The following is a 99,332-nucleotide window of genomic DNA, read 5'->3' on the forward strand; positions in this document are numbered from 1 at the left end:
CCACCCAGGGCCGGAACACGCTGATCCGGTCAGCGACGCCTGTCGGGAAGCCGATGTGGATGAAGCCCCAGCCCAACCACCCCCCTACCCCGGCCAGCTTCACAGGCCCCGCTTGCAGCAGTGCGTTGCCACGGCTGATGTAGGCCGCCGAGCCCAGGTCGCGATAGCGATAGTTCTTGCGGCGCTTGCTATCCAAGTCACGACGGATGCACGCGGCCGCGTGCAACCCGCCTTGCATGGCGTTCTCCGCGACCCCGGGTAGTCCGTCGCGACCCGCCAGGTCACCGATGACGAAGACCTCTCGATGCCCAGGCACGGACAGGTCGGGGTCGACGGTGATGCGGCCGGATCGATCCGTCTGGGCGCCGAGCACCTCGGCGGCATGGCGAGCGAAGGGCACCGCTTCCACCCCGGCGGTCCACAACACCGTCCGGGTCGCGTAATCCTGTTTGTCCCCGGCGCCTTTGGGGCTCACCGTGATGCCGTCACGCCGGACATCGGTGACGTGCACGCCGAAATGTAGTTCGACCCCGAGATTCACCAGCGTCTCCTGCGCGCGGCCGGCCAGAGCCGGGGCGAAGCTCTTCAACACCCGATCGCCGCCGTCGAACAGCAGCACCCGCGCCTCGCGAGGTTGGATACTGTGGAATTCGTTGGCCAGCGCCCGAGTCGCCAGTTCTCTGATCTGACCGGCCAATTCGACACCGGTCGGGCCACCACCGGCGACGGCGAACGTCAGCCACTGGTCACGGTCAGGACCCGGCGGCAGGGTCTCGGCGATCTCGAATGCGGCGAACACCCGCCGGCGGATGCTCAAGGCGTCGTCGAGCGTTTTCATGCCCGGCGCCCACGCGGCGAATTCCTCGTGCCCGAAGTAGGACTGACGCATCCCGGCCGCAACCACCAGGTAGTCGTAGTCGACGTCGAAGGTGGTGTCGTCGGGCCGTCGCGCGGTCACTCGCCGGGCGGTGGGATCCAGGCGAATGGCCTCACCGAGCAGGGTCTGGACGTTCGGATGGTGCTCGAGTTCCTCGCGCAGGGATCGGCTGATCTGGCCGATGCTGAGTGTGCCGGTGGCGCACTGGTAGAGCAGGGGCTGGAAGACGTGGCATGCCGCTCGATCGAGCAGGGTCACGTCGACGTCGACTCCGCGGAACCGCCGGGCACAGAACAGGCCGCCGAATCCTCCGCCGATGATCACGACCCTCGGACGCTCATTACCCATGGCACCGTCGATACCCGTTTCTCATCGAAAGCACCCGCCGACACGCTAGCCTCGATTAGAGGGATCGGGCCGGCGGGGGCGGATATGTCAGGAGACGACACCGACGCCGCGGGGGCGTCGGTGGAGAGCGTTGCGGCCGTTGAGCAGCGCTTCCGGGAATTGTTCGATCTGTCCAGTGACGGGATCTGTGTCCATCAGGACGGCGCCATCGTGTTCGCGAACGCCACGGCGGTGCGGTGGATGGGGGTGCCGGGCAGCGAGGATCTGATCGGTCGGCGAGTGGCGGATTTCATTCCGGCCGACATCCTGGGCAAGGTGGAGAGCCGACTGAGCGGCCTGCACCACGACGGCGACAACGCTCCGCCGACCGAGGTGTCGATGAGTCGATCCCGGGGTGCCATGCGCGACGTCGAAGCGACCTCGACCCGCATCCACTGGCACGGCCGGCCCGCCGTCGTCACCTATTTCCGAGATTTGACCAAGAGCCGGGCGGCGGATCTCCTGCGCTATCAGGCGGCCCTTCTCGACCATGTCAGCGACGGTGTCGTCGGGCTGTCACCCGAAGGCGCGGTCAGCACGTGGAACGCTGCCGCCGAGAAGATCTACGGCCGCACGGCCCAGGAGGTGCGCGGCCGACCCGTGCACGAGGCGGTGGGTGCGGACGTCGACGCCGACCGGCTGATCGACACACTCGGGGTACTGCACGCGACGCACGTCGCTGCCGACGGCTCGCCCCGCTCCATCCGACTCACGGCGGCACGGACGGCTTCGGGGTACGTGCTGATCTGCGCCGACATGACCGCTCTTCGCCGCGCCGAACGGCACTTCGAGGCCGTGGTGACCGCGCTGGACGCAGGGGTGGTCGTGTTCCATCCTGACGGTTCGACGATGTCGGCGAACCCGGCCGCGCAGCGCATCCTGGCCACCGTCCGACCTGTCGATGCGCCGTTCGCCTCGAACATTCCGCTGGTCGACGCCGACGGACGCGCGTTGCCGGTGACTGAGCAACCGATCTGGCAGGTGGCGCATTCCGGCGACCCGCAGGTCGACCGCGTGGTGGGCGTCGACTGTGAGGACGGCAGCCGGGTGTGGCTGTCGATGAGCACACGGATGCTCAGTCCCGACGATCCGTTGCGGTCGCCGGTCGTGGCGACGTTCGTCGACATCACCGCGCAGAAGATGGCCCACGAACGCGCCGAGCACGAAGCCGCTCACGACGTACTGACGGGATTGCTGAATCGCTCGGGGGCCTTCGCGCGCATTGCGGCATCGCTGCGTCCGGATGCGGTTCAGCGGCTCAGCGCGGTGCTGTTCATCGATCTCGACGACCTGAAGTCGGTCAACGATTCGTTCGGCCATGACGCCGGCGACGCGGTACTCGTCACCGCCTCCGCGCGGATGAAGGACGCGCTGCGGGAATCCGATCTCATCGCCCGGCTGGCCGGTGACGAGTTCGTGGTGCTGCTGATGCAAGGCATCGAACAGGCGGACCTGGATCGTTTGATCGACCGATTGCACTGCGCCGCAACCGATCCCATCTGGTACCACGATTTCGAGATCACCGTCACGGCCAGCATCGGGGTGACGTTGGTGGGCTTGAACGACATGCGGGACGCCCTCGAGCTGCTGCGCGCCGCCGACGAGGCGATGTACAACGCGAAGGCGTCCGGCCGGGGCCGTACGCGCTACGCAGTCTGAGCCGGCGGCTGGACCGCGCGCCGCCAGGCAAGGGGGTTGAGCCCGCGAAACGGGTCCTCGTCGCGAAGCGACTGCAGGTCATCGAGGATCGTGTGCAGCGCTATTTCGGTGGTTTCTTTGACGGCCGGCTCCCACGCCTCCGTCGTGGTGTCACTGGGCCGCGCGGTTGCGATCGGTGCGCCGAATCGCAGATACATCCGTTGGGGCCGAGGCGCCATCGTCGGCCCCATGCCGCGAACGAGAGGAATCCCGACGCCGCGCACGCCGTGCAGCCGCTCGCCGATCCCCCGGGTCAACCGCTCCCACGCGCCGTCGCGCTCGGTCAAGACGTGGAACACGTCGTCACCGCCCACCAGCCCGACAGGCACGATCGGATAGTCGTGGGAGATCGCAAGCCGAGCGAAACCGCTACGGCCCTGCCACAGAAGGCGATACCCCTCACCCTTGAACTTGAGCATGTCGCGTCCTCCGCCGGGAAACACGAGCACGGTCTCGCCCTGTCGCATCAGATCCGCCGCGTTGGCGGGGTCGCCGACCACGGCACCGGCAGCTTCGGCGATCTCACGACCGAGGCCACTCATGTCGGCGAGCTGCCGCGTAGCCAGTCCCCGAACCCGCACACCCAGTTCCGCGTGAACGAAATACGGAATCATCACGATCTCCGGCCATCCCGCCGTCGTGTGGTTCCCGACCAGCAAGAAACGACCGTCGCGCGGCAAGTGCTCGAGACCGTCGACGTAGATGCGAGACCGCGCCACCACAGGCTCGATCCGGTCCGCGACCGAGAAGATCGCCGACTCCAAGGCAGCTACTCGGTTCGCCCGGTCGACAAGGGAGAGGAGATTCATGAGGCCAGCGTAACCGACAAACTGACCAAAGTACCGATTTGGTCAGTTTCTTCATTCATGCCCCGGTCGCCGATATAGTCGGCGGGTGAGTTCCGTGTCGGCTGCCCTACCCGAGCAGCAGTCAGCCAAAGCCGCGCGCTTGTTGACCGCAGCCGGAGAGCTGCTCATGAAACGGGGAGCGCGCGGTTTCACGGTGGCCGACGTGGCCGCTCGCGCCCATGTCGGAAAGGGCACCGTCTACCTGTACTGGCCCACCAAGGAAGACCTTCTCCTCGGTCTGGTGGGCCGCGGATTCCTCGGCCTTCTCGACGATCTGATCACCCGCATCCGCACCGACCCTGATCTGGCACGCCCGTCCCGCTTCTGCCCGATGATGCTCGAGGCAGCCGCGAACCACCCTCTGATCGCCGCGATGCAACGCCAGGACGGCGACCTCCTGGGAATGTTGGCCGACCATCCTCGCTCCATCGCACTGCACCAGACCCTCGGGCCGAGTGCGGTCATCGGTGCGGTCCTGCCGGTGTGGCGGCGCCACGGATTGGCCCGCACCGACTGGGACCTCGCCGATCAGGCCTTTGCTTTGCACGGCCTGATCACCGGCATCGCGCTGTCGCTGGTCTCCGGAGCAGCCGATCCCCGACCGACGGCCGACCCACTGCAGGTGCTGAGCACAGCTGTCACCGCGCTGCTAGGAACGGAAAGTGCCGGAGATGACGACTTGATTACGGCCGCAACAGAATTGGCCGGATTTCTGAGTGAGCGCAGCAGCCAGGCGGCGAAGCTCGTCGACACCCGAGCCGATGCTCCGCACCCCGACTCTGGTGCGTGATGGCCGGCATGGAAGCGACACGCGTGGATCGCTGGCTGTGGGCGGTGCGGCTGACCAAGACCCGCCCGGACGCCGCTGAAGCCTGCCGCGGCGGCCATGTGCGCGTCAACGACCGGCCCGCCAAGCCGTCGACGATGGTCGGTCCCGGCGACACGGTCCGCGCACTCGTCGGGGACCGTGTCCGAATCGTCGAAGTGGTCCGGGTCATCCAGAAGCGGGTCGGCGCCGCGGATGCCTCGACCTGCTACCTGGACCGCACCCCACCGCCACCGCCGGCCGTCGCGACACCAGTCGCCGTGCGGGACCGGGGTGCGGGCCGGCCGACGAAGCGGGACCGCCGACTGCTGGACAAGTGGCGGGCGCAGCAGAGGTGAGTGCGCGGCGATGATCCGATTCGCTCAGCTTGCAACGCTTCTCGGGGTCATCGCCGTGCCTGCGCTGGGGTGGTTCACCCAGGGCTGGTCCGGCGCGACGACGTTGGTCGTCTACTGGTTCGAGACGGCGCTGGGCTGCACGCTGATCGCGGTGCGCATCTCCCTTCATCAACGGTGGACGCCGCGCCGCGGGCACTTCCGTTACACCGCGCCCGAGAACGCCAAAACGGGCGCCCGGGGGTCGACCTTCGGCAGCGGATTCATCATCACCACCTCGGTGTTCATCACGGCCCACGGTGTGTTCCTCGGCTTCATTCTGTTCATGCTGAACCGCACCGCTGCCGGTGACTTCGCGGAGGTGAACTGGCGGCAGGTGATGCAGGGCTGCCTGTGCGTCGCTTTCCTGCTCATCCTGGACCTGGCGATCGATCTGGCGACACTGCGGCAGTGGACGTTCTGGCAGATCGAACAGACCGCGCAGCGCGGCCTCAGCCGCGTCGTGGTCGTCCATCTGACGCTGGTGTTCGGCATGGCCGGTGCCGCCTTCACCGGCGCCCCGTCGGCACTGTTCAGTGTGTTCGTGATCCTGAAGACCATGGCGTCGCTGAGTGCCGTACTGCCGCGGTACCAGCCGGCCCGGCCGCCGGGGTGGCTCAGCAGGTTATTGAACAGGATTCCGAACGCGCACCCCGGCGAACGTTTCGAGGACTTCTGGGCGAAGGACCGGGCAGACGAATGCGCTCGCCGCGAACGGAACGAACAGCTCTGGCCGTGAACCGGTTTCGCCTTCTCATCTCGGACAGTTCCGGTTAACCCCCACTGCAGAGTTACCGACAGCCGCCATGTGAGTTTGTGGGTGACGCCATTGCCGTACACGATCGTCCGGAAACAGGATCGATCATGCCCACTTCCACACGCGGCGCGGCGCGCCCTCAGCAGCTAGGGTGCCGAAGGTGAGGGGGGAATTCTGGCGCGCCCAGGTCGATCGTCGGTCGGTACTGGCTGGTCTCGCCGGTGTCGGGGCGTTCCTCGCCGTCGACCTCGGCGCGGTCGCGTATGCCAACGACTGGATTCGGCCGGCGGCGAGATTCACCCGCCAGACCGTCATCGACGGTCTGCGTGGTGTGTACGGGACACACCTGGGATTCCGCAAGGATCACGCGAAAGGCGTTGCAGTCACCGGATACTTCGACAGCATCGGGAACGCGGCCACCCTGTCCGAAGCTGTGGTGTTCCGGGCCGGCCGCACCCCGGTCGTCGGGCGCTTCTCACTGGCCGGCGGTGACCCCTTCGTCGCCGACACCCCTGGCGCTGCCCGCGGATTGGGCTTGGCCTTCGATCTGCCCAGCCGCCAACAGTGGCGGACCGCCACGCTGAACCTGCCGGTCTTCCCGGACAACTCGGCGCAGGGATTCCTGGCCAGGGCAGAGGCCGGCAAGGTGGTGCCGGGCACGGGAAAGCCCGACCCTGACGCGATGGCCGCCTTCCTGCGCACCCACCCCGAGACCGCCGCGGCGATGACGGTCATCAAAAGGCACCCGCCGACAACGGGTTTCGCCGACAGCACGTTCTCGGGCCTGAACACCTTCTACGCCGTCGACACCGCGGGGGTCCGCACACCGGTGCGCTGGTCGTTCGTCCCACTGCAGGCCGCACTTCCCCCCGACAAGGGGCGCGACGGATTGTTCGACGCCCTGGTGCGTCAGATCCGCACCACACCGCTGCAGTGGCGGCTCGAGCTCGTCGTGGCCGAAGAGTCAGACCCGCACGACGACGCGACGCTGCCGTGGCCGGCGGATCGGCGCCGGGTCGACGCAGGCACTCTCACATTGACCACGGCCCTGACCGAATCGCCCGGCAACGCGCGAGACGTCAACTTCGACCCACTGGTGCTGCCGGACGGCATCGAACCGTCCGCCGACCCTCTCCTGAGCGCCCGGTCGTCGGTGTACGCGGCGTCCTACCGGCTACGCACCGGGGAACCGACGTCGCCGTCGGCCGTCCAGGTCGACGAGGTGCCCGCGTGACGGCGCCGCAGCGCTTCGCAGTGCGGTCCCGAATCCTGCACTGGGTCACTGCGATCGGAGTGTTCTCAGCCCTGCTGATCGGGTTCGCGATGGTCAATTCGGTCGGCTCGTACGCCGCCCTGGTCGCCGTGCACATGAGCATCGGCGTCACGATCCTTGCCGTCACGGTGGTGCGCCTCGTCAACCGACGCATCGCCCACCCCCCGGCGTGGCCGCCGACCGTAGGGCGTCTGGAAGGAAGGATCGTCACGCACTCGGAGCGGCTGATGTACGGCCTGCTGCTGACGCAACCTCTGGTCGGCTGGGCGATGGTCTCGGCGGCGGGTCGGCCGGCGATCGCCTTCGGTGTCCACCTGCCCGCGATCGCACCGTTCAACGCGAGCGTGTACTTCGTTCTGCGTCAGACACATTCGGTATTGGCCTACCTTTTGGTCGCCGTCATCGCCGCCCATGTCTGCGCCGTACTGCTCCACACCCTGACCTTGCGCGACCGCATGTTCTCACGCATGTGGTTCGGGAGATCGCAGCACGCACCTGCCACCACTTCGGAAGGACCATCATGACGATCAGCCCTACGCCCCGGCGGGCGCGCCGTTTCGTCTGCGCCGCCGCAGCCATCGTCGCCGCGGGTGTCGGCCCGCAGGCCGGGCTCGCGTCTGCCCAGCCGGCCCCGGCCTGCCCGAACGTCGAGGTGGTGTTCGCCCGCGGCACGCTGGAGGCACCCGGAATCGGTGACACCGGTCAGGCACTGGTCAACTCGCTCGACTCGCGCCTGCGAACACCCGTCGCCACCTACGGGGTGAACTATCCAGCCTCGCTGGATTTCGCCACCGCCGTGAGCGGTGTCGCCGACGCCGCCAATCACATTCAGTCTGTGGCGCAGAGCTGTCCGCAGACACAGATCGTGCTGGGTGGTTACTCACAAGGCGCGGCGGTCGCGGCCTACACGACGTTCGACCACGTGCCGCCGGGCTTCATCTTGCCGCCCAACATCAGCGGGCCCATGCCTGATTCGGTTGCGTCTCATGTCGCGGCGGTCGTGCTGTTCGGCACGCCGGACCCGTTCTTCCTGAACCTCGTCGATCGCACTGCACCGTCGTTGACGGTCGGGCCGCTCTACGCCGACAAGACGCTGCAACTCTGCGCCCCAGGTGATCCGGTGTGCCAACCGGGCGCATTCGATCGTGCCGCTCACAGCGCCTACAAGAGCAACGGGATGGCCGATCAAGCGGCGGCCTTCGTCGTCGATCATCTCGACGGCGGCGCTGACGCGCAGTGACTCGGCTCTGACAACACGAAGGGCGCCCGCACAATGCGGGCGCCCTTCGTGTGAGTTCGTCGATCAGGGGTGGACGGTGGTGTCCACGTGCGGCACGTGCACGTGGGGGAACAGCTGGTCGTACCACGGGTAGTAGTCGTTGCTGTATCCGTAGCCGTGGTGGCCGTATCCGTAGCCGCCGAAACCGAAGCCGCTCTGGTCAGCCTGCGCCGGACCAGCGAAACCGATCACCGCGGCGGTCATCGCGCCGGCGACCATGCTCATCAACCCGAACCTCTTCATCGCTCTCGCCTCTTGTCGTCTCTGCTGGCGGGTGATACCGCCTATGCAGGGTCAAACAGCACCACCGGCGATTTGATTCCATCGAGGTCGGACCGGGCGTGTCCGAACAGGAAGCCCTGGCCGAGGGTGCATCCCCACTCGAGGAGGCGGTCGCGTTGTTCGGGGCGCTCGATGCCCTCGGCGATCACGGTCATGCCGACGCGAGGTCCGAGATCCACGATCGCCCGGGTGAACGTCGCGCACCGGTCGTCGTCGAGCATCCCGGCGATGAACTGTCGACTGATCTTGATGATGTCGACGGGAAAGTCGACCATCTTCTGCAGGCTGTTGAAGCCCGTGCCGACGTCGTCGATCGCGATCTGAACTCCCAGGCGACGCAGCCACTCCAAATCGTCGGGTATGGAGCCGGCGATCCCGCCCGCGTGCGTCTCGGTCAGCTCGAGCACGAGCCGGCGCGGGTCCAGACCGGTCATCTCGAGCGCATCAAGGACGTCGCTGCGTAGATCGCCTCGTTCCAGCTGTCGTCCCGAGACGTTGACGTGAACGGCCGAGGCAGACCAGGGCGCGATCCATGCGGCGGCGTTCCGGCAGGCTTCGTTGAGCACTCGGCGGCCGATGGCCGGCATGAATGCCGACGCCTCGGCCACGGTCAGGAACTCGCCGGGTAGCAGAAGGCCGCGACGAGGATGCTCCCACCGTAACAATGCCTCGGCTGCAACGGTTTTCGTCGTCTTGAGCGCGACGATGGGCTGGTAGTGGACGGTGAACTCGTCCCGATCCAGGGCACGCGAGATCTCCGAACGCAGCTGTGCCTCATGACGGTGGACGGTCGCCCGGAGCGCATCACCACCCGTGGTGACGCAATCCTTGCCGTTGCGCTTCGCGGAGTACATGAGGCTGTCGGCGCGCTGCAGCAGAGTCTCGCCCCCGCACCCCGGCTCGGAGAGCACCATGCCGGCACTGACCGACAACCGGTCGTACATGCGCCCCATGCCCAACCTCACCGGGCGGCGCAGCTCGGCTCTGATGCGTTCTGCGGCATGGTGCAGGTCGTCCGCATCGCCAACGTCTCTGCAGAGCACTGCGAACTCGTCACCGCCCAGACGCGCTGCGATACCGTCTGCCGCGGTCACCGATTGCAGCCGTCGCGCAACGATTTTCAGCACCTCGTCGCCCTGGGCGTGCCCCAGGGTGTCGTTGACTGCCTTGAAACCGTCGAGATCGAGGAAGATCAGCCCCACTCCACGCGATCCGCCCTGGTGGGCGCCGGCCAACGCAGACTCCACGCGGTCCATGAACAGGGCGCGGTTCGCCAGCCCGGTCAGTGGATCGTGTGTCGCGAGGTGCTGCAGTTCGGCCTCGAATGCCTTGCGCTCGGTGATGTCGGTAGCAACGCCGATGTATCCGACGCACGAGCCCGATTGATCGGTCATCTGTGAGACCGCCAGACTGACCGACAGGTGGGCACCGTCGCGTCGCACGTAGGTCCATTCGCGGACGTCGGCGTTCCGCGGCGTGACGTGGTGGACGAACACGTGGAACGCGGGCGAGATGCCGAGTTCGGCCGCCCTGGCCCGGACTTCGAGCGGGTCGTGGAACTCGATGGGCGAGCGCCCGATCATCTCGTCAGCCGACCAACCCAGCAGGCGTTCCGCCCCGTTGTTGAACACGGTGATGAGCCCGTTCGCGTCGGTGCCGATGATCGCCTGTTCGGACGCCGCCTGCAGGACGCCGGCGAACAGGTCGTGAGCCGCGCGCAGTTGCTCGGCGTGGCGCCGTTCCTCGGTGACGTCGCGGAACGCGGCGACGGTGAACGCCGACTGACGGGTCAGCGGGGTGGTGGTCAGCTCGATGATCCGGTCCTGCGCCGGCACCTCGAGGTCGCGCCGCTGGGCACCGGATACCCCTGATGACGAGGTCTCGTTAGCCGCGCGCACGACGTCGTCGACGCAGCCCGACGACGTGGCCTGAGCGTTCTGGAGTACGGCGACGCCGTCGGCGTCCGTGAGCAGAACGCTGTCGTGGATGCTGTCGAGGACAGCGCCCAGCAGCTCAGAAGTACGAGCAGCGGAGTCCCGCGCGGACGAGAGCTCATCGATCAGCCGCGCGCGCGAGTCGCGGTACAGCGCCAGAGTCAACACGACGATGGTCAGACTGCAGACCATCGCCTGCGCGAGCAGCGCGCGCGTCTCCACATCGGGAACGATCAAAGCGCCGCGTTCCCAGAGGGTGGCACCGACGATCCACGCGCCGGCGAACAGCAGGAACGTCGTCGACACCGTGGTGCTGTAGCGCAGCGCCAACCAGACCGCAGGCACCAGCACGATGAAGGCGATGGGCACACCGGTGTTCAACCAGAACGCGCACAGGAACGCCGACACAGCCGTGCCGGTCACTGCGAAGGCTTCGGCGAGGCCGCGCACGGTCACCTGCGGACGCCCCGGGGTGATTTCCCGAACGCGCAGCCAGACAGCGACGCCCAGCAGCGTCGAGGCACCGTTGCGGACGGCGAACAGCGCGAAGGTCTCGTCGAAGTCGTCACCCTCGACGACCCAGAAGTATCCGGCCGCCAGGACCGCCGCAGCGCTTGTTCCGATGACCACTGCCACGACCAGGTGGGCGAGGTCGGCCGGATCACGCAGTGTCGGCGCACGTCCCCCGCGAGTCAGGACGGCCGCCGTCACCGTCGCCAGCAAACCATTCACCAATACGAACCACGCCGCGAGCGCGACCGACGCACCAGTGGTCAGATTCACCGCGAAGGTGAGGCCCAGCAGCAGCGCGACGTGCGCCAGACGTCTCTGCGGTGGACAGTCACGGGTAGCGAGGAGCCAGACCGTCGCAACCGCGGCGGCGGGCCACACCAGCGAGATCTCGCCCCCGCCGAGCCGGGTGGCACGCCCTGCCACAATTGCCAGGGTGTAGGCCATTGGGAACGCGACGACGTACGACACGCAGCGACGATTGCCCACCATTGCCACCCTTTGCTTGAGCGTCAATTGACAGCATGAGCGCTCGGCGGGGTTTTCGCCGGCAAATTCGGCGTGTCAGTCCCTCGGCCAGACGATCAGCGGCACGGGCAGCGCCCGCAGGATCTTGGTGGCCGACCGGCCGAGGAACAGCCGGCGCGGCGCGGCCAGCCGGCTCGAGCCCACCAGCGCAACCTCACTGTCGGCGAACTCGACGCCTTCGACCGCATCCTCGAGCGATTCGCCCCGGCCGATGATGCTGCTGACGGAGCACTCCGCCGGCAGTCGCTGCGCAGCCGAGTCCACCAGCGCGGCGGCGTGCTCCTCGGCGGCGCGGGCCCAGTCACTGCCGTCGCTGGTCGCGTCCTCGTCGAGTGCCACCAGCGACATCAGTCGCAGCGGAACCCGCCACTCACCTGCCAGCCGGACGGCGTTGTCGAACAGCGCCTCGTTGCCGGGCCGCAGCCCGACGGCACAGGTGATTCGCGAGACGCCCGGCTGCGCCTGGTACTGCGCCGGCGCGAGCGCGACCGGTACGGGTGAGGCGTGCAGCAGCGCGTCGGCGAGGCTGCCCAGCCCGAAGCGGCCGCTACGGACGCGGTGGTAGGTGCCGACCACGATCAGTGCCGCCTCACCGCGGTCTGGGTCGGTGGCAGCATCGAGTAGACCCTGGGTGATCGAGTCGGCGCGCTGCACCACGCTGTCGGCGGTCACGTCCTCAGGAACCCGAGACAGGCCGTCGCGCAACCATTCTCGGGCCTGCTCGTCGAGCTCGGCGTTGAAGGCCTGGTCGGGCGAGTAGCGCTGGAACGTCGGTGCGTCGCTGGGCAGCACCGACACGAGATCGAGCGTGGCGCCCGACGAGCGGGCCAGGGTGGCCGCGACATTCACCCCGTCGACTCCGCGCTGACGCGGACCGTATCCGACGACATATCGCATGGCTGGTCACGGTACAGAACCGCCGAGGTTGTGGTAAGCCCCGTGAGTACGTTTTTCCCCCAGCGAGATGGCGGTGCCACCATGACTCAGTCAGCCTCAGGCTCCTCGGGTTCTCCCGTGCTGGCCCGCACCTTGGGTCTGTGGGCGATCGTCTTCCTCGGCCTGGGTTACATGACCCCGACGGTCGTGTTCGACACGTTCGGCATCGTCTCCGACGAGACCGGCGGTGTGGTGCCGACGGCCTACGTCTTCGCGCTGGTGGTCATGGCGTTCACCGCGATCAGCTACGGCCGGATGACAACGGTGTTCCCTTCGGCCGGTTCGGCGTACACGTACACCTCGGCGACGATCAGTCCCAGCTTCGGCTTCCTGATCGGGTGGGCAGCCCTGCTCGACTATCTGCTGTTGCCGTTGGTGAACGCCTTGATCATCCGCAGCTACCTGTACTCGTTCTTCCCTGACGCGCCGCAGTGGCTCTTCGTCGTCGTCTACGTCGCCGCGATCACCGGGATGTGCCTGTTCAGCATGACCAACACGTCACGGGTGAACATGCTTCTGGTGGTCTTCGAGGTGGTGTTGATCGGTGTGTTCCTGATCTTGGCCGCCAAGTCGTTGATGGACGGGATGGGGAACGGGACGTTGTTCTCGACGGAGCCCCTGTGGCACGAGGGCGTCCATCTGGACCTGGTGATCACCGGGGCGACGATCGTGGCGTTCTCGTTCATCGGGTTCGACGCGATCACGATGTACACCGAGGAAGCCAAAGACGCCTCCACGGTGCCGAAGGCGATCCTCTTCGCTCTGCTCATCGGCGGCGCCATCTTCTTCGTCGCCGCCTTCTTCACGCAGTCGTTGTTCCCGGACGTGTCGAACTTCAGCCAGGAATCTCTGGAGAACAGCGCGCTGCCGGAGGTGGCGTTCAACGTCGGTGGGCATTTGTTCAAGATCCTGCTGACCGCGGCCGCGTTCGCCGCCACGGTGGCGTCGAGTCTGGCATCGCATGCCTCGGTGTCGCGTTTGCTGTTCGTGATGGGGCGCAACGGTCGTGGCCCGGTCGGACGGTTCTTCGGCTACCTGCATCCGAGCTTTCAGACCCCGTCCTACGCGATCATCTTCGTGGGTGTGGTGTCGCTGTTGGCGATTGCGTTCAACCTGGATTTCGTCGCGTCGCTGATCAACTTCGGTGCGCTGATCGCGTTCACCATGGTGAACCTGACCGTGATCATCTACTTCGCGTATCGCCGCCGCGAGGTCAGCGGGGCGGGGCAGATCTTCCGCAACATCGTGCTGCCGGGCGTCGGCGTTGCGGCCACCGTGTTGCTGTGGCTCTATCTCTCGCCCGAGTCGACACGCTACGGAATCATCTGGTTCGCCATCGGAATCGTTGTGCTGCTGTGGCTTACGCGCTTCTTCCGACGCCCGCTGACGGTCAACATGGGCGAGGCGGTTCCCGACGCCGACGAACTCGACACGCCCCCGAAGACGGCGTCCTAGACTGGCGGCGCACAGCTTGTGCGGTGCCTGTACCGAGCCCGATCCTCAAGGAGCGAACTGTCGATGAGCACGTCTATGTACGCAGTGGTGGACCCGTCCACCGGCGAGTTGGTCAAGGAATACCCGACGGCCACCGACGAGCAGATCGAGCAGGCCATCGCCGCAGCAGACACGGCGCACCGTGAGTGGTCCAAGACCTCGTCGGTCGCCGACCGCGCGGCCCTGATCCGCCGGGTCGCCGAGTTGCACGAGGAGCGCAAAGAGGAGCTCGCCCGCATCATCCAGCGTGAGATGGGCAAGCCGCTGGACCAGTCGATCGGCGAAGTGGAGTTCAGCGCGGCGATCTACACCTACTACGCCGACAACGCCGAGAAGTTCCTCGCCGACGAGCCGATCGATCTGCTCGAAGGAGACGGGTCGGCGCTGATCCGACGGAGCTCGGTGGGCGTGCTGCTGGGCATCATGCCGTGGAACTACCCGTACTACCAGGTGGCCCGCTTCGCCGGACCGAACCTGACCATCGGCAACACGATCGTGCTCAAGCATGCGCCGCAGTGTCCGGAATCGGCGGAGGCACTGCAGAAGATCTTCACCGACGCGGGCTTCCCCGAGGGCGCCTATGTCAACGTGTACGCCACCAACGAGCAGATCGCCGACGCGATCGCCGACCCCCGTGTGCAGGGTGTGTCGCTGACCGGCTCGGAGCGGGCCGGCGCCGCCGTCGCCGAGATCGCGGGCCGCAACCTCAAGAAGGTCGTGCTCGAGCTCGGTGGTTCCGATCCGTTCATCGTGCTGTCGACCGACGATCTGGACGCCACCGTGGAGGCCGCGGTCGACGGGCGGTTCGAGAACACCGGCCAGGCCTGCAACGCGGCCAAGCGCATCATCGTCGCCGAGAACGTCTACGACGAGTTCCTCGGCAAGTTCACCGAGAAGGTGCTGGGCAAGGCCGAGGGTCTGGCCCCGCTGTCGTCGGTGGCCGCCGCCGAGCGCCTCGAGGATCAGGTCAAGCGGGCCGTCGACGCCGGCGCCAACCTGACCAGCGGGGGTGAGCGCAACGGCGCCCACTTCCCGCCGGGGGTGCTCACCGACATGCCGCGCGACTACCGCGAGGAGCTGTTCGGGCCCGTCGCATCGGTGTACAAGGTGGCCGACGAGCAGGAAGCGGTCGAGCTGGCCAACGACACCCCGTTCGGGTTGGGTTCCTACGTCTTCACCACCGACGGCGAACAAGCCAAGCGCGTTGCCGACAAGATCGAGGCCGGCATGGTGTTCGTGAACGCCGTCGGAGCCGAGGGTGCCGAGCTGCCCTTCGGTGGCGTGAAGCGCTCGGGCTTCGGACGCGAACTCGGCCGATTCGGGATGGACGAGTTCGTGAACAAGAAGCTCATCCGCATCGTCGAGTAGAGCCGTCGGCCCCTGCGATCGAGCAGGTGATCGGGCATTGTTCAGGGTATGGAACTGCGCACGCTGGAGTACTTCCTCGCCGTCGCCGAGGAGGAATCGTTCACCCGGGCCGCGCAGAAGTGCTTCGTCACCCAACCCTCGATCAGCGCCCAGATCCAGGGGCTGGAGCGTGAACTCGGCGAGTCGCTGTTCGATCGCACCCAGCGCACCACGGTGCTGACCGACGGCGGTCGAGTGCTGCTTCCGTACGCGCGCGAGTGCGTGCGCGCAGCCAGCGACGCGAAGGCCGAGTTCTCCGCTCGCGCGGGTCTGCTACGGGGCCAGCTCCGAATCGGCACGGGCGGCGGGGTCGAACACACCACGATCCCTGCGCTGCTGGGTGAGCTGCGACAGAAGTATCCGGGCATCGACGTCGAGGTCGCCGAGGCCACCAGCGCACCGCTGCTCGACATGGTGCTGCAGAGTCGCCTGCACGCCGCGGTGATCGCTCGGCCCGCTGCTGGGTTGCCTGCGACGATCAGCGCCTCGCCGATGTTCACCGACGAGATCGTGGCGGTGTACGACCCGACGGTCTACCCCCTCGGCGACGCCGATCCGATTCCGTTGCGCGACATCGTGACTCATCCGGTGATCACCTACCCGCCGACCAGTGCGCTACGTGGCGCTGTCGAGCGGGTCGCCGCGGAGGCCGGAGTCGTCTTGTCGGCCAACGTCGCCGCCAACGACGCCCGATTGCAGGTGGCGTTCGCTGCTCAGGGGTTGGGCGTGGCGCTGAGTGTGCGCTCGGATCCTGCGCTGCGCGAAACCGGGCTCACCATTCGGCCCGTCAGCCCGCAGATCGGCTTCGACAAGGTCCTCATCTGGCGCAATGACCTCACTGCGCCGGCCCCGCTGAGGGCCTTCCTCGAACTGTGGGCCACTTTGGTTGGCACACCTGCGGCGCCCTAGCCCCTGCGGGCGGAAACGATTGTGGTCGAACGATCGAGACCGCGGACGTCAGGCGCGGTGCCGGCGATCGAGCACCCAGTCCCGCACCCGTGAGGGCACCGCCAACCCGACCGCCATCCCGGCCACCGTGAGAGTGGCTGTGATGCCGTCGCTGACCACGGCGAGCAGGACAGGGTCGGTGGCGTGCGTGGCGAGCTCGGCGGCGCCGGCGACAGCCCTGAACACATACATGCCCGGCACCATCGCCACCACGGCGGCGAATCCCGCTGCGGCGAAAGGGATGCCTTTCAGATAGGCCACCGGGGTCAACACCGCGCCCGCCAGCAGGCATGCCAGCAGTGCGGCAACGGGAACGCTGGCATGCCAGTACGCCGTCGCCAGCCAATGGACGGCGTGCGCCGCCATGCCGACGGCGACCGGCCAACCCAACAGGCGGTACGGCATGGAGAAGAACACCGGATAGCAGGCAGCGGCGACACCTGCGGCGAGGACGTCGAGGGTGAACGGAACCTCTGCCGGTGGCGACGTCAGTGGCAGCGCCTGCCCACCCATGCGCAACCCCACCATGAGGCCGACGGCGATCACCGCGAGCACCAGGAGCGCATAACCGAGCCGGGCCAGCGCGAGCGGCAGGCGGACTGCCAGCAGATCCATGGCGCCGATGAGGATCTGCGGACCGGGCACCATCACCATGGCCGGGCACAGCGCCACCAGACCACCCGGCACCTGCATCCCGACCGCACCCGCGAGAGCGCCGGCCCCTCCGGCGATCAGCGCGGCACCGAAGATCGGCAGTAGCACGTCCGAGGTGACGGTGGCCAGCAGTCGGCGCAGCAGGCCTCCCAGTGCCGCGGCAACGGCGATCAATGCGATGGCCCGGATGTCGGTCACCCCGAAGACGACAGACAAGGCCGCCGCGCCGAACCCGCAGGCCGCTACGAAGGCCGTGGTCGAAGAGGGCTTGAGGCGTGCGGCCTCCTCCAGTGCCCGCTCCACCTCGGTACGGTCCACCGGGCGGCGAGCGGCATCGTCGACGGTTCGCATCAACGCGGCCACCCGGCGCATGTTGATCGCGATGGGCCGCGTCTGCGCGATCAGCGCGTCGGCACCGCCGGTGCGCGGGTCATAGACGGTCAGCGTCGACCACCCGGGAATGACCTCCGCGGGCTGGCCCAGTCCGTGCGAGAGTCGCCGCACGGCAATCAGTGTCATGGCCGTCGATTGACCACTCTCGTGCAGCAGGACGGCGGCGCGCAGGATCGTCCCGAGTGCGCCCGCGCGATTGTCCGATCCGCTAGGCACCGGCCACGCCGCGGCCGATCATCTCGTGGGGGTCGACGATGGCGTCGAACTGCTCGCCGGTCACCTTCCCCGACGCCAGCGCCGCTTCGCGCAGCGTGATGTCGCGGGCCACCGCGTCCTCGGCGATGTGCGCGGCGTTCTGATAGCCGATGACGGGGCTCAGTGCGGTCACCAGCATCGCGCTGGTGCTCACATAGCGGGTGATCCGCTCCTCGTTCAATGCCGTTCCTGCGACCGAGAATTCGAGGAACTTGCCGCATCCGTCGGCCAGGATGCGGATCGAGTGCAGGACATTGTTGATGATGACGGGCCGCATCGCGTTGAGCTCGAAGTTGCCTTGCGAGCCCGCCAATGCCACCGCGGCGTCGTTGCCCATCACCTGGATCGCGATCATCACCAGGGCCTCGCACTGCGTCGGGTTCACCTTGCCGGGCATGATCGACGATCCGGGCTCGTTGGCGGGCAGCACCAGTTCGCCGAGCCCGCAGCGGGGGCCGGAAGCCAGCCACCGCATGTCGTTGGCGATCTTCATCAGGGCGACTGCCAACCCACGCACTGCCGCATGGGCGCGCACGATCGGGTCCAGCGACCCGAGCGCGGCGAACTTGTTCGGCGCGGTGACGTAGGGCTTACCGGTGAGGCCGGCCAGCGTCGTGGCGACGTCGTGGCCGAAGCCCGCCGGCGCGTTGAGCCCGGTGCCGACCGCGGTACCGCCGACCGCCAGTTCCAGCAGACCTGCCCGCGCATGGTCGATGTCCTGCAGGCACGCCTGCAGCTGGGCGGCCCACCCCGACCACTCCTGCCCCACGCTGAGCGGCACCGCATCCTCCAGATGCGTGCGGCCGATCTTCACGATGTCCATCCACTGCGCGCTCTTCGCGGCGATCTCGTCGTGCAGTGCCTTCACTCTCGGCACCAGATGCCCGTCGATGGCGTCCAGCGTGGCGATGTGCATGGCTGTCGGGAAGGTGTCGTTGCTGCTCTGCCCCATGTTGACGTGGTCGTTCGGGCCGACGGGCTGCTGCGAGCCGAGCTGCCCGCCGAGCAGCTGGATGGACCGGTTGGAGATCACCTCGTTGACGTTCATGTTGCTTTGCGTGCCAGATCCCGTCTGCCACACGAACAGTGGGAAGTGCTCGTCGAGTTCGCCGGCGATCGCCTCTTCCGCGGCCTGGACGATCACCTTCGCCAGCCGCGGTTCCAGCCGGCCGGCCTTCTCGTTGACCAGCGCGCAGGCTTTCTTCACCAGTCCGTAGGCGTGGTAGACCTCGATGGGCATGCGGTCGGTGCCGATCGAGAAATGCTGCAGCGAACGCTGGGTCTGGGCGCCCCAGTACCGATCGGCGGGCACGTCGACGGTGCCGAGGCTGTCGAACTCCTGACGGGTACCGGTGGCGTCGATACCTATTGGGGTCATACGGGCGTCCTCCACGGTGGGCTGCGGCCAAGCCTTCCCCGCGCCGTCGGCGCTGTCCAATAGCCGGCGCCTTGCCGCGGATAGGAGCAACCTATCGGCCGCCGCGGGATCAGATGACGAAACCACCGTCGACGTTCCACGTCACGCCTGTGACGTAGCTCGCCTCAGCCGACGCGAGATAGGCAACGGCGCTGGCGATGTCGGCCGGCTGCCCGTAGCGACCGACGGCGATGAGCGGACGCACCTGGTCGGAGAAAGCGCCGCCGTGTTCGGGGTTCATGTCGGTGGCCACCGGACCGGGCTGGATGGTGTTGACGGTGATGCCGCGCGGCGCGAGTTCACGCACGAGTCCGCGGGTGAACCCGGCGACGGCGGCCTTGGTGAGCGCATATCCGGACAGGCCGGCCATCGGGGCGCGGTCGGCGTTGACACTGCCGATCGTGATGATGCGTCCGCCCTGCCCGAGGTGCGGGACGGCGGCCTTGGTGGCGGCGAACACGCCGCGCACGTTGACCGCGATGAGCCGGTCGAACTCCTCCAGGGGGAAGTCCTCGATCGGAGCTCCGTAGGCGATGCCGGCGTTGTTCACCAGGATGTCGAGACCGCCGAGTCGCGACGCCGCGGCCTGCACCGCGTCGCTGACGGCGGTGGGGTCGGCGCTGTCGGCCTGCAGCGCGACGACGGTGCCGCCCGCTGCGGTCAGCTCGTCGGCCAACCGCTGCGCAGGCTCCGGCGACGATTGGTAGGTCAAGGCCACATCGGCGCCGTCAGCGACGAGGCGGCGCACGATCTCCGCTCCGATGCCTCTCGAACCACCGGTGACCAAGGCTCGTTTGCCGGACAGGGGACTCGTCATCGCGATCTCTTTCGTCGTCGGCCGGATCTCCTGCGGCCTCGTGTCCAGTGGTAAGCGAGCGCGGCCCGGAAAGATTCCCTGTCCGCGTCCTCGCCCACTGACGAAATCATCAGGACTGGGATGAGCCTGATATTCTGCGGCCATGGACGTGCCCGAGGGCGCCGGTGCGGAGCAGCCCGTCAACCGGCTCCAGCGCCGCAAGATGCGCACCCGCGCAGCCTTGGTCCGGGCGGCACAGGGATTCATCGCGGAGGGCAAGGTGGCGGTGCCCATCTTGGAGATCACCCAGGCCGCTGATGTGGGCATGGGCTCGTTCTACAACCACTTCGAGAGCAAGGAACAGCTCTTCGACGCTGCCCTGACCGATGCCCTGGACCAGATGGGCGCCCTGCTCGACGTCTTCACCGCCTCGATCACCGAACCAGCGGAAGCATTTGTCACGCGATTTCGACTCGCAGGCAGACTGTTTCGCCATCGCCCGCAGGAGGCGGCACTACTGCTGTCCAATGCCGGATCGCTCATCTTCTCCGACCACGGTCTGTCCCCGCGCGCCCGCCGCGACATCGCCGCGGCCATCGACGCCGGCCGGTTCGCGATCGCCGACCCGGACGTGGGGCTGGCACTGGCCGGCGGTGCGCTGATCGGTTTGGCCACGCTGTTGAGGGAGAAACCCGACCGGGACGCCGACACCACGGTCGACGAGGTCGCCGGTGGACTGCTGCGCACCTTCGGTATCACCGCGAAACAGGCAGCAGCGCTCTGCGCGCTCCCGCTACCCGACCTCTCGTCGCTGGCGGATGCACCGGCCGACTGGCCCGCACCCATGATGCGGGCAGACTGAATCGACCGCGTTCTCACACCCGTCCCGCCGCGAGATGCGCAGTCGTCGTGGCGCGTAGCTTTCCGTCGGACCCGGCGCGCCGATAGGCCGCCGCCCGCAGCGCTGGTGTCAGGCGGTCACGCTCGTCGACCGTCAATCCGATGTACACCGGCATGAACCCGTAAACCTGGTCCAGTTCGGCGAGGAATCCCTCCACAGACGGAACCTCCCATACGACGTGAACGGCGCGCACGGTGACATCCCGAAATCCCGCGCCCTCCAGTCCTTCTCGAAGCGCATCTGGCTCTGCTGCCAGTAGTACACCCGCCGGCCTCGGGATGGTCTCCCGCTCCGGGAACACCTCGGCCATCGCCTCCACGAGCAACCCCACCGATGCCACGGTCCGCGGATCCGTCCAGCTGCTGATGCACCCGTGGCCACCGGGCCTCGTCACCCGCGCCATCTCTCGCAACGCGCCACCCCAGTCGGGCAGGTTGATGACGCCGAACATCGAGAACGCGACATCGAAGGTGTCGTCGCCGAATTCGAGCACCTGCGCGTCCATCACCGTCGCCGTACACGCCGGATGGCGGGCCAGCCGTTGCGCCGCACGCGCCACCATGTCCTCCGAGACGTCGACAGCCGTCACGCGCACCCCGAGTTCGGCAGCGGCAACACTCAGCGCACCGGGGCCACAGGCGACGTCGAGCACCTCAGCCCCGCCTGCAAGACCCCCCACCATCTCGAAGGCCGGTGAAATGCATTGCGCAGTGAGGGGTTCACCGATGCGCTCGTAGAGGTCGGCAGGAGCCAGCAGTCGAAGACGATCGTCGGTAGATGCCATCGGCTCAGCATGCTCACCCACGGTCAGATCGGCAAGGACGCTTGCTGATCGGGCAAGGCGCGTCCCGTGGGGAGGAATTGCGCCTATCGTGCAGACGTGACCGATCCTGCGCTGGTGAAGCCGACACCGCCGGAACTGATGGACGACGCCGGTACCGGACTCGATTACGGCACCAAGCCGACCCAGATGCTGGGCGACATCACCCCCAACGACCGATTCTTCGTTCGCAGCCACGCTCCGACGCCACGCATCGACGGCGACACGTGGACGCTGCACATCGACGGTGACGGCGTGCGCGAACCGCTGAGCTATTCCTACGCCCAGCTGCGCGACGACTTCCCGTTGATCTCGATCGTCCGCACCCTCGAGTGCGCGGGCAATCGCCGGGTGCTGTTCGGCCAGGAGATGCACCACACCTTCGAGGGCACGCAGTGGGGACGAGGGGCGATCAGCACTGCCGAGTGGACCGGCATCCGGCTCCGCGACCTGCTGGCACCGGCCGACATCGCCGACGACGCTCGCGATGTCATGCCGGAATCTCTCGACGAGATCAGGGCACGCAGGCCGCTACCACTGGCCAAAGCGCTCGCCGACGACACGATCGTCGCGATCGCGATGAACGGTGAGCCCCTCCCCGCTGATCACGGTTTCCCCGCCCGCCTCGTGGTGTCCGGATGGCTGGGAGCGGCGAGCATCAAGTGGCTGGGCCGCATCGAGGTCAGCACGCAACACCTGTACACGCCCTGGAACACCGAGGATTACGTTCTGATCAGCCCGGAGCACGCCCAAGAGGGGCCTGCGCGCGGACCGGCGATCACCGAGCCGGCTCTGTCCAGCATGATCGAACTCCCGTGGCCCGCAACCCTTTCTGCCGGTACACACGTGATCCGCGGCCGTGCCTTCGCGGGCGAGGGCTGGGTCACCGCCGTGGAGTACCGGATCGACGACGGCCCCTGGCGCCCGGCGACCATCACCTCGCCCGGGTCCTCGGGGGTGTGGGCACGGTGGCAGTTCCGCTGGGACGCCGCGCCGGGCGATCACGTCGTGCGAGTCCGGGCCACCGACAACCGCGGCACCGTACAGCCCGAGCACACCCCGTGGAACGAGCTCGGATACATGCACCAGTCGGTGCTCGCTCACCCGGTGACCGTGAGTTCCACGTGAGGTCGTCGACGTGCAGCTGAGCGCGCGAATGCCGGACCTCACGTCGTTGGAGGTCCTTCTCGCGATCGCCCGCACCGGCAGCCTCAGTGGCGCGGGTCGCGAATGCGGGCTGACCCAGCAGGCCGTGTCCGCGCGCATCGCCGCCCTCGAACGGCAGACCGGCGTGCGCCTGGTCATTCGCAGCAAGACCGGATCTCGTCTCACCCCGGCGGGTGCGGTCGCCGCGCAGTGGGCCGATCGTCTGCTCACCGTGGCGCACGAGGTCGACGCGGGCCTGGCCACGTTGCGCGACGACAGCAAGACCAGACTGCGCATCACGGCGAGCCTGACCGTCGCAGAACAGCTTCTCCCCCGCTGGCTGGTGAGTTGGCGAGACAGCGTGACCCGGCAGCGCGCGACGCCGCCGGACGTCATACTCACCGCGGCCAACAGCGAACAGGTGATCGCAGCCATCCGCAACGATCAGGCCGATCTGGGCTTCGTCGAGAGTCCCGGTGTGCCGCGGCCGTTGCGCAGCAGCACCGTCGCTCACGACGATCTGGTGGTGGTGGTGCCACCCGCGCACCGGTGGGCCCGTCGTCCGCAGCCCGTCCCGGCCGACGAACTCGCCGCCACAGCGCTGGTCACCCGCGAGAAAGGTTCGGGGACAAGGGAATTCCTGAGCAGTGCGCTTCGGCGTGTGACCGATGCCCCTCAGGTTCCGCCGGCGCTGGAGCTGTCCAGTGCCGCTGCCGTGCGCGCCGCGGTGCTCGCGCAGGCGGGCCCGGCAGTGCTGAGCAGATTGGCCGTCGCCGACGATCTCGAACTCGGCCGGCTCCGCGCCGTCGACGTGGCGGGTCTCGAACTCCGCCGTGCGTTGCGGGCGGTCTGGCTGGGCGGAAGCACTCCCCCCGCCGGTGCGGTGCGGGACCTGCTCAGCCACATCAGCGCCGTCCGGCGCCATCGAAGTGAGTGATCAGGTCACAATTTCTCGTTGTGTCATGGCTACTGTTCAGCAGGTCCAGCCGCTCGTAGCGTGACAGTCATGCAGCACTCCACCCTCATCCCCGAGCCCGTCGCCGTCGTGGCCCCGCCGCCACAGCGCGGACTTCACCATGTGGGCCCCAACTGGTTCGCCTCGGTGATGGGGACCGGGATCGTCGCCACCGCCGCGGCGACCCTCCCCGTTCAGGTGCCGGGTTTGCGCGGCTTCGCCCAGGTCGTCTGGGTGCTGGCCGCGGCACTGCTCGCAGTGCTCGTCGTGCTGGTCGGCTCGTTCTGGGTGCGCCACCCCGTCGTCGCCAGGAGCCACGCGCACAACGCGCAGATGGCGCATTTCTACGGGGCGGCTCCGATGGCGCTGCTCACCGTCGGCGCCGGGGCGCTGCTGATCGGTGGCGACGTGATCGGTGCGGACGCGGCGCTGCGACTGGACTGGGCACTGTGGACGCTCGGCACTGCGGGCGGACTCATCACCGCGGCCACCATTCCCTTCCTGATGGTCACCCGTCACGACGTGGGCCCCGACGCCGCTTTCGGCGGCTGGCTGATGCCGGTGGTGCCGCCGATGGTGTCGGCAGCGACGGGGGCGCTGCTCATCCCGCACATCGGTAGCGAGACAGGTCGGGCCACCATGCTCTACGCCTGCTTCGCGATGTTCGGCCTGTCGATGATCGCCGCGCTGATCATCATCACGATGATCTGGAGCCGGCTCGTCCACTACGGCACCTCCGGCACCGCGCGGGTCGCCACGCTGTGGATCGTCCTCGGCCCGCTGGGGCAGTCCATCACCGCGGCAGGGCTGCTGGGCGGCAACGCCGCCGCGGCCGTCGACCCTCAGATCGCCGGCGCCCTGAAGGTGTTCGCGGTGCTCTTCGGCGTGCCCGTGTGGGGATTCGCCGTGCTGTGGATCGTGCTGGCGACGTCGCTGACCATCCGGACGCTGCGCCGCGGCATGCCGTTCGCGTTGACGTGGTGGAGCCTGACGTTCCCGGTCGGCACCTTCGTCACCGGCACCACGCAGTTGGCGTTGCACACGGGACTGCCGGCCTTACGCGTCGCTGCTGCGATCGGCTACGTGTGTCTGCTCGGCACGTGGTGTCTGGTGGCGACGCGCACCGTCCACGGCAGCGTCCGTGGCGAACTCCTCGGCCCCCGATAACCGCGGAATAGCGTTCCAGGCTGTTGCCGGGCCGGAATCGCGGCCATGGCTGCTATCTGGATGCCGGATCTGCGAGGACCCCGCAGGTAGCCTGCACGGATGCCGACGACGCCCCTGCCCGTGGTGCTGGCCACGCTCGCGCTCCGGCGCGGGCTCAAGCGGTTCGCGGACATGTTGGTGCCGCCGCAGTTCGCGATGCTCGATGTCGGCGAGGGACTCGCCGGCGTCCAGATCGCGGCGAGCATCGCCGAACTCGGGATCGCCGATGTGCTCGCACAGGGACCGCTGACCGCACGTCAGATCGCCGAGCAGCTCGACACGGATCCCGAGGCCACCCACCGCCTGCTGCGCGGCGCGGCCGCCTGCGGGCTGTGCACCCTGGACCGGCGCACCGGGGCGGCCCGCCTGACCCGCATGGGCGCGGTGCTGAGTAGCGACCATCCGTCCTCGCTGCGCGCGTGGATGCGATACAAGGGGATGCCGTCGACGGTCGACGCCTGGGGCGGTCTGGCGGCGAGCGTGCGTAGCGGACGGAGTGCGTTCGAGCTGGTACACGGCACGTCGGTGTGGGATTGGTATGCCGCCCACCCCGACGAGGAGAAGATCTTCGCCGCGACGATGCGGCAGGCGACCAGCATGATCGCCCGCGGCATCGCCCGCGTCTACCCATGGCCGGACGGTGCGGTGGTCTGCGACGTGGCCGGGGGGATCGGGACGCTGCTCTCGGTGATCGTGTCCGAGACCGAGGCGAACCTGCGCGGAGTCCTGGTCGACAGTGCCGGGATGATCGCCGAGGCGGATCGGTTCCTCGCCGAACGGGGTGTCGACGACCGGATCGAGCGTGTCGAGGGAGACATCTTCGGTTCGATCGACGCCACCGCCGACGTCTACATCCTCAAAGACGTCCTCCACGACTGGGATGACGAACGCTGCGCGAAGATCTTCTCGACCGTCGCGGCGAGCATGCCGGCCGGCGCCAAGCTCCTGGTGGTCGAGTATCTGCAGCCGCGCAACCGGCCGAATCCGTTCTCGCCCCTCCTCGATCTGCACACCCTCACTCAGCGCGACGGGGGCAGGCTGAGGTCGAAGGAGGAGTTCGAGGAGCTGCTCGTCGGCGCAGGCCTACGGCCCACCGGTCGACATTTCTCGGTGGTGCCGCACGACATCATCGAGGCCGAGAAGATCGAAGGATGACCTACGGCCGGTAGCCCGCGGCCGAGTTCCGCAGCTGCCAGATCTGCGCGGGGCACAAGATGCCGATGGCGTAGGACACCACGTAGTTGGCGGCCTGTTCGTCGTTCGGGAAGACGTCCCGCTTCGTGTCGGCCATCAGCTGGGCGTAGGGCACACCTCTGCCGACTTTGTCGCAAAGCCCCCAGCCGTACCCCAGTGCATCGTTGTTCGGGAAATCGAAGTGACGCCGCACGATGACGTTGTAGGTGTACTCGACTTCGGGCGCGGGCACGGCCGAGGCCACCGGGAGGGCTGAGAAGCCGCTTGCTGCAACCATCGTCGCGGTCAGGACGGCCGCTCGCCGACTCACTGGTGATGTCATCAGATGCACCCGCCCGCGCACGGGTCGGCCACTGCCGGCGCCGACGCCGCCACACCGATGCCGCTGACGCAGAGAATGGTTCGCAATCCCTTCCACAACGGCTTCATCGCATCACTCGCTTTCGGCTGGTCGGTCTAGTGCCTCCCGGCAGCGTAGCGCTTTGAACGCATACGGCGTCAGGAAGCGATGAGCACGCGTGCTCGAGTTGACGACAGAACTGCTGCTGTCTTGCGCGCCGGGGTATTTGGTCAGCGCGACGTGATTCAGGACGGGTGGACGACGAGCCCGTGCCGGATGATGGACTGCGCATTGGCGACCACCGCATCCACGGACCCGCGGCGCGGATTCCACCACTCCACAGCCCAGTTCAGCGCACCCAAGATGAGCATCTGGCCGATGTAGAGGTCGAGTTCGGGCCGCAACAGTCCCTCGCGGGCCACGTCGTTGACGAGGCGTCGCCAGATCTCCCCGTAGCGCTCCTCTTCGAGGATCTGCCGCCGCCTGATGGACTGCGGGACTTGTCCCGCGTTGCGGATGAATGCCGTCGTGTAGTCGGAGATCTCCAGCGCGTGGCGGAGGTGTGCTTCGGCGGCAATGAGCAGGCGGTCGAGTGCATGGGTGCCGTCGGGCAGGTCGTCGAGTACGGACGTCACGTGCACGCGCATATCGGCGCTACCGGACCACATCACCTCTTCGATGAGGTCTTCCCGGGACGGGAAGTAGTAGTAGATCGCTGGCGCCTGCAGGTCCGCCGCGGCGGCGACGTCAGTGAGACGCAAGCCGGCGTAGCCGTTCTCCGAGAGCACACGTGCGGCTGCATCGAGAATGCGTGAGCGCGTCACTGCGGATTTGGACGCCGAAGCCTCGCCCTGCTGATCCGCAGTCGACGCCACGCGGGCATTCTGCCTGGCCATTGGTCGATGGTACGGCGCGCGGCCGTTCCGACGCCCTGTCGGTCGCCGGCGGATAGCCACCCACGAAGACTCGCCGATCCAGTGTTTAATCCCTATTAGAAGTCTTCTCTTGACCACGGGGTCGTGATTGCGCACTCTGATGGGGTGACATCGACGGCGATCATGCGCAAACGATCCCTGCGCCGCAGCAGGGTTGTGTGCGCCATGCTCGCCATCGCGGGTGTCGCCGTCGCAACATCGGCTACGGCGCAGGCGGACAACCGCCGGCTCAACGAGAGCGTGATCGCCAACGTCTACACGGTGCAGCACCAGGCCGGCTGCACCAACGATGTGACACGAAATGCGCAATTGCAGCTCGCTGCGGAGTGGCACGCCAATGACGTGCTGAACAATCGCGCCCTGAATGGTGACCTCGGCTCGGATGGCTCGACACCGCAGACCCGCGCGGAGGCCGCCGGCTACCGGGGGACAGCCCAGCAGACGGTCGCCATCAACCCCGCGCTGGCAATCAGCGGGATCGAAATCATTCGACAGTGGTACGACAATCCAGCCTTGCTGGCCATCATGCAGAATTGCGCCAACACACAGATGGGTGTCTGGTCCCTGAACAGCCTTGACCGCTCGGTTGTGGTGGCGGTCTACGGCCGCCCGACCTGAGTCGAGCACATGACAACACGTCCGCAGCGTTGAGCGTGTTCGTTCGCGCGACCCGGGCCGAAGCCGATTGTTCCCTCCCTGAGCTCGGCGGCTGAGATGCTGGGCGCCGCAACCATTCTCGGAGACATGCCCAGAAACGGTGGGAGTCCCACCAAGCTCCTACGTCGCTATCCTGCGACTGGCGCGAAGACGATCGCGCTCTGGTGACCGGATTCCGTGTCCAGCCGATTGACACCGCCTGCAGTTCCCACGATGTGACGGACACGCCCTCGGGGTGTGCAGGCAACGGCGTTCCTATGATCGAACGATGCCGAAGAAGACGTCCGCTGCTACCGCAGGCGACTCGAAGTCGCATCGCACGCGTGCCCGCATCCTCGATGCGGCTGCCCATGTGCTGAGCGTCAAGGGCTACGCGGGCACCCGCCTCACCGACGTCGCGGAGTACGCGGAACTGCAGGCCCCGGCGATCTACTACTACTTCCCCTCTCGGGAGGACCTGATCGAAGAGGTCATGTTCAGCGGGATCAGCGATTTGCGCCTGTTCTTGCAAGAAGCGCTCGACGCGCTTCCGCCGGAGGCATCACCGATGGACCGCATCATGGCCGCCATCGACTCCCACCTTCGGCACGAACTCGAGCTGTCCGACTACGCACGGGCATCAGTCCGCAATTCGGGCCAGATGCCCGAGCGACTGCGCACACGGCAGAAGAACGAGGAAGCAGCGTACAACCGGATCTGGCGCGGGCTGATGAAGTCTGCCGTGGCCGAGGGGCAGATCCGCGACGACCTGGACGCGGCGCTGGCGCTGGCGCTGATCCTGGGCACGCTCAACTGGGCCGCGGAATGGTGGGATCGACGTCGCAGCTCGGTGGACACGATTGTCGCCAACGCGCAGGTGTTCATTCGGCACGGTCTGGCGCCGGTTCCGAAGCCCAAGCGGAAACGTCGAACCGCGGCCAGGTAGTACTTTCGACGCACTACGGGCAACACATCGATTGCCGTCGTTACTTTGTATTGCATTTCTGCATGACCGCGCCTCGCATCGTCTCTGCCTTGCGGAGTCCTGTGGGCAAGCGCGGCGGGCTAGCACACTGGCATGCCCGTGAAGCTCCTGTGCTCCAGCGCTTTTCGTATGAGCGGCCCCGTTCGGCTCCGCTGACGATTCCAGGCCGTGACTGCCGTTGAGCAGATGCTCAGCGACGGCGCGCAATCCCCCGCGGAATTCCCGTAGCCCACAAGGCCCAGGCGATCAGGACGGGCTGAAAGAGCAGCCGGACGAATCGGCTCGTATCCGTGTTGAGCCCGAACCCGTCTGCCTGGTTGACGAACTGGGCGATGTTGCCCGGGAAGACGAGCACGAAGAACGCTGCCAGCAGCCGGCCGACCAGAACGCGATCCCGCCTCAACAGCGCGAGACCCACGCCGAGCGTGATCTCGACACCACCGGAGGCCATCACGACGCCGTCGGCATCCATCGGCACCCACTTGGGTACCTGCGCCTGGAATTCCTCACGCGCCCAGAACAAGTGGCTGAGCCCCGCGAAGATCATCGCCCCGGCGAGCGCGAAGCGGGCGATGGTGCGCGCACGGGTGGTCGGCGGCGGCGCAGGCAGATCTGACACGGGTGACCCTTTCGTCGTTGTCACGGTGTTGGCTTCGCATCGGGTGTACGCGCGTGGAGGTCGGCGGTGATCAGATGCAGAGCGTCCCGCAACGCGGCGAGATCCGCTGCGGCCGAAGCATCAGATCCCAGCAGACGGTCCGGAATGCACGCCGCGCGCTCCTCCAGAGCACGCCCGCGGTCGGTCAGCGAGATCTCCACGCGCCTCTCATCGGTCGCACTGCGTTGGCGACGCACCAGGCCCGCCGACTCCAGACGCTTCAGCAGCGGTGACAGCGTTCCCGAATCCAGATGCAGGCGGTCACCGAGATGGCCGACCGTGCACGGCTGTTCTTCCCACAGCACCATGAGCACCAGGTACTGCGGGTAGGTCAGCTCGAGTTCTTCCAGAAGCGGTCGGTAGGCAGCGGTCACCGCGCGCGACGCCGAATACAGCGCAAAACACAGCTGCTCATCCAGACGGGGGCCGGGCACGCACGAACTCTATCGCACACTGTTCAATTGTGCACAATAGGTTCTGGGCCTCGGGTGACCCCGCGTGTCGCTCACCGGTCCACTCTCAGCGACACAGTCGCCGGATGGGCAGAACCACCAAAGGAACACCGACAGAGTCGCCGACGGTGGGCCGGGAGGCTGTCAGGAAATCCACAGCTCGTCCTCACCCGGCGGGAGTACTCCGGTCTGAGACGAGCGAAAGGACTGCTGATGAACACCGAGACCGTAGATCGTCAGTTCACGGCGCTACAGGCGCAGGCCGATCAGACGGGTGCGTTGATCCGCACGCTGGCCGACAAGATGTCCGCGGCAGCGGCGGCCGGAGACGCGAATGCCCGGGCGTGGGGGCTCGATCTCAAAGAGATCGCGCTGGCGATCCGTGACGAACAGGCGACGACAGCCGAGCTCCTGCAGGCCATCCACGGCCTCGTCGACACCCACGTCGCGGCGGTCCCTGAGCCGGCATACTCCACTCCCCCTGTCGCGTACGCCCTAGCCCAATACCAACCTCCGCAGTATCCGCAGTACACGCAGCCCGCGCAGGGCGGCGGTGCGCTGCAGCGGTTCCTCGGCGGCCGCTTCGGGCAGGCGATGGTGACCGGCGCCGGCATCGGGATCGGCGACGACATAGTCAACTCGATCTTCGATCGGTTCTGACGCCCTTCGCTGCGCGCAGCCTCGCGTGCCGATGCGTCGGTACGATCGGGAAGCACTATGGCTCGACAGCGCAGTGTGGTGCGGTCGGCGTTCGTCGCCGCCTCGGCGGTGCTGTGCGCCGCGCTCGGCTCGGCCACCGCGTGGGCCGGCGGACTCGGCGACTACGTCTGGGAACGTCGTCCCCTCGTGGTCTTCTCACCCGCAGGAAACGACCCGAGGCTCACCGAAACCCTCCGGAGAATCGACGACAGCCAGTGCGCATTCGCCGACCGCGACATGGTGCTCGCCGTGGTGGTGGCCGGCGGCAGCACCACGCTCGACGGCGCGGCGACGGACCCGGGTGAGTCGGACCGCTTGAGGCAGCGCTACCGCGTCGCACCGGACGCCTTCACCGTGGTGTTGGTCGGTAAGGACGGCGGTGAAAAGTGGCGGACCGACGAGGTTCCGGATCTCGAGGTCGTGTACTCGGTGATCGACGGCATGCCGATGCGGAGCCGTGAGATGAACGCCGGCACGGAGGGATGCTGACATGGCGCGGAATCGCCGGTGGCTCGCCGGCGTCGCGATTGCGATATCGGGCCTGATGCTGGTGGCCTGCGGACAGCAGGCCAGTGCCGACGAACCCACGGCCGCGACAGGCGTGCCCCTCATGAGCCTGGTCGATGTCGGTAGTGCCGGCGCGGTGGCCGGCTGGACCACGGTCAACGATCCGGTCATGGGCGGCAAGTCCACCTCCCGGGTCGCGTTCGGCGGGGGCGGCCTGCAGTTCTCCGGGACCCTGTCGCTGGAGAACAACGGCGGGTTCGCGTCTGCCCGCAGTCCACAGGACGCGGGCATCGGGCAGAGGGCCATCGGCGCCACCGCGCTGAACGTGCGGGCCACCGGCGACGGCAAGACGTATGTACTGAAGGCCGGGGTCGCCGGGCGACCGTGGTCCTACATCCAGCGGTTCCGGACCGACGCCGGTGTCGCACGAACCTATGCGCTGCCCGTCGAGAGCTTCGAGCCGGTCGGCATGCGTCTGGATCCTGCACCCGATGCTCCGCGGCTCCTCGATCCGTCGACCATCGACGAAGTGGCCGTCTACATCCTCGACAAGCAGCAGGGCCCCTTCGCCATCACGATCACGGGGATCGACGCCACCTCCTGACCGGAGACGTTCGGTCAGCCGCGCGGCGTGGTGGTGATGTGCACGTGGTCGAAGTGACCGTAGCCCGACGCCTGCGGCCCGGCCGGTGTGGAGTACGTGCCGCGCCAGATCACGTCCTGCAAACCGAAGCGGCCCGCGTTGGCCAATGCGAACGCCCGGATCTGATCACCGAGCGCGATGCCCTCGGGGCTGTCCGGATTGGGGATCATGATGTCGATGGCGAGGCCCCGGGGATGCCACGGCTTCGAGTCCGGCCGCACCCCGTCGATGGTGGAGATCTGAGGGAACTGAGCGCTGACGGCTCGCGCGACCAGGACCGTATTGGGTTGCAGGCCAGCCTCATTGGCAACGCCGACGGGTAGGGCATCCGGAACCTGAGGAGGCGCCAGGTCCCCGGGCGGCAGGGCGGGCATCGCGACGACAGCCGGATCCTGCGGGGCGGGAGGCGCGGCCGGCGGCGGAACTGCAGCGTCGATCACGGCTTGCTGCTGCGGCGTCAACGCCGCGTACTGAGCCTCCGCGGCGGCGATCCGGCGCAGCAGGTCCTGCCATTTGGCCTGTAGCTCGGCGCGGATCGCTGCGGCGCGCTCAGCGGCGGCGCGGGCATCGGCGGCCGAGCGCTCGGAGGCGCGGGCAGCGGTCTCGGCCTGTTCGCGCGTCTGGCGATACGAGCGGAGTCGGTCGGCCGTCGTCGCGTCCATCACGTGCTGCAGCGACAACCTGTCGATGAGCCGTTGCGGCGACGAGGCGGTGAGCACCGTCGCCAGCTGGCTGTCGCCACCACTCATGTAGGTCATCGCCGAGAGGCGGTCGACCGCGTCCTGGAGGGGTGCGAGTTGTGCGGTCGCGGCATCGAGCGCACCCTGGTCAGAGCGCCGACGGTCGTCTGCCGTGGCGAGCTCCGCCTGCTTCGCGTCGACGTCACGCTGGGCCGCGGTGACGGCCTCACGACTCTGCACCGCTTGTGCTGAGAGTTCGTTGAGCCTGGCCAGCGCCTCGTCGGCGGGTTCGGCGTGCGCGAAGCCGATCGTCGCCGCCGCCAGCAAGGCCACCACCGGGATGCCCTTGACACCGCAGAGCATTCCCCGGGAGGCGTGGCGCATGCGGATAGTCACGATCCCTTGTTCTCGAGAGTGGCCCGGCCGGGCGATCAGCGTTCCGGGCAAGGCTACGAAGTGCGTTCTGTCATGTCTAGTCGAAGGCCGCGACGCTTCAGTTGATGATCTCTCCGCCGTCATCAGAGAGCAGCACTGACAACCGCTCCCGCCACATCTGCAGCTGGTCCGGTGTCAGCCGCTCCCATTCGGTGACCTCGGCAACCACCCGCAACGGAGCGGAACTGCGGTAGGACCGGGTCGGATTTCCAGGGAACTTCTTGTCGGTCACGTTCGGGTCGTCCTCGAACTCCCCCGTCGGTTCGACCTCGTAGACCCTGGGCGCGGCGGCGCCACCGCCGAGCTCGGCGGCGATCTCGGCAGCCAGTCCGGCCCCATTCACTCGCGAGGTGAAGTAGATGTGGTTCATCACGATCTCCGGACGGTAGTTCGACGGCCGGCCCGCGGTGAGCAGGTCACCGACTGTCAGATCCGCGATGGTGCCGTGGAAGAACGGGCCGGGCTCGGCCGATCGAGACATCGGAAACCTCCAGGTCGGGTACGGGGCCGGGCCAGCATGCCGCACGACCGGGGTCTTGCCACAAGCCCCGTACCCTCGCTTAACCTGGAGTGGGAGGCGCGATCGACGCCCCGACGGTCTCAGCGTCGAGGGATGTTCTGGTAGTGAGATCGCCGATCCGCTCCTATCCCACCCTGTTGATATTCGAGTGCGAAGCCCCATACCCGTCGGCGATGCGGGGAGAGGAGTCGGCCCGGTCTGACCCGCTCCGCTGCTGACCTGACCGTATCAATGATACGGTGCAGAACCATGACGGAAGGCTCCCGCCTCAATCACCTCTCCTATGTGGTGCTGGGCGTGATCGCGGTGCGCGGTCCCACCACGTCGTACCAGCTCAAGCAGTATGTCGCTGAGTCGATCGCCTATCTGTGGCCACTCCAGCACGCGACGCTGTATCGGGAGCCGCGCCGCCTGGAGGACTGCGGGTTGTTGCAGTCCGAGACCGAAGAGGGGGGCCGACGGCGCCAGTTCTTCACGATCACCACCGAAGGGCTTGCCGCCCTTCGCCATTGGCTTCGCGACCCCAGCACCTCCCAGCCTTCGGAGCTGCACGACGAGGCGCTGCTCAAGCTCCACTTCGGTGAGCTCGCCGACGTGGCGAGCATGCGTGAGCTCGCCGAGAATCAGATCGTCGAACGCAAAGCTCGACTGGCTTACTACACGGATCTGCAGCGCCGCTATCAGGACCGCCCTGACCTGGGTTATCCCTTGGCGACGTTGCGGGCGGGCCAGATGATCGAGAAGGCGTCGATCGCGTTCTGGCGCGACATCGCCGAGAGCACAGAGCAATTGGCGCCTTCGCGGCCAGGAGCCCGCGGCCGCACCGACCTGTCCCCCACGTCAGCCCTGTCCCCCGAACGAAAGTGATGGCCCCATGACCCTGCCCGAGATCCTGCGGGACAACCTCGCACTGCCCGTCGTCGGGTCCCCGCTGTTCCTGTGTTCAGGTCCGGAACTGGTGATCGCGCAATGCAGTGCCGGCGTCGTGGGCTCCTTCCCCGCGCTCAACGCTCGTCCGGCCTCGGTCCTGCGCGAATGGTTGGAGCAGATCTCCACCACGTTGGACACCCGACGCCGCGAGCATCCCGAACTGGTGACGGCTCCCTTTGCGGTGAACCAGATCGTGCACAGGTCCAATGAGCGCCTCGACGAGGACGTGCAGGCGTGCGTCGACTTCCAGGTGCCGATCGTGATCACCTCGTTGGGTGCACGCGCCGATGTCAACGACGCGATCCACTCGTACGGCGGCATCGTGCTGCACGACGTCATCAACAACACCTTCGCGCGCAAGGCCATCGACAAGGGGGCCGACGGCCTGATCGCCGTGGCCGCCGGCGCCGGTGGGCACGCAGGCACCATCTCGCCGTTCGCACTCGTGCAGGAGATCCGAGAGTGGTTCGACGGGCCGCTGCTGCTCTCCGGAGCCATCGGACACGGCCGCTCCATCCTGGCCGCCCAGGCCGCCGGAGCCGATCTCGCCTACATCGGGTCCGCGTTCCTGGCCACGACCGAAGCGCGCACCGAAGACGCGTACAAGCAGATGATCACGACCAGCGGTGCCAGCGACATCGTGTACTCGAATCTCTTCACCGGTGTGCACGGCAACTATCTGCGCGGTTCCATCGAGGCGGCTGGACTCGATCCCGAGAACCTTCCGCAGTCCGATCCGTCGGCGATGGACTTCGGCTCCGGCGGAAACACCGATGCCAAGGCGTGGAAGGACATCTGGGGTGCCGGACAGGGAATCGGCCCCATCCAGGAGGTGGTTCCCACGGCGGAGCTCGTCGCGCGGTTGGGCCGGCAGTACGCTGCTGCCCGCGCCCAGCTGTTCGCCGAGGAGTTGGCGTCGACCGCGGTGTGACACCGCGTCACATCGCGTAGCGATGGACCGTCTGCGGGTAAATGACGATGCGCACCCACTGCTCTCGTGACATCGCCGCGAGCTCGCCTGCGCGACGGGGATCGTCGAGGTCCCAGTAGCGCGGTGCGAGTCGTTCGAGCACGGCGTGCGCGCCGTCGGTGACGATCGTCGCGGTCCCCGTCACCGACACCCACCGTTCCCGCTCCCCCACCGGTGCGGTCACCACGAGCGACGCACGGGGGTTCCGATGAAGCCGGCGTACGCGTGCGGTGTCCGGTGCGCTGAAGAGCTGGATGTCACCGGCCTCGGTCACCTCGAACCACACCGGTCTCGGCTGGGGTGGCAGCGATCCCTCGGCGGTGGTCAGGAATCCGTAGAGCGGGCGGCTCAGCAACTGCAGATCGTTCTCCGTCAGCTGGTTCATGTTCTTCAGTCAACCCTGTGTTCAGGGACGAGTACATGGGCTGGAGTCCGCGATACCTGTGTAATCGTCTACCGTGCGACTCATGGACGCGTTCGGTGATCTGTTCCGCGGCGTGCGAGCACATGGCTCCTTGTTCGGTAGTTCTCTGCTGACACCGCCGTGGTCGCTGCACTTCGTCGACGGCGCGCCGCTGACGCTGTGCACGGTTCTCGGCACGCCGTCCTCGCCTGGCGGATGGATCGTTCCCGAGCACGGCGCGCCGCAACGCCTCGACTCCTACGAGACGGTCGTCGTACGCGGCCCGGGCACCTTCACATTCGTCGACGCCCTCGACACAGCAGCCGAGCCGATCGCCTGCGGCGAATTCTGCGCAACCGCCGAACAGGGGGGAACCCGACACCGCCGCGGGTGGGCTGACCCTGGAAGTCATTCGAGCGCAACGACATTGATAGTGGGCTCCTACCCCGTGAAGGGCGAGATCAGCCGACGACTGCTCGAGGCCCTGCCGGTCGTCATGCACGTCGGCGCCGGCGGCACAGGAGACGCCGTCCTCGACCATCTCGCCGAGGAAGTCGCCGTCGACGTGCCGGGGCAGCAGGTGGTGCTCGACCGGCTCCTCGATTGGATGCTCGTGTGCACCATCCGCGGATGGTTCGACCGGCCCGGCGGTGAGCCACCGACCTGGTGGGTGGCGCAGCGCGATCCGGTGGTCGGCGATGCACTACGCCTGCTGCACGACGACCCCGCGGCACCGTGGACAGTGGCGACCCTGGCCGAACGGGTCGGGGTGTCCCGATCGACGCTGGCCAAACGCTTCACCGAGCTGATGGACGAAGCCCCACTCACCTACCTCACGCACTGGCGGATGACGCTGGCGATGGACCTGTTGACCGATCATCCCGCCTTGTCCATCGCCCAGGTGGGGCGCTCGGTCGGCTACACCGATCCGTTCGCGTTCAGTGCCGCGTTCAAGCGGGTGCGGGGCATCAACCCCCGAGACTTCCGACGTGCGGCGGCGCGCGCATGAGAAGCGGACACGGCCCCTCAGCGCTCCATGGCAGCGGCCTCTTCGAAGACCAAGCGTGCGTGCAACTGGAAGAGCTGCACGAAACGCTCTGAGTTGTCGTCGATCTCGTTGGCGATGAAGAGTCCGTCGGCCCCGGCGATCAGATAGGTGGTCAGTAACTCGACCTTGTCGGCGGCAAGCCCGGGCGCGACGGCTCGAATGGCGTCGGCGAACCGGTCGAACGCGGCATTGCGGCTGTGCAGGAACCTGGTCTTGGCCTGCAGCTCCACCGGGCGGCGGTCCAGCGCCAGCTTGAGCCCCAGCCTCAGAAAATCTGGGGTTTCTCGCAGCGCTGCGGCGACCTGAGCGCCGATCTCGCTCGCGCGCTCGCCGGCAGTGCCGTGCTCCGGCAGGCGCAATGCCTGCGACCACGTCTCGAAACTCCGGTCGATCACGGCGGCGATCAGATCGTCCTTGTCGGCGAAGTGCCAGTAGATCGATGTCGGCGGCAGACCGCTGAGCTCACTGACCGCCGAGATGGTGGTCGCGTCGTATCCGCGCTCCGCAGCCACCGCCGTCGCTGCGTCGAGAATCCGCTGACGCGAGATGTCGCCGTTGGCCCGAGTGCGGCGCTGCGCGACCGAATTCTGCTTTTTGGTGGGCATGACCACTCCTCCCCTGCCCCACGATCATGCAATACTCCTTATTGTAGGGATCGCTACATCAAGGATGGGATGGTTCATGCAATGTCCGGCGAAGACTTCTCGACACCAAACCGTCGACGGTTCCTGGCGATGACGGGACTCTCGATCGCAGCCACCGCAGCGGCGTGCTCGGCCAAACCTTCGTCCGCACCTACCCCCGCGCCGAGCAGGACCGGGTTGCCTTCGGCGTCGAAACACAACATCGTGTTCGTCTTCACCGACCAGGAACGCCACTTCGCCCAGTGGCCGAGCGGGATGTCCCTGCCGGGCCGGGAGCGCCTCCAAGCCGACGGCGTCGAGTTCACCAACCACTACTGCCCGGCCGTGATGTGCACGAGTTCCCGGTCGGTCATCCTCACCGGTCTCCAGACAGCGGACAACGGCATGTTCGAGAACGTCGACCTGCCCTACGTCAAGTCCATGAGCACCGAGATCCCGACCGTCGGCGACATGTTGCGCACAGCGGGTTACTACACGGCCTACAAGGGAAAGTGGCATCTCAACAGCGATTTCGAGACCGCCCAGCCCGACCACCTGTTCACCAAGGAGATGGAAGCCTACGGTTTCTCCGACTACGTGTGGCCCGGCGACGTGCTCACACACACTCTCGGCGGTTACACCTACGACAACATGATCGGCGGCAGCGTCGTGTCGTGGCTGCGCGACCAGGGGCGTTCACTGGCCGACGACAACAAGCCCTGGGCATTGTTCGTCAGCCTGGTCAATCCTCACGACATCATGTATTTCAACACCGACGCACCCGGTGAGCAGGTGCAGGACAACGGCCGTCTGCTGATGCACGCAGCGCGCGCACCGAAGAATGCGCTCTACGAAAAGCACTGGGAAGTAGGGCTTCCCGATAGTCTCACGCAGTCGATGACCGAACCAGGACGTCCTGCTGCCCATGGCGAATATCTGAAGGCATGGGGTTACACCCTCGGAACGATTCCGCCCGAGCAGGAGCGCTGGGGCCGGTTCTCCGATTTCTATCTCAACAGCATTCGCAGTGTCGATCAGCAGGTGACGCTGCTTCTGAACGAACTCGATGCGTTGGAGCTCGCCGACAACACGATGGTCGTGTTCACCAGCGACCACGGGGAGATGGGCGGAGCGCACGGTTTGCGAGGCAAGGGTCCCTTCGCCTACCAGGAAGCCATCCACCTTCCGCTCTACATCAAGCATCCCGATGTGTCTGGCGGACAACAGGTCACGTCGTTGACAGGACACATCGACCTGGCACCGAGCCTTCTCGCTCTCGCCGGCGTGCCGACCGGTGCCGTCGGCGAGATCGCCGGGCGGGACCTTCCTGGAAAGGACTTCAGTCCTGTACTGAGCGACCCCGCGGGTGCCGACGAACACTCAGTGCGAGAAGCAGTGCTGTTCACCTACAGCGGGCTCGCGACCAATGACAGCGAGGTGATTCGGATCGTCGCGGACGCCAAGGCTGCGAACCAGGATCCCAAGCAGGCCATGGCGATAGCCGGCTACAAGCCAGACCTGACCAAGCGAGGCAGCCTGCGCACCATGTTCGACGGGCGGTACAAGTTCACGCGATACTTCGCACCGACCCAGCGCAACGTTCCGCGCGACATCGAGGAGCTCTACCGCTTCAACGACGTCGAGCTGTTCGACCTGCAGACCGATCCGGCGGAGATGACGAATCTCGCGGCAGAGAAGGGGGACCACGCTGATCTGGTGATGGCCTCCAGCGCGAAACTCGAAGCGCTCATCACACACGAGATCGGTATCGACGACGGCCGCGAAATGCCGGACTTCGACAACATCGACTGGACGATCGACCGCATGGACCTCTAGCTCTGAGGTGTCACTAGGGTGTCACTGCCTTCACCAAGACGTCGGCGGCGAGCAGTCCGAGGTTGTTGGCGGCAAGCGGGCTGTCGCCACTGAGTAGCGTGCGATCTCGATGAACTCGACCGGTCATGTCGTCGTTGAGCACCGTGATGCCCTGGGCCTGCAGCGCTTCGGCCAACAGCCACGGCAGATGTCCGGGAATGTAGCCCATGTCGACGTTGGCGCCCTCGTCGAGCGCATCGGGGAACACACACATCGAATAGCCCTTGAATGGTGACTGACGACCGCCGCGGCCGACTGCCAACAACGCGGCCGGACCGTGGCACAACGTGATGATGTACTTGTCGCGGTCCAACGCCCAGTCCAGGGTGTGGGCCACCGCTTCAGCGTCCGGCAGCCCGAGAAGTGCTCCGTGCCCACCAGGGATGAAGACTGCCAGGTAGTCGGAGTCGTCCCCGAGCTCACCGGCGACGACATCGGACAGCTTCTCCGGCTCCTTGAACTTGGGCTTCAGGGTTTCGTACGCCTGCCGGACGGCCTCATCCTCGCCGGGCATCGCCCACCACTCCAGCTTGGCCGGGTAACCCGCGACTGTGGCGATCTCGACCTCGAAACCCGCCTTCATCAGGTGGATGAGCGGCAGGAGCGTTTCCACGGGATGATTGCCGGTCGAGAACATCTTTCCGTTCTGGCACAGCAGATACCGCTCCTCCGTGGCGATCGTCAGGATCTTCCAGCGGCCCTCGGTGTAGGCACCTTCGTGCTCGACCCCGTCGAAGTCGCTACGCGGTGGAACGTACTGGGTCAACGAGTACGGCGACGGGAAGAACGCGTTGTCTTCGGCCTCGTCGGGGCGGGGCTCGCGGCTCGGGGCTCCAGAGTTGGTGGTCATCGGTCATCCCTTCTCGTCGATACCTCAACTGTTCGGGAAGAGCCCGTCGATCGCAATGGCCATGACGGGCCTAATCCATCTGCTGGATCTGGAGGAGATTGCCGCAGGTGTCATCGAGTACGGCCGTGGTGACCGGTCCCATGCTCGTCGGCTCCTGGGTGAAGTAGACCCCGAGCGCACGGAGGCGCTCGTACTCCGCGCGAACGTCTTCGACAGCGAACGCGGTGAACGGGATGCCGTCGGCGACGAGCGCTTCCTTGAACGGTCTCACCGCAGGGTGCGCGTCGGGTTCGAGCACCACCTCGGTGCCGCCCGGATCCTCCGGTGACACGACGGTGATCCAGCGGTGCTCGCCCATCGGGATATCGTGCTTCGCTTGGAAGCCAAGCACTTCGGTGTAGAACGCCAACGCCTTCGCTTGGTCGTCGACGAACACGCTCGTCAGGGTGATCCTCATGATGATTCCTCTCCGTGGTCGACGTGCTTGCACTTCAGCCACCGCTCGACGATCGGTTCCAGCGGCGTGGTGTCGATGTCGTGGAACTTGAAGCGGCCCTCCCGCCGGGTGGTCACGAGGCCGGAGGCTTCGAGGACGTCGAGGTGTTGCGAGATCGCCTGCCGCGACGATCCGAGGCCGTGTTTGGACGCCAGCCGTGCGCAGATCTCGAACAGCGTCTGTCCGCTCCGGTCGGTCAGCTCGTCGAGGATCGTCCGTCGCGTGGGATCAGCCAGAGCTTTGAAGACATCGCCCACCGCCATACGATAGGCAAGCAATCACTTGCATGTCAACGGTGGTTCGGATACCACGGGGTTTCCAGGGCGCGCACACCCATTGCCGATGCCACCGTGGGATCTGTGCTCACCAGTACTACGCAGAAGATCACCGTGGTCGGAGCCACCGGCCTCATCGGCCGTCAACTCCTCCCCCTCCTCAGTGGCCGCGGCCTCGACGTCACAGCGGCCTCCCGCGCGTCCGGTGTCGATCTGCTCACCGGCGACGGCCTCGATGACGCCCTGACCGGCGCGGACGTCGTCATCGACGTGATCAACTCCGCGACACCGGACGATTCCGCCCAGGCGTTCTTCGCGCACACGTCGGCCCACTTGTCAGCGGCCGCAGCCAGGACCGGGGTCGGCCACTATGTCGTCCTCTCGATTGTCGGAGCGGATCGTATGGCGGCCCAATCCGGTTACATCCGAGGCAAGTTGGCGCAGGAAGCCGCGGCGGAGAGATCGGGTGTGCCGTGGACGGTTCTGCGTGCCACTCAATTTCACGAACTGGCCGGACCCATCACCGAGTCCCTCATCACCGACGACGTGGTACGCGCACCGGTGGCACTGATCCAGACTGTCGACTCCGCTGAGGTGACGGCGATCCTGGCCAGGATCGCTGTCGGTCGCCCGCTCAACGCCATCCATCACGTCGGCGGACCACAGAAGATGTCCTTCGCCGACATGGCCCGCACCGTCGTAGGACACCAGGGCCGCACGCTCGATGTCATCGACGATCCGTCAGCGACCTACAGCGGGCTGTCGATCGACTTCACGACGCTCGTCACAGACGACGACGCCGAACTGGGCACGACGCGCCTCGAGGACTGGTTGTCGGGCCGCTGACCGAGCTGGTTTGGCACGGCCGCCGTTCTTCGTCGCCTACGGTGGAGTTCACAGCCGATCGCCAGGGGGCACCGTTTCATGAACCACTCATGCGCGCGCCGAGCGCTGATCATTCCTATCGCCGCAGCACTCGTCCTCGGCGGCGCAGCCTGCGCCGACGACCGCACGGACGCTCCCCCGGCGTCGACCTCGACCTCGACCTCGCAGACGAGCTCGGCCGCAGGCGGGAGCACGCACGATCAGGTCGAGAAGTTGCTGGACGAGGCGGAGGAAGCGTTCGACGCTCCGGCGAGAACATCGTCGGCCGGCAACACCGACAAGACAGTCGACAACATGTCGATCGTCGCCGACCGGTTGATGCAGGCGCACGAGCTCGCTCCGTACCGCAACGACCTTCTCTTCAGCGCCGCGTCCGCGCAGATCGCTCGCAAGGACGTCGACGCTGCGCTCGCGCTCTACAAGAGTGCGCTCGCCACAGCACCCAATGATGTTGACGCGCAGTCCTATCTGGCCGGCTGGTCCCGCTATCTCGGCCGACGGGCCGAATCGGACAACTACGTCGATCAGATCCGCGGCCTGGACCCCGCACGCGCAGAGCAGCTGGAGGCCATGTTCGCCACGATCGACCAGAAGGTCTCAACGCCGCTGACCGATGCATTGCCGGCGCTGCCAGAGCCGGGGCTCGGGATCGTGACTTTGGGTTATGCACTGAAGGACGACGGATCGATGGACGACATCCTGATCGCTCGCCTCCAGCAGACCAAGGCTGCCGCGCAGCGCTGGCCGAGCGCACCGATCGTGGTCACGGGCGGCGTGGAGCAGTCCGGGCGCACCGAAGGCGAGTCGATGAAGGAGTGGCTCGTCAACAACGGCGTTGCGGCTCAACGCATTCACGACGAGAACTTCGCGCGCTCGACGGTCGAGAACGCCTCGTACGGCGTGGAGGTGCTGGCAAGCCTGCGCGCCTCGCACGCGTTGATCATCAGTTCGGCCAGCCACATTCGCCGTGCGTTGACGCTGTTCCAACTGGCCGCGGCCGACACCCTGGGCAGAGACTTTCCCTTCTCGGGTAGCGGGAGTGCCGACAAGCCACTTGCCGAACTCGCCACCGCGACTCCCGATGAGCTGCTCTCCATCTATCGCGATGCGTTCAGCTCCATAGGGATGTGGAGTTACCGCAGCGCCCCACTGCTCAGGCAGTAGGTCTCTCAGCCGCCTCAGGACAGCGGCAGGTTCGGAGGTTCGAAGCCAGGGTTGACCAGCGCCGTGGCAGATGCCGTCCCGATCGGTCCCGCCTCGTCCACGAGAATGGCTGTGCCCGTAGAGATCCCATCATGACTGTGATGGGTGAGGGCGGCGAGGCCGATGAATTCTCCGGCGGGAAGGCGGCTGAGCGACACCGTGTAGTCGGCGTTGATGAACGGCAGGCCGTCCTCGCCGAAGCCTGTGAGCGAACTCGCCACATCGCCTGCCATCGCGGCGGATCCGAACGGTGTCGGCGGCAGCGCATCGACGAGCGGCAGCACATCGTGCACCCAGACGAACTTGGGACCGCTGTGCGCCCACGCTGCCAGACCGTCGCTGGGAGTTGAATCCTCGCGGCCCGCGGTGAACATCAGCATCGGCGCGTCGTCGGGATACGTCTCGGGTATCACCGGTAGCGATGGCATGACCACATCGGCAGACCAGCGCGGGGCCACAGGCTGCTCACCCGGTCGCAGATAGAGCAGGCTGGCTCTGGCGACCGGCCTGCCATCCTGGGTCATCACGACGTCGGCCAGAAGCAGGCGGCGCCCCGCGCGCACGATCTCGGTGGTCACCGACACCGGCGTCATCGCCGCGGGCCGCATGAGGTCCACGGTGAACCGCGCCGGGCGCATGCCGGCCGTCTGGTCGGCGAGATCGCGCTCTCCGATGAGGCCCAGCAATCCACCGAGATAGTTGCCGCTGATGGTGTCACCCCACGGACCCCGAGCCCAGTGCGTGGGCGCGAAGTGTTCACGCCCGCCGGCCTCTGTCTGCAACGCGAAGAATGCTCGGGTACTCATCGGGGCTGACGATAGCGGTCCGACTACCCGAGGTATCTCACCCGGTTGGTGACGCGGTGCGGAAGATGGGCCAGCAGATCTCGGTCGCAGTGAAATGCGTCGGCTCCAACAGCGAGCCGCCGAGATAGTGCTCGCGGGTCGGACCTTGGTCGCTGATCAACTGTTCGTTGGCGTACTTCCCCAGCGCCGCGTAGCTGCGGTCGATGCCCTCGTGATTGCCCGAATGTGTGAGCACCGCGTAGTCGGCTCGAGGAAGGACATGGGCCCGAATTCCCTGCGGCGCCATCGTGGATTGCGGCGCAGGAACGAAGAGTGTTGCCTCTCCGCGGGATTCACTGAACAGTGCTCGGGCGTATAGGCCGCCGTAGACGACAGCGTCGGGTGCACCTGCAGCCGCGGACAACGCCTCACCGAGTGTCGAAAGCGTCGCCACGAACCAGGTGTCGATCTCGTCGACGTCGATGATCGCGGTGATCGACCAGACCGCGAGCGCAGGCTCCTGGCGCAACTCCACTGCTGCGGTGTGCACGGGAGCGAGCAACTCACGCAGCGCGCTGACGGTGTCGCGCGTCTGCTGCAGCTGCTGCTCCATCTGCTCGAGGTGCGTCGTGATGATCTCAGTGCGTGCCGCGGAGTCCTCGGTACTCAGCAACGCCTTGATGTCGGGGATGGACATCCCGAGCGAGCGGAACCGCCGGATGATGTGGGCGTGATCGACCTGACTGCTGTCGTAGAAGCGGTAGCCGGTGTGCGGGTCGATGTGGGCGGGCTCGAGGATGCCGAGGTCGTGGTAGTGCCGCAGCGCCTTTCTCGTGAGGCTGGTCATCAACGAGAAGTCGCCGATCGACACCTGCACGCCCATCGCGTCCCCCTCACGGTCTTGCGGTTGGTCTTGCGTTCACCCATGACGATTGTGCAGTTTCCCGTAGGGGCAAGGTCAACATCGGATCGGCGGCTTGACCTTGCCCCACGGGGAAGGCCCACCGTCGTGTCATGACAACAGCATGGGATGAGCTCCCGGAGACGATCAGAACTTTCATGACGGCACTCGATGCCCGTCAGGTGGATCATGCGCTGGCCACCCTGACCACCGATGCCGTGGTGACCGACGAGGGCCACGACTTCACGGGCCACGACGAGATCGGGACGTGGATCGCGACCGCGGCCAGCGAGTACACCTACACCGCCGAGTTGACTGGTGTGACGATCACCGAAAGCACCATCGTCGTAGGACAACACCTCGAAGGCAACTTCCCCGGCGGAGTAGCCGACCTGCACTACCGGTTCACGCTGGACGGCGCACTGATCGCCCGGTTGGTGATCGAGCCATGACGCGGCGGTGGTTCATCACAGGGGGTACGCCCGGCGGGCTCGGGGTGGCGTTCGCCGAGGCGGCGCTCGAGACGGGCGACCGTGTGGCGCTCACCTCGCGGCGGCCACAAGAGCTCGCCGCGTGGGCCGAAGAGTACGGCGACCGCGTTCTCGTCGTGCCGCTCGATGTCACCGACGCTGCCCAGGTTCGGCACGCGGTGCAGACGGTCGAGGACGAGTTCGGCGGCATCGACGTGGTGGTCAACAACGCCGGCCGTGGATGGTTCGGCTCGATCGAGGGGATGGCGGAGTCGACTGTGCGCGCCATGTTCGAGCTGAACTTCTTTGCGGTGTTGTCCGTGGCGCGCGCGGTGCTGCCGGGAATGCGGGCACGCGGCAGCGGGTGGATCGTCAACGTGTCGTCGGTGGCGGGTCTGGTGGCAGCGACCGGGTTCGGCTATTACAGCGCGACGAAGTTCGCCATCGAAGCCGTCACCGAGACGCTGCGTGAGGAACTGGCCGGGCAGGGTGTCTCCGTGTTGGCGGTCGAGCCGGGAGCGTTCCGCACCAACGCATACGCCGGCTTCGCGGATGAACCTGTCGCGGAGCCGATTCCGGAGTACTACGACATGCTCGAACAGGTCAAGGCGACGTTCGTCGAGATGGACGGCGTGCAGCCCGGCGATCCGCGCCGCGGCGCCCGTGCGGTGCTCGCGGCGATGGCCCAGGACCCGCCTCCCCGGCGACTGGTGCTCGGCAACGGTGGCTTCGATGCGGTGGTCGACACGCTCGAGGGTGCGCTGGCCGACATCCGGTCCAACGAGGAACTCTCCCGCAGTGCCGACTTCCCGAACTCGGCCCTGGGCGGATGACCGCTCCTGCAGCACAATTGAACCCGTGACACCCTGTGCCACCGCTCGGTGAGGACCCACCAGGGCGTTGATGAGGTGCCGCCTGTCAGGCGACCTGGTTGTCAGGTGGTGCGGGTCCGCCGGGTTCTGACGCGTCGGCTGTCTCCTGTGTGGGTTCGTCCTCGTCGGGTGGACGCAGGAGGCGTTCGGGGGTGTGGTGGGTGTTGATCCGGGTTTGTCCGGTGTCGAGGTTCGGTGGTGGGGTCCATTCGACTTCGTGGCGGGCGTTCATCGACGTGCTCCAGCCGCCGTCTTTGACGCTGCGGTTGTCGGGTGGGCAGGCCAGACCGAGATCGTCGATGTTGGTCACCCCGCCCTCAGACCAATCGGCGGTGACGTGATGCACCTGGCAGCCATACGCGCCGACGGGGCAACCGGGTTTGGTGCAGCCCCCCTCACGCGCGATCAACATGACCCGCTGCGCGGCCGAGGCCACCCGCCTCGTGCGGAACAGGTCCAGTGCGGAGCCGGTGGCGCGGTCGAACACCGCCAGATAGTGGCTGGCGTGGGAACCCATGCGAATCACGTCCTTGATCGGCAGCCGGGTACCGCCACCGGTCGTCCCGATCCCGGCGCGCGATTCCAGGTCCTGCAGGGTGGTGCGCACGATCACCGTCACCGGTAACCCATTGAGCTGACCCAACTCGCCGCTCATCAACGCGATCCGACCTACCGCCACCAACGCGTCGTGCTGGCGTTGGGCCAGGCTGCGGTGATCGTTGTCGATCTGGGCTTGCGTCGGCGTCCCCGAGATGCAGGGTTCCTCATCGTCGGGGTTGCACATGCCCGGGGCGGCGTACTTGGCGAAGATCGCCTCCCACACCGCCGCCGCCTCCGGGGTGAGGCCGGCCCGCCATTGCGTCATGCCGTCGCGACGTTGCGGGCTCTTGGTCAACCCCCGCTTGCGGACGCGTTCGGCGTCGTCGGGTTCGGGCCCGTCCTGATCGAGCAGGAACAGCTCCAACTCTGCGGCGTCGCGGGTGGCTTTCGGGCCGGCACCGGTGGCGATGCGCACCACCTCAGCCTCGAACTGCTCCCGGGTCGCGGCGTCGACAAAGCTCGGGAGGTCGTCGACCGCTTTACGGATCACCTCCACATGTTCGGGGGTAATTCGCCCCTCGGCCTGGGCGGCTGCGGTCGCGGGCAAGACCGGCGGTAGGGGTTCTCCGGTCATCGACTGCCGCGGGGCAAGTAGCGCCGCCTCACTCAGCCGGCGGTTCGCTTCCGACCCGCTGATTCGGTACCGGATCGCCAGGACGTCTTTCCAGTTCTTCGCCCCCATTTGCACCGCAGACGTCTCCACCTGCAACCGCGCCAACGCCCGATGCTGCGCCGCCGGGAGCCGGCACCCCGCGGTTTCGAGCTCGTCGAGCAGCTCCACCACCTCGGCAGCAGTGGACCGATCCAGGCTGCAGGCCAGCACAGCATCGACAGCGGCCCGTAACCCCGCGACCACCTGCTGCACCTCCGACACACTTCGAACATACATTCGACCACCGACAATCTGCGTCCGCGCTGCGTCGACGGCCGGCGCAACGATGGACACTGTGGTGTGGCTCTTTCTGCAACGGTGTTCAAAGTCGAATTCGGTGTCTCCGACGTCGACCATGGCTACTACGCCGATCACACTCTGACCGTGGCTCGTCACCCGAGTGAGACCGATGAGCGGATGGTGGTGCGATTGTTGGCCTTTGGCCTGCGGGCACACCGGCTCAGCGACGTCGACGGCGAGTTGGAGTTCGGACCGGGCCTGTCCACCCCTGGCGTACCGGACGTGCGACTCGCCGACTACACGGGCCGAATCCTGGAGTGGATCGTCGTCGGCCAGCCCGACGAACGTGTCCTGAGCAAAGCGGCCAGCCAGTCCGACCAGGTTGTGCTGTTCCCGTTCGCCGCCGGCGTGGCCACCTGGTGGCGCACCGTCGGCCCCAAAGTGGCCGGGGTACAAAACCTGTCCGTGGTGCAGATACCGCACCAGCCGGTGCAGCAGTTGGCGCAGACTGTCGATCGACGGATATCGGCTCAGCTGATGCTGATCGAAGGTCAGGTGACGATGACCGTCGGTGACGTCGACGTCACCTTCACGCCCGACTCACTCATGTGACGGTTGCCCTTCGCTGTTCAGGGTTCTGCAACGATGTCGCGCCGATACCATTGCGCAGCAAGCGCATAACACCCGATCGCCACCAACTGCATGGTCGGCACGAGAATCAGCAGTGCCCTTCCCAGTGACTGGGAGCCCAGGGCACCAGTCAGTGAATCGCTGACCACGCCGGTCAGGAACGGGCCGACCGCACCCAGCGTCGCGTTGAAGAACAAGAACACGGCCGACGCCGTCGCGCGATGCTCGGGAAGGACCAGGCGCTGGATCGCCGCGATGGACGGCGCCAGATAGGCGACGCCGATCAGATAGGCCAGCGCCAGGAGCCAGACGCACCACAGACGACTCTCCACGACAAACGCCAACGCAGATGCAGGCAGGAGCGCCGCGATCAAGATGACGACGATCCACAGCAACCAGCGTGCGTCACGAGCGGCCAGCCGGTCTGCGATTCGTCCGACGACGAGCAATCCGAAGACCCCCAATGCGCCGGTGGCCAGGCCGTATTCGACACCGACCTCGCCCAGTGTCATTCCCCGGGTCCGCATCAGGAACGCAGGCGCGAACGTCGTCAACGAATAGCCCGCTGCGGACACCAGCGCGGTACCGGCCACCATGGCCAGAAAGCTGGGCTTGCGCAGCAGATCCCACCACTTCAGCGTGTCGCTGTCCTGCCGCGGCGGCGGAGTCGGCAGGCTCTGGCGGAACCTGACAACCCACAGCACCACAGGCGCCAACAGCACGCTGATGGCTCCCATCGTCACGAAAGCTGCCCGCCAGCCCATGCTTTCGGCTAGCAGTCCGCCGCCGAGCAGGCTGGCCGCACTGGCCAGCGGGATCGCCATGGTGATCACCGCCAGCGGAGCCGACCGCTTGTCCGGGAGAAAGTTGCGCGCCACATAGGCATGCGCCGCCGGTGTACTACCGGCCTCGCCGACGGCCACCCCGACGCGCGTCAATGCCAGCTGGAGACCGGACTGGACCGCACCACCGAGCATGGTCATCGCGCCCCACAGCGTCAGGCAGCCGGCGATCACCGCACCGAAGGCACCGCGGTCGGCGACACGCGCGATCAGAATGCCCACGACGGCGTACACGACGAGGAAGCCGAAGCCGTTGATGACACCGATTGCCGTGTCGGACAACGCAAGATCCTGCTTGATCGGCTCAGCCAGTACACCGGGTAAGAACCTGTCGACGTAATTGAGGGTGCCGACCAGCGCGAGCACCACAACGGCGCCCCAGGCGCGCGTCGGTGAGTGCGCGGCCTCGGTGTGCCGCGCGGCGTCCTGCGGTGTCGACATCGTTCTCCTCGGTCAATCGCTACCGAGCAGCTTCTCAGACGTCCTGCAGTGCCCACCGCCTGGGAGGGAGCACGCGGGCACTCACGTGGCGCTGGGGGCCATCGTCACCCGGTTACGGCCAATCTGCTTGGCACTGTAGAGCGCTTGGTCGGCGGATTGGAGAAGGTCCCGCGGCGAGCCAGTATCGGTGTCGATCGCGGCCACCCCGATGCTGATCGTGATCGGGCGCTTCGGCCAGGGCGCCCTCTGCACGGTGCGCCGGAACCTCTCAGCGAGCACGAATGCGCCCTTGCAAGTGGTCTCGGGGAGAACGACCGCGAATTCCTCACCGCCGTAGCGGAACAGAGTGTCCGAGTCTCGCATTTCCGATTGCAGGAGCTGTGCGACCGATCGGAGCACCTCGTCGCCGGCGGGATGGCCGAAGTCGTCGTTGAAGGATTTGAAGTGGTCGACGTCGATCATGAGCAGGGACAAGGTCGTGCGTCTCGCTCGTGCCCGCATGAAGTCCTCTTCGATCGTGAGATCGAAGGAACGCCGATTCTTCACGCCCGTCAGCACATCGGTGACCGATTGCGACTCCAGGTGCACCCTCACCTTTTCGATGTCCCGCTGGTACTCCTGCAGCAGTTCGACGTACTTCTCCTGATCCAGGACGGCCTGCTCGAGGGTGGCGATACTTCGACGGAGTTCGAGTTGCACGATGATCTCGCGGGAAAGAATTTCGAGCGCCTCTCGCTGCGTCTCGCTGAGACTCCGCGGCTCGCGGTCGATCACACAGATCGTGCCCAGCGCCTCGCCCGTCGGCGCCACCAGCGGTGCGCCCGCGTAAAAGCGGATGCCGGGATCACCGGTCACGAGGGGATTCGCGGCGAAGCGTTGATCGGTAGTGGCATCCTCGACCGTCATCACGCTTCCGGGATCCATGATCGCGTGTGCACAGAAGGCTTGTGAGCGGGGTGTCTCATCGACGTCCAGTCCCACGTTCGCCTTGAACCACTGGCGGTCGTCATCCACCAGCGTGACCAGCGCGATCGGCGTGCCGCAGATCGCCGACGCAAGCTTGGCGAAGTCGTCGTATGCCTGCTCCGGCAGGGAGTCCAGGATGTTGTAGTCGGCGAGAACCTTCATCCGCTGGTCTTCGTTCCCGGGTACCGGGAATTCGTTGTGCCACATGCGCGCCCCCACATGTTGAGTTGTAGCGGCGCCGTCTTCACCGCGTCTCTTTCACGAGCCCAGATCATAACTTGGCATACGCTGCCGTTCGGCAAACTTCGCTGAACCCGACTATGACCGCCCGGACGCCCGGTCATGTACGAGGGCCGGGGCCGCTGCGTCGTTCGTTTCGGCCAAGAGGTCAGGCCGTGGGTAACCGCATCACGAAGCCCGCCTCCAGCGCAACCCACAGCGCACCGTCCGGTCCGATGGCCAACCCGTGCGGCTCGCTGCCCGCGGGCAGGTCGATCGTGTCGACCTCACCGTCAGCGCTGACGTGGGCGATCTGATCGGCGCCCCACAGGCTGACCCACACCCCACCGGAGGGGTCGGCGACCACCGCGTGCGGCTTTCCCGGCAGGTCGAGCTCCTGGATCGCCTCGTTGAGCGGGATACGGCCCACCTTGTCGGCGAGCACCTCGGTGAACCACACCGCGTCGTCGTGGGTCTGGGCGATGCCCACCGGACCGGCGTTGGGGGTCGGCAGCGTCCGCACCTCGAGTTGGCCGCGATGGAGGCGGCCGATGGCGTTGGCCTGGTTCAACGTGAACCAGAGGGCGTTGTCCGGTCCGGTGATGATCGACGACGGCATGCCGCCCGGGGCCGCCTGCTCGCTGAGATCACCGTCGACGTCGACGCGGCCGATGACACCGCTTCCCATGGCCGTGAACCACAGCGCGCCGTCGGGTCCGGTGGTGATACCGAACGGGGCACTGCCGCTGCGCAATTGGTAGTCGGTTTGCATACCGTCAGTGGAGATCCGGCCGATCCGGTCGTCGCCCGCGCGGGTGAACCACAGCGCGCCGTCCGGTCCGGCGGTGATGATCGAGGGCTTGCTTCCCTCGGCCACCGGATACACCTCGAGGTCTCCGCCGGCACCCACCCGCGCGATCGCGCCGCGATGGACCAGCGTTACCCACATCGCGCCGTCGGGGCCGGCAGCCAACGCATACGGCCCGCCATCGACGGCGACTTCGAAGATGCGGCTCATGCGACGGTGACCACGGCGACGACGATGGAGAGGCGTGACACGGTCAGCTGATGTCGGCGCATGTGCACCGCCGCAGCCTGACACATCGCGCCACCGTGGAACAACCCGTTATCCGGATCAGGCTCTCGCTGCGACACCACCTCCGTCAGGACCCCGTGCTGGTCCGCGTCGGCGCCCGCCGCAATGCTTGCGGTTCGCGAGACCTGTTGTCATCCAGGATGTCTGGGTTGCGAGAAGCCACATTTTATGGCCTGCGACGGGAGTCGCTAGCGTCCGACTCGTGGAATTGACCTTTCGATCAGCCGCAGAGTTGACGGTCGCGTTGCGCGCAGGGGAGGTGTCCTCGGCCGAGGTGACCGCGGCGACGATCGCCCGAATCGAGCGCTGCGATGGGGCGACCAACGCGATCTGCGTGCGGGACTTCGAGCGGGCGCGCCACGCTGCCCGACGCGCCGACGAGGCCCGTGCACGTGGTGAAGATCGGGCGCTGCTGGGCATTCCGGTGACGGTCAAGGAGTCCTTCAACGTAGCCGGGTTGCCCACGACCTGGGGCCTGCCGGAGAACCGGGGGTTCGTGCCGTCCGAAGACGCGGTCCAGGTGGCGCGGCTCAAGGCCGCCGGCGCGGTGGTGCTCGGCAAGACGAACGTGCCGGCGGCCCTACAGGGTCTGCAGAGCTTCAATGAGCTGTACGGCGTGACCACCAATCCGTGGGACCACAGTCGTACGTCGGGCGGATCGTCGGGCGGATCGGCGGCTGCCCTGGCGTCCGGGTTCGGTGCGCTGTCCATCGGATCCGACCTCGCCGGTTCACTGCGCACGCCCGCGCACTTCTGCGGTGTCTACGGGCACAAACCGACACTCGGGCTGGCGGCAATGCGTGGCATGACCCCGCCACGGACGCCGGCATTACCGGCCGACCCCGACCTCGCCGTCGTCGGTCCGATGGCCCGCACCGCCGGCGACCTGACACTTCTGCTCGACGTGATGGTCGGACCCGACCCACTGACGCACGGCGTGGCACACACGGTTTCGCTGCCTGCCCCGCGTCACGAGAGGCTCGGCGACTTCCGAGTACTCGTTCTCGAGGAGCATCCGTGTATCGCCACCGGGTCCGCGGTGCGTGCCGGCGTCGATCGAGTGGCCCGCGCACTCGTCTCCGGTGGCGCTCGAGTGGAACGGCACAGCCCGCTGCTACCCGATCTTGCCGACGCCGCCTCGCTCTACACTCTCCTGCTCTTCTCCGGAGCGGTGGCGCGTTTTCCCGTCGACGAACACGAGGTCCTGCGCACCCGCGCGGCGCGTCTGAGACCGGAGGATCACAGTCTGAACGCGGCGCGGCTGCGCGGAATGGTGTTGAGCCATCGCGAGTGGATGGAAGCCATCCATCGTCGCGACCTCCATCGGCACCATTGGCGACAGCTGTTCGCGGCCTTCGATGCCGTGGTGTGTCCGATCACCCCGACTCCCGCATTCCCGCACGACCACAACCCGGATCTACTGGGATGCCGGATCGACATCGACGGCGTCGACTACGCGTTCTTCGACCAACTGGTGTGGGCCGGTCTGGCCACGATGCCCGGCCTGCCTGCAACCGCCATACCTGCAGGGCGATCCGTCGAGGGATTGCCGGTCGGCGTGCAGCTCATCGGTCCGATGTTCGAGGACCGCACTCCGCTGATGCTGGCAGAACTGCTCGAACAGGAGCTCGGCGGATTCCGACCGCCGACGTAGAACGCGAAATCGACCCTCGAGCAGACGAATTCACGGCGACAGCTAGGTCATGACTGTCCGTGTGCGCCAGCCAGAATCTGTTCGCGCAGAATATCGGCGTGACCGCAGTGGTGAGCGAGTTCGCGTAGAACCTGCAGATACACCCAGCGCACTGTGCGTCGACCAGCCTCGTGACCCGTCACGACAGCGTCTAGCGGCAGACCGGCAACCGCTTGCCGGGCCGTAGCGCAGGCCTTGCCGAAGGCCGCGGTCACAGTCGCAATCGTGTCATCGTCGGTGAGACTGAACGACTCGTCCACACTCTGAACCAGGCCGAGCTCCCGCCGCGATGTGCCACCGACGCACTGCTCGAACCACACTCGCTGCATCCAGGTTACGTGCTTGAGCAAGCCGAGCAGTGTCGTCGCCGACGGCACGAGCCGGATACGCACCTGCTCCTCCGTGAGGCCGTCGACAGTGGCCTCGATAGCGCGGCGATATTCCTCGACGAACGCGTCGAGCTGCGTGCGCTCATCGCCGACCAAGACGTCGAACGGGCCCATCGGAACCTCCCATCACAACAACCGCGGCTCCGCCCCGGACGGCACGCTATGACCGGCGGTGCCGATGCTCTCAACGATCCTATGTCCCGTATCCGATCAGGACACCAGAGTGGTCCGAGTCTCCAATCAGACTGATGACGAGCCGAATTCGTCGGGTGGTCAGGAGGTCCTATCGTGACGACTTGCCTAATGACCGTTTGGTCATTAGCGTGGTAGGCATGTCGCTCACCGTTCGGTTTCCTGCGAACAACCTGGCGGGCATCGCCACCTTGCTGCGGTTGTATCTGGTACTTGCCGTGCTGACACTCGTCGCGCTGCTGGTGTTGTCACTGGTCGACCCGGTGGCCGCGCCGCAGACAGCATGGGTGCATGCGGTGATCGTCGCCGGTTTCGCCGCCCTGCTGCCGATCCGGCTGCGGTCGGCCAGTCGCGGTAGCGTCGCCGCGTTGAGGGCGGTCGGCCTGATTGCTGCCACCGTGTTTCTGGTCAATGTGGTCGAGGCGCTGTGGCCCGGCTTCGTCCCGATGTGGATGCGGAGCGAGATGTGGGTCATCGCCGCGCTGATGTTGGGTGTCATCGCTCTGGTCATCCGCGAGCGGCTCTGACAGAGCGATGAGTTCTGCACCGCGACAACGACTAAGCGCCGAAGTGAGGCGCCGGCAGCTGGAGAGCGCGACCATCCAGATCATCGGCCAGGACGGGCTGTCCGCGGCCACCGCCGAGTCGATCGCGCGGGCTGCGGGTGTGTCCAAGGGGCTGCTCTGGCGGTACTACAAGGACCTCGAGGACCTGTTGCTCAGCGCCGGACGGCGGGCATTGGCGACACTGGAAGCGGCCGTGGCCTCCGATACCGACATGGACGCTGACGTGACCGCACTGTTCCGATCAGCCATTCACCGCGCCGCGACGTTGCCTGCCACCCACCCCGCTGAACTTCAGGCCATCCGGCACATCGCCATCGGTCTGCGCCCGCACGTGCCCGAAACGACACTGCGCGCCAACGAATATCGCCAGTTACACGCCCGTCAGGCTGCGCTCATCGCGCGGGGACAAGCCGACGGAAATCTGCGCCCCGGCCTCGATCCACACCTCCTGGCGGTCACCTACCAGGGGATGGTCGACTCCATGCTGGATTATCTGCACTCTGATCCCACGCTGGACCCCCGTACCGTCGCCGACCATGTCGCCGATGTCCTGCTCGCCGGGATCTCGACACCGTAATGACTGCTCGAGGGGCACGTCGTGCGTCAAACCCCCCTCGTCGCTGAAGCGAAGGTCGACCGAATGCCTTGCGCCACAAGCGCTGCCACGACGGGCATGAGCCCGAGCAGCGCGCACATCGGTAGCCACAGGAGCCCTGAGCGGTCCAACACCACGCCACCCAGCGACGAGCCTGCGCTGATCCCGATCTGGAACGCCAGGACATAGAGCGCCGACGCCATCACCTGGGCGCCCGGACCGCCACGCAGCGCCGCGCTCTGCATCGTCGGGGCCACGCATGCCTGCGCCGCGCCCCAGAGGATCACGCCGACGACGAACACGGGTGCGGGCGGTGACAAAGCGATCACACCGAACGCCACCATCAGTCCCACCGTGGTCAGCGCTACGGCGACATCGAGACTGCGGTCGATCTGCCTGCCGATCAAGGCGACGGCAAGCAAGCCCGCTACGCCGAAGGCTATTTGCAGACCGCCGAGGGACCACGCGCGGAAACCATATGGCTGCGCTATGAGCGCGAAGAACGTGTACGGCACGTAGGTTGCAGTCACCACCAACAGCGTGAGGACGCAGACCTTTACGACGCGTGGTAGCCAAGACGGCTCCCGAGGCGCCCTCTCCGAAGTCGTCGCATCCGGCGACAACGCGGGCAGGCTCACCCACGACAGAACGGCCAGCACGAGTGCCCCCACCGCCACCACGCCGGCCGCGGCGCGCCATTCGATCCACGACGCAAGTCCGGTCATCAGTGGTGCGCCCCCACCAGCGCGGCCGAACCTCCGAGGAAGACCTGCGCAGTGGCCCGCCCCTGCCGGTCCTCAGGCGCCAGCGACACTGCGACGATCGGTACGGTCGACCACAGCAGTCCGTGGGGTATCGCGGCGACCGCCCTGGCCGCCAACGCCGCGGGCAGGTTCGGCGCTACCGCCAGCGCTGCCTGCGACACCGCGAGCACGATCAGTGCTCCGACGAGCACGGCGCGGCGGTCGACGTGCCGAGTCAGCGCCACCGTCGGCAAGATCGCAGCGCCGGCGACCAGGGCGTACACGGTGAGCATCAGACCGCCACCGGACTCGGTGGTGTGCAGATCACGCGTCATATCGGTCAGCACGCCGATCGGGAACATCTCGGCCGTGAGATACACGAACAGCGCCCCCGCCAGTACTGCCGTCTGCAGCGGGGCGGGGGCCTTCCTCGCCGTCACAGCTCGTGTGTGCCCAGGAATTCACTGATGTCGTCGATCCACACCAACGCTTCCTCGGGGGTGAAGATGTGGCCGGCATCGGGGTATTCGATCATCGACGCATCCGGTATCTCCGCGGCCAGTCGACGGGTGGACTCAGGTAGTACGATGCGGTCCTGTCCTGCGACGAAAACGACTGTGGGCAGAGCGAGTTCGCGACATGCATCATGTGTGTCGATCGATGTAGCCAATCGGGCCTGATCCGCCCCGCCGTCCGGATAGTTGTCCTGTGTCGTCGCCACGGCCGCATCGGCTGCCGCAGCGTCGAGACTCCCGAGCACCGCCGGGGACGACAGGCTCACCAGGTAACCGGCAAGAGCGTGACGATCACCGCTCGCCGCCAGTGCGGTCCAGGTGTCGACCACCAACCGCAGTTGCTGGTCGGCACGAGCGAACCCGACGGTGAGGAGCAGCCCACTCACCCGGTCCGGATGCCGGGCGGCCGCCGTCACGGCCACAGCTGTCCCCAACGACAGACCCAGAATCGGGAATCTCTCGAAACCGGCCTCGACCGCCGCCCCCACCAACGAGTCAGCGAGGACGTCGAGCTCCAGGGCACCTACGTCTTCGGGCGTAGCACCCGATCCGGGGTAGTTCATTCCGACGAGGGTGCGGGTCGAAGACAGGGCTTCGATCACGTGTCCGAAATTGGCAGTGACGCTGCCCCCGGCGCCGTGGGCGAGTACCAGGGGCGAGCCGGTTCCGATCTGGATGACGTCGGGATCTGCGACGAGGTGTGGGCCTGTCATAGCCTGGACGCTAAACCTTCACATCTACGTGAAGGTCAAGCGTTTGGGACGGCGGTCACACCGGGAGGGTTCATGCGAATCGGCGAACTCGCGCAACGATGCAACGTGTCCACGCGGTCGCTGCGCTACTACGAAGAGCAGCAGCTGCTGCAATCACGCCGGCACGCGAACGGGTACCGCGACTACCCCGAGTCGGCTGTGGAGTCCGTACGACGGATTCGGGCCCTCATCGATGCCGGGTTCAGCTCTGACACCATCCGGAAAGTGTTGCCTTGCCTCAACGGTGACGATGTGGACATGTGCCCGCAATTGGCGGGCGTGATCCGCGAGACTCTGCGCGGTATCGACGACCAACTGAACGACCTCGCCGCCAAGCGCGGCAAGATCAACGCGCTGCTGTCGGGCCAGAGCCTGCCATCGGATCGGTCCGATTCTGGCCTCGCCGCCGCGCGGCCCATCGAGTGCTGAAGGAGCCCTGCCCGCCTTACCTCAGGGGTAATCGCAGCTAGTCCCGGATTCTGTGATGCTGTTGCCATGCAGATGCTTTCGGTGACACAGCAAGCTAGCTCACGCCGATGAGTCCTCCGTACGTCGGCATCGGCGACGGCCACCAGGTGTTCGTCCGCGATTGGGGAATCGGTCAGCCCGTCGTGCTCTTGGCCGGCTGGGCCATGGACAGCCGCGGCTGGGCAGAGGTCATGACACGGCTTACGCGTTCGGACCTGCGCGCGATCGCCGTCGACCGCCGCGGCCACGGCCGTTCCACCGACCCGGGACGCTACGTCTACGACGTCCTCGTCGACGACCTCGCGACAGTTCTCGATACGCTCGCCGTCGAGGGAGCCGTCCTCGTCGGGCATTCCGGGGCGGCCGGCGAGATCATCGGATACTTGGCCCGCTGCGGCTCGCACCGTGTCAAGGCCGTCGTGCTCGTCGCCGCAACCGGACCGCGACCGGCGAGTGATCCTGCCAGCGGCGAGCCCGTCTCGCCCGACGTCGTGGATGCCGCCATCTCGACACTCATCGGCGACTTGCCAGGCTGGATCGACGAGACGCTCCCCTCGTTCGCGCCGGAAGCTCCACCCACCGTCAACCGTTGGCTGGCGAGCATGGCATTGGATACGTCGCGGCAGGCGCTGGTCGACTTCCAGCGCGCGATCATGACCACGGACTTCACGGTTCACGCGGCCACCATCGACGTTCCCGTCACCCTCCTCCACGGAGACCACGACGTCAGCGCGCCGCTGGACGAGACAGCCCGCCGTTACCTCGGCCTCATTCCCGGGTCGTCTCTGCGGGTGTACACCGGAGCGGCGCACGGGCTCGTGCTCACTCACGCTGAACGGCTCGCGGCCGACATCATCGAAGTCGCACGCTCGTGACCGTGCCAGACGCGGCGCGACAAACCCTTGTACATCAACTGGTCTCAGCACCGGCTGCCCGTCGGCTGGGAATAGCAGTCGGCAGTCTCTCGCCGTCCGAGGTGCGACTCACCTTGCCGGCCGACACCGGCAACTGCACCTACGGCGACGTCGTCCACGGCGGTGTCATCGCAACACTGGCCGACACCGCCGGCGTAGCGGTGTCGATCGCCAACGCCCGTCATCTGCCCACCGGCGGAGCCACCACCACCCTGAGCATCAGCTACCTGCGCCCCGCGGCCATGGGCACGCTCACCGCACGGGCGCGTCTTCTCCACGGCGGCGGACGGCACAACGTCGCACGCGTCACGGTCACCGACCCCGGCGAGCAGTCCGTGGCGGAGTGCCATGTCACGGTCACCTTGAGTTGAATTCGCGCACGAGCGAGGCAACCGCCGCGTCCATCCAAGGAGTCTTTTGTTGTCCACGACTTACGTCATCACCTTCGTCGTTCGGCCGAGTGAACGGAGCCGCTTCCTGGCACTTCTCAACCCCGTCCTCGATGCGATGCGTGACGAGTCGACATTCAAACACGCTGCGCTACATGCCGATCCGAGCGACGAGAATCGCTTCCAGCTGCACGAAACCTGGGAAAACCACGCTGATGTCGTGGAGGTGCAGTTGCATCGACACTACCGGGCAGCCTGGCATCAGGCACTAGAGGAGATCCTCGAACGACCACGCGACATCGCCATCTGGGATCAGCTCAGGGCCGACTGAACGCATCTCTGACCACCGCGGCTCACTGTCTAGTTTCTAGACATTCGAAACGTCTCGGGCCATGTCTCACCTTTGAGGGGTGGGCGGTGTTTGGTTGCAGGACCCGCACCGACCATTCGGCGATCAACGGCCCGGCACCCTGATAGTCGGGCCGAACCGTTAGTCCTGTGAAAATTGACTCATGAGCGGACGCACCCTTTCGGCCGAGCAGATCGACGAGCAGTGGCGTGCGTGGACTCCAGATGAGGTGTCGCGCCGGCTGGCCGCGGTCGCTGCGCCATGGTGCGTTGCCGGCGGGTGGGCGTTGGAATTGTTCGCCGAGTCGGCGGCCCGTGATCATGATGACCTTGAGATCGCGGTGCCGGCAGAACGATTCGATGAGATCATGAACGCGTTGCCTGGTTTCGAATGGGACGTCGCCGGCGATGGTCAAGTCTGGCCGTTCCCGCAGCACCGTGCCGACCACTTTCAGACGTGGCTGCGCGAACCCGCGACCGGCATGTACCGGGTTGACGTGTTGCGTGAGCCCACCATCGCCGGTCGTTGGGTCTGCCGACGCGACACGTCGATCTCGCTGTCCTACGACCAACTCATCCTGCGCAATCCAGACGGTGTCCCCTACGTCATTCCCGAGGTGGCACTGCTGTTCAAGGCCAAGCACGCGCGCCCGAAGGATCACGCCGACTTCGGCAACGTCCGGCCGATGCTGTCGCCCGAGAGACGCACCCGGCTACTCGGCTGGCTCTCCCGAGTGCACCCCGGACACCCCTGGGTCGACGCTCTCACCGCCGAGAGGTAAGGCACCGCCGAAAAGCAGAACTCTGATGCCCCAAGCTCCAGCCAACCCGTGCCGGGATGATCACGGAGGCCAGCTACAGCCACACCTTGTCTCAGGTCGCGGTGCCCAAAAAACGTGTCGACGGGCGCTGTCGTCCCCTGATGCGATTGCGGCATGGCAAATGAGTTGTGGCCATTGCGGGATCTGGAGGTAGCGACTCCCCGGCTGACGTTGCGTTACGTCAGTGACGCTTTAGGCGATGAACTCGCCGTACTCGCAGCGCAGGGCATCCACGAGCCCGCCACCATGCTGTTCTCCACCCCATGGACCGATGTGCCTTCCCCGGAGCTGGAACGCAACACGCTGCGCTTCTATTGGCGCAACCGTGCCGAGACGACCGTGACGCGGTGGCATCTCAACTTGGCTGCCATCGTCGAAGGAAACGTGGTGGGAATGTGCTCTCTAGAGGCGGAACATTTTCCGACACAGCGGACCGTCGAAACCGGATCGTGGCTTGGGCGCCGTTACCAGTCTCAGGGCATCGGGACCGAGATGCGCCACGCAGCGCTACACCTGGCCTTTATTGGCTTGCAGGCTGATCAGGCCACCACCAGCGCCTGGCACGACAACACAGCATCGCTACGCTTGACACGGTCACTGCCCTACACCGAGACGGGCACCAGCACACGCCCGCGCCGCGACCAGGACGACATGATGATCGAATTCGCCATGACATCGGCACGGTGGCAGACCATCCGTCGCGACGACATCCGGCTCAAGGAAATCGACGCAGCTCGCTCGCAACTCGACACCGCACATCTCGAAGACTGTTTAGCCTGTCGTGACTGCGCTATGAAGACGTCGGCAGCCCCCGCTGTCTCGATTCTGAGAATGGTTAGGCCTCTCGCAGCAGGATAGAGTGCGTCTGAGCGCAGCGCCAAAGTTATTCGCTCTGTTGTGTATTCAACAAGTAGTGGCCGGTTTCCTCGCCTTGGCGACTTCGGGATCGAGCATGTACAGCCCCGCGATCGTTCGGTTGTCGCGGAAGGTGACACGGGCGCCGAAGTCGCCGGCCTCGAAGGCCAACGGCGTGTTGGTGATGGTGAAGTCGCCAGCGCGCACGGCGTCGGTATCTCCGTGGCTCTCGTATGCCCCGGCCATCCCCGCGAGGTAGGCCCACGCTTCGGCAAGCCCTTCCTCGGTGAGTCCCAGCAGCCCAAAAAGCGTTGACGCGTGACAGGTTTCGAGCGCGCGACGTCGACGTACCGTAGGAAATTGCTGACGGCTAGGGATCATCTGTCTGCTTTCTAGAGAATGAAGACAGCGCAGATTCAACCTTGGGTCGAGCACCTCAAGTGAGAACCTGCCGAAGTGCTCGATACTGAGCCGATGCTAGAGCCGTTCGTGCCGCCGGAGCTGTACTACGCGCAGCTCGCCCGCGTGAGACAGGGCGCCGGGGCGCTGATCACCACCCCGGATGGAAGGGTGGTGATGTACGACGTGACCTACCGCGACTATCTCGAACTGCCGGGCGGTGCGGTCGAAACAGGTGAGACACCGCCGGCGGCATGCGCGCGGGAATGCCGCGAAGAGTTGGGCATCGACATCGCCGTCGGGCGGTTGCTGGTGCTGGATCACCAGACCGATGAGGGTGACCGGGGCGACTCGGTCATGTTCGTCTACGACGGAGGTGTTGTCGACGAGGCCGATCTTCGGTCGGTTCCAGCCAGCCAGGAGGGCCACGGCATGGCATTTGTTGATCCCGCCACGTTGGCTGGCGCCACGCTCCCCCGGTTAGCTCAACGAATTCGCGCCGCGTTGATTGCCAGACACACCGCACGCTTCGTTGAAATGATCAACGGGGAGACTCGCTGACAACCTCTGCATCCCTGCATTCTTGAGTCGGTCCCATCTTGCGTGCTACGCGTTGTCTTGTTGCACGACAACAACAATGGTGGGCCCGTTGTTCTCATCGGCGGGGAGGCGTAGGTCGGCCACGAGTCGCAACCCCGCCCATTGCACGAGGGCGATGAGCTGTTCTGGCTGCCACTGGTAGGTGGTCCACTTGACCGGTACCCCGTTGTAGGCCTCGGGACGCTCGACGTCGCGCTCACCGGCGTGGGTGGCGATGATCAACTGCCCGCCAGGGCGCAGCGCCGCGGCGAAAAGGCCAGAACGCCGGGCAGAATGTCGCGCGGCAGGTTGAACAGGGACCACCAGCCCAGGACTCCGCCCAGCGATGCTGGTAGGAGGTCGAGGTCGGTCGCCGAGCCGACGGTGAACGTGCACTGAGGATGCAGGCGCCGTGCGTGGTCAATCATCCGTGGCGAAAGGTCGACCCCTGAGACCTCGATCCCGCGCTCGGCGAGATAGGCCGTGACCGTGCCCGGTCCGCAGCCGACATCGAGGACAGGGCCGATCGGCGCGACGGTGTCCGCGAACGCATCCATGGCTGCTTTCAGCCACGGGTGGGTGCGGATGTCGCCAATGCCCGTGGTCGTCACCATCTCGACGTAGTTAGCGGCCGCACGGTCATAGGAGTCGCGAACAGCGTCGAGATCGGCGGGCTGCAGATTTGATCGCGAAGGCACGCAGGTGACGATAGTGATAACCGCCCGTGTTCACCTTCTCGTCCTTCGGAGACTGAAGACGGATCAGTTCCTGTCTCGCGCGGTCGACTCTGACTCACCACATCACGGCGGAGTGAGCGTCGGAGGCCCCCCGAGATGTTGAGTGTCCGCGAGTGCGGCCACCTGCCGATTGTGGAAGAAATCGTCCTGACGCAGAGTGGTGATGCTGCCGGGGGTTGACCGAAATTTGGCGTAGCCCAGCGACTCCAGTGGCATCTGTATCCAGGCGGCGATGACGAAGGTCAGCACGAACCCGTGGGTCACGATCACCTGGTACTCGACGGGGCTCGCAATGATCGATTCCATCGCTGAATAGACCCGCGCCGCGAAATCGCCCTTCCTCTCGGCCCCCGGTACGCCCTCGTCGTGGTTGAGCCGGTCACCGACAACCGGCGGGGGAACAAAGCGCTCGTCAAGCCAGCGCTGAGGGCGTCCTTCCGCTATGCCGTAGGACTTCTCCCGTAGGCGACGATCCAGTGTTACGGCCGAGCCAACAGCATTGCTGATCTGCTCAGCGGTGCGTCGGGCGCGCAGTGAGTCCGACGAGACAATGCCCGGGGTGACCCCGGCCCGAATTTGTCCACGTATCCATCGCGCGATCGACACCGCCTCGGCCAAGCCCCGCGCCGTCAAGTCGGAGTCGTACCAGCCACCGACCAAACCTTCTCGATGATGAGTGGCTTCTGGATGGGTCACTACGTAGATCGTTCTTCCCACGCCCCACCGTAGCGAGGCTCAACCACCCCGACCCAGTTCGTCTCAGATTTGGCACGGCAGATCTTGTCTCAGTCGACCAAGGTCCTAGGAGTCTTCGCGGCCACCCGCTGGTAGATACTTGACCAAACGATCGAGCAGGTCTACATCGCAACGCTGCGGCCGCTTTTCCACATGTGCCGGGATCCCGGTGGCCGGCAGTGACCACACGACCCTGCCCGGTCCAACGCGCTCTAGGGCGACGTACCATTCGCGCAACGGCTCAGCCAGCCGCGCGTGCAGCTCAAAGGATCGCCGCTGACGAGTGGTGTCTGCTTTCTTGTGCTCGCGCAATACCTCCATGGGTGGAATCGACACAATCACTGCATCACCGAATCCCAGGCGTCCATCCGCGAACGCTGTTCTCACATAGCCCAATTCTTGGAGAAACCTCGACCACGGCGCTGCTCCCACGCGTGCCAAGCACCATGAGTAGTGAAGCTTCACCGGATCACTGTCGCAGATCACCACCCGACTATTGCGTTCCAGCTCGACGGCTCGCTCCCAGCGCCCAGCGTCGACCTGCACCCAGTACTGGGCCTGCTGATCCTTATCAGCGCCATCGGGCTCCCGGCCCGTAGGCGTGTACTCGGGCACAACCGGCCACGGCTGTGCCCGACACCAGGTTGTCTTGCCGGCCGCGCTCGGCCCCTCGACCGCGACGATCACCACTTCATCATCGAGGCAGCTGGACGATCACTTAACCGCCCAGGAGGAAGGCCCGCCCATCACCTCTAAAGCATGAACGGCTGTCTCGTGTCTAGACATATGCGGTCGATCATGTCCTGTCTCGCCGCGGTGGTTTCCGTTAGCGTGGTTGTTTGTGTCTGGTCAGCGACGGTTTGCCGAGCCTCCGGTGTTTAACCGAGGTCGACTCGCTGTCGGTGGGGGCAACCGTATCTATTGGGAACCCAGGGGTAATCCGAACGGCCTGCCAGCGTTCATCGTTCACGGCGGCCCGGGATCGGGGCGGCCGCGCGGCGCCCATAAGGGGTTTGACCCCCACGCATTCCGGATCGTGTTGTGTGATCAGCGCGGGTGCGGTGACAGCGAACCCCACGCAGCCGATCCGACCACCGACATGGCTTACAACACCACCGAACATCTGCTCGCCGACATGGAAGCACTGCGTGCGCATCTAGGCATCGACCGGTGGCTGCTCTACGGCGGGTCCTGGGCCTCCACGCTGATCCTCGCCTACGCACAACGCCATCCGGACAGGGTGATCGGCATCATCCTGGTCGGCGTCACCATGACCCGGCGCAGCGAGATTGAGTGGCTCTACCACGGCCTGCGCCGACTGCTACCCATTGAGTGGGAACGCTTTCGTGCCGGAGTGCCCGCCGCCGACCGCGATGGCACTTTGGTCGAGGCCTACCGGCGGCTGATGGAAAGCCCCGACCTCGCCATACGCGAGCAGGCCGCGCATGAGTGGTGCGCGTGGGAAGACGCGGTAATCGCGCACGAGGCGCTCGGAAACCCCGGCCAATACAGCGCGAAACCCGACGCGGCGAAACTCGCGTTTGGGCGGACATGTACGCATTACTTCGCCCACGCGGCGTGGCTAGACGACGACCAACTCCTGCGAGATGCTCACCGGCTCAATGGCATTCTCGGCATCCTGATCCATGGCCGGCTCGACCTGTCCGCTCGCCTGCTGACAGCTTGGGAGCTGGCCCAGGCGTGGCCGGACGCCACCTTGCGGATCATCGAGGACTCCGGCCATACCGGCAGCCCCAGCATGGGCGCCGCCATCGATGACGCCATCGCGGCGTTTCAGCCTCACTGACGATCATCCCTCACATCCCCGGGGCGAGCCGCCCGGTGCTGCTCAGGCGGAGCTGTCGCCAACTGTGTTGAGAGTGTGTACATGAAAGCGCTCAACCCCGGGGTACTTCTCGCCGAGAGATTCGACTGCGAACCCGTTGGCGAGATAGAAACCGACTGCCTCGGAGTCGGTTTCGGCGCATAGGCGTTGATGGTCGGGATGGGTGGCGCGCAGGGCGTCGAGCATACGGCGGCCGATACCTGACCGGCGATATTCCGCTCGGGTGGCAATGTGGAGGATCACGACGTCGCTGCCGCGCAAGGTGTAGCCCAGTAGTCCCACGGTCTCGCCGGCCATCTCTGCGCGCAGCAGCGCGTACCGCGGGTCGCGGCGGTACAGACCGGCCACGTGATCGAGGCGGTCCCCGCCGCCGGTTGCAGCTGCGAGCAACGCCGGCACCTCCGCATCGTCCACACTGGCGGTCATCACCTGGACCGCGTGCAGGTCCCCGCGCAGGTAGCCGTCGAAGAGCGGTCCACCGCACACATCAACAACCGACACGACCGAAGCATGCAAGGGCCCCGGATCGCCCGCGGCAGTGGCGCGTAACCCGTCGAGGAGACGTTCGGCGTACGCGGTGTTACGGGTGGTATCGAGGGCGGACAGCTCCCGCAGCAGCCACCTCCCCGTTCCGCTCCACCGCCGGTGGGTCGCCAACACCAGGTCGGCGGCCTCTCCGATCAGCGCTGCGGCCACGACGAGCGTCTCACCGGTATCGCTGGATGACACAAGGTCATCTGCCAGGGCACTGACGCGGTAGCGCATGGCTTCTAGCGTGGCGCGATCGACCGGTTCGGGACCGTCACAGTCCATGCGGTGCAGCAGGTCCCGGAGTTGGCGCCCCGATCCGTCACGATCAACGAGGATGATCGAGGACCCCACGAGTCGCATCGTCGTGGGGCGTCGCCGGGCGCGTTCATCGCGGCAGAACTCCAACAGTGAGTGCTCGGTCTGCACGAAGAACTCCACCGGCAGACCCTCAATGATTCTCGAGCACCGGTAGGGCGCCGGCTCACCCGCCAGAAGGACGGTGATGTCGAGATCCGAACCTGCGCTCGCCTGGCCTGACGCGTGACTTCCGCCCAGCCAGGCCGCCCGCGCTGACGGGAACCGTTCCAGCACCAACTGCCGCGCCACCTCGACGACCCCACCCACACTCGACAGTGTGACCTGCCATCAACGGTCCGTGCCAGCTCCGGTGTCAGCCGTCGTGTCTTCGCGATTGCCACAGCCGGATGATTGCGGCCCAGTTGGTCAGCCGATTTCGACGAGGTCGACAAGGCTGGCGTCGGCCCGGGGGATGCCGTCGAGTACCGGCTGCAGGTGAGGGTCGGTGACATGCCCGTCGATGTGGACGTGGCTCCCGTCGTCGCGCCGCGCCAACGCAGTCAGCAGCGCCGCCAGGGCGCTGGCGGTGAGTTCGTCACCGCGTGGTTGGGCGGGGTGGATGGTTTCAGCGACAACCTCGACATCGGTACCGTTGGGAAAGGCCAACGCCAGCGCGGCCAATTGCCCGTCGGCCCAGACGCCGTGACTGAGGGTGCGGTCTATCTCGGTGATGTCCTCGCGAGATGCTGCCATCAATTCGCTGCTGTCGGTGACCGGCGACCAGTCGCGGTGGGTCCACTCGTAGAGAGCCGCGAAGGCAGCCACCAGTGTCTCGGTCGCCACGGCAGAGAGGTCGGTGCAGGTGGTCTGCGGCTGTTCGGCTGCCCAGTGGGCCACCCTGGGGTCAGACGGCGTGACAATGATGCCGGGACAGCGTTGATACACCCGCCCGCCTCTGCGACGAAGGAACGCCGCTGCGGCAGTGTCGGGGCGCACCTTGGTCGATAGCGGCCGCGACACATCCGCTCGCAAAGCCAACATCTGATCCAGCAACAGCGACCCGATCCCCTGGCGGCGCCGCGACGAAGCGACCTCGATCGCACACGGCAGCCTTCCGGCGTGTAGCCGGTTGCCGGTGACGGTCGCAGCACCGATCAGTGTGCCGTCAGCGTCGGTGACCACCCGACATCGCCGCCACCGTGACCCCTCAGCATCGGGGCCGTGCAGCGCGTGAAACTGCGCCTCCCACAGTACATCCGCGGGCGTGTCGAGCAGGGCGTCGATGCCTGATTCATCGCCAGGGCGCCACGATCGTGGCCGCACACGGCCACCGCAGGTGTCGCGGCGATCACGATTACGAGTCATCGATGCCGCCGGCTGGGTCGCTGCCCTCGGTGAGGGTGATGAAGACGTCGTCGAGGACAGCTGGACGCCCGGCGCGCACCGCTGTCGTACGGGAGGGGTGGTTGTGGCGGTCGATGGTTCCGATGAGGAGATCGGTGGATTCGGCGAAACCTCCGTGGGCCCAGGCGCACTGCGCCGAGGTCGCGTACCGATGACCCCCGTGTGTCGCAGCGATGACCTCTTCGTTGATCTCCTGGCCGCTGATCCAACCCAGTGAGCCGGGCGCGACTGCGAGAACGCCGACGATGTTTGACTCTCGGGTGATCGCCCACATCTGTTGCCGGGCCTGCCAGTCCCGCATGTCGTCGGCGGACGCCGGTGACAAATTGTTCGACAGCGCGAGGTTGGTCGCTGCGACGTGGGCGTGACGGGCAGAGACGATATCGATGGCGCGTTCGGCGGTGTCGAAGGCCTGCAGCATGACTCGGCCATCAGCAGGAGCCATGTCACGGCATCGGGCAGCGTGAATAGTCTTATCCAGCAGCACCCCTGGCCGGCTGATCAGCTGGTCCGGACCGGTCCGCATCCGCAGGTACCGCACACCAAAGGCTGACCATTCGGCATACACGCACGCTGCCAGAGCGTCGAGGTCGTCGAAGGTGTGGGCCACTACCTCGACGAACGGGCGTGCCACGTTCCGTGAATAGAACCTGATACCTCCCACCAGGTCACCGCGGCCGGTCCGGATATGTCGGTGCGCATAGTCCAGCGAAGCGATCCCGGGCAGATGCACATGATCGGAGAAGGTCTTCGCAAAAGCACTGTCATCGACGAAACCGACTTGTTCAGCGAGCCATTCGGCTACCTTGCGCACCCCAGACGGGCCGAAGAGGCGCTCCGCAACCACCTCCTGCGCACGCAACGACGGCCACCGCTCAACAGTCCCCACCCACTCAGCATCCACGCACGCCCACCGTGAAATCGACCCAATTTTCTCGGCCGCGGCAGCGCGCCGCCGGTGGTGGGCGGCCGAGGCGTTCAGTGGCCGGGCAGCACGCTGCTGTGTCGAACTACTGTGGGTTGATGCGGGCATGAACGTGCATGTCGTGCCATCCGTCGGTCTGCAGGAGCGCGCTTTTCATGATGCCCTCCTGCTCGAAGCCCGCTTTCCGGGCCACTGAGCAGGAAGCCGGATTAGCAGTTGAGTGGCGAATGTTGAGCCGGTGGAATCCGACGTCGAAAGCCCACGCCATCAGGGTGGTGACCGCCGCGACCGCGATCCCACGGCCCCGCGCTGCAGAACTCACCCAATATCCGAGATCAGCTTCCCCGTCCTCGAGGTTCATCGGGTTCAGCGACACCCGGCCCAGCAGGTGATCAGTGTGCGATACGACCGCCCAATCGCCCCGAGTCTCACTGGTCCAACCCAGCGCGTAGCGGCCAATCAGCGCTGCCGCTTCATCGTCCGTAAAAATCGTTCGCCTGTGTCAAAACTGGACCGCAGGGTCGTCAAAAGCTTGCCGAAGGCGCGGACCGTCTTCAATCACCCACGGCTTCAACACCACACCCGAGGAATCGTCCAGACGAGGTTGAGGTTCACCGCCAAGAGACCCCGAAGCAATTACCGCAGACACGGTTTTGGGCATAGCGACAGTCTTCCACCAGCCGCGCCCGCCGCGGAACACTGAGGTCGTCAAACTTATCGGTATCTACAGGATCATCACAGACTTGTTACGAAGCAATCTGTTCCGCGCAATCAGAAGCAATCGCACGATCGACCAGCGTCCGCCTTCGCGTCGTACCGCCAATGAGCGCTGGCGCCCAAATAATTACTAAGGACGCTTGTTCAACAGAGGGACTCGCATTGTCAATCTTCGCTACGTCCCGATGGGATGGGGGCCGGCCGAGCGCTATTGCTTGGCCATGTTCGCAAAGCGCGACAGGTGCAGCTGGTGCGCCACGGTGACGGTGCGTGTCGGGCCGGCGCGGTGCTTGGCGACGATGAGGTCCGCCTCGCCGCCTCGCGGATCGTCATTGTCGAACGCATCCGGACGATGAAGCAGCACAACCATATCCGCGTCCTGCTCGATCGATCCCGACTCACGCAGATCCGACAGCTGCGGCTTCTTGTCCGTGCGCTGCTCGGGTCCACGGTTCAGCTGGCTCATCGCCACCACCGGAACTTCCAGCTCCTTCGCCAAAAGCTTGATCTGCCGGGAGAATTCAGACACTTCCTGCTGGCGTGACTCGACCTTCTTCCCTGACGTCATCAGCTGCAGGTAGTCGATCACCACGAGGCGTAGGTCCGCCTTCTGCTTGAGCCGCCTCGCCTTGGCGCGGATCTCCATCATCGTGAGGTTCGGCGAGTCGTCGATGTAGAGCGGCGCCTCGCTGATCTCACTCATGCGCCGCGCCAACCGAGTCCAGTCGTCGTCGCTCATTCGGCCGGATCGCATGTCGGCCAACTTGATCCGCGCCTCCGCGGATAACAGACGCATGACGATCTCCGTCTTGCTCATCTCCAGCGAGAACACGATGCTCGGCAGATGATGCTTGATCGAGCACGACCGCATGAAATCGAGTCCGAGCGTTGAGTTGTGCGTCGGAACCATCGACCTGCTCGCCAGATACATGTGGCTGGAATTGTCGACCTCCACGCACCGCACCGGCATACTCGGCACCGGTCGAACGTCGACGATTGTTCGTGTCGCGACGCCCGTCCCCCGGCGCTCCTTGTGCAGCAACTCCTTGCGGTGGAGCCGGAACACGCTGTCGGCAGCAGTGATTCGGAGCCTGCCCGCCACCTCGGACTCGCAGCGATACCCGAGCGACACAACGAGCTCCGCGACGTCGCGCGCGAGACGCTCGTCAGCCAGCTCGACTTCGATCGATCCGTCGCCCGCCACGGTTCCGCAGGTGTCGAGCAATCCCGCCAGCAGCGCCCGCCGCTGCGTCTCCGACGCGCGCAGGTATTCCGCCGGGATGCGATCTCGGGCCGCCCCGGGCGCGATCGGCGCTTCCGCCCCGATCCACATCTGGATCTCCGGATCAGCTGTCGAACCGCAGAGCGATGCACCGAAGGTGTACGGGGGTACTGGAAGGTCGGCGTCCGCGCGCTGAATCGCCGCGGTGTTCGTCACGGTGTGACCAGTCGACAGGGTCTCGGCGATCTCCTGCGTCGTGCGGATCGCACCCGACGTCAGCCACTGATGCTCCGCATCCGCGACGATCACTGTGCCGTCGAAGAACTCGACCTCGAAGCACGGCCGCTCGGTCATCACCTCGGTCGCGGCGACCACACGCGTCGGTAAGCCATCGGGCCCGATCAGCTCGTCCCCGACGGCGACCTCGCCCATCGTCGTCCAACCCGACGGCGTCGGCAGCGGTGTGTCCAGCGCCAGCGCCTTTCCCATACCGGGACGAGCCGCCACGACGATCATCTGGCCCGGGTGCAAACCGTTGGTCAGCTCGTCGAGCTCTGTGAAGCCTGTCGGCACACCTTTGGAGACGCCGCCCTGCGACGCGATCGCATCGATCTCGTCCATCGTCGGCTGCAGCAGCTCTTCGAGCGGGACGAAGTCCTCGGTGGCCCGCCGCTCGGTGACGTCGTAGATCTCGGCCTGCGCGCGGTCGACGATCTCGTTGACATCCGCGCCCTCAGCGCCGGCATAGCCGTACTGAACCACCCGGGTACCCGCCTCCACGAGCCGGCGCAGCAGCGACTTCTCGGACACGATCTCGGCGTAGAACCCGGCGTTGGCCGCCGTCGGCACCGTCGAGATCAGCGTGTGCAGATAGGGCGCCCCACCGACGCGGCGCAACAACCCCTTGCGGTCCAGTTCCGCGGCCACGGTGACCGCGTCAGCGGGCTCTCCGCGGCCGTACAGATCGAGGATCGAGTCGTAGACGAGTTGGTTGGCCGGCTTGTAGAAGTCGCCGGGGCGCAGCCGCTCCAGGACATCGGCGATCGCGTCCTTGCTCAGCAGCATGCCGCCCAGCACGGCCTGCTCGGCCGCCAGATCCTGCGGCGGCTGCCGACCGAAATCCTCGCTGGGAGGCGGCTCCATGGCCGCATGCTCATCGGGCCGGCCCAAGTCATCGACGACAGCCACGCGGTGCCCTCACCCCTCCCCAGTTGGTGTCGAACGGACGTTCGATGAGACTGTATGACGGAGCACCGACATCGTCCCCGCGGCGCCCGTCATCGTGTCCGCGACGGCCAACGCTAGACGTTGCTGCAGCAGACGCAACCACCTCTTGTTGACAGACCTGGGGATGGCGTGTGGATAGGTCCGGTGAGCCATGTTGAGGTGCTGGGGACAACTTGTGGATCAACACTGTGATCTGGTCCGTTTCCGCAGATGAACGCCTGTTGAGACGGTGTCGGCTCTGTGGATGATAAATCGATCGGCGTGTCGTCCCGGGTTGCCTTCTCGGGCGTGTTGCGTTTCCATCGCGGGCCGAAGAGGTTAACACCGGGTTATGTTCGCCGTGGCGGATTCACTGCGAACAATTCGCCGAGAGCACGACAACGGCCGGGCTCGGACCTCTCGGTCCTCACCCGGCCGTTGACTCGCGTAGTGCTAGTTGGCGACCACGTTCAGCCACACGGTCGCGGCCACATCATGGTGCAGCCGGATCGTGACGGAGTGGGTGCCCACGCTCTTGATGTGCGCCTTGGGCAGCTGCACGGTCCGCTTGTCGAGGTTCGGTCCGCCGGCCTTCTTGATGGCCGCCACCACGTCAGCCGCGGAGACCGAGCCGAACAACTTGCCCGAATCCCCGGCGGTCTTCACCGAGAGCTCGACGCCATCGAGACCCTCGAGTGCGGTCTTCAGTTCGTTGGCGTGCTCGAGGCTCTTGACGCTCTTGAGCTCCTGGGCGCGCCGGATGTCCTCGGCCTGGCGCTGCGCGCCACGCGTCGCAACGATCGCCAGCCCACGGGGCAGCAGGTAGTTACGCCCGTAGCCGTCCTTCACCTCGACCGCGTCACCGGCCGTTCCGAGGTGCTCGACCTCGGCAGTCAGAATCAGTTTCATCTCAACCGTCCTTACCGCGTCGCCGAGCTGAACGGCAACAGCGCGACCTCGCGGGCGTTCTTCACCGCGATCGCGATATCACGCTGGTGCTGAACGCAATTGCCGGTCACCCGGCGAGCACGGATCTTGCCGCGCTCGCTGATGTAGGTGCGCAGCAGCGCGGTGTCCTTGTAGTCGATGTTCTGCCCCTTGCCCTTCTTGGAGCAGAACACGCACTTGCGTGTCTTGACCGGCTTTTCCGGAGCCGGACGCCTCTTGGTGGAGGACTTCGCCATGTGTCTAACTCTTTCTTGAAATCACTGAATGTTTTGTCTCAGAAGGGGGGCTCGTCGTCGGCGCCACCGAAGGACCCCGATGCGGGCGCGCTGCCCCACGGGTCGTCCTTGGGCGGCTCGGAGGGACGGGAATTCCCGCCGCCACCGCCGCCGCCGAAGCCGCCTCCGCCGCCACCACTGCGGCTCGCCTTGTTCACCTTCGCGGTCGCGTAGCGCAGCGACGGCCCGATCTCGTCGACCTCGACCTCGACCACCGTGCGCTTCTCGCCCTCGCGGGTTTCGAAGGAGCGCTGCTTCAACCGTCCCGTCACGATGACGCGCGACCCGCGGGTCAGGCTCTCGGCCACGTTCTCGGCGGCCTCACGCCAGATGTTGCACCGCAGGAACAGCGCCTCGCCGTCCTTCCACTCCCCGCTCTGCCGGTCGTAGATGCGCGGGGTGGACGCAACGGTGAAATTGGCCACCGCGGCACCGGACGGCGTGAAACGCAGTTCCGGATCGGCGGTCAGGTTTCCTACGACGGTGATGGTGGTGTCACCAGCCACGAGTTCCTCCTAGGTGAGCGGACGTTGGGCGCGAGCCTACGCAGCGGCTCCGACGATCGGCACCCTTTAGTGCTTGTCTGTGCGCATCACCTTGGTCCGCAGCACGGACTCGTTGAGGTTGAGCTGACGGTCGAGTTCGGACACCGTCGCGGGCTCTGCCTTGACGTCGACCACCGCGTAGATGCCTTCGGCATGCTTGGCGATCTCGTAGGCCAGCCGGCGACGACCCCAGATGTCGACCTTGTCGACACTGCCACCGTCTTTACGGATGACGTTCAGGAACGTCTCCAACGACGGAGCAACAGTGCGCTCGTCGAGTGTGGGGTCGAGAATGACCATGATTTCGTATGGACGCATAGGGAACCCATCACCTCCTCTGGTCTGACGGCCACGGCGTGTCCGTGGCAGGAGGGTCGCCTGCGTCGGCAACCCGCCCAGGGTATAGGACCAGAGGTGGACCTGCGAAATCGCTAGCGGCGAACGGGCCAATCCCAGACGGACATGTCGCCCTTGGGGTAGTTCATGCAGACATCGGTGGCGTGCGCCACGACACCCTTGTTGTTGAAGAACAACTTCGCCCAGTTGCCCCAGTGGGTCGCCACGTTCTCGTAGTAGACGTTCGTGGCGGTGTCCTCGGAGTACTGGCGCCGCGCGACCGGGTCGAGGGAGAAGAACCAGTGGATGCGGTCGAAGGCCTGCTGCTGCACGTCGGCCGGCCGGTTGCTCCGGTCGATCATGTAGCGCTCGAAGTACACCGGGCTGGTGTCGCGGGCGGCGAGCATGTACTGCTCGACATCGCACTGGGTGACGATGATGCGGTGCGGGATCGGGTAGTCGTCGGTCGAATCGGCCTGCGCGGTACCCGCGGCGCCGAACAGAGCACCGGCGGCTGCTGCCGTCGCCAGGGCCGTCCGCAGCACTCGACTCGCCATTCCGATCATGATCGCTCCTACCTCGCCGAATGCCGGCGCATCTCACCCGCCGTGGGCCAACTATATAGCGCAGCTAGGAAGCTGCGCAGTCCGATCCTCAACCGCCGTTGGTGACGGGGTTCGACGACAGCGTGATGAACTGTCCGTGCTTCCACACGCCCCAGCGCCCACCCCACATCGAGGTCCACACCACCGGCTCGCCGTTCCACATGTCGGCCGGCTTGCGGGGCGCCCAGTTCGGCACCGGCTCACCCGGCGGGTTCGGGGGGAACTCGGCCGGTCCCGGAGGCGGGGGCGGCGGCTGCGCCACCGAAGTTCCCGCACCGAAGCCCAGCGCGCCCGCGACGATTCCGCCGAGGATCACGGCGACGGGCGCGGTCTTGGTCAGAAAACTCATGAGACGACTCCAGCCTGCAGACTGCATACAGATGCTTAGCAAATATAACCACCAGGCGGCACCGGGAAACACCCCGGTTTCGATCCTCTGGGCGAAGGGTAGAGCGCGGTGATGTCCCGGCCGCCGATCGTCGACCGGATTCTGGCCCACGGCGGTGTCCGCAGAACCGCACGCGCCGGCTTCCTGGCCAGCGGACTCCTGCACTTCCTCATCGCCTACGTGATCGCACGGATCGCGCTCGGCCGCGGCGGCCACGCCGACCCTTCCGGCGCGATGGCGACGATCGCCGCCGCCACCGACGGGGTGCTGATCCTGTGGGCGATCGCCGCGGCGCTGGTGCCTCTGGCGGCCTGGCGCCTCGCCGAAGCCTTGCTCGGTCTGCATCCGGCCGAAGGTGGCCGCGATCCGAGCGATGCCAGCCTCGGCAACCGGCTCAAGGCCCTCGGTCTGCTGGCCGTCTACTGCAGCGTGGGATACACCTGCATACGCTTCGCCGTCGGGCGTCGCGAGACCAGCAGCGAGCAGAACTCCGGCGCGAGTGCTGTTCTGATGCAATCGTTTTGCGGGCGCCTGCTCCTGGTCGGCGTCGGGGCGGTGGTAGCGGTGATCGGCGGCTACTACGCCTACAAGGGCGCCTCCCGGCGCTTCGTCGACGACCTGACGACCTCCGGCGGCCGGGTGGTGCTGGTGCTCGGCATCTACGGCTACGTCGCCGAGGGCATCGTCTACGCACTCGCCGGGGTGTTGGTGATCGTCGCCGCCGTGCGGGCCGACCCGGCCAAAGCCGCCGGACTCGACGCGGCCGTTCAGGCACTGGGGTCGGCAACCTCCGGTGACGCGCTCCTGTTGTTCGCCGCGCTCGGCTTCGCGTGCTACGGGCTGTACAGCTTGGCGTTGGCCCGCTGGGCGCGGATGTGAGTGCGCGGCTGCAACCAGTCCGGCACCCACGACGGATAGGCATCCGGCGCCCGATCGAACGGCCCGCCGGCCGGATCGTCGATGCCGTGACCGCGCACGAGGTCCAGCTCGGGACGGTAGATCTGGCGAATGATCAACGCGCACAACGTGACGACCGCGATGTCCCGAAGCAGCACGGTGGCAGTGAACCACTGCTCGGGCAGGCCCTTGTTCTGTTCGCCGAACAGGTACAGCATCCGAGGCACCCAGACCAGCATGTCGACCGTCATCCATGCCAGCAGCACTCGCCGGTGCGGTAGCGCCAGCACCGCCAACGGCACCAGCCACAGCGAGAACTGCGGGCTCCACACCTTGTTCGTCAGCAGGAACGCCGCCACCACCAGGAACGCGATCTGGGCGATACGCGGCCGGCGCGCAGCAGTCAGCGTGATGTATCCGATCGCGATGCAACACGCGGCGAACAGCGCGGCGGTGACGGTGTTGAGCACCACCGGCGGTTCCCAGAAGCCGAGGTTCGGATCGAAACCCTGCCATCCGGTGAACGACTTCACGACGTTGTAGAGCGAATCCATGTCGTCGCCCCGACGGGTGTTGAGGCGGAAGAACTCTGACCATCCCCGCGGGAACAGCAGCATGATCGGCAGGTTGACCACCAGCCACGTCGCCCCGGCCGCGAGCGCCGTCTTGGCCACCTCCTGCAGCCGCGATGTGCGAATGGCCAACAGCACCATGGGAATCAACAGCAGCAGAGGATAGAGCTTGGCTGCCACGCCCAGACCGATCAGCACGCCCGCCAGGACCGGCCGTCGGCGCGCCCACGCCAGCAGCGCGCCAGCGGCGGCCGCGGTGGCGAGCGCATCGAAGTTGGTGAAGATCTGAAAGATCACCAGCGGTGACGCCGCCACCAGTGCCGCATCCCAGATCCGGCGCGCACCGGCCAGCAGCGCGGTCGCCCACACAGTGGTCAGCCAGGCCAGGGCCAGCCCGAACGCGGAGATGTTGAAGAACATCACCACCTCGGCGATGATCGGCACCGACGTCAGTTTCGTCAGCGTCGTGTACGTCTTCGCCAGCGACATCGACAGGTACTGATAGATGCCGGTCAGCACCGGATACTCCATGTAGCGCACCGCCGGCGCACCGTCGTACTGGACGCGCGGCATGCTCTTCTCGTCGGTTTCCAGCCAGCTCGACTTGTACGGGAACTTCCCGAGATTGAGCAGCTCGGCGGTGTAGAGCGGCACGGTGTCGGAGTAGCAGAGCTCGTAGTAGGCGCGGTTGTTGGCCCAGTTGCCGACCCGCTGATCGGCGGTCCCCGTCCCCGTCGTCTGCAGGCATGCGGCCTTGGTGGAATAGCCCAGCGCCAGGAACACGATCGCGATGAGCAGCATCACCCGAAGTGGGGTCAGGAAGCGGGTGCGGCCGATGAGCGCGTGGCGACCCACCGGACCTCCGATGGTGCCCGACAGTCCGGCACCGAGAGTGTCTGTGCGGCTGGGGAAGTCGCGGTCGTCGAGGCTCCGGAGGTCGTCGGCCAGCGGAGCTGGCGATTCTGCCGGAGCCAGCGGAGCTGGCGATTCCCGCGGCATCTGTGAGGTCACGGAGGCGGCGGCGGAGCGCCAGGCGCCACCGGAACCGGGGCTCCGGGCTGTGGCACGCCGGGCACCACTTCGGGACCTGGCGGCGTTCCTTCCGGCACGGGACCGGGTGTCGCCGGCACCGTCGTCGGTGGGCCCCACGGGATCGTGATGCCGGGCGCGATCTCGAGTGTCGGCTGGATCACGGTGTTGGACGGCGGCGGGGCCACCGTGGTCGACGGCGGGGGTGGCGGCGCCTGCGGGACACCGGCGTAACCGCCGATCTCCTCCGGCTTCGGGAACGACTCGTTGTCGGTGCCGTCCAGAGCACCGTCCATCGTGGCTTTCCAGATGTCGCTCGGGATACCCGACCCGTACACCGGGGAGCCCCACTTGTTCTCCAGCGGCTTGGTGCCGTCCACGGTGCCGACCCAGACCGCCGTCGACAACGACGGTGTGTAACCGACCATCCACGCATCACGATTGGCGCCGGTGTCACCGAGCTGGTTGGTGCCGGTCTTGGCGCCCGACGGGCGTCCGCCGGCCAATGCGTGACCGTTGGAATAGCCGGCGATCGGCTGCATGGCCGCGATCACATTGTCGGCCACGGCCTTGTCGATGCGCTGTTCGCCCGCGTTGTCCTCCTGGCTCGCATCGAACAGGACCGTGCCCTCGGCGTTGACGACCTTCTGCACGAAATGCGGCTTGTGGTACACCCCGGATGCCGCGAGGGTCGCGTACGCCGACGCCATGTCGATGACCCGGGACTGGTACTGCCCCAGCACGACGCCGTTGTTCGGGGGGCCGCCCTTGCCGTCCTCGGACAGCGTGTGCTCGACGCCGGGGAAACTCTCGGCGATACCGGCCGCGTGCGCGGCGTCGGCCACATCCTGCGGACCGTTCTTGAGTTTCAGCATCAGGCGGTAGTAGCTGGTGTTCAGAGAGCGCTTCAACGCCTCGGCGATGTTGCAGTTGCCGCAGCTGCTGCCCTCGACATTAGTGATCTTGATGCCGTCCACGGTGACAGGTGAACTGTCCACCTGGTAGCCCAGGCCCATGCCCTGCTGCAGCGCCGCGACCAATGCGAACACCTTGAACGACGAGCCGGTCGGCAGACCGGCCTGCGCGAAGTCGAAGCCGTTGGCGTCGTTGCCGCCGTAGTAGGCCTTGACGCCGCCGGTCTTGGGGTCGATCGACACCACCGCCGTGCGCATGTCCGGGTCTTGACCGTCCATGTACTCGTTGACGGCGTCGAGTGCCGAGGACTGCGCCTTCGGATCGATGGTGGTGGTGACCTGCAGGCCCTCGGTGTTGAGCTGCTGCTCACTGATGTTGAAGATGTCCATCAGCTCGTTGATCACCTGGCGTTCGATCAAGCCGTTGGGCCCGGTCGTCTGGTTCTGCGTGATCGCCGCATCCGGCGGGATCGTCGGCGGGAACACCTGCGTCGCGCGATCCTGCGCAGACAGCGCGCCGATGGACACCATGCCGTCGAGCACCCAGTTCCACCGCTCGGTGGCTGCTTCGGGATCGACAGCCGGGTCGAGGGACGACGGCCGCTGGATCAACGCGGCGAGCAACGCGCCCTCGGCGACGGTGAGCTGTTCGACGGGCTTGTTGAAGTAGGCCTTGGACGCCGCGGCCACGCCGTACGCGCCGCGGCCGAAGTAGATGATGTTCAGGTACGACTGCATCACCTGGTCTTTGGACCACTCGCTGGACATCTTGGTCGAGATGACCAGCTCTTTGGCTTTTCGGATCAATCCGCCCACGCCGGAACGGGCATCACCGACCAACGCGTTCTTGACGTACTGCTGGGTGATGGTGGACCCGCCCTGCAGATCGCCGCCGAAGATGTTGTTCTTGAACGCCCGCAGGAAGCCGGTGAACGAGAAGCCCGGATTGGAATAGAAGTCCCGGTCCTCGGCGGCCATCACCGCGTCGCGCACGTGCACCGGGATCTGGTCGATGTTGACGTCCACCCGGTTGCCCTCGGGCGGGACGATCTTCGCGATCTCCGACCCGTCGCTCGCCAGGATCGTCGACACCTGCGCGGTCCGGATGTCTCCGGGCTTTGGCACGTCGACGATGAGATAGGCCATGCCGAACGTCAGCAGCGGCAACACGATCAGGACGCCGGCGCAGGCGATCAGCCCGCGGCGCACCCACTTCCAGTTGACCTGCTGGCGCCAGCCGGGCCGGCGGTCCGACGGGCCGCCACCGCCCGGTCCGCCACCGCCCGTCGGGCGACGCGGCGGTGGTGGCGGTTGCTTGGGCGGGCGGCCATCGAGCGCGCGCTTGACGTCGTCGATCGGATCCTTGAGGTGCCGCGGCCGCTCCTCCCGAACCGGGGGCAGCACCGTCGTCAACCGATCGTCGGGGTGCGGACGCGCGGCGTGCGCGGGTCCGTCGGCCCGACGAGGCGCCTGGGGCCGAGGCGGCTGCGGTCGGGGTTGAGGCTGGGGAAGCGCGCCACCGCCGTCGGCCGCCCTGCGCCCATCACGGGCTCGGTCGGCGGAACGGTCGGGGCGCCCCGGGCTATTCACTGGCCGTCCGCGCGGCGCCGCGCGCGGTCTGCGTACGACGCGGACGGGACCCCTTGGGTGGCGGTATCGCGCCCAGCACGTAGGACTTCACCAGGTGATTCCAGCTGCAAGTCCGACATACCTCCACCACGTGAACCGAGAACTCGTCATAACGGGTCGCCAGCAGAACCAGCTCCTCCGCCGTGCGGGCCGAGCCGGACACCGCGCCCAGGTGATCACCGAACACCCACGACACCAGCGTCAGCTGCTCCTTGCGGCAGATCGGACACATCACCGAACTGGGCTTGCCGTGGAACTTCGCGGCGCGCAGCAGATACGGATTCGCGTCGCAGACCTCCGAGACACCCGTGCGCCCGGAATAGACCTCAGCCAGCAGCGACCGGCGCCGCAGGGCGTAATCCACCACCTGTCGCTGCAATCGCACGCTGACCAGAGTACGTCGGCGCCTCAGCGGCGGAGGCTCGACGGGGCACCCGACGCGGCCCGGTTCGCGGCGGGCCTGCGGGATCAGCGACCCAACTCTTACGATCTCGTCGTGGCTCCCGGCAGCTCAGCGCGCGGAACATCGTGGACGCGCGCGAAAGACAGCGATCGCACCGATACCTGCCAGATCCTCGACACCGCGCTCGCCGAGGGCCAGCTGTCGATGACCGAGCACGGTGAGCGGGTCAAGGCCGCCACCAACGCCGCCACCCTCGGCGAACTCCAGGAGCTGGTCTCCGACCTGCAGACCGCCAACGCGCCGACGCAGCTACGCAAACCTCCGCGGCGGCTGCCGACGCTGCCCGGCGGCGTCGGTATTCGCATCGCGATGGCCGCAGTGCTGGTGATCTTCGGGATCGCGGTCGGGTGGGGCCTCTACGGCAACACGCCGTCGCCGCTGAACTTCACGTCCGACCCGGGCGCCAAGGACGACGGAATCCCCGCCCAGGTGCTCACGCCGCCCCGGCAGCTGCACTCGCTCGGCGGTCTGACCGGCCTGTTCACCCAGATGAAGCAGAAGTTCGGCGACACCATGGGCTACTCGACCACCATCTACCCCGACTACGCCTCGCTGGAGCGGCAGGACCCCACCGAACCGCGCCGGGTGCTCAACTACTCCTACCGCGGCGGGTGGGGGGATCCGAGCGAGACCAGCGTGAGTTCCGATGAGCGCGTCGTGAACCTCGCCGCCTTCGACATCCCCAAGCTGGTCGGCATCCTGCGTGGGGCGCCCGAGACGCTGGGCATCAACCCGGCCGAGGTGAAGACCACCTACATCAGCATCGAAGCCAACCGCGACATGACCGCGCCGCCGGACAGCATCCAAATCAGCATCTACGTCACCCCCAATTTCGGGGACAGCGGATACATGCAGCTCAACGGCGATCTGACCGTCAAGAACATCAACTACGCCAACGCCTGAACCCTGCGCCCCCGGCCGCTACGAGGCGCACCCGTGTGGCGTTCAATATATCGGCGCGATACTATTGCGCGAGGTGTCGAACCGTCGTAGCGGCTGAATCATGAGGAGGTGCCCCGGATGCTCGAACTCGCCATCCTCGGGTTGCTCCAAGAATCGCCGATGCACGGATACGAACTGCGCAAGAGGCTCACGGGTCTGCTGGGAGCGTTCCGCGCGTTCTCCTACGGCTCGCTGTACCCCGCGCTGCGCCGCATGCAAGCCGACGGCCTGATCGTCGAGGACGCCGCCCCGGAAGGCACCCTCAAAGTGCGCCGCGCGCGCCGCGTCTACCAGCTCACCGAGGCGGGCAAGCAGCGCTTCACCGAACTGGTCGCCGACACCGGACCACAGAACTTCTCCGACGACGGATTCGGCGTACACCTCGCCTTCTTCAACCGCACCCCGGCCGAGGCCAGGATGCGGATTCTGGAAGGCCGCCGCCGTCAGGTCGAAGAGCGCCGGGAAAGTCTGCGTGAAGCAATCGCGCGGGCGAGCAACTCATTCGATCGATACACCCGCCAGCTTCACCAGCTGGGGCTGGAATCGAGCGAACGCGAAGTCACATGGCTCAACGAGTTGATCGCGGCGGAGAAATCGGCGCAGGGACGCGCTGAACAGAGTTGAGCCCCGTACCACCCACACAGCCCCTTACAGAAGTTGAAGTAGGACAAGAGGAGAAGTCGTCATGACCGCAAGCAACGACGTCCGGGTCGCGATCGTCGGCGTGGGCAACTGCGCGTCCTCGCTCGTGCAAGGCGTGCAGTACTACAAGGACGCCGACGAGAACGCCAGCGTGCCCGGCCTGATGCACGTCAAGCTCGGCCAGTACCACGTGCGCGACGTGAAGTTCGTCGCCGCGTTCGACGTGGACGCCAAGAAGGTCGGCTTCGACCTGTCCGAGGCGATCTTCGCGTCGGAGAACAACACCATCAAGATCGCCGACGTGCCGCCCACCGACATCGTCGTGCAGCGCGGCCCGACCCTCGACGGCATCGGCAAGTACTACGCCGACACCATCGAGGTGTCCGACGCCGAGCCGGTCGACGTCGTCAAGGCGCTCAAGGACGCCAAGGTCGACGTGCTGGTCTCCTACCTGCCCGTGGGCTCCGAAGAGGCCGACAAGTTCTACGCCCAGTGCGCGATCGACGCCGGGGTCGCCTTCGTCAACGCCCTTCCGGTGTTCATCGCCTCGGACCCGCTGTGGGCCAAGAAGTTCGAAGACGCCGGTGTTCCGATCGTCGGCGACGACATCAAGAGCCAGGTCGGCGCCACCATCACCCACCGCGTGATGGCCAAGCTGTTCGAGGATCGCGGCGTCACGCTGGACCGCACCTACCAGCTCAACGTCGGCGGCAACATGGACTTCCTCAACATGCTCGAGCGTTCACGCCTCGAGTCGAAGAAGGTCTCCAAGACCCAGGCCGTCACGTCGAACCTGCAGGGCTCGCTGGCCAACAAGATCGAGGACAAGAACGTCCACATCGGCCCGTCCGACCACGTCGCGTGGCTCGACGACCGCAAGTGGGCCTATGTCCGCCTCGAAGGCCGTGCCTTCGGCGACGTGCCGCTGAACCTGGAGTACAAGCTCGAGGTGTGGGACTCCCCCAACTCGGCCGGCGTGATCATCGACGCGGTGCGCGCGGCGAAGATCGCCAAGGACCGCGGCATCGGCGGACCCATCGAAGCCGCCTCGGCCTACCTGATGAAGAGCCCGCCCAAGCAGCTCGCCGACGACCTGGCGCGCGAGCAGCTGGAGCAGTTCATCGCCGGCGGGCAGGAGCGAAGCGACTCGGGGAAGTAAGAGGGCTAGGTTTTCCCGTCGAGACTGCGGGGAGATCGCCATTCCACCGGGATGGCCGATCTCCCCGCAGTGTCGTTTGTGGGGTCAGAGCCCTAGAAGCCGAACCCGAGCTCCGCGGGCACATCGGTGGCGAACGCCCTGTCGAGGGCGGTGACCAGTTCGACGTCGCTGCACCGTAATTGGCGTGCGGCAGCGAACGACGACGCGCGATGCGCGCCGAAGTACAGGCTGCCCAGCACCGAGACATCGAGGTGGACGTTCGCTGCGGCGTCGGTACGCTCACACGTCGCGCGCCCGTCGCGCACCGTCAGCGCGAAACGCCCGCCGCGACCCAGGAAGTCGTCGGACACCTCGAGTACCACCTCGAAATCAGCCGCGTAAGTACGCGCCTGCAGCACCGCCGGGATGTCGAGCATCCGCAACCACAACCCGTCGAACATCTCCCGGGTGCGGGCCAACCGCGGATCCGTCAATAGGTAGCGAATCACGTTCCCGGGATGGGTGTGGAGGCCGACGATCTCCTTCAGGTCGAGCCCCACCAGCACCCGCCACAGCGCGATCTCCGCCTCCGCAGTCACCGCCGCCATCTTCGTCACCTCGGCGGTCGTCTTCTCGTCGCCGCCATGCAGACGGTAGAACGCGTAGCCGTCCCGATGCAGCAGGCAATAACGAGGCGACCCACCGTGTCTCGATGCCTCCCGGTCCGCCAGCACCTCATCCCACAGCCGCGACGGAGTGTGCAGGCCGCCGGGCGTCTGCCGACGCCACCGCTCGTCGACGTCCTCCAATTGCGCGCGATGCTCGGCGGGCTGCACCAGCCGGACCCCGCCGGGATCGGGCACCCCCGGGCGGAAGCGCGCCCCGCCACGGTGCACCTCGAGCCGCTCCCACACCGTCGCCGGGCCATAGCCGAAGCGGCCGTAGATCTCCGCCTCACTGGCCTCCAGGCCGGCGATCGGATAGGCCCCCATCCGCCGATGCAGCTCGTCGATCATGCCGGTCAAAGCACCCCGCCGCCGGTGTGTGGGAGCGACGGCGACCATGGACACGCCGGCCATCGGCAGCACCGCCCCGCCGGGCACCGTCAGCTGGAAATCCAGGAACACCGCGGTGCCGACCACGGCATCGCGGTCGCATGCCACCACGGCACCGTCAGCTGCGATCAACGAACGCCACGCCTCAGCCGCCTCGTCGGGCTGCCGGAATCCGAAGGCCGTCTCCGTGATCAAGCCCATCGCGGGCCAATCTGCCTCCTCTGCACTGCGGAACATGATGTCGGACATGGCCTCGACGGTGGCACATCCCGGACGCCCATCGCATCCCAATATCCCCGAGGTGCGTAGTGTCCAACCATGGTCGACAGCGACGACGAACTGGCCGGACTCTCCGAGTTCGTCTTCCTTCCCGAGAACGCGCGACAAGCCGGCGTGAGCGGTGAGCCCATGCCCGCGACTCGCGTCGAGCACGGGCCGGTCAGTGCACTGCGGTTCGGCGGCGACCCGGTGCGCGTGGTGTTCCTGCACGGCGGCGGGCAGAACGCGCACACGTGGGACACCGTGATCATGGGCCTCGGCCTGCCCGCACTGGCAATCGATCTGCCGGGCCACGGCCGATCCGCGTGGCGCGAAGACGGCGATTACGGCCCGGTGCTCAACGCCCGCGCCGTCGAACCGGTGGTGCGAGATCTGGCTCCCGACGCGGACCTCGTGGTGGGCATGTCACTCGGCGGGCTGACCGCCCTGCGGTTGGCGGTGGCAGCCCCGGAACTGGTGCGCCGTCTCGTCCTGGTGGATGTTACCCCGTCAGCACCCGAGCGGCACCAGCAGATGACCGACGCCCAGAAGGGGACCGTCGCGCTGGTCCAGGGTGAGCGGACGTTCCCCTCCTTCGCCGCGATGCTCGACGTGACCGTCGCGGCCGCTCCGCACCGCGATCGAGAGTCGTTGCGGCGCGGGGTGTTTCACAACGCCAAGCGGCTCGACGACGGATCGTGGACATGGCGGTACGACTCGATCCGCAAGGGCGAGGGCTTCGAGGGCCTGTGGGAGGACGTGCCGCGGCTGCACACTCCGACGACGTTGATCCGCGGGGCGAAGTCGTTCTTCGTCGACGACGACGACGCCGCCGAATTCGCCCGCACCGCACCGGGTTTCCAGCATGTCCACGTCGTGGAGAACTCGGGTCACTCGGTGCAGAGCGACCAGCCGCGAATCCTGGTGGAGTTGCTGCGGGGCGTGCTGGCCGGCTGAGCCTGGACACTTGCTGTTCACTCGCTGGTGGTCTGCTGCTGGTTCAGGTGTCGTAGGTTCGCGCGGTCCGCGCTGGAACCGACTCGAGGGAATTCATGACGCTCCTGCCGTTGAACCTGTTCGTCAGCCACGACGGGAAGTCGCGCCGCCAACACGTCACGTGCGTGTTCAAGTGCGGTGACGCCTGCTCGAAGCCGGTGCCCAACCGCAGCGACAACGAGTACTTCAGCGACATCGCCAAGGCCGTCTCGCGACGGTCGATGCTGCAGGCCGGCGGCGTCGCGGTGCTCGCGGTCGGCGCCGGCTCCGCTCTGGCGGCCTGCTCCTCCCCCACCCAACCCGCGCCCACGTCATCGTCAGCAGCACCTGCACCCGGCCCGGTGCCCGGGATGAATTTTGCATCGGTGGCGCCCAACAGCGAGGACGCCGTCGTCGTTGCCGATGGTTACCGGCACGCGGTCGTCGTCAGCTGGGGCGACCCGATCCTGCCCGGCGCACCCGCCTTCGACGTCAACCGGCAGACCGGGGCAGCGCAGCGCGGGCAGTTCGGCTTCAACAACGACTTCGCCGGGCTGCTGCCGATCCCCGGGCGGCATGACCGCTTCCTGCTGGTGACCAACTTCGAGTACGTCACCCCGCAGTTCATGTTCCCCGGCTACAAGTCCGACGCCCCTACACGCGAGCAATTCGAGGTAGAGATCGCCGCCGTCGGCATGGGTGTCGTCGAAGTCGAGCGAACCCCGGATGGGCTGAAACCTGTGATAGGCCAATACAACCGGCGCATCACCGCCGACAGCCCCTTCACCCTCGTCGGGCCCGCCGCGGGGAGCGCATTCGTGAAGACGGCAGCCGATCCCGCGGGACGCACCGTCGCGGGCACCTTCGCGAACTGCTCGGGCGGGGTCACCCCGTGGGGCACGGTGCTCTCGGGCGAAGAGAACTTCCACGAGTACTTCGGCGCGGCAGACGGCGCCCCGAAACCCGGGCCGGTCGACGCGGATCGGATGGATCGCTACGGCGTCGAAGCGGCACCGACATCGTTGAAGTGGGAGACCTTCGACCCGCGATTCGACCTCACCAAGAACCCGAACGAGGTGAATCGGTTCGGCTACGTCGTGGAGCTCAATCCGTGGGATCCGGCGTCGACCCCGGTGAAGCACACCGCTCTGGGCCGGCTCAAGCACGAAGGCGCCACGATCTACGTCACCGACGACGGCACCGTCGTCGCCTATACCGGTGACGATCAGAGGTTCGACTACATGTACAAGTTCGTCTCGGCGAAGAAGATCCAACCCGGGGCCGGGGCGAGCGGAGCGACGGGGGAAAAATACGATCCGGCGGCGATGGCGCACAACATGTCGATCCTCGACGAAGGCACGCTGTATGTCGCCAAGCTCTCCAGCGACATCCCGCCTGCACAGATCGACGGCTCGGGCACGCTGCCGGAAAAGGGCTCGTTCAGCGGGACCGGCACCTGGCTGCCCCTGCTGCGCAGCGGGCCCGGCGGGCAGGCGCAGTCGCTGGTGGAGGGCATCACCGCCCAGGAAGCTGCGGTGTTCACCCGCATGGCCGCCGACAAAGCGGGCGCCACCAAGATGGACCGGCCCGAGGACTTCGAGGCCAACCCGAAGACCGGCAAGGTCTATGTGGCGCTGACCAACAACGACGACCGCGGCGCGCCCGGCGAGGCAGCACCTGATGCCGCGAATCCCCGCAACGACAACAAGAGCGGCCAGATCCTCGAGATCACCGACAACCACGCCGGCACCGACTTCACCTGGGAACTGCTGCTGGTGTGCGGGGATCCCGCGGCCGCCGACACCTACTTCGCGGGCTTTGACAAGAGCAAGGTCAGCCCGATCTCCTGCCCCGACAACCTCGCCTTCGACAGCCACGGCAACCTGTGGATCTCCACCGACGGCAACGCGCTGGACTCCAACGACGGGCTGTTCGCCGTCGCGCTCGACGGGCCGAATCGCGGTGAGGTGAAACAGTTCCTGACCGTGCCCATCGGCGCGGAGACCTGCGGGCCCGTCGTCACCGACACCCTCGTCACCGTCTGCGTGCAGCATCCCGGCGAGAACGACGACAACAGCATCGACGACCCGCGGTCGCGCTGGCCCGAGGGCGGCAACGGCACCGCCCGGCCGTCGGTGGTGGCGGTGTGGAAGGACAACGGCCAGATTGGCGTCTAGTTCCTCCCGCGAGCAGTCGCGAACTCGAGTGATTTGGGCCCAGAACACTCGAGTTTGCGTCTGCTCGCCGGGGGCTACTGTGCTGAAATGACGAGCCGTCCCGTGCGCATCGGCGTGCAACTGCAGCCCCAGCATTCGACCGAGTACCGCCACATCCGCGACGCCGTGCGCCGCTGCGAGGACATCGGTGTCGACATCGCGTTCAACTGGGACCACTTCTTCCCGCTCTACGGAGACCCCGACGGCGCACACTACGAATGTTGGACCATGCTCGCGGCCTGGGCGGAGCAGACCTCACGCATCGAGTTCGGCGCGCTGGTGACCTGCAACTCCTACCGCAACCCGGAGCTCCTCGCCGACATGGCCCGCACCGTCGACCACATCTCCGACGGCCGACTGATCCTCGGTATCGGATCCGGTTGGAAAGAAAAGGATTACGACGAGTACGGCTACGAGTTCGGGACTGCGGGCAGCCGGCTCGACGATCTGGCTGCCGCGATGCCCCGCATCACGTCGCGCCTGGCCAAACTCAACCCGGCGCCGACCCGCGACATCCCGATCCTGATCGGCGGCCAGGGAGAGAAGAAGACCCTGCGGCTGGTCGCCGAGTACGCCCACATCTGGCATGGCTTCACCGACGCCTCCACCTACCCCCGCAAAGCCGAGGTCCTCGACGGTCACTGCGCGGACGTCGGACGCGATCCCTCGGCGATCGAGCGCTCCTCCGGCGTCCCCGAGGGCAGCGAGGAGGCGATGCTCGCTGGCGCCGACTCACTCGTCGGGCTCGGTGTCACCCTGCTGACGATCGGCGTCAACGGCCCCGACTACGACCTCACGAAAGCCGAGGCGCTGTGCCGGTGGCGCGACCGCCGCGACGGCTGACGTCCGGCAGCGGTGTTTCAACACTCGATGAGCCGAAACTTTCGGCTGCGCCGCGACGCCCACTACGTTGCTTGAGATGAGCAGCAAGCGAGTATCCGCTCCCGTCGTGAGATGGTTCGCGGTGCTGTGGGTGGCCGGCCTCCTCGTCGCGATGGGCCTCGCCGCCCCGGCGGGCGCGCAGAACGATCAATGCGCCCCGCCCGGAGAGAAGAGCGCCAGCGCGCTGCCGACCAACCTCTCCGCGGCGGCGGCCGGCCCCGGCGAAGACAAGTACACGACACCCGGCGTGACACCGCTGCAGAACATCGACGTCAACGCACTCGGGCTGTCGCGGCCCGGCACCCTGACCGTCGGCACGCTCTCCGACGCCCCGCCGAGCATCTGCATCGACTCCGCCGGCCAGTTCACCGGCTACGACAACGAACTGTTGAAGGCCATCGCCGACAAGCTCGGCCTCAAGATAGAGTTCGTCGGCACCGAGTTCTCCGGGCTGCTGGCTCAGGTGGCCGCGCGCCGTTTCGACGTCGGCTCGTCATCGATCACCACCACCGACGCCCGGCGGCAGACCGTCGGCTTCACCAACGGCTACGACTTCGGTTACTTCTCGCTCGTCGTGCCGCAGGGGTCCGCGATCACCGGCTTCGACACGCTGGCCGAAGGACAACGCATCGGCGTCGTGCAGGGCACGGTGCAGGAGTCCTACGTCATCGACACGTTGAAGCTGCAGCCGGTGAAATTCCCCGACTACAACACCGTCTACGCCAGTCTGAAGACGCGCCAGATCGACGCGTGGGTCGCCCCGTCGCAGCAGGCGCAGGGCACGGTCAAGTCCGGCGATCCCGCCGAGATCATCGAAAACACGTTCAGCTTGGACAATTTCGTTGCCTGGGCCGTCGCCAAGGACAATCAGCCGCTGATCGACGCGCTGAACTCGGGACTCGACGCGATCATCGCCGACGGGACGTGGTCGCGGCTCTACTCCGACTGGGTGCCCCGCGCCCTACCCCCGGGCTGGAAACCCGGGTCCAAAGCTGCACCGGTCCCACAGCTGCCGGACTTCACCGCGATCGCCGCGCAGAACCAGGCGACCGCCGCCCCCGCGGCGCCCGTCGCCCCCAAATCGACGCTCTCCCAACTCAAGGACTCGTTCCTCGACTGGAACCTCTACCGCCAGGCCATCCCGGATCTGCTGACGACGGGCCTGCCCAACACGTTGATCCTGACGTTCGCGGCCAGCGTGATCGGTCTGGTGCTCGGCATGGTGCTGGCCGTGGCCGGCATCTCGACATCTCGGTGGCTCCGGTGGCCGGCACGCATCTACACCGACATCTTCCGCGGTCTGCCCGAGGTCGTGATCATCCTGCTGATCGGACTGGGCATCGGCCCGATCGTCGGACACCTCACCGGCAACAACCCGTACCCGCTGGGCATCGCGGCGCTGGGATTGATGGCGGCCGCGTACGTGGGCGAGATCTTCCGCTCGGGCATCCAGAGCGTCGACCCCGGCCAATTGGAGGCATCGCGCGCACTGGGCTTCAGCTACGCCACCTCGATGCGACTGGTGGTGATCCCCCAGGGGGTGCGGCGGGTGCTGCCCGCGCTGATGAACCAGTTCATCTCGCTGCTGAAAGCGTCCTCGCTGGTGTACTTCCTCGGGCTGATCGCCAACCAGCGTGAGCTGTTCCAGGTGGGTCGCGACCTCAACGCACAGACCGGCAACCTCTCCCCTCTCGTCGCTGCCGGAATCTTCTATCTGGCGTTGACCATCCCGCTCACCCACCTGGTGAACTTCATCGACGCGCGCTTGCGTCGCGGACGCCGGCCCGACGAGGAGGACGATCCGTTGCTCACCTCGACAGCCCAGGAGATGAACTGATGGCGACCGCCACCGGACTGGAACCGGTGTCGCTGGCCGCCACCGACCTGCACCTGTCCTTCGGCCCCACTGCCGTACTGCGCGGTGTCGATCTCGACGTCGCCGCCGGCACCTCGACCGCCGTCATCGGGCCGTCGGGATCGGGCAAGTCCACCCTGCTGCGCACCCTCAATCGTCTCTACGAGCCCGATCGTGGCGACATCCTGCTCGACGGACGCTCCGTGCTGCACGACGACCCCGACCAGCTGCGCCAACGAATCGGCATGGTGTTCCAGCAGTTTTAGCTGTTCCCGCACAAGACGGTGCTCGAGAACGTGACGTTGGCCCCACGTCGGCTCAAAGGCCTCGCCGCCGACGCGGCACGTGAACACGGGCTCGCGCAACTCGACCGGGTCGGGCTGCGACACAAGGCGGAGGTGCGGCCGACCACCCTCTCGGGTGGCCAGCAGCAGCGCGTGGCGATCGCGCGCGCACTGGCGATGTCACCGCAGGTGATGTTCTTCGACGAGGCGACCTCTGCGCTGGATCCCGAACTGGTCAAAGGCGTGCTGGCGCTCATGGCCGAGCTCGGCGGCGACGGGATGACGATGGTGATCGTGACCCACGAGATGGATTTCGCCCGATCCTTCGCCGACACCGTGGTGTTCATGGATCGCGGCCGGGTGATCGAGACCGGACCACCGGAGCAGATCTTCGAGAAAGCCGAAACGGAACGGTTGCAGCGCTTCCTCTCGCAAGTGCTGTGAGCATATTTACGGCAAAGAAGCTGACCATGCGTCGCGGCAGCCCGCGACCCGTTAGACTGCCAAAACTATGGTGACCACGGAGGCCCAGGTCAGCGATGTTGCAGGCGATCTGCAGCGCGTGCTGGCCAAGTTGATGTCCGTGCTCCGTCACACCGGCAAGACCGCGACCGCCGGCGATCTCACGCTCGCGCAACTGTCGATCCTGCTGACCCTGCTCGACCGCGGACCCATGAGGATGACCGAGCTGGCCGCCCACGAGCGGGTTCGCACCCCCACCACCACCGTCGCCATCCGGCGCCTGGAAAAGCTGGGCCTGGTCAAGCGATCCCGCGATCCCTCGGATCTGCGGGCCGTGCTCGTCGAGATCACCCCTGAGGGGCTCGCCCAGCATCGGGACGCCCTGGCCTCCCGGCAGGCCCACCTCGCGCAGCTGCTGAGCAAGCTCAGCGAGGAGGAACTCGCGGCGCTGACCAACGCTCTGGCGCCGCTCGAGCGGATCGCCGAATAGCTCTCAGCCCAGCCAGTCCAGTACCGCGGCCGCGGTCCACGACTGCTGCATGCTGCCCAGCGGCTCCCCGGTGAACGGTTCGTAGTACTCGGCGAAGGTGCCGTCGCTGGCCTGACGCAGCCCCTCCCGTCGCAGCGCCGACGAACGCTCCGCCCAGCCGCGCCGGGCGAAGCACCACGAGAACAACCACGTCATCACCGGCCACACCGGACCGCGCCAGTACTCCCGGGACCGGAAGTCACGCGACACCGGCGACGTCGACGGAATCAGTGCGTACGCCATGTCCGGATGACCGCAGAACCGCGGCCCTTCGAGCAGCCGGATCAGCGCGCGCTCACGCTCGTGCGGCAGCCCCCCGCACAGCAGAGGCGCGAACTGAGCCACCGTCTCCGTAGCGATCCACCGATCGGCGCGAACATCGTAATCCCTTGCCGCACCAGTCCTTTGATCGGTCGTATCGATCACACCGGCCCGGAATCGGTCCGCCCAGGAATACAGGTCCTTGACGTCGGCGTGCGGACGCTTGTGGTCCTCCCCGATCTCGGCGAGAACCTGGCATGCCACCGAGAAGATCGCCGAGACGAACACGTCCTCGACCGCGAAACTCATTGCCTCAGCCAGCATCCGGTCGTCGTAGCGGACCGCTTTCATCTGCTCGACCAGCCAGAGGTAGCGGTCGTACTCGAGATCGCTGGGACGCTGACTCGCGTCGGTGTTGATCTTGTTGTCCTCGCGTTGATACGGCGGCACATCACCGGGAATCACGTTGGCGTACGGGCCATCCCAGCGCGGCGAGTTGTCCATGCCGGACTCCCACCCGTGGTACACCGTGACGCGGCCGTGCCCCTTCTGATCCCGGCATTCGGCCAGCCACCGATGCCAGCGCACCAGATCACCCCAGCGGCGATCCAGGAATGCGTCGGCGACCGCGCGGGTGGAGCGGCCACGCCGGCGAGCATGGTCGAGGATCCGCTGCACGGCGATGGCATGCACCGGCGGCTGCGTGATCCCGGAGGTGTGCCTGCCGCGGGGCGCATCCGGCGAGAGCGCCGAGGCCGCCCACCGCGCCGGCCCCGGGAAGTATCCGTCGACCCCGTTGGCGAACACGATGTGCGGGATCATGCCGTTGCGCCACTGCGCCGAGAGCAGCGTGTCGAGCTCCACCACGGCCCGCTCGACCGACAGCGGCGCGAGCCCGATCGACACGAAGGCGGCGTCCCAGCTCCACATGTGCGGATACAGCAACGGCGCCGCCGTGGTCATGGTGCCGAGATCGTTGCCGCGCAACAGGTAGGCCGCGCGGGCGGCGAGTTGTGTCGGGGCAAAGCTCGGATCGTGGGGCATCGCCTCCCATGATGCGACGAGTTCGCGCGCGGCGCAGGTCGGTAGGGTGCGAATGTGCCGACCGCCATGATCACCGGCGCCGCCGGAGGCCTCGGGGCCGCGCTGGCCGACGCGCTGGCCCCGACCCACACGCTCTTCCTCGCCGGGCGCCCCTCGGACCGCCTCGACGCCGTCGCCGAGCGGTTGGGGGCGACCACCTGGCCGATCGACCTGGCCGATCCCGATGCGATTCCCGCGGTCGTGGAGCCGATCGTCGAACTCGACGTGCTGATCCACAACGCCGGCGTCGCCTATCCCGGCCGCGTCGGCGAGACCACCGTCGACCAGTGGCGCGCCACGATGGCCGTCAACGTCGTCGGAGCCGTCGCCCTCACGCTCGAACTGCTGCCCGCGCTGAGGGCCGCCGCCGGGCACGTCGTGTTCATCAACTCCGGCGCGGGGATCAACGCCTCACCGGGGTTGGCGTCGTACTCGGCGAGCAAGTTCGCGCTGCGGGGCTTCGCCGACTCACTGCGCGCCGACGAACCGGCCCTGCGCGTGACCTCCGTGCACCCCGGCCGGATCGCCACGGCCATGCAGGAGGATCTGATCGCTTACGAGGGACGCGACTACGACCCGTCGCAGTTCCTGAGCGTCGAGACCGTCGCCGCCGTCACCGTCGACGCGATCAACGCGCCCCGCGACGCGCACATCCACGAGGTCATCGTCCGGCCCCGCTGAGTCAGCGATCGGGCTCGGTGCGCGGCCCGAACCCCTCGGGTGACTCACCCGCGGTCGCGTGCTTGCCGATGTGCGCCTCGCTACGCATCCGCTCGACCATGTGCGGATAGTGCAACTCGAAAGCCGGCCGCTCCGAACGGATTCGGGGAAGCTCGGTGAAATTGTGCCGTGGCGGCGGGCAGCTCGTGGCCCACTCCAGGGAGTTCCCGTGCCCCCAGGGATCGTCGACCGTCACCGGCTCGCCGTAGCGCCAACTCTTGAAGACGTTCCACACGAACGGCAACATCGACAACCCCAGGATGAACGCACCGATCGTGGACACGATGTGCATGCCGGTGAAGCCGTCGGTCGGTAGATAGTCGGCGTAGCGGCGCGGCATCCCGGCGTCCCCCAGCCAATGCTGAATGCCGAAGGTGACGTGGAAACCGATGAACGTCAGCCAGAAGTTCAGCTTGCCCAGCCGTTCGTCGAGCATCCGACCGGTCATCTTCGGGAACCAGAAGTAGACGCCGCCATAGGTGGCGAAGACGATCGTGCCGAACAGGACGTAATGGAAATGCGCGACGACGAAGTAGGTGTCGGTGACGTGGAAGTCCAGCGGCGGGCTCGCCAGCAGCACACCTGTCAGACCACCGAGCAGAAAGGTGACCAGGAAGCCCATCGACCACAGCATGGGTGTCTCGAAACTGAGCTGTCCCTTCCACATCGTGCCGATCCAGTTGAAGAACTTGATGCCAGTGGGAACCGCGATCAGGTAGGTGGTGAACGCGAAGAACGGCAGCAGCACCGCACCGGTGGCGAACATGTGGTGTGCCCAGACGACCACCGACAGCGCGCCGATGCCCAGCGTCGCGTAGACCAGCGTGGTGTAGCCGAAGATCGGCTTCCGGCTGAACACCGGGATGATCTCGGTGACGATGCCGAAGAACGGCAGCGCCACGATGTACACCTCGGGATGACCGAAGAACCAGAACAGGTGCTGCCACAGGATCGCGCCGCCGTTGGCGGCGTCGAATACGTGCGCACCGAGGTGCCGGTCTGCGGCCAACCCGAACAGCGCCGCGGTCAAGATCGGGAAGGCCAGCAGGACCAGGATCGACGTCACCAGGATGTTCCAGGTGAAGATCGGCATCCGGAACATCGTCATGCCCGGGGCGCGCATGCACACGACCGTGGTGATCATGTTGACCGCACCCAAGATGGTGCCCAGCCCGCCGACGGCCACGCCCATGATCCACAGATCGCCGCCGGGTCCCGGCGAGTGCACGGCGTCCGAGAGCGGCGCGTAGGCCGTCCACCCGAAATCGGCCGCACCTCCGGGCACCAGGAAACCGCCCAGCGCGATCAGGGCCCCGAACAGGAACAGCCAGAACGAGAACGCGTTCAGCCGTGGGAAGGCGACGTCAGGGGCGCCGATCTGCAACGGCAGCACCAGGTTGGCGAAGCCGAACACGATCGGTGTCGCGTAGAAGAGCAGCATCACCGTGCCGTGCATGGTGAACAGCTGGTTGTACTGCTCGTTCGACAGGAACTGCAGCCCGGGCAGGGCCAGCTCGGTACGGATGAACAGCGCCATCAACCCGCCGACGAAGAAGAACACAAAGCAGGTGACGACGTACATGACGCCGATCAGCTTGTGATCGGTGGTCGTGACCAGCTTGTAGATCAGGGCGCCCTTGGGATTCAGGCGGGCCGGGAACGGTCGACGGGCTTCGAGATTGCGCAGGGTGGCGGCATCCGGGGTCGCATCGGTGACCATGCGGACGCGCCCTACCCGAGATTTCGGCGTGCAAACCTACGCTCAGCGACGAAAAGCACGCCGAAACCGCTCAGACGACGATGTTGACCAACCGGCCGGGCACCACGATCACCTTCTTGGGGGTGCGGCCCTCGACGAAGCCCGCGACTTTCTCGTCGGCCAGGGCAGCGGCCTCGACCACATCCGCGGCCGCGTCGGCGGCCACCGAGATCCGGCTGCGCACCTTGCCGTTGACCTGGACCGGGTACTCGACGGTGTCCTCCACCAGATACGCCGGATCGGCCACCGGGAACGGTCCGTGCGCCAGCGACCCGTCGTGCCCCAGCCGGGACCACAGCTCCTCGGCCAGGTGCGGGGCCAGCGGCGCCACCATCAGCACCAGTGGTTCGAGCGCCTCGCGCGCGGTCACCGACTGCTTGGTCAGGTGATTGGTGTACTCGATCAGCTTGGCTGCGGCGGTGTTGTTCCGCAGCGCCACATAGTCCTCGTTGACCCCGAAGATGGTGCGGTGCAATACCTTCCGGGTGTCCTCGTCGGCAGCGTCGTCGGTGGCGCGCACCTGACCCGTCGCCTCGTCGACCACCAGGCGCCACACCCGCTGCAGGAAGCGGTGCGCGCCGACGACGTCCTTGGTCGCCCAGGGACGGGAGGCCTCCAGCGGACCCATCGACATCTCGTACACGCGCAGTGTGTCCGCGCCGTACTCCTCGCAGATCTCGTCGGGCGAGACCGAGTTCTTCAAGCTCTTGCCGATCTTGCCGAACTCCTGGTTCACCTCCGCGCCGTCGTAGAAGAACTTCCCGTCCCGCTCGACCACCTCTGCGGCCGGCACATACGTACCCCGCGAATCCGTGTACGCGAACGCCTGGATGTAGCCCTGGTTGACCAGCCGCCGGTACGGCTCCCGTGAACTGACGTGGCCGAGGTCATGAAGAACCTTGTGCCAGAACCGCGAATACAGCAGGTGCAGCACCGCGTGCTCGACGCCGCCGACGTACAGATCGACACCGCCGGGATCGTTCGCGCCGTGCTCGGCCGGCCGCGGTCCCATCCAGTACGCCTCGTTCTCCTTGGCGCACATGGCCTCTTTGTTGTACGGATCGGTGTAGCGCAGCTCGTACCAGGAGCTGCCGGCCCACTGCGGCATCACGTTGGTGTCGCGGGTGTAGGGCTTCAATCCGTCACCGAGATCCAGTTCGACGTTCACCCAGTCGGAGGCCTTGGCCAGCGGCGGCGACGGCTCACTGTCGGCGTCGGTCGGGTCGAACAGCACCGGCGAATAGTCCGGCACGTCGGGCAGCTCGACGGGGAGGAGCTCTTCGGGCAGACCGTGGGCCCGCCCGTCGGCGTCGTAGACGATCGGGAACGGCTCGCCCCAGTACCGCTGCCGGGCGAACAGCCAGTCGCGCAGTTTGTATTCCACACGAGCCCGCCCGCGCCCGTCGGCAACCAGCCGTTCGGTGATCGCGGCCTTCGCGGCCGCCACGTCCAAGCCGTCGAGGAAGTCCGAGTTCACCAGAGCGCCCTCGCCGCTGTACGCGGCGTCCGACACGTCTCCGCCGGAGATCACCTCGACGATCGGCAGGCCGAACTCCGTGGCGAAATCCCAGTCCCGCTGATCATGACCGGGCACCGCCATGATCGCGCCCGTGCCGTAGCCGGCGAGCACGTAGTCCGCGATGAACACCGGAACCTGTTGTCCGTTGGCCGGATTGACCGCATAGGAGCCGAGGAACACGCCGGTCTTGGTCTTGTTCTCCTGGCGCTCCAGATCCGACTTCGCCGCGATGGACGCCCGATAGCCCGCGACGGCCTCGCCTGGCGTCGCACCGCCGAAGCTCCACCGTGCGTCGACCCCGGCCGGCCAGTCCGCGGCGACGAGTTCGTCGACCAGCTCGTGCTCGGGGGCGAGCACCAGATAGGTCGCACCGAACAGCGTGTCGGGCCGGGTGGTGAACACCTCGACATCGCCGGCGTCGGTTCCGAACAGCACGCTCGCGCCGGTCGACCGGCCGATCCAGTTGCGCTGCATGGTCTTGACCTTGTCCGGCCAGTCCAGCACGTCGAGATCCTCGAGCAGCCTGTCGGAGTAGGCGGTGATACGCATCATCCACTGCCGCAACCGCTTCCGGAACACCGGGAAGTTGCCGCGCTCGCTGCGGCCGTCGGCGGTGACCTCCTCGTTGGCCAGCACCGTGCCCAGTCCCGGACACCAGTTCACCACCGAGTCGGCCAGGTAGACCAGGCGGTGGTCGGCCAGCACGTCGGCGCGTTCCCCATCGCTCAGCGACGACCAGCTGCGCCCGTCACCGACCTCACGCGCACCGCTCTCGAATTCGGCGACCAGCTCGGCGATCGGCCGGGCCTTGTTCTGGGCCGGGTCGAACCAGGCATTGAAGATCTGCAGGAAGATCCACTGCGTCCACTTGTAGAAGTCGACGTCGGTGGTGGAGAAGCTGCGCCGGGTGTCATGGCCGAGCCCCAGCCGGCCCAGCTGGCGGCGGAAGTTGACGATGTTGGCCTCGGTGCGGGTGCGCGGGTGGGTTCCCGTCTGGATCGCGTACTGCTCAGCGGGCAGACCGAACGCATCGAAACCCAACGCGTGCAGCACGTTTCGACCCGTCATGCGGTAGTACCGGGCGTAGACATCGGTCGCGATGTAGCCCAGCGGGTGACCGACGTGCAGCCCCTCACCTGACGGATACGGGAACATGTCCTGCACGAACATCTTGTCGGTGGGAACGGACGTCCCGTCAGCCGGCGCGAGCTCACCCACCGGGTTGGCCACGTTGAAGGTGCCGTCCTGCGACCACCGCTGCTGCCAGGATCGCTCGATCTCCCCGGCCAGCTCCGCGGCATAGCGGTAGCGGGGGGTGTCTTCGGAAGTCGGCGTGTCGATCACGCCATCAGCGTATAAGCCGCAGCCCAGCCGCCCCGCGGGCCACGGCTTGATCTCGGTTCCGTTGCGGATGCGTCAGGGGTTGGTCCCAGGTCGGTTCCAGCCCTGGTGACCGGCCCTGCGCCGTGGATACATTTCTCGCCTGCCCGGCCCCACGAGCACACGGGGCGTCTGGGAATCGGGCAGAGAGACTGGGAGGACGTCACTCGATGAGCGAAATCGCCCGCGGCTGGCGGGTTCTGGCAGGAGGGGTAGGTGCGTGCACCGCCGCAGTGGTCGGTGTGCTCGCCCTCACCGCCACGGCGTCGGCACAACCACTGCCGGTGCAGCCGACCCTGCCGTCCCCGGCGACCATCGCGCAGCCCGGCGTCGCCGCGGCCCCCGCGGGTGTGGCGCCCGTCACCGCGGGGGTGACCGCCGTACCCGCCGGCGTCACCGCGCCTGTCGCCCCGCAGCCACAGATCGTGCCGGCCACCTCCGGCACGCTCACCGACTTCTTCGCGGCCAAGGGCGTCACGTTGGAGCCGCAGTCCAGCCGTGACTTCCGCGCGCTCAACATCGTGCTGCCGATGCCACGCGGCTGGCAGCACATTCCCGACCCGAACGTGCCGGACGCCTTCGCGGTGATTGCCGATCGCGTCGGCGGCAACGGGCTCTACTCGTCGAACGCCCAGGTGGTGGTCTACAAGCTCGTCGGCGACTTCGACCCCAGAGAAGCGATCAGCCACGGTTTCATCGATGCCCAGCAGCAGCCGGCGTGGCGCGCCACCGACGCCTCGTTCGCCGACTTCGGCGGGATGCCCTCGTCGCTGATCGAGGGCACGTACCGGGAGAACGCGATGACGCTGAACACGTCGCGACGGCACGTGCTGGCGACCGTCGGCCCGGATCGCTACCTGGTCTCGCTGGCCGTCACCACGAGCGTCGACCAGGTCGTCGCCGCCGCGGATGCCACCGAGGCGATCATCAAGGGCTTCAAGGTGAGTGTGCCGTCCGCGGCACCCGCGCCCGGTGCGCCGCTGGGCGCACCCCCCGTGCCGGCAGCCCCGGCGCCCCCTGCTCCTGCTGCCCCCGCTGCGGTGGCCCCCGCGCCGCAGCTGCTGGGACTGCAGGGT

105 protein-coding genes and 1 pseudogene are annotated in these 99,332 nt (G+C 66.6%); 52 read left to right on the top strand and 54 right to left on the bottom strand.

Features of this window, described 5'->3' with window-relative positions:
* Positions 1-1,225: NAD(P)/FAD-dependent oxidoreductase (locus DMB80_RS14470; protein WP_111510566.1), on the bottom strand; the 1,225-nt coding region annotated here is incomplete at its 3' end.
* An 84-nt stretch (positions 1,226-1,309) separates the two neighbouring features.
* Here DMB80_RS14470 and DMB80_RS14475 point away from each other — a divergent pair.
* Positions 1,310-2,923, top strand: coding sequence for a sensor domain-containing protein (locus DMB80_RS14475; protein ID WP_111510488.1), 1,614 nt, complete (start codon positions 1,310-1,312; stop codon positions 2,921-2,923).
* Here the strand turns inward: DMB80_RS14475 and DMB80_RS14480 are convergent.
* Positions 2,911-3,771, bottom strand: coding sequence for a lysophospholipid acyltransferase family protein (locus DMB80_RS14480; RefSeq protein WP_111510489.1), 861 nt, complete (start codon positions 3,769-3,771; stop codon positions 2,911-2,913). The genes DMB80_RS14475 and DMB80_RS14480 overlap by 13 nt on opposite strands.
* A gap of 85 nt (positions 3,772-3,856) precedes the next feature.
* On the opposite strand from DMB80_RS14480, the gene DMB80_RS14485 reads away from it, so the two are divergent.
* From DMB80_RS14485 to DMB80_RS14510, 6 genes are all read left to right on the top strand, one after another.
* Positions 3,857-4,600, top strand: coding sequence for a TetR/AcrR family transcriptional regulator (locus DMB80_RS14485; protein WP_240431198.1), 744 nt, complete (start codon positions 3,857-3,859; stop codon positions 4,598-4,600).
* 8 nt (positions 4,601-4,608) lie between these two features.
* A complete protein-coding gene (locus DMB80_RS14490) occupies positions 4,609-4,974 on the top strand; it encodes an RNA-binding S4 domain-containing protein (protein WP_111510568.1) in 366 nt (121 codons plus the stop codon).
* 10 nt (positions 4,975-4,984) lie between these two features.
* Positions 4,985-5,749: a DUF6498-containing protein gene (locus DMB80_RS14495; RefSeq protein ID WP_111510490.1), complete on the top strand. Its 765-nt coding sequence runs from the start codon at positions 4,985-4,987 to the stop codon at positions 5,747-5,749.
* 178 nt (positions 5,750-5,927) lie between these two features.
* Complete coding sequence (locus tag DMB80_RS14500; RefSeq protein ID WP_240431199.1) at positions 5,928-7,001, top strand: catalase family peroxidase; 1,074 nt, start codon at positions 5,928-5,930, stop codon at positions 6,999-7,001.
* A complete protein-coding gene (locus tag DMB80_RS14505; RefSeq protein ID WP_111510491.1) occupies positions 6,998-7,564 on the top strand; it encodes a cytochrome b in 567 nt (188 codons plus the stop codon). The genes DMB80_RS14500 and DMB80_RS14505 overlap by 4 nt, the downstream gene beginning before the upstream one ends.
* Entirely contained in the window at positions 7,561-8,280 is a 720-nt protein-coding gene (locus DMB80_RS14510; protein ID WP_111510492.1) for a cutinase family protein, read from the top strand. The genes DMB80_RS14505 and DMB80_RS14510 overlap by 4 nt, the downstream gene beginning before the upstream one ends.
* 63 nt (positions 8,281-8,343) lie before the next feature.
* On the opposite strand, the gene DMB80_RS14515 is transcribed toward DMB80_RS14510, so the two are convergent.
* The 3 genes from DMB80_RS14515 to DMB80_RS14525 all read right to left on the bottom strand — a co-directional run bounded on the left by DMB80_RS14515 (position 8,344) and on the right by DMB80_RS14525 (position 12,470).
* Positions 8,344-8,562, bottom strand: coding sequence for a hypothetical protein (locus tag DMB80_RS14515; RefSeq protein WP_111510493.1), 219 nt, complete (start codon positions 8,560-8,562; stop codon positions 8,344-8,346).
* 41 nt (positions 8,563-8,603) lie between these two features.
* Positions 8,604-11,516 carry a bifunctional diguanylate cyclase/phosphodiesterase gene (locus tag DMB80_RS14520; RefSeq protein ID WP_240431200.1) on the bottom strand — a complete coding sequence of 971 codons (2,913 nt, stop codon included), beginning with the start codon at positions 11,514-11,516 and terminating at the stop codon, positions 8,604-8,606.
* 93 nt (positions 11,517-11,609) lie between these two features.
* Positions 11,610-12,470 carry a universal stress protein gene (locus DMB80_RS14525; RefSeq protein ID WP_111510495.1) on the bottom strand — a complete coding sequence of 287 codons (861 nt, stop codon included), beginning with the start codon at positions 12,468-12,470 and terminating at the stop codon, positions 11,610-11,612.
* Positions 12,471-12,551: 81 nt separating this feature from the next.
* Between DMB80_RS14525 and DMB80_RS14530 the strand changes: the two genes are divergently transcribed.
* From DMB80_RS14530 to DMB80_RS14540, 3 genes are all read left to right on the top strand, one after another.
* Entirely contained in the window at positions 12,552-13,964 is a 1,413-nt protein-coding gene (locus DMB80_RS14530; RefSeq protein WP_111510496.1) for an APC family permease, read from the top strand.
* Positions 13,965-14,027: 63 nt separating this feature from the next.
* On the top strand, positions 14,028-15,371 hold the full coding sequence (locus tag DMB80_RS14535) for an NAD-dependent succinate-semialdehyde dehydrogenase (protein WP_111510497.1): 1,344 nt from the start codon (positions 14,028-14,030) through the stop codon (positions 15,369-15,371).
* A 48-nt stretch (positions 15,372-15,419) separates the two neighbouring features.
* Positions 15,420-16,319, top strand: coding sequence for a LysR family transcriptional regulator (locus DMB80_RS14540; protein WP_111510498.1), 900 nt, complete (start codon positions 15,420-15,422; stop codon positions 16,317-16,319).
* A 48-nt stretch (positions 16,320-16,367) separates the two neighbouring features.
* Here DMB80_RS14540 and DMB80_RS14545 read toward each other — a convergent pair whose 3' ends face one another.
* The 3 genes from DMB80_RS14545 to DMB80_RS14555 form a co-directional block, all read right to left on the bottom strand.
* Entirely contained in the window at positions 16,368-17,621 is a 1,254-nt protein-coding gene (locus tag DMB80_RS14545) for a threonine/serine exporter family protein (RefSeq protein WP_111510499.1), read from the bottom strand.
* Positions 17,614-19,038: a class II fumarate hydratase gene (gene fumC / locus DMB80_RS14550; RefSeq protein WP_111510570.1), complete on the bottom strand. Its 1,425-nt coding sequence runs from the start codon at positions 19,036-19,038 to the stop codon at positions 17,614-17,616. The genes DMB80_RS14545 and fumC overlap by 8 nt, the downstream gene beginning before the upstream one ends.
* Before the next feature lie 109 nt (positions 19,039-19,147).
* On the bottom strand, positions 19,148-19,894 hold the full coding sequence (locus DMB80_RS14555) for a 3-oxoacyl-ACP reductase family protein (RefSeq protein ID WP_111510500.1): 747 nt from the start codon (positions 19,892-19,894) through the stop codon (positions 19,148-19,150).
* A 142-nt stretch (positions 19,895-20,036) separates the two neighbouring features.
* Here DMB80_RS14555 and DMB80_RS14560 point away from each other — a divergent pair, with 142 nt between their 5' ends.
* Positions 20,037-20,735: a TetR/AcrR family transcriptional regulator gene (locus DMB80_RS14560; RefSeq protein ID WP_111510501.1), complete on the top strand. Its 699-nt coding sequence runs from the start codon at positions 20,037-20,039 to the stop codon at positions 20,733-20,735.
* Positions 20,736-20,748: 13 nt separating this feature from the next.
* Here DMB80_RS14560 and DMB80_RS14565 read toward each other — a convergent pair whose 3' ends face one another.
* Positions 20,749-21,558, bottom strand: a complete 810-nt coding sequence (locus DMB80_RS14565; RefSeq protein ID WP_111510502.1) for a class I SAM-dependent methyltransferase — start codon at positions 21,556-21,558, stop codon at positions 20,749-20,751.
* Between the two features lie 96 nt (positions 21,559-21,654).
* Between DMB80_RS14565 and DMB80_RS14570 the strand changes: the two genes are divergently transcribed.
* The 4 genes from DMB80_RS14570 (at position 21,655) to DMB80_RS14585 (ending at position 26,056) form a co-directional block, all read left to right on the top strand.
* The gene (locus DMB80_RS14570; protein ID WP_111510503.1) at positions 21,655-22,722 is read left to right on the top strand and encodes a sulfite oxidase; all 1,068 of its coding nucleotides are present in this window, start codon (positions 21,655-21,657) and stop codon (positions 22,720-22,722) included.
* A 10-nt stretch (positions 22,723-22,732) separates the two neighbouring features.
* Positions 22,733-23,677 carry a LysR family transcriptional regulator gene (locus tag DMB80_RS14575; protein WP_111510504.1) on the top strand — a complete coding sequence of 315 codons (945 nt, stop codon included), beginning with the start codon at positions 22,733-22,735 and terminating at the stop codon, positions 23,675-23,677.
* Between the two features lie 69 nt (positions 23,678-23,746).
* Complete coding sequence (locus DMB80_RS14580) at positions 23,747-24,862, top strand: TDT family transporter (RefSeq protein WP_111510505.1); 1,116 nt, start codon at positions 23,747-23,749, stop codon at positions 24,860-24,862.
* 99 nt (positions 24,863-24,961) lie between these two features.
* Positions 24,962-26,056, top strand: a complete 1,095-nt coding sequence (locus tag DMB80_RS14585) for a methyltransferase (RefSeq protein WP_111510506.1) — start codon at positions 24,962-24,964, stop codon at positions 26,054-26,056.
* 1 nt (position 26,057) lies between these two features.
* Here DMB80_RS14585 and DMB80_RS14590 read toward each other — a convergent pair whose 3' ends face one another.
* Both DMB80_RS14590 and DMB80_RS14595 read right to left on the bottom strand, forming a co-directional pair.
* A complete protein-coding gene (locus tag DMB80_RS14590; RefSeq protein ID WP_240431202.1) occupies positions 26,058-26,417 on the bottom strand; it encodes a DUF732 domain-containing protein in 360 nt (119 codons plus the stop codon).
* A 263-nt stretch (positions 26,418-26,680) separates the two neighbouring features.
* Entirely contained in the window at positions 26,681-27,331 is a 651-nt protein-coding gene (locus tag DMB80_RS14595; RefSeq protein WP_111510507.1) for a TetR/AcrR family transcriptional regulator, read from the bottom strand.
* 204 nt (positions 27,332-27,535) lie between these two features.
* Between DMB80_RS14595 and DMB80_RS14600 the strand changes: the two genes are divergently transcribed.
* On the top strand, positions 27,536-27,988 hold the full coding sequence (locus DMB80_RS14600; protein WP_111510572.1) for a CAP domain-containing protein: 453 nt from the start codon (positions 27,536-27,538) through the stop codon (positions 27,986-27,988).
* A gap of 307 nt (positions 27,989-28,295) precedes the next feature.
* Complete coding sequence (locus DMB80_RS14605; RefSeq protein WP_111510508.1) at positions 28,296-28,952, top strand: TetR/AcrR family transcriptional regulator; 657 nt, start codon at positions 28,296-28,298, stop codon at positions 28,950-28,952.
* Positions 28,953-29,181: 229 nt separating this feature from the next.
* Here DMB80_RS14605 and DMB80_RS14610 read toward each other — a convergent pair whose 3' ends face one another.
* Positions 29,182-29,538 carry a DoxX family protein gene (locus tag DMB80_RS14610; protein ID WP_420812184.1) on the bottom strand — a complete coding sequence of 119 codons (357 nt, stop codon included), beginning with the start codon at positions 29,536-29,538 and terminating at the stop codon, positions 29,182-29,184.
* A gap of 92 nt (positions 29,539-29,630) precedes the next feature.
* Positions 29,631-30,083 (bottom strand): MarR family winged helix-turn-helix transcriptional regulator, encoded by a 453-nt coding sequence (locus DMB80_RS14615; protein ID WP_111510510.1) that lies wholly within the window; start codon positions 30,081-30,083, stop codon positions 29,631-29,633.
* A gap of 231 nt (positions 30,084-30,314) precedes the next feature.
* Between DMB80_RS14615 and DMB80_RS14620 the strand changes: the two genes are divergently transcribed.
* The 3 genes from DMB80_RS14620 to DMB80_RS14630 are packed head-to-tail and all read left to right on the top strand — an operon-like array spanning position 30,315 to position 31,911.
* Positions 30,315-30,761, top strand: coding sequence for a hypothetical protein (locus DMB80_RS14620; RefSeq protein ID WP_111510511.1), 447 nt, complete (start codon positions 30,315-30,317; stop codon positions 30,759-30,761).
* 57 nt (positions 30,762-30,818) lie between these two features.
* Positions 30,819-31,289 carry a DUF4174 domain-containing protein gene (locus tag DMB80_RS14625; protein ID WP_111510512.1) on the top strand — a complete coding sequence of 157 codons (471 nt, stop codon included), beginning with the start codon at positions 30,819-30,821 and terminating at the stop codon, positions 31,287-31,289.
* 1 nt (position 31,290) lies between these two features.
* Positions 31,291-31,911 (top strand): CIA30 family protein, encoded by a 621-nt coding sequence (locus DMB80_RS14630; RefSeq protein WP_111510513.1) that lies wholly within the window; start codon positions 31,291-31,293, stop codon positions 31,909-31,911.
* 14 nt (positions 31,912-31,925) lie between these two features.
* Here DMB80_RS14630 and DMB80_RS14635 read toward each other — a convergent pair whose 3' ends face one another.
* Both DMB80_RS14635 and arr read right to left on the bottom strand, forming a co-directional pair.
* Positions 31,926-33,014 (bottom strand): VldE C-terminal domain-containing protein, encoded by a 1,089-nt coding sequence (locus tag DMB80_RS14635; RefSeq protein WP_205538692.1) that lies wholly within the window; start codon positions 33,012-33,014, stop codon positions 31,926-31,928.
* 109 nt (positions 33,015-33,123) lie between these two features.
* Positions 33,124-33,546 carry an NAD(+)--rifampin ADP-ribosyltransferase gene (arr, locus tag DMB80_RS14640; protein WP_111510515.1) on the bottom strand — a complete coding sequence of 141 codons (423 nt, stop codon included), beginning with the start codon at positions 33,544-33,546 and terminating at the stop codon, positions 33,124-33,126.
* A gap of 288 nt (positions 33,547-33,834) precedes the next feature.
* Here arr and DMB80_RS14645 point away from each other — a divergent pair, with 288 nt between their 5' ends.
* Positions 33,835-34,452, top strand: coding sequence for a PadR family transcriptional regulator (locus DMB80_RS14645; RefSeq protein WP_162938533.1), 618 nt, complete (start codon positions 33,835-33,837; stop codon positions 34,450-34,452).
* Between the two features lie 7 nt (positions 34,453-34,459).
* Positions 34,460-35,446 carry an NAD(P)H-dependent flavin oxidoreductase gene (locus DMB80_RS14650; protein ID WP_111510517.1) on the top strand — a complete coding sequence of 329 codons (987 nt, stop codon included), beginning with the start codon at positions 34,460-34,462 and terminating at the stop codon, positions 35,444-35,446.
* 7 nt (positions 35,447-35,453) lie between these two features.
* Here DMB80_RS14650 and DMB80_RS14655 read toward each other — a convergent pair whose 3' ends face one another.
* Positions 35,454-35,870 carry a pyridoxamine 5'-phosphate oxidase family protein gene (locus DMB80_RS14655; RefSeq protein WP_111510518.1) on the bottom strand — a complete coding sequence of 139 codons (417 nt, stop codon included), beginning with the start codon at positions 35,868-35,870 and terminating at the stop codon, positions 35,454-35,456.
* Between the two features lie 82 nt (positions 35,871-35,952).
* Between DMB80_RS14655 and DMB80_RS14660 the strand changes: the two genes are divergently transcribed.
* Complete coding sequence (locus tag DMB80_RS14660) at positions 35,953-36,897, top strand: AraC family transcriptional regulator (RefSeq protein ID WP_111510519.1); 945 nt, start codon at positions 35,953-35,955, stop codon at positions 36,895-36,897.
* A 17-nt stretch (positions 36,898-36,914) separates the two neighbouring features.
* Here the strand turns inward: DMB80_RS14660 and DMB80_RS14665 are convergent, their stop codons facing one another.
* Entirely contained in the window at positions 36,915-37,541 is a 627-nt protein-coding gene (locus DMB80_RS14665) for a TetR/AcrR family transcriptional regulator (RefSeq protein ID WP_111510573.1), read from the bottom strand.
* 129 nt (positions 37,542-37,670) lie between these two features.
* Here DMB80_RS14665 and DMB80_RS14670 point away from each other — a divergent pair, with 129 nt between their 5' ends.
* Positions 37,671-39,395, top strand: a complete 1,725-nt coding sequence (locus tag DMB80_RS14670) for a sulfatase family protein (protein ID WP_111510520.1) — start codon at positions 37,671-37,673, stop codon at positions 39,393-39,395.
* A 13-nt stretch (positions 39,396-39,408) separates the two neighbouring features.
* Here DMB80_RS14670 and hchA read toward each other — a convergent pair whose 3' ends face one another.
* The 3 genes from hchA to DMB80_RS14685 all read right to left on the bottom strand — a co-directional run bounded on the left by hchA (position 39,409) and on the right by DMB80_RS14685 (position 41,037).
* Positions 39,409-40,284: a glyoxalase III HchA gene (hchA, locus tag DMB80_RS14675; protein ID WP_111510521.1), complete on the bottom strand. Its 876-nt coding sequence runs from the start codon at positions 40,282-40,284 to the stop codon at positions 39,409-39,411.
* 70 nt (positions 40,285-40,354) lie between these two features.
* A complete protein-coding gene (locus DMB80_RS14680) occupies positions 40,355-40,741 on the bottom strand; it encodes a VOC family protein (protein WP_111510522.1) in 387 nt (128 codons plus the stop codon).
* Entirely contained in the window at positions 40,738-41,037 is a 300-nt protein-coding gene (locus DMB80_RS14685) for an ArsR/SmtB family transcription factor (protein ID WP_111510574.1), read from the bottom strand. Before DMB80_RS14685 ends, DMB80_RS14680 begins: the two co-directional genes overlap by 4 nt.
* 102 nt (positions 41,038-41,139) lie before the next feature.
* Here DMB80_RS14685 and DMB80_RS14690 point away from each other — a divergent pair, with 102 nt between their 5' ends.
* Entirely contained in the window at positions 41,140-41,901 is a 762-nt protein-coding gene (locus tag DMB80_RS14690) for an SDR family oxidoreductase (RefSeq protein WP_111510523.1), read from the top strand.
* Between the two features lie 78 nt (positions 41,902-41,979).
* Positions 41,980-43,104, top strand: coding sequence for a YdcF family protein (locus DMB80_RS14695; protein ID WP_111510524.1), 1,125 nt, complete (start codon positions 41,980-41,982; stop codon positions 43,102-43,104).
* Positions 43,105-43,118: 14 nt separating this feature from the next.
* On the opposite strand, the gene DMB80_RS14700 is transcribed toward DMB80_RS14695, so the two are convergent.
* Both DMB80_RS14700 and DMB80_RS14705 read right to left on the bottom strand, forming a co-directional pair.
* The gene (locus DMB80_RS14700) at positions 43,119-43,949 is read right to left on the bottom strand and encodes an acyl-CoA thioesterase domain-containing protein (protein ID WP_111510525.1); all 831 of its coding nucleotides are present in this window, start codon (positions 43,947-43,949) and stop codon (positions 43,119-43,121) included.
* A 37-nt stretch (positions 43,950-43,986) separates the two neighbouring features.
* Complete coding sequence (locus tag DMB80_RS14705; protein ID WP_111510526.1) at positions 43,987-44,811, bottom strand: MerR family transcriptional regulator; 825 nt, start codon at positions 44,809-44,811, stop codon at positions 43,987-43,989.
* Positions 44,812-44,942: 131 nt separating this feature from the next.
* Between DMB80_RS14705 and DMB80_RS14710 the strand changes: the two genes are divergently transcribed.
* A complete protein-coding gene (locus tag DMB80_RS14710) occupies positions 44,943-45,281 on the top strand; it encodes a nuclear transport factor 2 family protein (RefSeq protein WP_205538689.1) in 339 nt (112 codons plus the stop codon).
* A complete protein-coding gene (locus DMB80_RS14715; protein ID WP_111510528.1) occupies positions 45,278-46,132 on the top strand; it encodes an SDR family NAD(P)-dependent oxidoreductase in 855 nt (284 codons plus the stop codon). The genes DMB80_RS14710 and DMB80_RS14715 overlap by 4 nt, the downstream gene beginning before the upstream one ends.
* Before the next feature lie 85 nt (positions 46,133-46,217).
* Here the strand turns inward: DMB80_RS14715 and DMB80_RS14720 are convergent, their stop codons facing one another.
* Entirely contained in the window at positions 46,218-47,660 is a 1,443-nt protein-coding gene (locus DMB80_RS14720; protein WP_111510529.1) for an HNH endonuclease signature motif containing protein, read from the bottom strand.
* Positions 47,661-47,723: 63 nt separating this feature from the next.
* Between DMB80_RS14720 and DMB80_RS14725 the strand changes: the two genes are divergently transcribed.
* Complete coding sequence (locus DMB80_RS14725) at positions 47,724-48,275, top strand: YaeQ family protein (RefSeq protein WP_111510530.1); 552 nt, start codon at positions 47,724-47,726, stop codon at positions 48,273-48,275.
* A 17-nt stretch (positions 48,276-48,292) separates the two neighbouring features.
* Here the strand turns inward: DMB80_RS14725 and DMB80_RS14730 are convergent, their stop codons facing one another.
* The 3 genes from DMB80_RS14730 to DMB80_RS14740 all read right to left on the bottom strand — a co-directional run bounded on the left by DMB80_RS14730 (position 48,293) and on the right by DMB80_RS14740 (position 51,779).
* Positions 48,293-49,576: a spinster family MFS transporter gene (locus tag DMB80_RS14730; protein WP_111510531.1), complete on the bottom strand. Its 1,284-nt coding sequence runs from the start codon at positions 49,574-49,576 to the stop codon at positions 48,293-48,295.
* Between the two features lie 81 nt (positions 49,577-49,657).
* On the bottom strand, positions 49,658-50,704 hold the full coding sequence (locus DMB80_RS14735) for a sensor domain-containing diguanylate cyclase (protein WP_205538690.1): 1,047 nt from the start codon (positions 50,702-50,704) through the stop codon (positions 49,658-49,660).
* A gap of 226 nt (positions 50,705-50,930) precedes the next feature.
* Positions 50,931-51,779: a virginiamycin B lyase family protein gene (locus tag DMB80_RS14740; protein WP_111510533.1), complete on the bottom strand. Its 849-nt coding sequence runs from the start codon at positions 51,777-51,779 to the stop codon at positions 50,931-50,933.
* A 280-nt stretch (positions 51,780-52,059) separates the two neighbouring features.
* Between DMB80_RS14740 and DMB80_RS14745 the strand changes: the two genes are divergently transcribed.
* Positions 52,060-53,511: an amidase gene (locus DMB80_RS14745; RefSeq protein WP_111510534.1), complete on the top strand. Its 1,452-nt coding sequence runs from the start codon at positions 52,060-52,062 to the stop codon at positions 53,509-53,511.
* Positions 53,512-53,558: 47 nt separating this feature from the next.
* On the opposite strand, the gene DMB80_RS14750 is transcribed toward DMB80_RS14745, so the two are convergent.
* Positions 53,559-54,053: a DinB family protein gene (locus DMB80_RS14750; RefSeq protein WP_111510535.1), complete on the bottom strand. Its 495-nt coding sequence runs from the start codon at positions 54,051-54,053 to the stop codon at positions 53,559-53,561.
* 134 nt (positions 54,054-54,187) lie between these two features.
* Between DMB80_RS14750 and DMB80_RS14755 the strand changes: the two genes are divergently transcribed.
* Together DMB80_RS14755 and DMB80_RS14760 are read left to right on the top strand one after the other, a co-directional pair.
* Complete coding sequence (locus tag DMB80_RS14755; protein WP_162938534.1) at positions 54,188-54,658, top strand: hypothetical protein; 471 nt, start codon at positions 54,188-54,190, stop codon at positions 54,656-54,658.
* 43 nt (positions 54,659-54,701) lie between these two features.
* The gene (locus DMB80_RS14760; protein WP_162938535.1) at positions 54,702-55,274 is read left to right on the top strand and encodes a TetR/AcrR family transcriptional regulator; all 573 of its coding nucleotides are present in this window, start codon (positions 54,702-54,704) and stop codon (positions 55,272-55,274) included.
* 26 nt (positions 55,275-55,300) lie between these two features.
* On the opposite strand, the gene DMB80_RS14765 is transcribed toward DMB80_RS14760, so the two are convergent.
* Genes DMB80_RS14765 through DMB80_RS14775 form a run of 3 tightly spaced genes read right to left on the bottom strand, consistent with a single transcriptional unit; the run spans position 55,301 to position 57,263 of the window.
* Complete coding sequence (locus tag DMB80_RS14765) at positions 55,301-56,017, bottom strand: MFS transporter (RefSeq protein WP_111510538.1); 717 nt, start codon at positions 56,015-56,017, stop codon at positions 55,301-55,303.
* A complete protein-coding gene (locus tag DMB80_RS14770) occupies positions 56,017-56,475 on the bottom strand; it encodes an MFS transporter (protein ID WP_111510539.1) in 459 nt (152 codons plus the stop codon). The genes DMB80_RS14765 and DMB80_RS14770 overlap by 1 nt, the downstream gene beginning before the upstream one ends.
* Entirely contained in the window at positions 56,472-57,263 is a 792-nt protein-coding gene (locus DMB80_RS14775; protein WP_111510540.1) for an alpha/beta fold hydrolase, read from the bottom strand. The genes DMB80_RS14770 and DMB80_RS14775 overlap by 4 nt, the downstream gene beginning before the upstream one ends.
* 72 nt (positions 57,264-57,335) lie before the next feature.
* Here DMB80_RS14775 and DMB80_RS14780 point away from each other — a divergent pair, with 72 nt between their 5' ends.
* The 6 genes from DMB80_RS14780 (at position 57,336) to DMB80_RS14805 (ending at position 61,100) form a co-directional block, all read left to right on the top strand.
* Complete coding sequence (locus DMB80_RS14780) at positions 57,336-57,731, top strand: MerR family transcriptional regulator (protein WP_111510541.1); 396 nt, start codon at positions 57,336-57,338, stop codon at positions 57,729-57,731.
* A gap of 107 nt (positions 57,732-57,838) precedes the next feature.
* Positions 57,839-58,645, top strand: coding sequence for an alpha/beta fold hydrolase (locus DMB80_RS14785; protein WP_111510542.1), 807 nt, complete (start codon positions 57,839-57,841; stop codon positions 58,643-58,645).
* A 2-nt stretch (positions 58,646-58,647) separates the two neighbouring features.
* A complete protein-coding gene (locus DMB80_RS14790) occupies positions 58,648-59,055 on the top strand; it encodes a PaaI family thioesterase (protein ID WP_162938536.1) in 408 nt (135 codons plus the stop codon).
* A gap of 49 nt (positions 59,056-59,104) precedes the next feature.
* Entirely contained in the window at positions 59,105-59,404 is a 300-nt protein-coding gene (locus DMB80_RS14795; protein ID WP_111510575.1) for a putative quinol monooxygenase, read from the top strand.
* A 181-nt stretch (positions 59,405-59,585) separates the two neighbouring features.
* A complete protein-coding gene (locus DMB80_RS14800) occupies positions 59,586-60,203 on the top strand; it encodes a nucleotidyltransferase domain-containing protein (protein ID WP_111510544.1) in 618 nt (205 codons plus the stop codon).
* Between the two features lie 153 nt (positions 60,204-60,356).
* Positions 60,357-61,100, top strand: a complete 744-nt coding sequence (locus tag DMB80_RS14805; protein ID WP_111510545.1) for a GNAT family N-acetyltransferase — start codon at positions 60,357-60,359, stop codon at positions 61,098-61,100.
* Positions 61,101-61,145: 45 nt separating this feature from the next.
* Here the strand turns inward: DMB80_RS14805 and DMB80_RS14810 are convergent, their stop codons facing one another.
* Entirely contained in the window at positions 61,146-61,478 is a 333-nt protein-coding gene (locus DMB80_RS14810; RefSeq protein WP_111510546.1) for a DUF3887 domain-containing protein, read from the bottom strand.
* Positions 61,479-61,553: 75 nt separating this feature from the next.
* Here DMB80_RS14810 and DMB80_RS14815 point away from each other — a divergent pair, with 75 nt between their 5' ends.
* On the top strand, positions 61,554-62,057 hold the full coding sequence (locus DMB80_RS14815; protein WP_162938537.1) for an NUDIX domain-containing protein: 504 nt from the start codon (positions 61,554-61,556) through the stop codon (positions 62,055-62,057).
* A 45-nt stretch (positions 62,058-62,102) separates the two neighbouring features.
* On the opposite strand, the gene DMB80_RS28615 is transcribed toward DMB80_RS14815, so the two are convergent.
* The 4 genes from DMB80_RS28615 to DMB80_RS14830 all read right to left on the bottom strand — a co-directional run bounded on the left by DMB80_RS28615 (position 62,103) and on the right by DMB80_RS14830 (position 64,234).
* Entirely contained in the window at positions 62,103-62,318 is a 216-nt protein-coding gene (locus DMB80_RS28615) for a hypothetical protein (RefSeq protein ID WP_240431204.1), read from the bottom strand.
* On the bottom strand, positions 62,315-62,773 hold the full coding sequence (locus DMB80_RS14820) for a class I SAM-dependent methyltransferase (RefSeq protein ID WP_240431205.1): 459 nt from the start codon (positions 62,771-62,773) through the stop codon (positions 62,315-62,317). Before DMB80_RS14820 ends, DMB80_RS28615 begins: the two co-directional genes overlap by 4 nt.
* Positions 62,774-62,875: 102 nt before the next feature.
* Entirely contained in the window at positions 62,876-63,508 is a 633-nt protein-coding gene (locus DMB80_RS14825) for a histidine phosphatase family protein (protein ID WP_205538691.1), read from the bottom strand.
* 105 nt (positions 63,509-63,613) lie between these two features.
* On the bottom strand, positions 63,614-64,234 hold the full coding sequence (locus DMB80_RS14830) for a hypothetical protein (RefSeq protein WP_111510576.1): 621 nt from the start codon (positions 64,232-64,234) through the stop codon (positions 63,614-63,616).
* 154 nt (positions 64,235-64,388) lie between these two features.
* Here DMB80_RS14830 and pip point away from each other — a divergent pair, with 154 nt between their 5' ends.
* Positions 64,389-65,354: a prolyl aminopeptidase gene (gene pip, locus DMB80_RS14835; protein ID WP_111510549.1), complete on the top strand. Its 966-nt coding sequence runs from the start codon at positions 64,389-64,391 to the stop codon at positions 65,352-65,354.
* Positions 65,355-65,396: 42 nt separating this feature from the next.
* Here the strand turns inward: pip and DMB80_RS14840 are convergent, their stop codons facing one another.
* From DMB80_RS14840 to DMB80_RS14885, 11 genes are all read right to left on the bottom strand, one after another.
* A complete protein-coding gene (locus DMB80_RS14840) occupies positions 65,397-66,548 on the bottom strand; it encodes a GNAT family N-acetyltransferase (RefSeq protein WP_111510550.1) in 1,152 nt (383 codons plus the stop codon).
* 99 nt (positions 66,549-66,647) lie between these two features.
* Positions 66,648-67,544 carry a GNAT family N-acetyltransferase gene (locus DMB80_RS28140; RefSeq protein WP_162938538.1) on the bottom strand — a complete coding sequence of 299 codons (897 nt, stop codon included), beginning with the start codon at positions 67,542-67,544 and terminating at the stop codon, positions 66,648-66,650.
* Positions 67,545-67,575: 31 nt separating this feature from the next.
* On the bottom strand, positions 67,576-68,514 hold the full coding sequence (locus tag DMB80_RS28145; protein ID WP_162938539.1) for a hypothetical protein: 939 nt from the start codon (positions 68,512-68,514) through the stop codon (positions 67,576-67,578).
* Positions 68,515-68,635: 121 nt separating this feature from the next.
* Positions 68,636-69,040 carry a GNAT family N-acetyltransferase gene (locus DMB80_RS14850; protein WP_111510552.1) on the bottom strand — a complete coding sequence of 135 codons (405 nt, stop codon included), beginning with the start codon at positions 69,038-69,040 and terminating at the stop codon, positions 68,636-68,638.
* A 435-nt stretch (positions 69,041-69,475) separates the two neighbouring features.
* Entirely contained in the window at positions 69,476-71,677 is a 2,202-nt protein-coding gene (dnaB, locus tag DMB80_RS14855) for a replicative DNA helicase (RefSeq protein WP_111510553.1), read from the bottom strand.
* 471 nt (positions 71,678-72,148) lie between these two features.
* Positions 72,149-72,604: a 50S ribosomal protein L9 gene (rplI, locus tag DMB80_RS14860; protein WP_111510554.1), complete on the bottom strand. Its 456-nt coding sequence runs from the start codon at positions 72,602-72,604 to the stop codon at positions 72,149-72,151.
* Between the two features lie 11 nt (positions 72,605-72,615).
* Complete coding sequence (gene rpsR, locus DMB80_RS14865) at positions 72,616-72,879, bottom strand: 30S ribosomal protein S18 (protein WP_046364149.1); 264 nt, start codon at positions 72,877-72,879, stop codon at positions 72,616-72,618.
* A gap of 38 nt (positions 72,880-72,917) precedes the next feature.
* The gene (locus DMB80_RS14870; RefSeq protein WP_046364150.1) at positions 72,918-73,424 is read right to left on the bottom strand and encodes a single-stranded DNA-binding protein; all 507 of its coding nucleotides are present in this window, start codon (positions 73,422-73,424) and stop codon (positions 72,918-72,920) included.
* Positions 73,425-73,490: 66 nt separating this feature from the next.
* Entirely contained in the window at positions 73,491-73,781 is a 291-nt protein-coding gene (rpsF, locus tag DMB80_RS14875; RefSeq protein WP_018603055.1) for a 30S ribosomal protein S6, read from the bottom strand.
* Between the two features lie 113 nt (positions 73,782-73,894).
* Positions 73,895-74,365 carry a DUF5078 domain-containing protein gene (locus DMB80_RS14880; protein WP_046364151.1) on the bottom strand — a complete coding sequence of 157 codons (471 nt, stop codon included), beginning with the start codon at positions 74,363-74,365 and terminating at the stop codon, positions 73,895-73,897.
* Positions 74,366-74,453: 88 nt separating this feature from the next.
* Positions 74,454-74,753, bottom strand: coding sequence for a hypothetical protein (locus DMB80_RS14885; RefSeq protein WP_046364152.1), 300 nt, complete (start codon positions 74,751-74,753; stop codon positions 74,454-74,456).
* Between the two features lie 111 nt (positions 74,754-74,864).
* Here DMB80_RS14885 and DMB80_RS14890 point away from each other — a divergent pair, with 111 nt between their 5' ends.
* Positions 74,865-75,671, top strand: a complete 807-nt coding sequence (locus tag DMB80_RS14890; RefSeq protein ID WP_111510555.1) for a DUF1206 domain-containing protein — start codon at positions 74,865-74,867, stop codon at positions 75,669-75,671.
* On the opposite strand, the gene DMB80_RS14895 is transcribed toward DMB80_RS14890, so the two are convergent.
* From DMB80_RS14895 to DMB80_RS14905, 4 genes are read right to left on the bottom strand one after another with little or no spacing between them, the layout of a single operon-like run.
* The gene (locus DMB80_RS14895) at positions 75,626-77,260 is read right to left on the bottom strand and encodes a glycosyltransferase family 87 protein (protein WP_111510577.1); all 1,635 of its coding nucleotides are present in this window, start codon (positions 77,258-77,260) and stop codon (positions 75,626-75,628) included. The genes DMB80_RS14890 and DMB80_RS14895 overlap by 46 nt on opposite strands.
* Positions 77,261-77,268: 8 nt before the next feature.
* Positions 77,269-79,608: a transglycosylase domain-containing protein gene (locus DMB80_RS14900; protein WP_276131547.1), complete on the bottom strand. Its 2,340-nt coding sequence runs from the start codon at positions 79,606-79,608 to the stop codon at positions 77,269-77,271.
* A gap of 5 nt (positions 79,609-79,613) precedes the next feature.
* On the bottom strand, positions 79,614-79,748 hold the full coding sequence (locus tag DMB80_RS28820) for a hypothetical protein (RefSeq protein ID WP_276131548.1): 135 nt from the start codon (positions 79,746-79,748) through the stop codon (positions 79,614-79,616).
* Positions 79,749-79,786: 38 nt separating this feature from the next.
* Positions 79,787-80,218 carry a DUF5318 domain-containing protein gene (locus DMB80_RS14905; protein WP_046364564.1) on the bottom strand — a complete coding sequence of 144 codons (432 nt, stop codon included), beginning with the start codon at positions 80,216-80,218 and terminating at the stop codon, positions 79,787-79,789.
* Positions 80,219-80,329: 111 nt separating this feature from the next.
* Here DMB80_RS14905 and DMB80_RS14910 point away from each other — a divergent pair, with 111 nt between their 5' ends.
* The 3 genes from DMB80_RS14910 to DMB80_RS14920 all read left to right on the top strand — a co-directional run bounded on the left by DMB80_RS14910 (position 80,330) and on the right by DMB80_RS14920 (position 83,039).
* A complete protein-coding gene (locus DMB80_RS14910; RefSeq protein ID WP_111510557.1) occupies positions 80,330-81,199 on the top strand; it encodes a DUF1707 SHOCT-like domain-containing protein in 870 nt (289 codons plus the stop codon).
* 117 nt (positions 81,200-81,316) lie between these two features.
* Positions 81,317-81,862 carry a PadR family transcriptional regulator gene (locus tag DMB80_RS14915; RefSeq protein ID WP_111510558.1) on the top strand — a complete coding sequence of 182 codons (546 nt, stop codon included), beginning with the start codon at positions 81,317-81,319 and terminating at the stop codon, positions 81,860-81,862.
* A 61-nt stretch (positions 81,863-81,923) separates the two neighbouring features.
* Positions 81,924-83,039 (top strand): inositol-3-phosphate synthase, encoded by a 1,116-nt coding sequence (locus tag DMB80_RS14920; RefSeq protein ID WP_111510559.1) that lies wholly within the window; start codon positions 81,924-81,926, stop codon positions 83,037-83,039.
* 92 nt (positions 83,040-83,131) lie between these two features.
* Here the strand turns inward: DMB80_RS14920 and DMB80_RS14925 are convergent, their stop codons facing one another.
* Complete coding sequence (locus DMB80_RS14925; protein WP_240431206.1) at positions 83,132-84,322, bottom strand: enhanced intracellular survival protein Eis; 1,191 nt, start codon at positions 84,320-84,322, stop codon at positions 83,132-83,134.
* A gap of 69 nt (positions 84,323-84,391) precedes the next feature.
* Between DMB80_RS14925 and DMB80_RS14930 the strand changes: the two genes are divergently transcribed.
* The 6 genes and pseudogenes from DMB80_RS14930 to DMB80_RS14955 all read left to right on the top strand — a co-directional run bounded on the left by DMB80_RS14930 (position 84,392) and on the right by DMB80_RS14955 (position 91,495).
* On the top strand, positions 84,392-85,288 hold the full coding sequence (locus DMB80_RS14930; RefSeq protein ID WP_111510560.1) for an alpha/beta fold hydrolase: 897 nt from the start codon (positions 84,392-84,394) through the stop codon (positions 85,286-85,288).
* Between the two features lie 95 nt (positions 85,289-85,383).
* A complete protein-coding gene (locus tag DMB80_RS14935) occupies positions 85,384-87,483 on the top strand; it encodes a PhoX family protein (RefSeq protein WP_111510561.1) in 2,100 nt (699 codons plus the stop codon).
* An 87-nt stretch (positions 87,484-87,570) separates the two neighbouring features.
* Positions 87,571-88,365, top strand: coding sequence for an LLM class F420-dependent oxidoreductase (locus DMB80_RS14940; RefSeq protein ID WP_162938541.1), 795 nt, complete (start codon positions 87,571-87,573; stop codon positions 88,363-88,365).
* Positions 88,366-88,441: 76 nt separating this feature from the next.
* Positions 88,442-90,241 carry an ABC transporter substrate-binding protein/permease gene (locus DMB80_RS14945; protein ID WP_111510562.1) on the top strand — a complete coding sequence of 600 codons (1,800 nt, stop codon included), beginning with the start codon at positions 88,442-88,444 and terminating at the stop codon, positions 90,239-90,241.
* A pseudogene (locus DMB80_RS14950) lies at positions 90,241-90,987 on the top strand (amino acid ABC transporter ATP-binding protein). Before DMB80_RS14945 ends, DMB80_RS14950 begins: the two are co-directional and overlap by 1 nt.
* A gap of 67 nt (positions 90,988-91,054) precedes the next feature.
* Positions 91,055-91,495 (top strand): MarR family winged helix-turn-helix transcriptional regulator, encoded by a 441-nt coding sequence (locus DMB80_RS14955; protein ID WP_046364574.1) that lies wholly within the window; start codon positions 91,055-91,057, stop codon positions 91,493-91,495.
* Positions 91,496-91,498: 3 nt separating this feature from the next.
* Here DMB80_RS14955 and ggh read toward each other — a convergent pair whose 3' ends face one another.
* A complete protein-coding gene (ggh, locus tag DMB80_RS14960; RefSeq protein WP_111510563.1) occupies positions 91,499-92,839 on the bottom strand; it encodes a glucosylglycerate hydrolase in 1,341 nt (446 codons plus the stop codon).
* Positions 92,840-92,893: 54 nt separating this feature from the next.
* On the opposite strand from ggh, the gene DMB80_RS14965 reads away from it, so the two are divergent.
* On the top strand, positions 92,894-93,559 hold the full coding sequence (locus tag DMB80_RS14965) for an SDR family oxidoreductase (protein ID WP_073682353.1): 666 nt from the start codon (positions 92,894-92,896) through the stop codon (positions 93,557-93,559).
* A 1-nt stretch (position 93,560) separates the two neighbouring features.
* On the opposite strand, the gene ctaD is transcribed toward DMB80_RS14965, so the two are convergent.
* Entirely contained in the window at positions 93,561-95,318 is a 1,758-nt protein-coding gene (gene ctaD / locus DMB80_RS14970) for an aa3-type cytochrome oxidase subunit I (RefSeq protein WP_111510564.1), read from the bottom strand.
* A gap of 70 nt (positions 95,319-95,388) precedes the next feature.
* Complete coding sequence (gene leuS / locus DMB80_RS14975) at positions 95,389-98,220, bottom strand: leucine--tRNA ligase (RefSeq protein WP_111510565.1); 2,832 nt, start codon at positions 98,218-98,220, stop codon at positions 95,389-95,391.
* A 206-nt stretch (positions 98,221-98,426) separates the two neighbouring features.
* On the opposite strand from leuS, the gene DMB80_RS14980 reads away from it, so the two are divergent.
* Positions 98,427-99,332 (top strand): LpqN/LpqT family lipoprotein (locus tag DMB80_RS14980; protein WP_111510580.1); only part of this gene is annotated, 906 nt, incomplete at its 3' end.

The sequence above is a fragment of the Mycobacterium kyogaense genome (assembly GCF_003254575.1).
Classification (GTDB): domain Bacteria; phylum Actinomycetota; class Actinomycetes; order Mycobacteriales; family Mycobacteriaceae; genus Mycobacterium; species Mycobacterium kyogaense.

Bases quoted from the DNA above. Each gene is read 5' to 3' on its own strand.
- DMB80_RS14475 (WP_111510488.1), top strand. From the start codon at position 1,310: ATGTCAGGAGACGACACCGACGCCGCGGGGGCGTCGGTGGAGAGCGTT.
- DMB80_RS14480 (WP_111510489.1), bottom strand. From the start codon at position 3,771: ATGAATCTCCTCTCCCTTGTCGACCGGGCGAACCGAGTAGCTGCCTTG.
- DMB80_RS14490 (WP_111510568.1), top strand. From the start codon at position 4,609: ATGGAAGCGACACGCGTGGATCGCTGGCTGTGGGCGGTGCGGCTGACC.
- DMB80_RS14495 (WP_111510490.1), top strand. From the start codon at position 4,985: ATGATCCGATTCGCTCAGCTTGCAACGCTTCTCGGGGTCATCGCCGTG.
- DMB80_RS14510 (WP_111510492.1), top strand. From the start codon at position 7,561: ATGACGATCAGCCCTACGCCCCGGCGGGCGCGCCGTTTCGTCTGCGCC.
- DMB80_RS14515 (WP_111510493.1), bottom strand. From the start codon at position 8,562: ATGAAGAGGTTCGGGTTGATGAGCATGGTCGCCGGCGCGATGACCGCC.
- DMB80_RS14525 (WP_111510495.1), bottom strand. From the start codon at position 12,470: ATGCGATATGTCGTCGGATACGGTCCGCGTCAGCGCGGAGTCGACGGG.
- DMB80_RS14530 (WP_111510496.1), top strand. From the start codon at position 12,552: ATGACTCAGTCAGCCTCAGGCTCCTCGGGTTCTCCCGTGCTGGCCCGC.
- DMB80_RS14535 (WP_111510497.1), top strand. From the start codon at position 14,028: ATGAGCACGTCTATGTACGCAGTGGTGGACCCGTCCACCGGCGAGTTG.
- DMB80_RS14540 (WP_111510498.1), top strand. From the start codon at position 15,420: ATGGAACTGCGCACGCTGGAGTACTTCCTCGCCGTCGCCGAGGAGGAA.
- fumC (WP_111510570.1), bottom strand. From the start codon at position 19,038: ATGACCCCAATAGGTATCGACGCCACCGGTACCCGTCAGGAGTTCGAC.
- DMB80_RS14555 (WP_111510500.1), bottom strand. From the start codon at position 19,894: ATGACGAGTCCCCTGTCCGGCAAACGAGCCTTGGTCACCGGTGGTTCG.
- DMB80_RS14560 (WP_111510501.1), top strand. From the start codon at position 20,037: ATGGACGTGCCCGAGGGCGCCGGTGCGGAGCAGCCCGTCAACCGGCTC.
- DMB80_RS14565 (WP_111510502.1), bottom strand. From the start codon at position 21,558: ATGGCATCTACCGACGATCGTCTTCGACTGCTGGCTCCTGCCGACCTC.
- DMB80_RS14580 (WP_111510505.1), top strand. From the start codon at position 23,747: ATGCAGCACTCCACCCTCATCCCCGAGCCCGTCGCCGTCGTGGCCCCG.
- DMB80_RS14585 (WP_111510506.1), top strand. From the start codon at position 24,962: ATGCCGACGACGCCCCTGCCCGTGGTGCTGGCCACGCTCGCGCTCCGG.
- DMB80_RS14590 (WP_240431202.1), bottom strand. From the start codon at position 26,417: ATGACATCACCAGTGAGTCGGCGAGCGGCCGTCCTGACCGCGACGATG.
- DMB80_RS14595 (WP_111510507.1), bottom strand. From the start codon at position 27,331: ATGGCCAGGCAGAATGCCCGCGTGGCGTCGACTGCGGATCAGCAGGGC.
- DMB80_RS14600 (WP_111510572.1), top strand. From the start codon at position 27,536: ATGCTCGCCATCGCGGGTGTCGCCGTCGCAACATCGGCTACGGCGCAG.
- DMB80_RS14605 (WP_111510508.1), top strand. From the start codon at position 28,296: ATGCCGAAGAAGACGTCCGCTGCTACCGCAGGCGACTCGAAGTCGCAT.
- DMB80_RS14610 (WP_420812184.1), bottom strand. From the start codon at position 29,538: ATGATCTTCGCGGGGCTCAGCCACTTGTTCTGGGCGCGTGAGGAATTC.
- DMB80_RS14620 (WP_111510511.1), top strand. From the start codon at position 30,315: ATGAACACCGAGACCGTAGATCGTCAGTTCACGGCGCTACAGGCGCAG.
- DMB80_RS14625 (WP_111510512.1), top strand. From the start codon at position 30,819: ATGGCTCGACAGCGCAGTGTGGTGCGGTCGGCGTTCGTCGCCGCCTCG.
- DMB80_RS14630 (WP_111510513.1), top strand. From the start codon at position 31,291: ATGGCGCGGAATCGCCGGTGGCTCGCCGGCGTCGCGATTGCGATATCG.
- DMB80_RS14635 (WP_205538692.1), bottom strand. From the start codon at position 33,014: ATGCGCCACGCCTCCCGGGGAATGCTCTGCGGTGTCAAGGGCATCCCG.
- arr (WP_111510515.1), bottom strand. From the start codon at position 33,546: ATGTCTCGATCGGCCGAGCCCGGCCCGTTCTTCCACGGCACCATCGCG.
- DMB80_RS14645 (WP_162938533.1), top strand. From the start codon at position 33,835: ATGACGGAAGGCTCCCGCCTCAATCACCTCTCCTATGTGGTGCTGGGC.
- DMB80_RS14650 (WP_111510517.1), top strand. From the start codon at position 34,460: ATGACCCTGCCCGAGATCCTGCGGGACAACCTCGCACTGCCCGTCGTC.
- DMB80_RS14655 (WP_111510518.1), bottom strand. From the start codon at position 35,870: ATGAACCAGCTGACGGAGAACGATCTGCAGTTGCTGAGCCGCCCGCTC.
- DMB80_RS14660 (WP_111510519.1), top strand. From the start codon at position 35,953: ATGGACGCGTTCGGTGATCTGTTCCGCGGCGTGCGAGCACATGGCTCC.
- DMB80_RS14665 (WP_111510573.1), bottom strand. From the start codon at position 37,541: ATGCCCACCAAAAAGCAGAATTCGGTCGCGCAGCGCCGCACTCGGGCC.
- DMB80_RS14670 (WP_111510520.1), top strand. From the start codon at position 37,671: ATGACGGGACTCTCGATCGCAGCCACCGCAGCGGCGTGCTCGGCCAAA.
- hchA (WP_111510521.1), bottom strand. From the start codon at position 40,284: ATGACCACCAACTCTGGAGCCCCGAGCCGCGAGCCCCGCCCCGACGAG.
- DMB80_RS14680 (WP_111510522.1), bottom strand. From the start codon at position 40,741: ATGAGGATCACCCTGACGAGCGTGTTCGTCGACGACCAAGCGAAGGCG.
- DMB80_RS14695 (WP_111510524.1), top strand. From the start codon at position 41,980: ATGAACCACTCATGCGCGCGCCGAGCGCTGATCATTCCTATCGCCGCA.
- DMB80_RS14700 (WP_111510525.1), bottom strand. From the start codon at position 43,949: ATGAGTACCCGAGCATTCTTCGCGTTGCAGACAGAGGCCGGCGGGCGT.
- DMB80_RS14705 (WP_111510526.1), bottom strand. From the start codon at position 44,811: ATGGGCGTGCAGGTGTCGATCGGCGACTTCTCGTTGATGACCAGCCTC.
- DMB80_RS14710 (WP_205538689.1), top strand. From the start codon at position 44,943: ATGACAACAGCATGGGATGAGCTCCCGGAGACGATCAGAACTTTCATG.
- DMB80_RS14715 (WP_111510528.1), top strand. From the start codon at position 45,278: ATGACGCGGCGGTGGTTCATCACAGGGGGTACGCCCGGCGGGCTCGGG.
- DMB80_RS14720 (WP_111510529.1), bottom strand. From the start codon at position 47,660: ATGTATGTTCGAAGTGTGTCGGAGGTGCAGCAGGTGGTCGCGGGGTTA.
- DMB80_RS14730 (WP_111510531.1), bottom strand. From the start codon at position 49,576: ATGTCGACACCGCAGGACGCCGCGCGGCACACCGAGGCCGCGCACTCA.
- DMB80_RS14735 (WP_205538690.1), bottom strand. From the start codon at position 50,704: ATGAAGGTTCTCGCCGACTACAACATCCTGGACTCCCTGCCGGAGCAG.
- DMB80_RS14740 (WP_111510533.1), bottom strand. From the start codon at position 51,779: ATGAGCCGCATCTTCGAAGTCGCCGTCGATGGCGGGCCGTATGCGTTG.
- DMB80_RS14750 (WP_111510535.1), bottom strand. From the start codon at position 54,053: ATGGGCCCGTTCGACGTCTTGGTCGGCGATGAGCGCACGCAGCTCGAC.
- DMB80_RS14755 (WP_162938534.1), top strand. From the start codon at position 54,188: ATGACGAGCCGAATTCGTCGGGTGGTCAGGAGGTCCTATCGTGACGAC.
- DMB80_RS14765 (WP_111510538.1), bottom strand. From the start codon at position 56,017: ATGACCGGACTTGCGTCGTGGATCGAATGGCGCGCCGCGGCCGGCGTG.
- DMB80_RS14775 (WP_111510540.1), bottom strand. From the start codon at position 57,263: ATGACAGGCCCACACCTCGTCGCAGATCCCGACGTCATCCAGATCGGA.
- DMB80_RS14780 (WP_111510541.1), top strand. From the start codon at position 57,336: ATGCGAATCGGCGAACTCGCGCAACGATGCAACGTGTCCACGCGGTCG.
- DMB80_RS14785 (WP_111510542.1), top strand. From the start codon at position 57,839: ATGAGTCCTCCGTACGTCGGCATCGGCGACGGCCACCAGGTGTTCGTC.
- DMB80_RS14800 (WP_111510544.1), top strand. From the start codon at position 59,586: ATGAGCGGACGCACCCTTTCGGCCGAGCAGATCGACGAGCAGTGGCGT.
- DMB80_RS14805 (WP_111510545.1), top strand. From the start codon at position 60,357: ATGGCAAATGAGTTGTGGCCATTGCGGGATCTGGAGGTAGCGACTCCC.
- DMB80_RS14810 (WP_111510546.1), bottom strand. From the start codon at position 61,478: ATGATCCCTAGCCGTCAGCAATTTCCTACGGTACGTCGACGTCGCGCG.
- rplI (WP_111510554.1), bottom strand. From the start codon at position 72,604: ATGAAACTGATTCTGACTGCCGAGGTCGAGCACCTCGGAACGGCCGGT.
- rpsR (WP_046364149.1), bottom strand. From the start codon at position 72,879: ATGGCGAAGTCCTCCACCAAGAGGCGTCCGGCTCCGGAAAAGCCGGTC.
- rpsF (WP_018603055.1), bottom strand. From the start codon at position 73,781: ATGCGTCCATACGAAATCATGGTCATTCTCGACCCCACACTCGACGAG.
- DMB80_RS14880 (WP_046364151.1), bottom strand. From the start codon at position 74,365: ATGATCGGAATGGCGAGTCGAGTGCTGCGGACGGCCCTGGCGACGGCA.
- DMB80_RS14885 (WP_046364152.1), bottom strand. From the start codon at position 74,753: ATGAGTTTTCTGACCAAGACCGCGCCCGTCGCCGTGATCCTCGGCGGA.
- DMB80_RS14890 (WP_111510555.1), top strand. From the start codon at position 74,865: ATGTCCCGGCCGCCGATCGTCGACCGGATTCTGGCCCACGGCGGTGTC.
- DMB80_RS14895 (WP_111510577.1), bottom strand. From the start codon at position 77,260: ATGCCGCGGGAATCGCCAGCTCCGCTGGCTCCGGCAGAATCGCCAGCT.
- DMB80_RS28820 (WP_276131548.1), bottom strand. From the start codon at position 79,748: ATGGGCGCAGGGCGGCCGACGGCGGTGGCGCGCTTCCCCAGCCTCAAC.
- DMB80_RS14915 (WP_111510558.1), top strand. From the start codon at position 81,317: ATGCTCGAACTCGCCATCCTCGGGTTGCTCCAAGAATCGCCGATGCAC.
- DMB80_RS14920 (WP_111510559.1), top strand. From the start codon at position 81,924: ATGACCGCAAGCAACGACGTCCGGGTCGCGATCGTCGGCGTGGGCAAC.
- DMB80_RS14925 (WP_240431206.1), bottom strand. From the start codon at position 84,322: ATGTCCGACATCATGTTCCGCAGTGCAGAGGAGGCAGATTGGCCCGCG.
- DMB80_RS14930 (WP_111510560.1), top strand. From the start codon at position 84,392: ATGGTCGACAGCGACGACGAACTGGCCGGACTCTCCGAGTTCGTCTTC.
- DMB80_RS14935 (WP_111510561.1), top strand. From the start codon at position 85,384: ATGACGCTCCTGCCGTTGAACCTGTTCGTCAGCCACGACGGGAAGTCG.
- DMB80_RS14940 (WP_162938541.1), top strand. From the start codon at position 87,571: ATGACGAGCCGTCCCGTGCGCATCGGCGTGCAACTGCAGCCCCAGCAT.
- DMB80_RS14945 (WP_111510562.1), top strand. From the start codon at position 88,442: ATGAGCAGCAAGCGAGTATCCGCTCCCGTCGTGAGATGGTTCGCGGTG.
- DMB80_RS14955 (WP_046364574.1), top strand. From the start codon at position 91,055: ATGGTGACCACGGAGGCCCAGGTCAGCGATGTTGCAGGCGATCTGCAG.
- ggh (WP_111510563.1), bottom strand. From the start codon at position 92,839: ATGCCCCACGATCCGAGCTTTGCCCCGACACAACTCGCCGCCCGCGCG.
- ctaD (WP_111510564.1), bottom strand. From the start codon at position 95,318: ATGGTCACCGATGCGACCCCGGATGCCGCCACCCTGCGCAATCTCGAA.